The organism is Pseudomonas sp. BF-R-24, from assembly GCF_019947335.1.
In the GTDB taxonomy this organism is placed as follows: domain Bacteria; phylum Pseudomonadota; class Gammaproteobacteria; order Pseudomonadales; family Pseudomonadaceae; genus Aquipseudomonas; species Aquipseudomonas jessenii.
This window is the reverse complement of record NZ_JAGYGG010000019.1, coordinates 1-114582: the sequence shown is the minus strand read 5'-3', so window position 1 is coordinate 114582 and position 114582 is coordinate 1. Positions and strand designations below refer to the sequence as shown.

Sequence of the window (114582 nt, the reverse complement as noted above, 5' to 3'; positions counted from 1 at the left end):
AAGCCCGCTCCCACAGGGGATGTGCAGTGGTTTCTGGATAGGGGTGTTTCAGACTGGCCTGTGAGGGTCGGCAGCAAAGCTGCCAACCCTGGACACAGATCCGGTGGGCCTGATCAGATCAACCGGCCCGGAGGTTCTCAGGCGTCGGGCGCCGAGTCTTTCGGTGCATCAACATCGTCTTCTGCCGCCACTTCACCCTCAGGGTTCAGTGTCGCTTCTTCAGCTGTAGCTTTCTTGCGCTGAAGCTTTTCCTCTTTCTTCTGCTCCTTGGCCAAGTCTCTCTGACGTTTGGCGAAGGAATAATTAGGTTTGGCCATGGGCGATCCTCTGGGGTCGAAGGTGAGGTTGAGCGGCGCATATTCTGCCCTGTATCGGTGCCGAGCCGTTAGCTGGGTTTTTGCTCGGCCCATTTTGGCGCTATGGACGGTTGCCAGGCATCCAGAGCATCGAGCAGGGTTTGCGGCGATTCGCTCACTTGCAGCATGTCACGGTGCTGCTCGCGAACGAAGCCTTCGCCGACGATGTGATCAAGAAAAGACGTCAATTTGCTGTAGAAACCATTCACTTCCAGCAAACCCAGCGGTTTGCCGTGGTAGCCGAGCTGGCCCCAGGTCCAGACTTCGAACAGCTCTTCGAGGGTGCCAAGGCCACCGGGCAGTGCGATAAAGGCATCGCTGAGCTCGGCCATCCGCGCCTTGCGCGCGTGCATGCCATCGACGACTTCCAGGCGAGTCAGGCCGCTGTGGCCGATTTCCTTGTCCTTGAGGCTTTGCGGGATGATGCCGATCACTTCACCGCCGGCCGCCAGGGCCGCATCGGCGACGATGCCCATCAAGCCCACGGCGCCACCACCATATACCAGGGTCAGCTTGCGCTCGGCCAACGCCCGGCCAAGGGCCACGGCTGCTTCGCGGTAAGCCGGGTTGGTGCCGGTGCTGGCACCACAAAATACACAAACGGATGTTAAAGACATGCCTTGCTCCTTGGTCGATCAGGGCCACAGAGTAAAGGCAGGCGCACGGCACTCCAAGGGCTAGACTTGGTGTTCCGGGGTTTCGTACGTGCCGCTGGCGCCGCAGGCGTAGGCGGCCAGCAAACTGCACAACAAGCTGTTGATCGACATGACAGACATTCCATTTGAAGGGGGACGGCCTGATGATAGGCCCGGACCAGACACTTGGCCGGTAGATATTTCGCATCGGTGCCATAGCGCGAAAGTTGTATACAATTTTTGATTCAAGTCATATGAACTTGCGAAGTTTTCAGGCAGTCTTCTGTTTATTCGCGATTTCCTTAACCCTGCCTTGGAGATTCACCATGTTTGCCAAACTTGTTGCGGTATCCCTGTTGACACTGGCCAGCAGCCAATTGATGGCTGCAGAGTGCAAAGTCACCGTCGACTCCACCGACCAGATGTCTTTCGACACGAAGGCTATTGAAATCGACAAGAGCTGCAAGACGTTTACCGTGGAACTCAAGCATTCCGGCAGCTTGCCGAAGAACGTCATGGGCCATAACTGGGTGCTGAGTAAAGAAGCCGACATGCAGCCGATCGCCACCGACGGCCTGAGCGCTGGCATCGACAAGAACTACCTGAAGGAAGGCGACGCCCGCGTGATCGCCCACACCAAGATCATCGGCGCCAAGGAAACCGATTCGGTGACCTTCGATGTGTCCAAGCTCGATGCCGCTCAAAAGTACGGTTTCTTCTGCTCGTTCCCGGGCCACATCTCGATGATGAAAGGCACCGTGACTCTGAAGTAAGACTGACCACCGCGTTATCGTTCATCGCGGGCAAGCCACGCTCCCACAGGGCCACCACCGTACCTGTGGGAGCGGGCTTGCCCGCGAAGGGGCCAGAAGCATCGATGCCTGTTCTGGCCAAAGAAAAAGCCCGCTGAAGCTCAACACTCCAGCGGGCTTTTTCATTCACTCACGCCTCAAGGCGCAAACGGCATCACCCGCTTGTGATGAGTCTTGTTGTAGGTATCAACAATGATCTTGAACGCCTCTTCACGCACCGGGTTGCCGTGCAGGAACGCATCGATCTCGGCATAGGTCACGCCGTGTGACGCTTCGTCCGGTTTGCCGGGCGACAGGTCCTCCAGATCGGCGGTCGGGACTTTCTCCACCAGCGACTCCGGCGCGCCGAAGCTGCGGGCGATGGCGCGGACCTGATTTTTCACCAGTCCACTCAGTGGCGCCAGGTCGCAGGCGCCGTCACCGAACTTGGTGAAGAAACCCATCACCGCTTCCGCCGCGTGATCGGTGCCGATCACCAGGCCATGGGCCGCGCCGGCGATGGTGTACTGGGCGACCATGCGCATGCGCGCCTTGGTGTTGCCGAGCACGAAGTCCACCGACACCGCATGTTTGCCTTCGAAGGCCGCCACTTCATTGGCCAGGGATTTGACCGCCGGACCGATGTTCACGGTGTGGCGCTCGTCCGGCTTGATGAAATCCACTGAAGCCTGGGCGTCGTGTTCATCGAACTGGGTTTCGTAGGGCAGGCGCACGGCGATGAATTTGTAGGCGGCATCACCGCTGCGCTGGCGCAGTTCACGGACGGCCCGTTGGGCCAGCAGGCCGGCGGTGAGGGAGTCGACACCACCACTGATGCCCAGTACCAGGGTCTTGAGCCCGGAATTGACCAGGCAGTCCTGAATGAAGGTCACCCGCCGGGCGACTTCGGCCTCAAGGGCGGCTTCGTCGGAGAATGGCGGCTGGACCTTGAGCTGTTCAGCAATCTCACGCTGTACGGCTTGCATGAATTCACTCCTTGCTTGATGTACTTGAAAGGGCGGCAGGAACCTGGAAAACGTGTCGCAAGTAAGCGACGAAATTCGGGTCTTTGCAGTGCGTCTTGCCTGGCTCGTCGGAGATCTTCGCCACCGGCTGGCCGTTGCAGGCGGTCATTTTAAGCACGATGCTCATCGGTTCGACACCCGGAATATCACACGTCAGGTTGGTGCCGATGCCGAAGCTGACATTGATCCGACCGCGCAGCGCCCGGAATATCTCCAGAGCCTTGGGCAGGGTCAGGCTGTCGGAGAAAGTCAGCGTCTTGCTCATCGGGTCGATGCCGAGCCTGTGATAGTGGGCGATGGCTTTTTCCGCCCAAACCACCGGATCGCCTGAGTCGTGGCGCAAACCGTCGAAAAGCTTGGCGAAAAACAGATCGAAATCGCCGAGGAAGGCATCAATGGTGATGCAGTCGGTCAGGGCAATCCCCAGCAGGCCACGGTATTCACGGACCCAGCAATCGAGTGCGGCGATCTGGCTGTCGATCAGCCGCGGGCCAAGTTGCTGGTGCGCCATGATCCATTCGTGGGCCATGGTGCCCAAGGGTTTCATGTCCAGCTCCCGGGACAGGTGAACGTTGCTGGTGCCGACGAAGCGTCCGGGGAAATCGTGCTTGAGCACATTCACCACTTCTTCCTGCACGCGGTAGGAAAAGCGACGACGGGTGCCGAAATCGGCCACCTGCAATTCGGACAATTCGTCGCTGCTGGCGTTGGCGCTCAGCCAGTCGAACTTGCGGTAGAGCTGCTCGCGGGCCTGTTCCAGCACGACTTCGCGGTAGCGATAGCGGTTGCGCACTTCGCTGACCAGCGCCAGCAGCGGCACTTCGAACAGGATCACATGCAGCCAGGGGCCCCGCAGGCGGATAAACAGTTCACCGTTTTCGAGGCCGGTGTGGATGTAACGCAGGTTGAAGCGAAACAACCCAAGAAAGCGCAGGAAGTCCGGCTTCAGGAAGCTGATGCGTTCCAGAAAGCTCAACTGGTCGGCGCTCAGGCTCAGTTCGGCCAGGCGCTCGATCTGGAATCGGATTTCCGCCAGGTACGGGCGCAAGTCCTCGCTGTTACGGCAACGAAACTCCCATTCGACTTCGACGTTCGGGTAGTTGTGCAGCACCGCCTGCATCATCGTCAGCTTGTAGAAGTCGGTGTCGAGCAGGTTCTGCACGATGCGATCGGCAAACACACTCTCGCTCATAACGGGAATCTCCGGCGTTGCAGCGGTATTGATCAGTGGCGCTAGTGGCGCATATCACTGGACAGGATTGCCAGCAGTTTTTTGGATCACAACAGACCCCTGTGGGAGCGGGCTTGCTCGCGAAAGCGGTTTCACATCCGGCAGTGATGCTGCCTGATACTCAGTCTTCGCGAGCAAGCCCGCTCCCACAGGTACTGCGTGCAACCCTAAATTTGCGACATCTCCGGGCTATCGATCTGCTCCAGCATCCACTTCACAAAGTCCCGCACCTTGGGGACTTCCGCCGAATGTTCAGGGTACGCCAGGTAGTAGGCGTCGGTGCTGGGCATTGAATGCTGCCAGGGAATGACCAGCTTGCCGTCGGCCAGTTCCTCTTCCACCAGAAAACGGGGTAACAGCGCCACGCCGCAGCCGACCTGGGCGGCGCGGATGCACATGTAAAAGGTTTCGAAGCGCGGTCCGTGGTAGCTGTGCTCGGTGTGGTAGCCCTGATGGTCGAACCAGTCATGCCAGGCCTGGGGGCGGGAAGCGTTTTGCAGCAGGACCAGGTCAGTCAGTTGTGTCGGATCGGTAAACGGTGTGTCCGGCAGGCTGCCCGGGGCGCACACCGGCACCAGCTCTTCGCCGAACAGCTTCAGGCATTCGGTGCCGGGTCGTGAGCCCTGGCCGAAGTAGAACGCCAGGTCGCTGCGACCTTGCAGCAGGTCGTCGGCTTCCTGCTCGCTGCACAGGTCCAGGTGGATCGACGGATGCCGCAGGCGCCAGCCTTTCAGGCGCGGCACCAGCCAGCGTGCACCGAAAGTGGGGGGCGTCGAAACCCGCAGGACTTCTGTTTCGCCGCCGTAGGAACGAAGGTAATGGGTCGACATCTCGACCTGCGTGAGGATTTTTCGCACCTCAACCAGGTACAGATCGCCAGCCGGCGTCATCTGCAGGCGGCGGCGCACCCGGCGAAACAGCAGGTGCTGCAACAGCTCTTCGAGTTGCGCGACCTGTTTGCTCACGGCGCTTTGGGTCAGGTTCAACTCTTCGGCGGCCCGGGTGAAGCTCAAATGCCGGGTGACGGCCTCGAAGCACTGCAATGCAGCGATCGATGGCAAGTAGCGTTTATTCAGCATGGGCGGTCCTTGGTTCTTGTTTCTTATTGCCAGCAATGCACAGCATGAATAAACGGAATGATATCTCTCTTAAAGGTCGTTTGTTGAGTAACCTCCGGGCAGCTAAAACTACAGGTCTGATCAGCCGTGATTTTCCGGCTGCACGTGTTCTGTCTTTTGCTTGAGGAGTGACCCATGGTTGCCGCATTGCTTGATCGTCTAGGTGTGAATCCGGCCCTGTACCAGAATGGCAAAGTGCCAGTGCATTCGCCGATCGATGGCAGCAGGATCGCCGCCGTTAACTGGGAAGGCGCTGCTGAAGTCGAGCAACACATCAGTCGCGCAGATCATGCGTTCGAACTGTGGCGCAAGGTTCCGGCACCGCGCCGTGGCGAGCTGGTGCGGCAACTGGGTGACATCCTGCGTGAATACAAGGCCGACCTCGGCGAGCTGGTGTCCTGGGAGGCCGGCAAGATCACCCAGGAAGGCCTGGGTGAAGTTCAGGAAATGATCGACATCTGCGACTTCGCCGTCGGCCTGTCCCGTCAGTTGTACGGCCTGACCATCGCCTCCGAGCGTCCTGGCCACCACATGCGCGAAACCTGGCACCCGCTGGGCGTTGTCGGGGTGATCAGTGCGTTCAACTTCCCGGTGGCGGTCTGGGCCTGGAACGCCACGCTGGCGCTGGTCTGCGGCAACCCGGTGATCTGGAAACCGTCGGAAAAGACGCCACTGACCGCACTGGCTTGCCAGGCGCTGTTCGATCGTGTGCTGAAGAACTTCAGCGATGCACCACCGCACCTGAGCCAGGTGATTATTGGTGGTCGCGATGCCGGCGAAGCCCTGGTCGATGATCCGCGTGTCGCGCTGGTCAGCGCCACTGGCAGCACCCGCATGGGCCGTGAAGTAGCGCCGAAAATCGCCGCGCGTTTTGCCCGCAGCATCCTCGAACTGGGCGGCAACAACGCGATGATCCTCGGCCCAAGCGCCGACCTGGACATGGCCGTTCGCGCGATCCTGTTCAGTGCCGTCGGCACCGCCGGTCAGCGCTGCACCACCCTGCGTCGCCTGATCGCCCATGAGTCGGTGAAAGAAGAAATCGTCACCCGCTTGAAAGCCGCGTACTCGAAAGTGCGTATCGGCCATCCGCTGGAAGGCAACCTGATCGGCCCGCTGATCGACAAACAAAGCTTCGACAATATGCAGGATGCGCTGGAGCAGGCCTTGAGTGAGGGCGGCCGGGTGTTTGGCGGTGAGCGTCAGCTGCAAGACAAATTCCCGAATGCCTACTACGTGTCGCCGGCTATCGTCGAAATGCCGGAGCAAAGCGATGTGGTCTGCCACGAAACCTTCGCTCCCATCCTGTACGTGGTTGGCTACAGCGATTTCCAGGAAGCCCTGCGCCTGAACAACGCCGTGCCACAAGGCCTGTCCTCGTGCATCTTCACCACCGACGTGCGTGAAGCCGAGCAGTTCATGTCGGCGGTGGGCAGCGACTGCGGCATTGCCAACGTCAACATCGGCCCGAGCGGCGCGGAAATCGGCGGCGCGTTTGGTGGCGAGAAAGAAACCGGCGGCGGTCGTGAGTCCGGCTCCGATGCATGGCGCGGCTACATGCGCCGCCAGACCAACACCGTGAACTATTCGCTAGAGTTGCCGTTGGCGCAGGGTATTACGTTCGACTAAGTCTCGTGTCGAACAGTGATCCCCTGTGGGAGCGGGCTTGCTCGCGAAAGCGGTTTATCAGTCACATTGATGCTGGATGTGCCGACGCATTCGCGAGCAAGCCCGCTCCCACATTTGAAGTATGTGTTTGTTAGGTTTCTGCTTGGAGTCTGGCAATGCCGTTACGCGAAGAGTGTCTGTGGGAAAAACTGACGCCGCAAAGGCCGGACAATTCGGCCCTCAAGGGTGAGGTCACGGTGGATGTCTGCGTCATCGGCGCCGGGTTTACCGGTTTGTCGGCGGCGGTGCATCTGCTGGAGCAAGGTAAAACAGTCTGTGTGCTGGAAGCCCATCGCGCGGGTCACGGTGGCTCAGGGCGCAACGTCGGGTTGGTCAACGCCGGGATGTGGATTCCCCCGGACGAGATCGAAGCCGGGTTTGGCAAGGAGGTCGGCAGTCAGCTCAACCGCATGTTGGGCGCCGCACCATCCCTGGTGTTCAGCCTTGTGGACAAGTACAACATCGATTGCCAGTTGCGCCGCGAAGGCACGCTGCACATGGCGCATAACGCCCGTGGCGAGGCCGACTTGCGCAGTCGTGAAGAACAATGGAAGCGTCGCGGTGCGCCCGTAGAGCTGCTCACCGGTCAGGCCTGCGAGCAAGCCACCGGCACGAAAAAGATCGCCGCGGCATTGCTCGATCGCCGCGCTGGCACACTCAACCCGATGGCCTACACCACGGGGCTGGCCAAAGCGGCCATCGGCCTGGGCGGTCAATTGTTCGATCATTCCCCGGTCACCCGTCTCGAACGCCAGGGTCAGCGCTGGTCAGTACAGACTGCCCAGGGCTCGGTCATGGCCGAGAAAGTGGTGATTGCCTCCAATGCCTACACCGAGGGCGACTGGACGGAGCTGCGGCGCAATTTTTTCCCCGGTTATTACTACCAGGTGGCCTCTGTCCCGCTGACCGAAGAGGCTGCAAGGCAAATTCTTCCCGGCGGTCAGGGATCCTGGGATACCCGTCAAGTTCTGAGCAGCATCCGTCGGGACAAGGACGGAAGGTTGTTGCTGGGCAGTCTCGGTAATGGCAATCAGAAACCGGCCTGGTTCCTCAAGGCCTGGGCCGACCGCGTGCAGCAACACTATTTCCCGTACCTCAAGCCGGTGGAATGGGAGTGCACCTGGACCGGTTGCATCGCCTTCACCCCCGATCATTTGATGCGCCTGTTCGAACCGGCGCCCGGTTTGGTGGCAGTCACCGGTTACAACGGTCGGGGCGTGACCACGGGCACGGTGGTCGGCAAGGCCTTTGCCGATTACCTGTGTAACGGAAATCCTCAAGCGCTACCGATTCCCTTTGCACCCATGCAGCCACTGGCCGGGGTGGGGTTGCGCAGCTGTCTGTATGAGGCGGGATTCTCGCTGTATCACGCGGGCCAGTGCCTGCGGATCGTGATCTGAATGTTGATTTTTGCAGTGGGAGGCGGCGCTTTTTCGATCTGCAGCTAGCCTGTAGTGGTGCGGGTTGTAGCAGTCCCGCACCAGCAGTGTGCACTTCGGTGACGCACGTTGTTACAGGCTGGTTGCACGTTGTTTAAAGCCGCGGTTGCAATGATGGCGCAGTCGGGTTGCGCCTCAAATAAAAAATGGTTTTACCTTCCGCGGTTTAGACGGTTGCACGCCCAATGAAAATGGGACCGAAACAGTCGAAATAACAAGAAAGCAGCGACTTTTTTCAGAATAAAAAACCGATGGCACGGCCCTTGCTCTGAGCATTCAGTGAAGTCGCAGTGCCAATTAAAAAAACCATGGAGCACCACCTCATGTCCCAGACGTTTTACAAGAAAGGCTTTCTGGCCCTCGCAGTGGCAACTGCGCTGGGTGTTTCTGCGTTTGCTCAGGCTGACATCAAGATCGGCGTAGCGGGACCAATGACGGGCGCCAACGCGGCATTTGGCGAACAGTACATGAAGGGTGCACAGGCCGCGGCCGATGCGGTCAACGCGGCTGGCGGGGTTAACGGGGAAAAAATCGTACTGGTCAAGGGCGATGACGCCTGCGAACCGAAACAGGCTGTGACGGTCGCCAAGGATCTGACCAACCAGAAAGTCGCCGGCGTAGTCGGTCACTTCTGCTCTTCCTCGACCATTCCGGCCTCCGAGATCTACGACGAAGCGGGCATCATCGCCATCACCCCGGGTTCCACCAACCCGGCCGTTACCGAGCGCGGCCTGAGCGCCATGTTCCGTATGTGCGGGCGTGACGACCAGCAAGGCATCGTGGCCGGCGACTACATCGTCGACGTGCTCAAGGGCAAGAAAGTTGTCGTGCTGCACGACAAGGACACCTACGGCCAGGGCCTGGCGGATGCTACCAAGGCTCAACTGGTCAAGCGCGGCGTAACGCCTGTGCTGTATGAAGGCCTGACCCGTGGCGAGAAAGACTTCAGCACCATCGTGACCAAGATCCGCGGCGCCGGCGCTGACGTCGTCTACTTCGGTGGTCTGCACCCGGAAGCCGGTCCTCTGGTGCGTCAACTGCGTGAACAAGGCCTCAAGGACGTCAAGTTCATGTCCGACGACGGCATCGTGACCGACGAACTGGTGACCACCGCTGGCGGCCCGCAATTCGTTGACGGCGTGCTGATGACCTTCGGCGCCGACCCACGCCTGCTGCCAGACAGCAAGACCGTGGTAGACGCCTTCCGCAAGGCCGGTACCGAGCCTGAAGGCTACACCCTGTACGCCTACGCTTCGGTCCAGACCCTGGCAGCAGCCTTCAACGGCGCCAAGTCCAACAAGGGCGAAGAAGCGGCTGCATGGCTGAAGAAAAACCCGGTCAAGACCGTCATGGGCGAGAAGACCTGGGACAGCAAGGGCGACCTGAAAATCTCCGACTACGTGGTTTACCAGTGGGACAAGGATGGCAAATACCACCAGCTGGAAAAACAGAAGTAAGGGCTGACTCAATTGGGTGAACCCCACGGTTCCCCTGTGGGAGCGAGCTTGCTCGCGATGACGGACTGGCAGGCAACTCATTCGTTGAATGTTAAACCGCAATCGCGAGCAAGCTCGCTCCTACAGGGGGCCGTGGTGGCCTGCCTGATCGTGGCTGACATTGCTCCGACGTATATCTGTATTTTCCTTAGAGGAACCGCACAGCCACATGTGCAGGTTCTCATTGCGTGAGATTGCGTTATGGATGGTATTTTCCTGCAGCAACTGGTCAACGGCCTGACCCTCGGGTCGGTCTATGGCCTGATCGCCATCGGCTACACAATGGTCTATGGCATCATCGGCATGATCAACTTCGCCCACGGCGAGGTTTACATGATTTCCGCTTACCTCGCGGCAATCAGTCTGGCTCTGCTGGCTTACTTCGGTATCGAATCTTTCCCGCTGCTGATGCTTGGCACACTGATCTTCACCATCGTCGTCACGGCGGTGTATGGCTGGGTCATCGAGCGTGTCGCCTACAAACCCCTGCGTAACTCCACTCGACTCGCACCGCTGATCAGTGCGATCGGTATCTCTCTGATCCTGCAAAACTACGCACAGATCTCCCAGGGCGCGAAGCAACAAGGCGTTCCGACTTTGCTCTCGGGTGCCTGGCGCGTTGATATCGGTACCGGTTTCGTTCAGTTGACCTACACCAAGGTCTTCATTCTGGTCGCAGCGTTTGTCGGGATGGGCCTGCTGACCTACGTCATCAAGTACACCAAGCTCGGCCGCATGTGCCGTGCAACCCAGCAAGACCGCAAGATGGCTTCGATCCTGGGGATCAACACCGATCGGGTGATTTCCTACGTGTTCATCATCGGTGCAGCGATGGCGGCCCTGGCCGGCGTGCTGATCACCATGAACTACGGCACATTCGACTTCTATGCCGGCTTCATCATCGGGATCAAGGCGTTCACTGCCGCGGTGCTCGGCGGGATTGGCTCACTGCCCGGCGCGATGCTCGGCGGGATCATTCTCGGGATTTCCGAGTCGCTGTTTTCCGGTCTGGTGAACTCGGACTACAAAGACGTTTTCAGCTTCTCGCTGCTCGTTCTCGTTCTGGTCTTTCGGCCCCAAGGCCTGCTCGGCCGTCCTCTTGTGTCGAAGGTGTAAGCGATGTCTTCAACCACTAAAAAAACCATTGATCTCAAAAGAAGCCTGGTTGACGCGATTCTTGCCGGCCTGGTTGCCCTGATTGTGTTCGGCCCGATTGTCGGCGTAGTCCTCGATGGCTATGGCTTCAATATGGAAACGAGCCGGGTGGCCTGGATTGTCGCCATCGTCATGGCCGGTCGCTTTGCCCTTAGCCTGTTCCTGCAAACCCCCAAGGGCCTGAGAATCCTCGAGGGATTTGAATCCACCGGGTCCGGGGTCCATGTACTGCCGCCTGATTACAAATCCCGGCTGCGCTGGATCATCCCGTTGATGATTGTTATCGCGGTGGTGTTCCCGTTTTTCTCCAACTCGTACCTGTTGGGCGTGGTCATCCTCGGGCTGATCTACGTGCTGCTGGGGCTGGGGCTGAACATCGTGGTCGGCCTGGCCGGCCTGCTCGACCTTGGTTACGTGGCGTTCTACGCCATCGGTGCCTACGGCCTGGCGCTCGGTTATCAGTATCTTGGGCTGGGCTTCTGGACGGTGTTGCCGCTGGCGGCGATTACCGCCGGACTGGCCGGTTGCATCCTCGGTTTCCCGGTGCTGCGCCTGCACGGTGATTACTTGGCGATCGTGACCCTGGGCTTCGGTGAAATCATTCGGTTGATCCTCAATAACTGGCTGACCCTGACCGGCGGCCCGAATGGCATGGCAGCGCCGTTGCCCACTTTCTTCGGCATCGAGTTCGGAAAAAGGGCGAAAGAGGGCGGGGTGCCGTTCCATGAGTTCTTCGGCATCGCCTACAACCCTGACGTGAAGTACTACTTCATCTACGCCGTGTTGTTCCTGGTGGTCCTGGCCGTGCTGCACATCAAGCATCGCCTGACCCGCATGCCGGTCGGCCGCGCCTGGGAAGCCCTGCGCGAAGACGAAATCGCCTGTCGCTCCATGGGTCTGAACCACGTGCTGGTCAAGCTCTCGGCGTTCACCATCGGCGCCTCGACGGCCGGTCTGGCCGGGGTGTTCTTCGCCACCTACCAGGGCTTCGTCAACCCGACCTCGTTCACCTTCTTCGAATCGGCGCTGATCCTCGCCATCGTGGTACTCGGTGGCATGGGGTCGACCATAGGCGTCGTAATTGCAGCATTCGTGCTGACCGTCGCCCCGGAGCTGCTGCGTGGCTTTGCCGAGTACCGCGTGCTGCTGTTCGGCATCCTGATGGTGTTGATGATGATCTGGCGACCGCGCGGCCTGATTCGGATCAGCCGTACCGGTGTGACCCCGCGTAAAGGAGTAGCGCCATGAGCGAAGTCGTACTCAGTGTAGAAAAGCTGATGATGCACTTCGGCGGCATCAAGGCGTTGAGCGATGTCAGCCTGAAAGTGCACCGCAACTCGATCTTCGCCCTGATCGGTCCTAACGGCGCCGGCAAGACCACGGTGTTCAACTGCCTGACCGGGTTCTACAAAGCCTCTGGCGGCAGGATCGAACTCAACATTCGTGGGCAACAGACCAACGTCATCAAGTTGCTGGGTGAGTCGTTCAAGCCAACCGATTTCGTTTCGCCGAAATCCTTCGCCAGTCGGTTGTTCTACAAGGCGTTCGGCGGTACTCACCTGGTGAACCGCGCTGGCCTGGCGCGGACCTTCCAGAACATTCGCCTGTTCAAGGAAATGTCGGTGCTGGAAAACCTGCTGGTGGCCCAGCACATGTGGGTCAATCGCAGCATGCTCGCCGGCATCCTCAACACCAAGGGCTATCGCAAGGCCGAAAGCGATGCGCTGGACCACGCGTTCTACTGGCTGGAAGTGGTGGATCTGGTGGACTGCGCCAACCGCCTGGCCGGTGAGCTGTCCTACGGTCAGCAACGCCGCCTGGAAATCGCCCGGGCCATGTGCACCCGTCCGCAGATCATCTGCCTCGACGAACCGGCCGCCGGCCTCAACCCTCAGGAAACCGAAGCGCTGAGCGCGATGATCCGGCTGCTGCGCGACGAGCACGATCTGACCGTGGTGCTGATCGAACACGACATGGGCATGGTTATGAGTATCTCCGACCACATTGTGGTGCTGGACCACGGCATCGTCATCGCCGAGGGTGGCCCCGACGACATTCGCAACGACCCGAAAGTGATCGCCGCTTATCTGGGCGCGGAAGAAGAGGAGGTGGTATGAGTAAACCCATCCTCGAGCTCAAGGAACTGGACGTGTTTTACGGGCCGATCCAGGCCCTTAAAGGTGTCTCGCTGCACATCAACGAAGGGGAAACCGTCAGCCTGATCGGCTCCAATGGTGCCGGCAAGTCGACCCTGCTGATGTCGATCTTCGGCCAGCCAAGGGCGGCGGACGGGCAGATCCTCTATCAGGGCGTGGACATTACCCACAAGTCGTCCCACTACATCGCCTCCAACGGCATTGCGCAATCGCCGGAAGGGCGGCGGGTGTTCCCCGACATGACAGTCGAAGAAAACCTGTTGATGGGCACTATCCCCATTGGCGACAAGTACGCCAAGGAGGACATGCAGCGCATGTTCGAGCTGTTCCCCAGGCTCGAAGAGCGGCGTACCCAGCGGGCGATGACCATGTCCGGCGGCGAGCAGCAGATGCTCGCCATCGCCCGGGCCCTGATGAGCCGGCCCAAGTTGTTGCTGCTCGATGAGCCAAGCCTGGGCCTGGCGCCGATCGTGGTGAAGCAGATCTTCGCCACCCTGCGGGAACTGGCCAAGACCGGCATGACCATCTTCCTGGTGGAGCAGAACGCCAACCACGCCCTGCGGTTGTCTGACCGGGCTTATGTGATGGTCAACGGCGAAATCCGCATGACCGGCACCGGCAAGGAGTTGTTGGTCAACGAGGATGTGCGTAGCGCCTATCTCGGCGGGCACTGAGTCTGCTTTGTTATGCACAAGCCCCGGCGCGCAATCGCCGGGGCTTTTTTATTTCTTCCAACGCCGCAGTCCCCTGTGGGAGCGGGCTTGCTCGCGAAAGCGGTGGATCTGTCCTGATGATGTTGAATGTGACGCCGTCTTCGCGAGCAAGCCCGCTCCCACAGGGGGGCTGCGGCGTGCATTCAGGAAATTGTGGAAAACAATATTCCCAAGCTCGTAAAGCGCGACATAAAGCCGCTGCAAATAGTTGTTTTGCCACGGTTTTGACTTGTCCCCGTTTGCTGTGGAACCGGCTGTGAATAACGTGGGAGTAGCTGGCTGCAGGCCTTTTAAACCGTGGCTTGCAGAGGTGTGGTTGTTTTTTGATCAAGTGTTTTTGCGCAGCTTGCAGGCTGCTTTGTCAACCTTTTTGTTCGGGATGAAAATGCATGGAATCGGCGTGGACAAGCCTGTGGATAAGTCTGTGACTAAACTCTGGAAAGACTCGGCTGAAGGCCGTGGTTACTGGCTTGGCGCCATCGCCGGTTTGACCCGTCAGTCATGAAAATGGCCAAGGGCTACACAGCAGGCGGTTGAGGGTCAAGCAAAAAAGTTTCAAAACCCCGCGCAAAGCCTTGTGGATAGCGGCTTGCAGCTTTTCCACTTGCCCCCAAAGACTGTGGACCGGCCTGTGGATAACGTGCGCGCACATGGCTGTAGGCCACGCTGGTCAAGGGGTTGCCGGGGTTGAGCGTTTTTTGAACAGATTGAACGGTGGTTGCCGCTGTGGACAAGGCCGGGCATGCTGCCTGCTGATTTTCTATTCCAATGGCTGGCGATCAGCCGAAGCAAGGAGAACACGATGTCCAACACCCTGTTTATTACCGGCGCGACCTCCGGTTTTGGTGAAGCCTGTGCCCGTCGTTTTGCCGAGGCCGGCTGGAAACTGGTGCTGACTGGCCGTCGTGAAGAACGCCTCAATGCGTTGTGCGCCGAGCTGTCGAAGCAGACCGAAGTCCATGGCCTGGTGCTCGATGTGCGTGATCGCAAGGCCATGGAGGAGGCGATTGCCAATCTGCCGCCATCCTTTGCAAAGCTGCGCGGGTTGATCAACAACGCCGGGCTGGCCCTGGGGGTTGATCCTGCGCCCAAGTGCGACCTGGACGACTGGGACACCATGGTCGATACCAACGTCAAAGGCCTGATGTACAGCACCCGTCTGCTGTTGCCGCGCCTGATCGCCCACGGTCGTGGTGCCGGTATCGTCAACCTGGGGTCCATCGCCGGCAACTACCCGTACCCGGGCAGCCACGTGTATGGCGCGACCAAGGCGTTCGTCAAACAGTTCTCCGTGAACCTGCGCTGCGACCTGCAAGGCACGGGCGTACGGGTCAGCAACATCGAGCCGGGCCTGTGCGAGAGCGAGTTCTCGCTGGTGCGTTTTGCCGGTGACCAGGAGCGCTACAACGCCACTTACGCTGGCGCCGAGCCGATTCAGCCGCAGGACATCGCCGAGACAATCTTCTGGGTGCTCAATGCCCCGGCGCACATCAACATCAACAGCCTGGAGCTGATGCCGGTGAGCCAGACCTGGGCCGGGTTTGCTATTGATCGCAGTGGTGGCAAGGCTTAATACCGAGTCATCGTTCTTCGCGAGCAAGCCCGCTCCCACATTAGACCGCGATCCAATGTGGGAGCGGGCTTGCTCGCGAAGGGGCCGGAGCGGATAAATCCGGACATCAGCTAGACTCCTCCCTCAAGCAATCCGCCGCACCCGGCGGTCTAGAGGTATCCGAGGAGATCAAGTGAGTAATCGAGGCGAGCAGGCGCTGCTCAAACAATCGACCTTCCTGATGCTCGCCGTGACATTCGCCGGGATCATCACCGGTTTTGTTTCGGGCGCCCAATCCATTCTGTTCGATGGCTTCTTTTCGTTGATCGCGGCCTTCATCAAGGTCCTGATGCTGATCACCGCCCGGCTGATCGCCAAGGAAAGCAACCAACGCTTTCAGTTCGGTTCCTGGCACCTGGAGCCCATGGTGCTGGTGATCGAAGGCAGTTTCATATTCCTGGTGGCCGTTTATGCCTTTCTCAACGGTGTGTTCGGCATCATCAGTGGTGGCCGCGAAGTCGAACTCGGTCTGGTGATTTTCTACGCGGCCTTCTTCACTGTCGTTGAGCTCGTTTATTTCTTCTACGTCCGCCAACGCAATCGCACGCTCAACTCATCGCTGATCCAGTTCGACAACATCAGTTGGCTGGTGGACGCGATGCTGTCGGCGGGACTGCTGGTGAGTTTCCTCATCGCGCTGCTGCTCAAGACTCAGGGTTACGACAAGTGGGCGGTGTATGTCGACCCGATGATCCTGATTCTGCTGGCCTTGGGCATGCTCCCCCCAGCGTTCAAAATCCTCGGGCCGGCCTTGCGCGATGTGCTGGGGATCGTCCCGGATCAACTGGACGACAAGGTGCGTCAGGTGATGGAGGTGGCGAAAGTCGAGCATGGTTTCGACGATTACATTTCCTACGTGCAGAAACACGGCAGGGCCTGTTTTATCGAGATTCACATCGTATTGCCGAAGGATTACTGGCTGGACGGTGTGGGGCAACTGGACAGTTTGCGCGAGGAAATTTCCACGAAGCTTGGCGAGGCGGATGCTGCGCGATGGCTGACCATCAGCTTTACCGGGGACCGCAAGTGGATTGAGTGACAAGGCGACCTCTTCGAGGTCATTCGCGAGCAAGCCCGCTCCCACAGGGATTGTATGCAACCTGTGGGAGCGGGCTTGCTCGCGAAAGCGGCCGAACAGTCAGCCGAGATATTCCGCCAACCCGCGATAACAGGTTGCCAGGTGATAAGGCGTGGTCGACGGCATGTCGCGGCGGCTGACTTCACCGTGCTCGTCACGGCACTCGTACCAGCCGCCGGCATGCAGCGAGCGCTGCTGCAATGCCTGCAATTGACGCAGTACAGCCGCTTCGCTGTCCGGGCGCAGCGTTAATGCACGTAGGTACTCGGCCTGGGCCCAGATGCGTTGCGTGGCGTCCCGGGTACCGCCATCGGCTGCGAAATCGAGCATCGCCCGCACGGCGCCAGTCTGCTGATCAACGCCCACTTGCTCGGTAAAGGCGAAGGCCCGCTCCAGATCGGCATGCAGCGTCGAATTGCGCAACAGCGCCGAGGATTCCAACAGGAAATACCACTCGAACTGATGCCCCGGTTCAAACCAGTTATCCACAGACCCCAGCGGTTTTTCCATCAACACGCCGTGCTGTGGATCGATGAAGCGCGCGTGCATGGCTGTGCATAACCCGACGAGTGCCTGTTGCACGTCGAGGTCTTCACGCACCGACAGGGTGGCGAGGAAAGCTTCGGCCAGGTGCATCAGCGGGTTTTGCAAAGGGCCGCTGTCCAGCGATGCCCAGTCGCGGTCGAGCGTGGCTTCGTACAGACCGTCGTCCGTGGCGAAACGCTGCGCGACCACTTCCAGCGAGGCGTTGAGCACCGACTCCACCAGCGGCTCGCGAACCTTGTCCCAGTAATGGGCGCAGGCGAACAGGATGAAGGCGTGGGTGTAGAGATCCTTGCGCTGATCCAGCGGCGCACCTTGTGCATCGACACTGTAGAACCAGCCGCCGTGCTCGGCATCGTGGAAGTGCCGCTGCAAGGAGCGGAACAACGCGGCGGCACGCTCTTCGGCGCCCGGTACCTGACCGATCAGGCTGGCAAACAGATACAACTGCCGCGCACAGGCCATGGCCCGGTAGCGTTGCGGTGGCAGCGGTTGGTGTTTGGCATCCAGCGCCTCATAAGGCAACGCCATATCGGCGTTCCAGCCCGGACCTTGCCAGAGCGGCACGATGACGTTCAGGAAATGCTGTTGCACCGAGGCGAACAGGGCGGTCAATTCAGGCTGAGAGGCAGAGCGGGAAACAGGCGGCATTGGCTGGCGTCGTCACGGCAGGGGCGATTGCGCGACATGTTAGCAGAGAGGCTGGCCTGAGAGAGGCTGTGTCTGTCAGGCCGCCTTCGTCGGAACGCCGCCCGGGGCAAGCCCGCTCCCACAGGTGTAGGCATTCCAATGTGGGAGCGGGCTTGCCCGCGAAGAGGCCGGGTCAGACACCAGAGAGTCAACCTGCCAGCAACCACACTCCAGTCGCCGCCGAAGCCGCGCCCGCCAGTCGCACCAGGGGCGCTGCGGCCTGCGGCAACACCCGCACCAGCGCATAACCCGCCGCGTGCAACACCGCCGTCGCCGCAACAAAGCCTGCGGCGTAGGTCCAGGGACTCGACATTTCCGGCAGTTCCAGCCCGTGCGCGACACCATGAAACAGCGCAAACAACGCCGTCGCACCCACCGCCATCACCAACGGTGGACGCACTGCCAAGGCAACCGCCAGCCCCAAAGCCAACACGGAAGCGGCAATCCCGCTCTCCAGTGCCGGCAGGTTCAATCCTTCAAAACCCAACAGCCCGCCAATCAACATAGTGCCGACAAAGGCGCACGGCAGCGCCCAGCGTGCGGCGCCTTGCTGTTGTGCTGCCCACAGGCCGACCGCGAGCATTGCCAGCAAGTGATCGAGACCGCCAAGTGGGTGGCTGATACCGGCGATCAAGCCGTTGTCGCCGTGTCCCGGATGGGCGAAGGCGAGGGCCGGAGTCAGCAGCAGGGCCAGGGCGCCGAGAATGCGTTTGAGTGTCATGGATAAGCTTCCTTGTTGATAAGTCGTGATCAGGCCGCGGTCAGCAAACCCTGGCGTTCGATGAAGGCAATGATCTCTTCCAGGCCCAGGCCGGTTTTCTGATTGCTGAAGACAAAGGGCTTGCCGTTGCGCATGCGTTGGGTGTCGCTGTTCATCATCTCCAGCGAGGCGCCGACCAGAGGTGCCAGGTCGATCTTGTTGATCACCAGCAGGTCGGATTTGCAGATTCCCGGCCCGCCCTTGCGTGGCAGCTTGTCGCCGGCCGAGACGTCGATCACGTAGATGGTCAGGTCGGACAGTTCCGGGCTGAAGGTCGCGGAGAGGTTGTCGCCACCGGACTCCACGAGAATCAGGTCCAGCCCCGGAAAACGGCGGTTGAGCTGATCCACGGCTTCGAGGTTGATCGAGGCGTCTTCGCGGATGGCCGTGTGCGGGCAGCCACCGGTTTCCACGCCGATGATGCGCTCCGGTGCCAGGGCTTCATTGCGCACCAGAAAATCTGCGTCTTCGCGGGTGTAGATGTCGTTGGTCACGACGGCCAGGTTGTAACGCTCGCGCAGGGCCAGGCACAGGGCCAGGGTCAGGGCGGTTTTGCCGGAGCCGACCGGGCCGCCGATACCGACGCGCAGGGGTTGTGCGTTCATGTGATTCTCCAAAATAAATGGCCCTAGGAACGGAACAGACGGCTGTACTGGCGCTCGTGGGCCATACACGCCAGGGACAGGCCGAAAGCGGCGCTGCCGTAATGATCGGGATCGACTTGAGTGGCGTTCTGTTGAGCTTGTTGAAGCAGCGGCAACAGTTCGCTGGTCAGGCGTTGGGCAGCTTGCTGACCCAGGGGCAGGGTCTTCATCAGCACCGCCAACTGGTTTTCCAGCCAGCTCCAGAGCCATGCGGCCAGGGCGTCCTGCGGGCTGATCTGCCAGGCGCGCGCGGCCAACGCCCAACCCAGGGCCAGATGTGGCTCGCTGCGCTGTTCGAGGAAGGCGCGGGCGGGGGCGTCGAGCTCCGGCAAGCCATTGAGCAATTGCTGCAACGAGTAGCCCATCTGCCGGCTCTCCTGATGCAGCTCGCGGGTTTCGCGGCTGGCGCGGTGTTCCTCGCAGCGCTGCAACAATTCGTCCCAGTTTTCCTCGCTGGCGGCCACGCAATGGGCGAGCAGCAAGGGTGCTTCGAAGCGTGCCAGATTCAGCAGCAACTGATCGCTGATCCAGCGTCGCGCACTGTCGGGGTCGTGAACACGGCCGTTATCCACAGCCATTTCCAGCCCCTGGGAGTAGCTGTAGCCGCCAATCGGCAATTGCGGACTGGCCAGGCGCAACAGCGCCCAGGCGGGGTTCATGTGCGTACGCCGAACTGGTGAAGTTTCGGCGCGTAGTTGAAGTCTTCATCGCCGTGACGCGAATGATGATGGCCACCGCCGTAGGCGCCATGTTCCGGCTGGAATGGCGCCTCGATGTTCACGGCAACGGCACCGAGTTGTTCGAGCATGGCCTTGAGCACGTAGTCGTCGAGCAGGCGCAACCAGCCGTCGCCGACTTGCAGGGCGACATGGCGGTTGCCCAGGTGATAGGCCGCGCGGGTCAGTTCGAAGGCATTGGCGCAGGTGACGTGCAGCAGTTGTTCGGGACGGGCGCAGACGCGCACGATTCGCCCGTCTTCGGCTTGCAGGCACTCGCCGTCACGCAACGGCGGCTGGCCGCGCTCCAAAAACAATCCGACGTCTTCGCCTTCGGCACTGAAACAGCGCAAACGGCTTTTGCTGCGGGCTTCGAACGTCAGGTGCAGTTCGGCGGCCCAAACGGGTTGAGGGTCGATTCTGCGATGAATCACCAGCATCGGAAGGCTTCCAGCAATGGACAATGCTCAGGCTAGAGCAAGGGGCTTGCCAATCGACATGATGTGTAGGAAATGCCTGACGGAGGCGTAGGGCTGGTATCGATGGAGTGAGTTTTTTGGTTGAAGTTGGTGCGTTGTTTTTGATTCGCGCACCAAGTTAAAGCGGCGAGGTTTAATGTGGGAGCGAGCTTGCTCGCGATGGCGGTGGAACTGTCACATAGATGGTGGATGTCATGCCCTCATCGCGAGCAAGCTCGCTCCCACAGGGATTTCATCCACAGAAAGTTACTCAGTGCTGCCAAGCCCTTGCCAATGCTTGAGGCCGATAAAGATAAACCGCAACTGCTGGGTGATTTTCGCCTGGGGCGTGAGGTGCTCTGGCAAGGCTTCGGCTGGCGGATCGATGATGTCCGGCAGGGTGGCGAACACGCTCTTGACGATCAGATCCGCCATGACGCTCAGGTCGGCGATATCCAGATGCTGCAGTTTCGGCATCAGTGACAAATCCGCCGCCAGGTCCGAGCTGATGTTTTCACGCAAACGGCCGATGGCCTGGCGCACCGGCACCGAACCGCCGTACTGCTCACGGGCAAGAAACAGGAACTGCGAACGGTTGGCGCTAACCACATCGAGAAAGATCCGCACCGAGGCATCGATGATGCCGCCCATCACGAACTCGTTGTGTCGTACCAGGCGAATGGTTTCGCGGAATGTCTGGCCGACTTCGCTGACCAGTACCAGGCCCAATTCATCCATATCGGCAAAGTGGCGGTAGAAACCGGTCGGTACGATGCCGGCGGTTTTCGCGACTTCGCGCAGGCTCAGGCTGCCGAATCCTCGGCCGCCATCCATCAGGCGCCGGGCAGCGTCCATCAGGGCGTTACGGGTTTGTTGTTTCTGTTCGGCGCGGGGCAGCATCGCAAGGGCGTTTTCTGGACAGGGACGCGGCGCACTCTAGCAAATCGGCTTTGCTGGCGTCGAACGACTGTGGGGGGGATCACGCGGGGAAGTGTGGCATCTATCAAGCGGGCCTATGAAAATTCAAAAGCCCAATCCGGGGATTGGGCTTTTTTTCAAGGCGGCCATGAAGCTTAGCTCACGGCGCTGTTGCGTTCGATCACGCGGTCACCACCGCCTTCAGCAAGGGTTTGACCTTGTGGAGTACGATCCGAACCGTCGGCGGCAAGGGTCTGGCCTTGTGGAGTACGGTCGGAACCATCAGCAGCCAGGGTTTGACCTTGTGGGGTGCGATCCGAACCATCAGCGGCAAGGGTCTGGCCTTGTGGGGTACGATCGGAACCATCGGCAGCCAGGGTTTGGCCCTGTGGAGTACGGTCCGAGCCATCCTGAGTGATCAGGCCTTTTTCTTTCAGGCGATCATTACCGCCTTCGGCAAGGGTCTGGCCTTGTGGGGTGCGGTCGGAACCATCGGCGGCGACGGTCTGGCTGAACACCGAGTGGTCTTGTTTCACTTGTGGGGTGGCCTGGTCAGCCGCCGGCAGGGCAAAGGCAGTGCTGGCCAGCATCGAAAGTGTAAGGCTAAGCAGTAGTTGGCGTTTCATGATTGTTTTGCTCCGTGGGGGTGCGAATAAGTGGGCACGAGAGCAATGCTACTCTCGATAAATCGATATGAAAGTTCATAAACGCAATGGTAATAATCAACGGAATTGATTGTTTGCTGCGGAGGCCCTAGGCCGGGCGTTTCCGGCGAGTTGTCTTGCACTTTTGTGGGTGTTTTCGACCCACCTGTGTTGTGCAAAAGTGCAGGTCCGGTAACGCAGGTCGACCGGCTGGTCAGTATTGGACTGGGCGAAATCGGCGAAATCGGTCTTTCGATTAAACCTGCCGGGTTTTTATCAGTCGTAGTTTGCATGGCGAGCCCTTTGCGGCTCACCGTTTCACATGTGCGTCGCAGTCGGGGCGCCCGGTCGTATCAGGAGCCCTGTGCAATGACGCGCACTCAAAAGACGTTGGTCTGGACCCTTTCCACTTTCCTCACCTTGTTGGTGATGCTGGTGCTGATCATCGTGTTCTTCGACTGGAACCGGATCAAAGCGCCGCTCAACGCCAAAGTTTCCGAAGAGCTGCACCGGGCTTTCGCCATCAACGGCAATCTGTCGGTGGTCTGGCAACCCGAGCCCGATGAAGGCGGCTGGCGCGCCTGGGTACCGTGGCCTCATGTGGTGGCCGAAGACTTGAGCCTGGGCAATCCCGACTGGTCGAAACAGCCGCAGATGGTCACCCTCAAACGGGTGGAACTGCGTATTTCACCCCTGGCATTGCTGGCGCAGCGGGTGGTGATCCCGCGTATCGATCTCACCGAGCCCAACGCCCACCTGCAACGCCTGGCTGACGGGCGCGCCAACTGGACCTTCAAATTCGACCCAAAGGACCCGGACGCCGAGCCTTCGAGCTGGGTGGTGGATATCGGTGCGATCGGCTTTGACAAGGGGCATGTCACCCTCGACGACCAGAACCTGAAGACCCAACTCGACGTACTGATCGATCCATTGGGCAAGCCGATTCCGTTCAGCGATATCGTCGGCGACAAAGCGGCGAAAGCCGCGCAGGAGAAGGGTTCGTCACCCCAGGACTATGCATTCGCCCTCAAGGTCAACGGCCAGTACCACGGCCAGAAGCTCGCGGGCCAGGGCAAGATTGGCGGGCTGTTGGCGTTGCAGGACGCGGCACGGCCGTTTCCGCTTCAGGCACAGGTAAAAATCGCCGATTCCAGCGTCGAACTGGCCGGCACCCTGACCGATCCGCTGAACCTCGGCGCCCTGGACCTGCGCCTGAAACTGGCCGGTACCAGCCTGGGCAATCTCTACCCACTGACCGGTGTGATCCTGCCGGACACGCCACCCTATGCCACCGACGGCCATCTGATCGCCAAGTTACACGAGCCGGGTGGCGCGGTATTCCACTATGACGCATTCAACGGCAAGATCGGTGAAAGTGACATCCATGGCAACCTGACCTACGTGGCCAGCCAGCCACGGCCGAAGCTCAGCGGTTCGCTGTTGTCCAATCAATTGCTGTTCGCTGACCTGGCACCGCTGATTGGTGCCGACTCCAACGCCGAGCAGAAGGCCCGAGGCGGTGACAGCAAACAACCGGCGGACAAAGTGCTGCCGGTCGAAGAGTTCAAGACCGACCGCTGGCGCGATATGGACGCCGATGTCGAGTTCACCGGCAAGCGCATCGTGCACAGCGAAAAACTGCCGTTCAACGATCTCTATACCCATCTGGTACTCACCGATGGCGTGCTCAGCCTCGAGCCGCTGCGTTTCGGCGTGGCCGGCGGCAAGCTGGATGCGCAGATTCGCCTGAACGGCCACACCGATCCGCTGGAGGGCCATGCCAGACTCACGGCGCGAGGCTTCAAGCTCAAGCAGTTGTTCCCCGGCTTTGAACCGATGAAAACCAGTTTCGGCGAACTCAACGGCGACGGTGATATCAGCGGGCGCGGCAATTCGGTGGCTAAACTGCTGGGCAGCGCCAATGGCAATCTGAAAATGCTGATCAACGATGGCGCTATCAGTCGCGAGTTGATGGAGTTGGCCGGGCTGAACGTCGGCAACTACGTGGTCGGCAAGATCTTTGGCGACAAGGAAGTGAAGATCAACTGCGCCGCCGCCGACTTCGGCATTCAGTCCGGCCTGGCGAGTACCCGCTTGTTTGTGTTCGACACCGAGAACGCCATTGTTTACATCGATGGCACGGCGAACATGGCGACCGAACAACTGGACCTGACCATCACCCCGGAATCAAAGGGCTGGCGTTTGATTTCGTTGCGTTCGCCGCTGTACGTGCGGGGCAAGTTCATCAAGCCCGATGCCGGGGTCAAGGCCGTGCCGTTGATGTTGCGTGGAGCCGGGATGGTCGCGTTGGGCGTGATCGCCGCACCGGCGGCAGGGTTGTTGGCGCTGATAGCGCCGAGTGGCGGCGAGCCGAACCAGTGCGCGCCGTTGCTGGAGCAGATGAAGGCGGGCAAGGCGCCGAAGACTGTAAAAAACTGAATATGTTGGTGAGCAGTGTTCAAGCGCCCCCGACTCCGGGTCGCTTGAACGTCCGGCGAGGCTAGATTATTCAACTCAAGCCGGTGGGCGCATGGATTTGCAATAACTCCGTTTCCATCCTGTTACCCAGTTTCTTGAGTACGTCATCTCTTACGCGATTGTATTGGCGCCCATCCAGCAAACTACTCATTAGCCAAATGTTGGTCTTGTGTTCGTTGGTGCTATTCAAAACCGGCTGGTCGAGAATATCTATTGCAATCTTTTGGGCTGTTTCGAACGCCACTTGCAGAGTTACCACGGTTTTATCGTTGCGAACAATCGTCAGCAGAATAGCCGTTGAAACCAATATGTCCGTGGTGGTGTTGCTCATAATAGCGTTTCTTTGAAGTTTCTCGACGATTACCCTGATCGCCGGTGAGTCAGACTGGAGTTTTGCCAGTTGAGCAAATGCAATAGCGAGCGCTTGCCGTTCATCTTGTGGCAGGGCACTCCCGGCGCTTTGTTCAATAATATTAAATAGGCTGCTGTGTTTAAATTCGAGTTGCTGGGTCGCCCGGCTATTGACCGTCCAGCCAATTTTTTGAACGGTATCTGTATAGGTTGGCCAAGAAGTTTCACGGTTTCTGCTTTTTTGTGCTGCCACCAGTTCGCCTAGCAGGCTAGACGCTAGAATATCTTTTTTAAAGCTGTCAGTGTGCAGGCCGTAGAAGATCGTTATGTTGCCATTAACCAACCAGGTATCAATTGTTGTTTTTTTCATATTTTTACCTACGCGCAGGTGGGCGCAAGAAATTGTTTAAATCGGCCTGCTATGGCCGATTTAAACATGTCATTGGTTGTTAGAAATCAGGCAGTTCATCAATGAATTTTTTACCGCTTTCGCTAAATTTCCTGTACAGGTCGCCACGCAGGCCTGAAAACGTTTTAGTGTCCAGGTAAGTGCGCACAGCACCCGTTTTCATCGTGGTGGACTGGCGGGTCGATTTCCAGAACAGAATACCGCGGGTGCTCTCCCTTGCATCCAGGGAGATGCAGTTGAGGACCATGTTTGGTTGCCCACCGTTATCAAGCCAGATCGGTGCGATATCGAATTTTGCCTGGGTGCCCAGCTTAGAGTTACGATCAAAAATCTTAATGGCATCGGGACTTTTCTGCACCGCCTCAACGGCCTTTTTCGCAACATCAGCCAGGATTTTAGCCGCATTACTACCAATCAATCCTGCAGCCACTTCCAGGGCAACCTGATCCATTGTCAGGCCAACTCTCTTGACTGTGACCTCCTGGATGTTCCGGTTTTGAGTCACCCAGCCCAGTTTGCTCAGGCCGTCAACATAGTAGCGATACCATTCGAAGAGTTGCTCATCTTTGGGGAAGAGTTTGGTGGCGGCGTTTTGCATGACCAGTTTGCACAAATTGACGTCGTCGATGATTTCCTGCGAAACGCCGGGCAGGAAGGCATTGATAGTATCAGGCATGACGCTGGCGGTTGGTTTGTCGATATCATGTTCAGGTTTGTTCGAGAGCGTAGAAAATACAGGTGCCGAGCGCTGCGTGATGATAGGTAATGCTGGCAGGGAATCAATAAATTCGAGTCGTTGTTCAAGTAGCATGAAAGTAATCCTTTACTTATTGGTGTGAGCAGCCGGCTGGCTGTGGTTGTTAGAATAGGTTTATAGATTTCAAAGTCTAGTTTTGGTTTGTAACTTCAGGTTTTAGTTGCGTTTATTATTCGTTGTTTGTGGTTGTTTTAATTCGTAGTGGTGAACTTAAGCAGTCGTTAAACTTGAAACACTTGAACTGTTGTCGAGGCGCTGGTCAGCGCACCGCATGCCCGGACAACAATGCCTCTTCACGCAACCACGCAAAAAAAGCCCGAACCGGTGGATGTCGCTCACGCCCCGGCACGCACAGTGCGCTGTAGCCGGCTCCATCGACCTGGATTTCCCCCCGGTACGGCAACAACAGACCACTGGCCACGCTTTCCGACACCAGAATATTGCTTGCCAGCACCAGGCCTTGGCCGGCAATCGCCGCTTGCAGGGCGTAATGCTCTTCGTCGTATTCGCGCACGGCGGGCCGACCGCTCAGCCAGGTTTCGCCGGAGCGAGCGCACCAGGCCTCCCAGCCGTGGGCATAGAGTTTGGAGTTGTGCCAGCGCACGCTGATCAGCGTCGGGGCGCGACTCGACGCCAGGGCCACTTGTTCAGGCGAACCGTAGACACCAAAGGACTCATCGAACAGGCACTGGCCGTACAGGTTGGGGTAATCATCGAGGCTGTAGCGCAGCACCAGGTCGACACTGGCGTCCTGATGCAGATCGATGACTTCGCAGTGGGTATCGAGGCGCACGTTGATGTTCGGGTGTCGGGCGTAGAAACGTCCCAACCGTGGCACCAGCCACAGGGCGGCGAAGGCGGCGGTAGTGGAGACCGTCAGGCTGGCGCCACTGCGTTGCGGACGCAGTGTATCGACACTTTGCGCCACTTCCAGAAATGCCCCATGCAGGCTTTGGAACAGCCGTTCGCCGCATTCGGTCAGGCGTACCTGGCGCGGCAGGCGCTCGAACAATGGCACGCCGAGCCAACTTTCCAGGGAGCGGATCTGGTGGGACACCGCCGTCGGCGTCACCGAGAGTTCTTCGGCAGCAGCCTTGAAGCTCAGCAGGCGTGAGGCGGATTCAAAAGCGCGCAGGGCGGTCAGCGGCAACGAGGCGAACATTGAACACTCCATGGATGAAATGGATTCATCCAGACTGATTTCTGCTCATTTGAGCGAGGACGGTAGTGAGCTTCAAGCTGCAAACCACAAGCCGTTTGAGTTTAGCCCTGAGGAGAGACAGATGAGTAAAATTCTTGCTGTTCACGCCAGCCCCCGTGGTGATCGTTCGCACTCCCGACGTTTGGCCGAAGTGTTTCTGGCGGCCTGGCAGGCTCGTCATCCACACGCGCAACTGACCCGACGCGAAGTCGGTCGGGCGCTGATTCCGCCGGTCAACGAGGCATTCGTGGCCGCCGCGTTTTACCCCGAGCCCGCCGCTCGGCCGCTGTCGATGCAGGCCGATCTGGCGTTCAGCGACGAACTGGTCGGCGAACTGCTTGGCCATGATGTGCTGGTGATTTCCACGCCGATGCATAACTTCAGCGTCCCCAGCGGCTTGAAAGCCTGGATCGATCAGATCGTGCGGGTGGGGGTGACCTTTCATCACACCCTGGACAATGGCGTGGCCCAGTACGAGCCGTTGGTGCTGGGTAAAAAGGCCCTGATCATCACCAGCCGTGGCGGCTTCGGTTTTGGTCCGGGCGGCGAGCTGGAAGCCATGAACCATGCCGACACGCTACTGCGTACGGTCCTTGGATTCATTGGCATCACGGACGTCACCGTGGTGGCTGCCGAGGGCGAGGAGTCCGCCGAGCGCAGCTTTGAAATCTCTGCCGCCGAGGCTGAGCAGCGCTTGTTGGCGCTGGCCGGAGAGTTCTAGATGGCCTGGCTGTTTCTGCTGGTCGCCGCCGGGTTCGAAGTCACCTTCGCCATGGGCATGAAATACGCCGAGGGCTTCACCCGGCTATGGCCTTCGCTGGTCACCGTAGTGGCCGCTGTGGGCGGGATCTATTTTCTGACCCTGGCCATGCGCGAGCTGCCGGTGAGCATTGCGTACCCGATCTGGACCGCCATCGGTTCGCTGGGCACGGTGTTTCTCGGTTTCGCGCTGCTGGGTGAAAGCCTGACCGTGATCAAGCTGGTCTCGGTCGGGCTGATCGTGGCGGGCGTGGTAGGGTTGAAGTAGGGCGGATGACATAGACTTGTCATCTTCGCTGGTGATGCTTGGCGGATGTCTTGCATCCAGCCTTGCGTCACCGCCCGACCACAAGGATGTCCGCCCATGTCGCAAGGTTCTGCCCCGCGCTACCCGCTGGTGTTGGTCCCGGGAATGCTCGGGTTCATCCGGTTGGTGCTCTATCCGTATTGGTACGGGATCGTCGAGGCGTTGCGCCATGGCGGTGCGGTGGTGTTCGCGGTGCAGGTCTCGCCGCTTAACTCGAACGAAGTGCGGGGCGAGCAATTGCTGGCGCGTATCGAAGAAATCCTGCGGGAAACCGGGGCCGACAAGGTCAACCTGATCGGTCATAGCCAGGGCTCGCTGACCGCCCGTTATGCAGCGGCCAAGCGCCCGGACCTGGTGGCATCGGTGACCTCGGTGGCGGGGCCGAACCACGGTTCGGAGCTCGCCGATTACCTGCACGAACATTATCCCCACGAGAGCGTCCGTGGTCGTCTGCTGTGCTTTTTGCTACGGATCGTCGGCGCGTTGATGGGGTTGTTGGATACCGGTTACCGCGGGCCGAAGCTGCCGGTGGATATCCATGCGTCCCATCACTCTCTTACCAGCGCTGGCGTCGCGCTGTTCAACCAGCGTTATCCACAGGGGCTGCCTGACACCTGGGGCGGTCATGGGCCGGAGGAGGTCAACGGCGTGCGCTATTACTCCTGGTCTGGCACCTTGCAACCGGGCATTACCGATCGCGGGCGCAACCTGCTGGACGGCACCAACCGCAGTTGCCGGCTGTTCGCTAAAACCTTCGTCCGCGAAGCCGGGCATTGCGACGGCATGGTCGGGCGCTACAGCTCGCACCTGGGCATGGTGATTGGCGATGAGTATCCGCTGGATCACTTCGATATCGTCAACCAGTCGCTGGGGCTGGTGGGCAAGGGGGCTGAGCCGATCCGGTTGTTTGTCGAGCATGCGGCGCGGTTGAATGCGGCGGGGCTTTAGACCGAGTTATCGTTCATCGCGGGCAAGCCACGCTCCCACAGGTTTTCGGTCGTTCGCAACAGACGGGTTCGACACAACACCTGTGGGAGCGAGCTTGCTCGTGATGGCGTCAAATCAGGCAACACTGACCTTGCGCCCCAACACCGTCGTCCAACGCTCGGAAACGATCACCCCACCCAAGGTCAACACCCCGCCCACCAGGTGATACATCGCCAGTTGCTCATGCAGTACCACCGCCGCAATCAATGCGGTAATCAGCGGCAGCAAATTGAAAAACTGCGTGGTCCGGCTCGGTCCCAAACGCACCACGGCCTGCATCCACGCCAGCGGCGCGACCATCGAAGCCAGCAGGCAGGCGTACAGCACCAGTGGAATGTTCTGCAGGGTCGGGCCGACTTTCGGTGAGGCGATGAACAGCGGGAACAGCACCACCACGGCCACCAGCACCTGCAGATACAGAAGCACCAGCGGCGGCAGTTTCAGTTGCCACTTTTTCAACAGGGTGCTGTAGACCGCGTAGGCCAGGGTGGCGATCAGCATCATCGCATCGCCCAGGTTGACCCCGTGTTCGAGCAATGCGCCAAGGCTGCCGGACGACACCACCACCAGGACACCTGCAAACGACAGCACCGCACCGGCCAGGGCACCCATGGTCAGGCGCTGGCCGAGGCTGATGATCGCCATGGCCAGCGACATCAGTGGCATCAGCGACAGGATGATGCCCATGTTGGTGGCCGAGGTCAGGCTCGCGGCGAAGTACGCCAGGCTTTGATACACCGCCATGCCGAGCACACCGAGGACAAAGATCTTGCCCAGCTTCGGGCGGATCAGCGGCCAATGGGTGAGTACCGGTTTGAGCATGAAGGGCGTGAACAGCAACCCCGCCAGCAGCCAGCGGTAGAAACCGATCTCGGCGGGGAAGATCGCCCCGGCCGACATTTTGGTGATCACGGTGTTGCCGGCCCAGATAAAAATGGCCAGCAGGGGATAAGCGTATTGCATCGGGAAAAACCAGAACGTTAATGAAGGGCAATTATCCGCTTGTCTGGATGCAAGCCTATACTTCGATCCAGACAACCGGCCCCTGATGACGGACAGCATGCGCAGTAAACACATTGATCTGCTGGATTTCAGCGAATTGCCTTCGGCGGTGTACTTCCGCTACGCCGATTTCAATACCCACGAATTCGCTGCTGCGCACCGTCATCCCTGGGGCACTCTGGAGTATGCGGCCCACGGGGTGTTGCACATGGATGTCGACGGCAGCCGTTTCCTCTCGCCGCCGCAATACGCGGTGTGGGTGCCCCCCGAAATCGAGCACAGTTTCTACAGCCACCAGCCGATCAACTACCGTGCCGTTTGCCTGGCGCCGGCGGTCTGCGAGGATCTGCCACAACAGGCCTGCACGCTCGCCATCAGTGACATCCTCAAGGCGATCCTCAAGGACTTCGCCGTCCGTGACGTCAAAATTCCCGAGCAGGCCGCGGATAAACGCCTGGCTCAGGTTCTGGTGGATCAGTTGCAACAGGCGCCGGTGCATGAGTGTTACCTGCCCTATGCCAGCACACCGGGACTGCTGGGCATATGCGAGGCCCTGCAAGCCGAACCCGGTGACAACCGGCCCTTGGCACATTGGGCGGCGCAGGTTCACGTCAGTGAACGGACCCTGGCGCGGCAGTTTGTCCGCGAGTTGGGCATGAGTTTTGGTGAGTGGCGCCAGCGTCTGCGATTCCTGGCCGCGATTGAAGCACTGGACAGCCATCGCAGCATTCAGGAAATCGCCTTCGACATGGGCTACAGCACCGGTTCGGCGTTTATCGCGATGTTCCAGCGTCAGGCCGGGTGCACGCCCGACTACTATCGACGCAACAAGAAGTTTTAACGCACTCGTTAAGAATTTTCATACAGCATTATCCGAAACAAACTTCATGGGAACAGAATTGGGGCGCTGTAGGCTTCGATCCTCTCTCTAAGTTTGCGAGTAATGATTGTGAAAAATTTGTTGTTGAAGTCTGCGAGTAGCCAAAATTATTTCGATATAAACCAAGAGCACAGTACTCACTACAACTTTATCAAAAGCGCCATTCCCGACTGGATTGTCGATTCCTCTCTTCAGCGGATGGGTGATTTACGCAACACACCCAAAGTTATTCCCGCCTGGAGCAAAACGGCATCCCACACGGAACATGTGGCAGCGAAAGAGGCCACAAAGCTCAGTTGGCAGGCGCAGAGCCAGGTCGACCGGATGCTCGGGAAGCTGCAAGATGCCGAGTCCTTTGCCCGGCCACTGCTGACCAACGCCCTCAAGAAGCAATTCGGTGTAGTGGTCGATGTTCGTGAAATTTTTCTGCGTTTGTATTTTTCGGCTAAAACATCCGCTTGGGCATTCAATGTCACCGGCGGTGTCGGCAGTCGAACTGTCTCGTTACTTAACGCGTCTCTGCAAAATTTTGCCGAGGGCGAAGTATTTACCAGCGACTCTGCATTTATCACCAGACCCGACGAAATCGGGCGGTTTGAAATAAAGAAGTTGGGAATAACGATCGAACAGTTCAAGACGCTGTGCCGAACTCTGGATATCGGGTCACAATATAAAAAGTATCTGGAAAGTTATCTGGCTCCCGAAGGTGCCATGGTCCGGGCGGCGGTGCAGCACCGCATCGTCGCCAGTCAGAAAAGCGCCATGAAAGCTGCAGCACATCTGGCATTGATGAAGAAGGACATCGGGGCACCGGCCTACCTGACCGTGTTGAACATGGTCCTGGGTAAAAAGGGACTGGTGTGGGATGGCGGTCCCGTGCGTTTCTACCACTTGAGCATGCTCGACACCCGTCTGACCGGGATTGTACTGATCGCCGCCGATCTCGATACCCCCGGTGCGAATGTCCGGCGCGTCATTGCCTACGTACCGCACGATCCCGAGCATCCGCTGAAAGAGTATGCCTCGACGGCCGAGTTCGCGCTTGAACTGACTCACCAGCTACGGGGCAACGATCAGGCATCCGGCGCTTCCCGGCGCAGCTATCAGGCGTTTTTCAGTCGATTCGTGGATCATTACCAGCGTGGTCATTTCTTCGCCGCGCTCAACGCGAAACTGTGGGAAATCACTTACCACGGCACACAACCGGGCTCCAATCTGCCTGCCTGGCGCGAAACTCAAGTAGATCGCCCCGATTTGCGGATAGCCGCGGTATCGTTCGAAAACGATACCGTCAGCCGTTATAACGGCGATCCGTGGGTTTATCTCTATCAGCAGCAAGTTGACAAGATTTTTGCCGACGGGCGCGCGCTGGCCGTGACCACCGCCGATGCGGACAGCGCCGCACGTTGGGCGTGGATCGAAAACCTGGAAAAAATGCTCTCCGACATCATGCAGGTTGCCTTGCTCGTCGCGACCCCCTTTGTCCCGGTGCTCGGGGAGCTCATGCTGGGGTATATCGCCTATCAACTAGTAGACGGGGTCGTGGAAGGTGTCGTTGAACTCGCCCAGGGCGAGTACGTTGAAGCGGCGGAGCATCTGGTCGGCGTCGCTGAAAACCTGGTTCAGTTGGGCACGTTTGCCGCGGGCGGTGCTATCGCCACTCAAGTGGTGAAGCCCAGGTTGTCGTCCTTCCTCGAAGGCGCCCGTCAAGTCACGCTCAGAAACGGTGAGCAGCGGCTATGGGGGGAAAATCTGCAGCCGTACCTGCAACAAAACCTGCGTCTGGCGACGGATTCCAAACCTGACGTTTACGGTCTGCATCAGCATCAGGGCCGGCAGATTCTGTCGTTGGACGATGATCATTTCGAACTCAAGTTCGATCCGCAAACCGGCAAGCACCGGGTTCAGCATCCGACCCGTCCCGAGGCCTATCAGCCGGTGGCGGAGAGTAACGGCACCGGCGCTTTTGTAATCGAGGGTGAAACACCTCACACCTGGGATGCCGATGCGCTGATCAAGCGACTCGGTCCGTCGGTGGAGGGGTTGACCGACAAGTTCGGCGACATTCGCACAGTCAGCCGTGCCGATATCGGTGCGTTGGTACGCATGTACGCCGATAACGAACGGGCAATCCCTTTGCTGAGCGATACGGTGACCCGGTTCAGGATCGACCGGGATATCCACACCTTCATCCAAAACATCGGCAGCACCCGTGCACAGGACTATTTGCAGGCCGACCCGCTCTGGCAGTTTCAACTGCTGGACGGCTTGTGGCCCGGCAGAGCGATTGAACTCAAGGGGGCCGATGGACGAGTGCTGTACGCCATCGGGGCCGATGACGAACCTGTCTCTTTCTCTACGGACCAATTGGCGGATACCGACCTGATCGACACCTTGCTGTTGTTTCTCGATGATGCCGAGACCCGGCAACTGCTGGGTGATGAGCCAGATGCACCGGTCGCCAGCCGCACACAAAATGCCACGCGTTTGAGGGGGCAACTCGCGCAATTGGCAGATCGGCGCAAGGCCTCGTTGTTCGACAAGCGTTACCGGGATGTCGGGCAAGCCGTCAGTGCCGAGGCAAGGTTCATCCAGGGCGAGGTGCCAGGAATACCCGGTGTCGTTGCACAAGAGCTGGTCGCGCTGGCGCGCCCGGAGGAGTTGCAGGCGCTCAAGCTGCGCAGGCTTCCCGAGCGACTGCAAGGGTGCGCCGATTGGGCGCTCAGGGACGTGCGGATCAGCCGTGCGTACGAGGGCTTTTATCTGGAGTCGGTCGAAAATCCGGACTTCGACACCCTGGCGTTGCATTCCCTGGAAAACCTGCCGGGCTGGAATGCCAATGTGAGGATCGAGCTGCGTCACTACCGTTTCGATGGCCGACAACTGGACAGCATCGGCCCCGAGGATGCCGCCATCCGGCGTACGCTTGTCGTGAGCGACAACGGGGTGTTCCAGGCTTGCGACGAGCAAGGCAATGCCCTGCATTCGGGCAGCGATTTGTTTACCTCGATCTTGCAGGCATTACCCGATGCCGAACGTGATGCGTTGCAGATTCATATCGGTCAGGGACCGGTCCTCAAGGCGGCATTGCGCGACCATGCCCTGAAACCCTACAGGCTGTTAAGTGTTCTTTCCGGTTTGCCGGAGTTGAAAATTCCGACGTTTGATCCTGCGATCATGCGCCTGCGTGGGGGGGCTCCCACCTTGAAAGGGGAGTTAGCGCAGTTGCAAGTCGTCGAGCAATACTGCAAGGAGCTTGTCAGTGGCGCCTTCCATCCCAGCATCCCTGCGTTTGAACAATACAACTACCTGCGCGGCCTGAAGTTGATGGTTGACAGTTTGCCGCTCGATTGCCAGTACGCGCTCCGGAATGGACTCTTGAAGGCGAACGCCGAGGGCTACGAGGCCAATCTGCGCACGGTCCAAAGCATTGAGGTGTTGCCCGATCTGAAAAAACTGATGTCGCCTGAACAGTTCGACGCGTTGATCCAACGGCTGTTCACTAAGGACGGTTTAGTGGTGCTCACGGACTCCGAGCGCCATCTGGGCGCCAGTGCGCGCAATCTCGAGCAAACCGGGCGTCTCGACGAATATCAGACGCTGCAACGTGCAGTGAGGGAAAATAACATGCCGCCCAGTGAGCCTTGGGCTGCATTACAGCGCTATGCGGGTGATCTGGATTCGGGCGTTTCGGCGGCAGCGCAGCCGACCGTAGTGACGCCCCGGGTCATGGCCAACTTGCGCCAGGCACAGCGCGCCATCTATCGGGCCAAGGAATTGTTGCCGTTATCGGGCAACCAGTTGCCGAGCATCTGGGAAAAGGGTGGTTCGGCGATCGCGAAAATCAAGGGGCTGCGAGGGCTGGATCTGCAGGAAGGTCAATTCACTGCACGGATGTCTATCGCCGAACATGCGCGTAAAGCCATTGAAATCAAGGGAGGCAATTGTTCGGAAAACTCCAAGGTGACCTTCGCTCTGCTGGCCAGCCAACCGAGAACCTCGCGGATCCACCTGGTCAAAGCCACCGCATTCGATCATCAGTACGTGGTTATTGGCGATGACTTGACCGATCTCAAGCAACTGGTGGTTGCCGATTCGTGGCCGGAGTTCCCAACCGCCCATACGGCGGACAAGGGCTATTTCAAGTTCGAACTGCCGGCCATTGCAACACTTGAGCCCGGCCCCGCCAGCGCAGACTTTGCCTTTATCAACGACGTGCCGGCGGGACGGGCGGAGTTGCCGGAGGTTTCCCGGGACAACACCTTCAGGCAAATAAAAATGAACAAACTGTACAAGTCGGGGGCTTATGCCCAATTCACCTCATTAAAGCTATTTGGAACACAATTTGGTTTGTCGGGGGAAGTCGGAGTGTCGTTCGAGCGATTGCCCGTATCCGTGATCGAAAAACGGATTTCAGCCTGGGCGGGCTATAAGCAGGCATTCAAGGATGTGTTGGCTGAAGAGTCTGCGGCTGCGTCCCCGGCGCAATGATCGTTTATGTCTGGAGGAAGGTGTAACAAGGCTTGACTACACTCCTCGTGGAGGCCGCATCTCTCGATGCGGCGACACGGAGAAAACTCCATGAAGATAATGCGTGCCCCTTTGTTGATGATCGGTTTGCTGCTCTGTTCCCAAAGCTTCGCCGCCACAGACCAACAGAACAAGATGACCACCTGCAACGCCGAGGCGACTGCAAAAACCCTCAAGGGCGATGAGCGCAAAGCCTTCATGAGCAATTGCCTCAAGGCCACCCCGGCGGCCAACGGTGCCGGCAAAGCCTTGACCCCGCAGCAAGAGAAAATGAAAACCTGCAATGCCGATGCGGCCACCAAAGCCTTGAAGGGTGATGAGCGCAAGGCGTTCATGAGTGATTGCCTGAAGAAGAAATAAGATCGGCTCAAGGACAGTGGTGGCTGTGCTGGCCCCATCGCGAGCAGGCTCGCTCCCACATTTGTCCGGTGTACTCAGTTCCACTGTGGGAGCAAGCTTGCTCCGGGCGGCGCTCCGACGATGTGGCCGCAGAAGGCGCTGCAAAAAGTTCTGAACCACCACTAAGGTCGCCCCACACAATCCCTAGTGCTCGCACCGGATCGCTGGCAGACTGCCAATCCTTTTTACGCCGTTCGTTTTTGAGGCTGTATGCCAACGTTTTCTCAGCGTCAAGTCTTGCTGGTCATCAGCTGGGTCATCATTTTTGGCGGACTGCTGCTGGTCCTGCCGCTGCGATTGCTGCCCAGCCTGCTCGCCGGGTTGCTCGTGTTCGAACTGGTCAACATGCTCACCCCGCAACTGCAACGGCTGATTGAAGGCCGGCGTGCGCGCTGGCTGGCGGTGGCGTTGCTGGGGACTCTGATTGTCAGCGTGCTGTCGCTGATCTTTGCCGGTGCCTTCAGCTTCCTGCTGCACGAGGCGGAAAACCCCGGCGCGTCCCTCGACAAGTTCATGGGAGTGGTCGACCGCGCGCGCGGGCAATTGCCGCCGTTCATCGACGCCTATCTGCCGGCCAGTGCCGCGGAGTTCCGCGTGGCGATTGGCGAATGGGTCAGCAAACACCTCAGTGATTTGCAACTGGTGGGCAAGGACGCGGCACACATGTTCGTGACCTTGCTGATCGGCATGGTGCTGGGGGCGATCATTGCCTTGCAGCGCGTGCCGGATCTGACCAAGCGCAAACCGCTGGCCGCGGCGTTGTTCGAACGTCTGCATCTGCTGGTCCAGGCGTTTCGCAACATCGTGTTCGCTCAAATCAAGATTTCCCTGCTCAACACCGTCTTCACCGGGATTTTCCTGGCGGTGATCTTGCCGATGTTCGGTATCAAGCTGCCGCTGACCAAAACCCTGATCGTGCTGACGTTCCTGCTCGGCCTGCTGCCGGTGATCGGCAACCTGATGTCGAACACCCTGATCACCATCGTCGGTTTGTCGTTGTCGATCTGGGTCGCTGTGGCGGCGCTGGGTTACCTGATTGTTATCCACAAGCTCGAATACTTCCTCAACGCGCGCATTGTCGGCGGGCAGATCAGTGCCAAGTCGTGGGAGTTGCTGCTGGCGATGCTGGTGTTCGAGGCCGCGTTCGGCCTGCCGGGGGTGGTGGCGGGACCGATTTACTACGCGTACCTCAAGAGTGAGTTGAAGCAGGTGGGGATGGTTTGATCCGCTGGATCTTTGTTGACTGAGCTGGCCCCTTCGCGAGCAAGCCCGCTCCCACATTCAACCGAGTTCCTCCAGATGGAATACGGTCAAATGTGGGAGCGGGCTTGCTCGCGAAGGGCGCACCAAAGATTTTGGATCAGTCCATCGAACCGTAGCGTTTTGCAGCCTCGATCGCCAGACCGCTACCGATACTGCCAAAGATGTTCCCTTCCACATGTCGTGCATTCGGCAACATCGCCGAAACACTGTTGCGCAGCGCCGGAATCCCGCTCGAGCCACCGGTGAAAAACACCGTATCGACCTGATCGACCCGCACATCGGCGTCTGCCAGCAGCTGGGTGACGCTGTTGCGCACCCGCTCCAGCAGGCTCTCGATTGCTGACTCGAACAGCGCACGGCTCAGGTCCACGCTCAAGCCCGCTTCAATGCGATCCAGCGGCACGTGGCGATTGTCGGCGTGGGTCAGCTGGATCTTGGTTTCTTCCACTTCCATGGCCAGCCAGTGTCCGGCGCGCTGTTCGATCAACTTGAACAGGCGATCGATGCCGCCGGTGTCCTCGATGTCATAGCGCATGCTGCCCAGGGCCAGTTGCGATTTCTGCGAGTACACCGAGTTGATGGTGTGCCAGGTCGCCAGGTTCATGTGGTGACTGGTCGGCATGTAGGCGCCGCTCTTCATGCGGCTGCCGTAGCCGAACAGCGGCATCAGGCCTTGCAGGCTCAGCTGTTTGTCGAAGTCGGTTCCGCCGATGTGCACACCGCCGGTGGCGAGGATGTCCTCGTGGCGGTTATCCACACCCCGACGCTCTGGCGACAGGCGCACCAGCGAGAAGTCTGATGTACCACCGCCGATGTCCACAATCAGGACAAGCTCTTCTTTCTCGATGGTCGACTCGTAGTCGAACGCGGCGGCAATCGGTTCGTACTGGAACGAGACTTCCTTGAAGCCGATCTTGCGCGCCACGTCTACCAGGGTGTCTTCGGCTTCCTTGTCGGCCATCGGGTCATCGTCGACGAAGAACACGGGCCGACCCAGTACCACCTCTTCGAATTCCCGACCAGCGGCGGCTTCGGCGCGGCTCTTGAGTTGACCGATGAACAGCCCGAGCAGGTCCTTGAACGGCATCGCCGTGCCCAGGACGCTGGTGTCGTGCTTGATCAGCTTGGAACCCAGCAGGCTCTTGAGCGAGCGCATCAGGCGGCCTTCGTAGCCTTCCAGGTACTCGTGCAGCGCCAGCCGGCCGTACACCGGGCGACGTTCTTCGATATTGAAGAAGACCACCGACGGCAGGGTGATCTTGTCGTCCTCCAGCGCGATCAGCGTTTCCACGCCGGGGCGCAGCCAGCCGACAGTGGAGTTGGACGTGCCAAAGTCGATACCCAAGGCACGGGCTGGAGATGCGTTGTTCATGTCTTTCAGGTTCCGGTTAAAAAACGGCCGCGCAGTGTATGCCAGAGCGCGCCAGATTCGAAGGCCGGTTATCTGCTAATTCTTCGCAGGCAATGCCTTGAAAGATGAGGCATCCCCCCCAAACTACCCTGCATCAACCGGACAGCCGCGGGAGTGCTCGCAAGAAGCCCCGCCTGCTGCCGATAAACTTCTGCTGCGCCGCCCGGTCACAAACTTGAGATCGGTCAAACCAATGGCTGCAAACAAGCGCATGCTGTGGCCTGCGGCGCGATTCTGATAACGGATGGTGATTCCCTCGATGGACTTCAAAGACTATTACAAGATTCTCGGTGTGGAGCCGACCGCAGACGACAAGGCGATCAAGGCCGCCTATCGCAAGCTGGCGCGCAAATACCACCCCGACGTCAGCAAGGAAAAGGATGCCGAGTCCAGGTTCAAGGATGCCTCGGAAGCCTATGAAGCGCTGAAAAGCGCCGACAAACGTGCCGAATATGATGACTTGCGTCGCTATGGCCAGCACGGCCAACCGTTCCAGGGACCTCCGGGCTGGCAGAGCCGTGGTGGCTTCGGTGGCGGTGGCCAGGACACGGGCGATTTCTCGGACTTCTTCAGTTCGATCTTCGGTAACCGTGGGCCAGGTTTTGGTGGTGGTGGACAGTCGCGTCGCAGCACCGGACGTCGAGGGCAGGACGTGGAAATGGAACTTGGGGTCTTTCTCGAAGAAACGCTGTCGACCGAGTCGAAGAAGGTGACCTTCCAGGTACCTCAGTACAACGCGGCCGGCCAGCATGTGAGCAACACCAGCAAAAGCCTGAACGTGAAGATTCCGGCCGGTGTGAGCGACGGTGAGCGCATTCGCCTCAAGGGGCAGGGTGCTCCGGGCGTGGGTGGCGGGGCCAATGGCGACCTGTACCTGACGATCCGTTTTGCACCGCACCCGAAGTTCGACGTCGAAGGCGAGAACCTGATCATCACCTTGCCACTGGCACCGTGGGAGCTGGCGCTGGGCGCTGAAGTCGCCGTGCCGACCCTGACCGGCAAGATCAACCTCAAGGTCCCGGCCGGCAGCCAGAACGGCCAGCGCATGCGCGCCAAGGGCCATGGCCTGATGAACAAGGCCGGTGAGCGCGGTTACCTGTTCGTGCAGTTGAAGGCCGTGATGCCGAAGAAATCCGACGATGACATCAAGGCCCTGTGGCAGGAGCTGGCGAAAAAAGCCGCGTTCGACCCGCGAGAGCATTTCTGATCCCTTGGAACCGAGGAGTCACTGACTATGAGCAGTCCCCTGATCGTTCAACTGGACATGGCCGAATTCTGTGAGGCGACCGAGTTGTCGGACGTCTACGTGATCGAAATCGTCGAGCACGGCATCCTCGAACCTCAGGGCGCTCAGCCCAAGGACTGGGTTTTCAACGACTACGAGTTGACCCTGGCCAAGCGCGCCGCCAAGCTGCGGCGCGATCTGGACCTGGAATGGGAAGGCGTCGCCCTGGCGTTGGACCTGCTTGAAGAAGTCCAGCAATTGCGGGCCGAGAACCGCATGCTCAAGCAGCGATTGGGGCGGTTGGTGGTCGAATGATTTCCAACTAAGGACAAACACTGATTTTGTGGCGAGGGGGCTTGTCGGACCGCCGCACCGCCCCGTTGGGTTGCGAAGCAGCCCCAAAAGCCAATCACGGCCAATTGCCTGACACACTGCATTCGCCGATTCTGCGACCGCTTCGCGCTCGAACGGGGGCAAGCCCCCTCGCCACAAAAGCATCAGACCTTTCTAGGCAACACCACGGTAAACGTCGTGCCATCAAGCTCATGGGAGCTGACTTCAATCGTCCCCTCATGGGCGTCGACCACTTCCTTGACGATAAACAACCCCAACCCAAGGCTGGTAGTAGGCTCGCCGAGCTCTTCACAGGCGCTGCGCACCAGCGGGTCGAAAATGGTCGGGATCGCATCGGAGGGGATCGGGGCTCCGTCGTTGTGCACTGTCAGTCGGACACTGTCGGTCTCACCCTTGAGAGTCAACTTCACCTCGCGTTTGCTTGAACCATGCTGCAAGGCATTGCCGATCAGGTTCTGCAGCATCTGATCGAGCCGGCGCAGGTCCCAGGTGCCACGTGTGTCACCCTGTACATCCAGGGTCGGTTCGCATTCCGGTTGACCGGCACTGGCCCGGGCAATCGCTTCGCGCGCCGCTTCGGCCAGGTCCATGGGCGCCGGCTCGATCGGCAGACGCTTGCCCAGGCGGCTGCGCACCAGTTCCAGCAAGTCCCCGACCATCACCGCCAGGTGCCCGGTACTGCGCTGGATATTGACCGCGCACTTGAGCGCATCACCATCGAGCACGGCTTTGCGCAGCAGTAGTTCGGTGGACATGCTCACCGCCTGCAGGGGCGCGCGCAGGTCGTGGCCGAGGATCGCCAGAAAAATGTCCCGAGAGCGATTGACCTGCTCGGCATAAGTGGCCGTGGACTCCGCCAGGGCTTCGTCGATGGCTTCGTTGAAGCGGATCATGTCCTGGAAGTAGGCCAGGTCAGGCGATTGCAGGCTGTTGACCCACAGGCGGATGACGCAGGCGCGCAAGTGACGGAACTCACTGGTCATTTGCACCAGATCAAAACCCACGGTATGGCGCAGTTCGCCGTGGCTGGCACCAGCCTCGTCGAGGCTGGGGGTTTTCTCCGGTCCTTCGCCGCGCGACTTGGCCGTCTGTTCGGCAGGTGTCTGGGGTTTGCACATGTCCCGCGCCGAGGCCAGCAGGATCGACCGGGCATGGTCGCGCAAGGCAGCGCTGTCCATGGTTTCGGCGGCCGGGGTGATGGTCATGGCGAACTGCTCCCACTCATCGACGATGCGATCGACATGTAACACGATGAATTCGGAAAGACGCATGGCGGTTACCTGAGCATGAATCGGGGACAGCGATTCGAATAGTAGTCCCTTTGCCGGAAAAAACACGACCGCTCATGCCGCGGCATAACCGGAGGCATTTCTGGTGGTACATATCTATCGATGGCTCCTTGATTTTCGAACCTTGCGGGCCTTTTTTCAGCCTTGGCCCAACAGTAATTTGGACTTTTGTTTCAGGCGCGGGTGGATAAGTCTGTTAGCTCCAACCCAGCTATCAAGGTGAAAAAACAGTGTCTGATTTGCATGGAAGCAACTCGCTGGAAACGCCCGCCCCAAACAACGGCGTTCATTACGATCGTGTACTCGGCGCCATACCCGACGCAATAAAAAAGGCGTCGATGTCGAGAATGAAAACCCTCGGAAAACCAAGGCCTGAGATGCCCGAGTGGTACAGCGCGGCACGGGAAGTCGACCGTCAATACCTGAAGGAGTTGATTGACGAACAAGGACGCTTGCAAGGCGTGCTGGACAAGTCCCTGGGCGATTTGCAACACGACATCAATGCCTTCGCCAAACCGCTGCTCAGTGCGTCGATGCAGGCGAACTTCAATACTGTGGAGAGCATCGACGCACTCAGCGTGCAACTTGAAGTACCCGGTAAAATTGCCTTTGTCATTGATACCGGGGCCAGTCGCGTTCGACAGTCCACGTTGCTGGAAGCGGCGTTGCACAATTTCGAGGAAGCAGAAACTACCGAAGACGCCTGGCGCAGCAGCTCGGGTATCTATCGCAAGGATGAGCGCGGCAGCCTCGCGCTTGAGCCCGCGATTCCCTTGCCCAGGTTTGCATCGATGTGCCGCAGCCTCGACATTGGCGGACAGTACCAGCGGCATATCAAATCCATCCTGCTGCCGACCACAGCTGAAGCACGACGTGCCTTGCAGGACGAGTCGGTGGCCAGTGAAAAAGCCGCTTTTCAGGTGGCGTCACTGGTCGCCCGATTGAAAGGCGATATCAGCGACCATGCCTACGGCAAACTCGGGCAGATACGCGAGAGCCAGGCCGATACCATGCTGTACGACCGTCCGCTGCATGGCCACCGATTGTCGCTGATGGGCTTTCGGTTGACAGGCATCGTGCTGTTCAGTGCCGTCAGTGATCCGTCGCAGATCAAGCAGGCGATCGATGCCTTGACCCCCGACTCAGTGAAGTTCTGGAGCGAATGGTCGCAGCGCCTCTCGATATTGCCTGGTGCGGAGTACGAGCGGTTCAAATTGCTGCAGGCGTTTTTCGCCAATGGGCCGCAGGGGCTCAACGATGAGCTTTTACGCCGCGACGACATCTACCATCAGAGTCGTTTGTCCGGCCACGTGATCGCCTATGTACCGGATGATCCGCAACATCCGCTCAAGGAATATCCCTCGCTGGCCGCGTTCATGAAAACCCTGATCGGTCAGCTGCGAGACACGCAGTACCAGGCGTTTTTCAGCCGGTTCGTGGCGCAAAAGGACAAGGGGCTGTTTTTCAGCCGGGTCAACGAACGTCTGAAGACGTTTACCTGGCATCAACGCGAGCCATTGGACATGGGGCCATGGTGGCGTGAAACAGCGGTCGAGAATCCCGATGCAGAGCCCATTACCAATCAGATCACGGGCGACCTGTGGGCGACATTGTTCGTTGAACGCCGCGACAAGGCCATCGCCGATGCCCGACGCATCGCGGTGCCGACCGACGACGAGGACGCCAGCGCCCGCTTCACGCGCCTGACCAGTTACCTGAGCATTGGCTGGAACCTGTTCAATTTCGCCGCGATGCTGGTGCCCGGTCTGGGCGAAGCGATGCTGGGCATCATGATTGCGCAGATGCTCGCCGAAGTGGCCGAAGGCATCGAAGACTGGAGCAAAGGCGACAAGGAAGAGGCCTCTGCCTACTTCAATGGAGTGCTGATCAACTTTGCGCAGTTGGCGCTGATGGGCGCCGGTCACGGGTTGCCAGGCGGTCAGTTGACGCCGATCAAGGTCTCGCCCTTTGTCGAAGGGCTCAAGCCTGTGGAGGTCGTCGGCAAGCAGCGCTTGTGGAATCCGGACCTGACGCCGTATCAACAATCGGTCACCTTGCCCAAGGATGGCGTCGTCGGTGAAAAAGGCTTGTACCGGCACCAGGATCAGGACCTGCTGCGCCTCGACGACAAATGCTACGAAGTCAAACAAGACCCGAACACTGGCCAGCATCGCCTGCAACACCCCTCGCGAGCCGATGCCTATCAGCCCTTGCTGGAGCACAACGGCGCCGGCCTGTGGAAGACTGAACTTGATCAACCGCTGGAATGGGATCGGCGTCAATTGCTCAAGCGTCTGGGTGCTTCGGTGGATGGGTTCACCGATGAAACACTGGAGCAGATCCTGACCGTCAGTGGCGTTCACGAAAATGCATTGCGCCGGCTGCATGTGGAGCACGAAACCCCGCCCGCGCTGCTGACCGATACCCTCAAGCGCTTCAAGGCGCACGCCGACGCCGAAGCTTGCGCAGAACAGATCCTGGCCGACCGGGTCGGCCAGGAGTGGGCCGATCTTGCCGTGCGCTTCATGACTGAGTTGTCGGGCTGGCCCGAGGGCAAGGCCGTCGAAGTGTTCCAGGGGCCGGGCCTGTCGGGGGCGGCGATCAAGGAGGGCTATGCCGACGCGTTGCCCGCCGATACCTTGCAGATCACCTGGCAGGATCTACTCGCCGGTGCGCTGCCTGAACGTGTGGTCGGGTTTCTGGATGAACAGGCCCTTCGCGAGATGCTGGGGCAGTGGTTTTCCGGAGACAAAACGGCGCGCACCGAGGCCTTGCGCGATCGCCTGGCCGAGCAGGCGCGGAGCAGCAAAAGGCGTTTGTTCGACAAGTTATACGAGCGCCGGGAGCGTGCAGACGATCCCCGTTTGAGCTTGCTCAAGGGGCACGAGTCGTCGCTTTCGACCAGCGTGGCGCAAGCGCTTGTGGAACACGCACAACCCTCGGACCTGCAACATTGGGCCGAGAAACAGCGCGTGCCCTTGAGGCTCTCCCATCAGGCCCGGGAAGCGGCGCACCAGCTGCGAGTGGCGCGAGCGTATGAAGGCCTGTACCTCGGCGAACTGCACAACTCCGACACTGAGCGTCTGGAGCTGCTCTCTCTGGCAGTCCTGCCGGGCTGGCCCTCGGACCTGCGTCTGGAAATCCGTGAACATTCTTTTTCAGGGACGCTGCACGACAGCATCGGCCCGCAGGACGCGCCCATCCGCAAAGTGTTGATCCGCAGTGAAGATGGCCGATATGAAGCACGGGACGCGGGCGATCAACACCTGCACGGCGCGGACAATTTGTATGCCGCCGTGCTGCACGCAATGCCCGACACCCAGCGCGCCGCCCTGGGTTTTGAAATCCATGACGCGGCAGGCCTTGAGCAGGCGGTAAAGAAAAAGCCACTGGATCGAGCTGTGCTCGAGCCGATCCTGCGCGACAACCCCTTGCTCAAACCGTCCTACGACCCGAGCGTCATGCGCTTGCGCGGCGGTATGCGGGGTTATGCGCAACAGGTTCCGCGCGGCATGGGGCTGCGCCGACGGGCTCGTGCACTGTATCCGGGTTTTACCTCGGAGGAGGTCGAGACGCTGCTGGCGGACTTCGGCCAGGGCGGTGCGGCGCATGAAGGACTGGCGGTGCTTGAGGCCGAGTTCAACCAGTTGAACCACGCCATGCAACGCTGGATGAACTCGCCGACCGAGTCCTTTCGTTTTAGCCCGGCGGGCGTGGCGCAGTGGCATGCGCGAAACAACATCTACAAAGCGCTCAGGCAATGCTGGCAGCGCACCGGGCCGGAGGGCATTGAGGCTTCCGGTATCGTGCGGCCCCAAGCGTTGAAACTGGACAACATTCCCAAGTTGAGCCAGCTGCTTGAAACCCTGCCCAGGCTCGAGGCCAACTTCGATCATGTCACCAGCCTGAGCCTGCGCGGTGGGCAGTTGCGTTCCGGGCACATGTCGTTCCTCGACTCGTTCCATCAGGTGCGCTACCTCAATCTGCAAGACAATCTGCTGACGGCCATTCCGCAAGGGCTGAAGGACATGCGTCATCTCACCGACCTGTTCCTCAACGACAACCGTATTGAGATGGATGCGCTGGCGGTGGATTGCCTGAAAAATCTGACACGTCTGCGGTCGTTAGGGCTGCGTGGCAACCCACTGAAGTTCATTCCCGATGTCAGCCGGATGCCGCATTTGCAGGTGCTGATGCTGAGTGACGCCGGTCTGGACAGTTGGCCTGTCGGACTGTTTTCCCAATCGCGGCCACGCAGTATTTTCATTGATCTGAGCCACAATCCGATCAGCCGGATACCGGAAGTCGCACCCGGATCGTTTCGCGCCGAGTTGCTGGCGCGCACGGTGATCAGTCGGGAGCCGCACTGGATCTCGCCGGAGAACCTCGCCACCCTCAAGTTCTACATCGAGTCGGTCGGCATGGATCCGGAGCGTCCATATCCACCCCGCGGCGTGCTCGACAGTTCGGAATGGGCGGCGGGCATGACCGAGCGGCAATGGCAGGAAAAACAGGAAGTCTGGAACGCCGTCGAAGATGAATTCGATTCGGTGCCGTTTTTCAACGAAGTCCGCAAACTCACCCAATCCGCCGACTTCAAGGCCGGCGATACCTATCAGACGGAACTGACGGCCAAGGTCTGGCGCATGCTTGAGGCCATGGCCAGCGATACTGAACTGCGCATCAAGTTGTTCAACGAAGCCGCAACCCCCACCGAATGCGTGGATGGCGGGACGCAACTGTTCAATGCCATGGGCGTGCAGGTGATGGTTCACGAGGCCTACGCCCTCGTGCGCGCGGATCTGATCGAGACGCAAATGCTTGAGCTGGCCCTGGGTAAATCCCGGCTCGATGAACTCGGCGCCATTGCCCGTCACCGGGTCTCTGAGCGATTGGCGAAGGGAGAACAGTTCCGTCGGATCGGTGCCGATGGCGAAGTGACCGGCACTATCGATGAAGTGGAAGTGCACCTGGCCTACATGACCGATCTGGCGCAGCGCCTGGATTTGCCGTGGCAGGCACGGGGCATGCAGTTTCGCAGCATCGCCGAGGTCAGCAAAGAGATGATCGAGGCAGCGCTCCAGCGGATCAAGGCGCTGGAGGAGGGTGATCTGCTGATCGACCGGGTCTTTGAGCAACCGCTCTGGAAGTCCTGGCTGGAGTCGACTTACCGCGAGGAATTGAATGGCTTGAAACGCCGGATCGACGCCACCACCGATTTGCAGGATGCGTTGCAGCGCAGGGCCGAAGGTACGCGGCTCACCACCGGGGAAAAGGCTGCAGTGGAGGCGGAAATCAAGGGGCTGAGCAGCGAATTGGGCAAAAGTGAAGCAGACTATGCGGATGGCCGGCTGATGACTGACGAGGCGTATGTTCAAGCCTTGAATGACATCGACCGACAGGTCACGCAGCAGCTGAAAAACCTGACCCGAGAAGCGATGACGCGGGCCAGGCTGGACCGGCTGCGGATTGGGGCCGATCAATAATCACGGAAAAAACAAAGGCCTCGACACCCTGGGTGCGAGGCCTTTGTGTGGGGTGCAACAAACGGCTCAGAACAGGAAATAACGCTGCGCCATCGGCAAGGTTTGCGCTGGCTCACACCACAGCAACACGCCATCGGCCTTGACCTGATAGGTCTGCGAATCGACGTCGATGTTCGGCATGTAGTCGTTGTGGATCAGGTCGGTTTTCTGCACGTCGCGACAACCTTTGACCACCGCGATTTTCTTTTTCAAACCCAGGGCTTCGGGCAAGCCTGCATCCTGCGCCGCCTGGCTGATGAAGGTCAGGCTGGTGGCGTGCAGCGAACCTCCGTAGCTGGCGAACATCGGGCGGTAGTGCACCGGTTGTGGCGTCGGGATCGAGGCATTGGCGTCGCCCATCAGGCTGGCCGCGATGGCACCACCCTTGAGAATCAGCGTCGGCTTCACGCCAAAAAACGCCGGGCGCCAGAGCACCAGGTCGGCCCATTTACCCACTTCGACCGAACCCACTTCATGGCTGATGCCGTGGGTGATCGCCGGGTTGATGGTGTACTTGGCGATGTAGCGTTTGGCGCGGAAGTTGTCGTTGCCTGCTCCATCGCCGGGTAGCGGCCCGCGTTGTTTTTTCATCTTGTCGGCAGTCTGCCAGGTGCGGGTGATGACTTCGCCGACCCGACCCATGGCCTGGCTGTCGGAGCTGATCATCGAGAACGCACCGAGGTCGTGGAGGATGTCTTCGGCGGCAATCGTCTCGCGGCGGATTCGACTTTCGGCGAAGGCCACGTCTTCGGCAATGCTTGGGTCGAGGTGGTGGCAGACCATCAGCATGTCCAGGTGTTCATCAATGGTGTTGCGGGTGAACGGCCGGGTCGGGTTGGTGGAGCTGGGCAGCACATTGGCAAAGCCGCAGGCCTTGATGATGTCCGGCGCGTGACCGCCACCGGCACCTTCGGTGTGATAGGTGTGAATGGTGCGGCCCTTGAAGGCGGCGAGGGTGGCTTCGACGAAACCGGACTCGTTGAGGGTGTCGGTGTGGATCGCCACCTGCACGTCGAACCGGTCGGCCACGCTCAGGCAGTTGTCGATACTCGCCGGTGTGGTGCCCCAGTCCTCATGCAGCTTGAGGCCGATGGCACCGGCCTTGACCTGTTCGATTAACGGCTCGGGCAGGCTGGCGTTGCCTTTGCCGGTGAGGCCGATGTTCATCGGGAAGGCATCGGCGGCCTGGAGCATGCGCGCCAGGTGCCAGGGCCCGGAGGTGCATGTGGTCGCATTGGTACCGGTTGCCGGTCCGGTGCCGCCACCGATCATGGTGGTGACGCCGCTCATCAATGCCTCTTCGATCTGTTGCGGGCAGATGAAGTGGATGTGGGTGTCGATGCCGCCGGCGGTGAGGATCATGCCTTCGCCAGCGATGACTTCGGTGCTGGCGCCAATGGCGATGGTCACGTTCGGTTGCACGTCCGGATTGCCCGCCTTGCCGATGCCGGCGACCCGTCCGTCCTTGAGGCCGACGTCAGCTTTGACGATGCCCCAGTGATCGATGATCAGTGCGTTGGTAATCACCGTGTCGACCACTTCGGCGGCGAGCAGCTGGCTTTGGCCCTGGCCGTCACGGATGACTTTGCCGCCGCCGAATTTCACTTCTTCGCCGTAGGTGGTGAAGTCCTGTTCCACTTCGATCCACAGCTCGGTGTCTGCCAGGCGCACCTTGTCGCCGACGGTGGGACCGAACATGTCGGCGTAGGCTTGACGGGAAATCTTCATTCGTTCGCCCTGGAATTCAATTTAGTTTGAGACTGTTCGCTTCGCTCACAGATTCGCGAGCAAGCCCGTTCCCACATTCGATCGCGTTCCCCTGTGGGAGCGGGCTTGCTCGCGATGGGGGCGGTACTGACAACGCATTAATCAGAGATCGCCCATGATCCGCCCGGCAAACCCGAACACCCGACGATGCCCGGCCAGGTCCACCAACTCCACCTCGCGGCTCTGTCCCGGTTCGAAGCGCACGGCGGTGCCGGCAGGAATATTCAAGCGCATGCCACGGCTGGCGGCGCGGTCGAACGTCAGGGCGTCGTTGGTTTCGAAAAAGTGGTAATGCGAGCCCACCTGGATCGGCCGATCACCACTGTTGGCCACTTTCAGGCTGATCGTGCGCCGGCCGGCGTTGAGCTCAATCTCGCCGGGCTGGATCTGGTATTCACCGGGAATCATCAATGGGCTCCTTGGAGAATCTTGTAATAGAGGGCGGTCGGCTTGTAGCGGCCGCTCGGGTCGCAGGCGTAGTCGGGGATTTCACCGGCGCGGGTATAGCCCAGCGATTGGTAGAAGTCCTCGGCGGGCGAACCGGCTTCGGTGTCGAGGTAAAGCATGCCGCGCTTTTGCTGCAGGGCAGCCGCTTCCAGAGCGCTCATCAGTTGCTGGCCCAGACCACGACGCCGCGCATGTTCGCGCACCAGCAGCTTCTGCACTTCGGCGCGGTTCAGGCCGTTGGCTTTCTGGCACAGACTCAGTTGCACGCTGGCCTGTACCTGCTCGTCCTTGACCACCACCCACAGCAACACACTGCCTTTGTTCAGGTTGTCCTGGACTTCATCGAACCAGGCGTGGGCCTGGGCCGCATCGAGGTCAGCCATGAAGCCGACACTGGCGCCATAGCCGACGGCATCGAGCAGCAGGTCGATCAGGCCCTGGCGATAATGCGCAAAGCTTTCGACGTTGACGCGTCGCAGTTGGGCGGCGTTCATTGGGCATTACTCCTGGTTGATGCTGGGCGGCTGCGCGCCGGGGTCGAGGGTCAATTGCATGAAAGTCAGGTCCAGCCAGCGGCCGAACTTGGTGCCGACCTGCGGCATTTGCCCGGTGGTGATAAAGCCGATGCGCTCATGCAAGCGAATGGAGGCGGCGTTACCGCTTTCGATGGCGGCGACCATCACGTGCTTGCCGCAGCCTTTGGCGCGCTCGATCAGTGCTTCCATCAGTTGCGGACCGAGGCCGTTGCCGCGCTGGTCGGTGCGCACGTAGACCGAGTGCTCGACGGTGTGACGGAAACCGTCGAAAGGTCGCCAGTCGCCGAAGGAGGCGTACCCGAGCACTGTGTCGTCGGCATCGACAATCACCAGAATCGGATAAGCCTGGGATTGCCGGGCGCTGAACCAGGCCTGGCGGTTGCCGAGGTCGACCGCCTGCTCGTTCCAGATCGCCGTGGTGTTGAGTACCGCGTCGTTGTAAATGTCACGGATGGCTGGCAGGTCGGCATGCACGGCATCGCGGATGTGGTAGGTCATGGCGCGGCCTCAGGCGATGGGTTGGTGGACGGTGACCAGTTTGGTGCCGTCGGGGAACGTGGCCTCGACCTGGATTTCCGGGATCATTTCCGGGATGCCTTCCATCACTTGTTCGCGGCTCAGCAGGGTGGTGCCCAGGTGCATCAGGTCGGCCACGGTCTGGCCATCGCGGGCGCCTTCAAGCAGCGCGGCGGAAATGTAGGCCATGGCCTCCGGGTAATTGAGTTTCACGCCGCGAGCCAAACGCCGCTCGGCCACCAGGCCGGCGGTGAAGATCAGCAACTTGTCTTTTTCGCGTGGGGTCAGGTCCATCGTAGACATCCATCCGGGCAGATTAAAAAGAGTGGGATCTGCTTGTACAGAACCCTGTGGGAGCGGGCTTGCTCGCGAACGCGGACCTTCATTCAACACGTATGTCGCCTGACACACCGCTTTCGCGAGCAAGCCCGCTCCCACATTGAATCGTATTTCACGTGTTCCAAATTCGTGGTGGCACGGCCTCGCGCCCCAGTAACGCCGGTCTCAACAATCGCCATAAGTCGATAAGCCAGCCCCGCGCCAACAGCGCCTCACTGGTCAGACACCGCGCCACCAACAACCCCGGCAACTGCGTCAGATCCCCGCGCACGTCATGGCTCAGCGAGCGGCAGCGCTCCAGCAGTTCGCTATCAATTTCACCCGTCACCAGTAATGTCGCAAACACCGATTGCCCATCCAGCCCAATCGGCGAGTCCAGCAAACCGTCAGCCCCGACAATGCGCTGGCGTTCGTGCCAGAGCAACTGGCCGTCGCGGCGGATATCCAGTTGCGCCTGGAAGTGCCCAAGGTCGAAGCGTTCGCCACTGGCCGGACGGCCCAGGGCCACGACGTCCCAGTAGAACAAACGGGCATCGCCTTCAAGGTCAATCCCGGTGCTGAGTTCAGCCTGCGCCGCACTGAAAATGATCGTCTCCTGGGGCAACCATTCCAGTGTCGCACCGGCCGCCACCTTCAACTTCAGCTGCTGATAGGCGGGGCCGGCGGCGCGATACCACTTGGCCGCGCCGGGGCTGGTGATTTGTGCCCAGGCATCACGCTCGACGCTGGCCGAAATGTCCAGTCGATCACCGCCGGCAATTCCGCCTGGGGGGTGGACGATGATGTGCTGGCAGACTTCAGGCCCTTCGGCGTAAAGGTGCTTTTGCACCCGCAACGGACCTTTGTGACGGCGCTGGACCGGGCGGGTGGTGTTGTCGAACCGGGCGTAGCCCAGTTCCAGTTCGGCATGCCAACTGGGGGTAAACAAAACGCCGGATGCAGGAAGAGTCATGGTCAGTGCTTATCGAGAGGTCCTCAGGAGGGTTGCAAAGGCTGTGCCGCAGGGCATCACTGGAAGGAGAGCGCCGTTGAACGTCGCCGCGCACCAGTTGGGGGCGCTGCGTGGAAGATGGTGCGACAAAATGGTGCTTCGAGCCCGCTGTGGACAGAAGCTCAGATCGTGACCAGCCCGCGCACCCCTTCAGCTTCCATATTCTCGCCGCGACCCTGTTGCACGATTTCGCCCCGGGACATCACCAGGTATTGATCGGCCAGCTCGGCGGCGAAGTCGTAGAACTGCTCAACCAGCAGAATGGCCATGTCGCCACGGGCTGCGAGTTTCTTGATCACCGCGCCGATCTCCTTGATCACCGACGGTTGGATGCCTTCGGTGGGCTCATCGAGGATCAGCAGGCGAGGGCGGCTGGCCAGTGCACGACCGATCGCCAGTTGCTGTTGCTGGCCACCGGACAGGTCACCCCCTCGGCGTTGCTTCATTTGCAGCAGCACCGGGAACAGCTCGTAGATGAACGCCGGCACTTCTTTCGCCTCGCTGCCGGGAAACCGCGACAGGCCCATCAGCAGGTTTTCTTCCACGGTCAGGCGACCGAAGATCTCCCGGCCCTGCGGCACGTAGGCGATACCGGCATGCACCCGCTGGTGCGGCTTGAAGGCGGTGATTGGTTTGCCTTCCCAATTGACCGCGCCTTCTTTGGCCGGCAGCAGACCCATCAGGCATTTGAGCAAGGTGGTCTTGCCCACGCCGTTACGCCCGAGCAGGCAGGTGACTTCACCGACCTTCACGTCAAACGTCAGGCCGCGCAGGATGTGGCTTCCGCCGTAGTACTGGTGCAGCTTTTCGACTTGCAGCATTTCCAGATTCTCCTCAGATCCCACAGTTGGATAGGTGTTTGCAGGTTTAGCGACCGAGATACACCTCGATCACCCGCTCGTTGTCCTGCACCTGCTCCAGTGACCCTTCGGCCAGCACGCTGCCCTGATGCAACACCGTGACGTGGTCGGCAATCGAGCCGACGAAGCCCATGTCGTGTTCCACCACCATCAGCGAGTGCTTGCCGGCCAGGCTCTTGAACAACTCGGCGGTGAATTCGGTTTCGGCGTCGGTCATGCCCGCGACCGGTTCGTCGAGCAGCAGCAATTGCGGGTCCTGCATCAGCAGCATGCCGATCTCCAGGAATTGTTTCTGGCCGTGGGACAACAGGCCGGCCGGGCGATTGACCGACGAGGTCAGGCCAATGGTGTCCAGCACTTGGGCGATGCGGTCTTTCTGCTCGCCGCTCAAGCGCGCCCGCAGGCTGGCCCAAACGGATTTGTCGGTTTTCTGCGCCAGCTCAAGGTTTTCAAACACGCTCAAGGCTTCGAACACCGTCGGCTTCTGGAACTTGCGGCCGATACCGGCCTGGGCGATCTGCACTTCGCTCATTTGCGTCAGGTCCAGGGTTTCGCCGAACCAGGCCTTGCCGTGACTGGGGCGGGTCTTGCCGGTGATCACGTCCATCAGGGTGGTCTTGCCCGCGCCGTTGGGGCCGATGATGCAGCGCAGTTCGCCGACGCCGATGTACAGGTTCAGATTGTTCAACGCGCGGAAGCCGTCGAAGCTGACGCTGATGTCTTCCAGGGTCAGGATGGTGCCGTGGCGCGTGTTCAGACCTTTGCCGGCACGTTGGCCGAGGCCGATGGCATCGCGGCTGCTGCCGGCGTCGCGGTTGGGCTCCAGTGGTGGAAAGAACGCCGGTTCGAGCATGAATTCAGCGGTTGCAGTGACTCTCATTGCTCACCTCTTTTCTTCAACAGACCGATCACGCCCTTGGGCAGGTACAGGGTCACGACGATGAACAGCGCACCAAGGAAGAACAGCCAGTACTCGGGGAACGCGACGGTGAACCAGCTCTTCATGCCGTTGACCACACCGGCACCGAGCAACGGACCGATCAAGGTGCCGCGACCGCCAAGGGCCACCCACACCGCTGTTTCGATAGAATTGGTCGGCGACATCTCACTCGGGTTGATGATCCCCACTTGCGGCACGTACAGCGCACCGGCCAGGCCACACAACACCGCGCTCAATACCCAGACAAACAACTTGAACCCGCGCGGGTCGTAGCCGCAGAACATCAGGCGGTTTTCTGCATCGCGCAGCGCAGTCAGTACCCGTCCGAATTTGCTTTGCGCCAGGCGCCAGCCGATAAACAGGCTCGCCACCAGCAACAGCACCGTGGCGAAAAACAGCACCGCGCGGGTGCCCGGCTCGGTGATGCCGAAGCCGAGAATCGTGCGGAAGTTGGTGAAGCCGTTGTTGCCGCCGAAGCCGGTTTCGTTGCGGAAAAACAGCAGCATCCCGGCGAAGGTCAGGGCCTGGGTCATGATCGAGAAATACACGCCCTTGATCCGCGAGCGGAAGGCGAAGAAGCCGAACACCAAGGCCAGCAACCCCGGTGCCAAAACCACCAGGCACAGGGTCCAGAGGAAGCTGCTGGTACCGGTCCAGAACCACGGCATTTCGGTCCACGACAGGAACGTCATGAAGGCCGGCAAGCCATCGCCCGAGGCCTGGCGCATCAGGTACATGCCCATGGCATAGCCGCCGAGGGCGAAGAACAGGCCGTGCCCCAAGGACAGCAGGCCGGCGTAACCCCACACCAGATCCAGCGCCAATGCGACGATGGCGTAGCAAAGAATCTTGCCCACCAGCGTCAGCGTGTAGGCGGACACATGCAGTGTGCTGTCCACCGGTAACAACGACAGGAGCGGCAGCGCCAACAGTAGAGCGAGGATCACTGCACCGACGGCAATCGAGGCTTTAGGGCCGGCTTTTTGGGTCGCGGTAACGAGCAGGGGCTGGTTCATCAGTCGATCACCCGTCCTTTGAGTGCGAAGAGGCCTTGCGGACGTTTCTGGATGAACAGAATGATCAGCGCGAGGATGAGGATCTTGCCGAGTACGGCGCCGATCTGCGGTTCGAGAATCTTGTTGGCGATCCCCAGGCCAAACGCCGCCAGCACGCTACCGGCCAACTGACCGACACCGCCGAGCACCACCACCAGGAACGAGTCGATGATGTAGCTCTGGCCGAGGTCCGGGCCGACGTTGCCGATCTGGCTCAGGGCCACGCCGCCAAGGCCGGCGATGCCCGAACCGAGACCGAAGGCGAGCATGTCCACGCGTCCGGTGGGCACGCCGCAGCAGGCGGCCATGTTGCGGTTCTGGGTGACGGCGCGCACGTTAAGGCCCAGGCGAGTCTTGTTCAGCAGCAGCCAGGTCAGCACCACCACAAACAGCGCAAAGGCAATGATGACGATGCGGTTGTACGGCAGCACCAGGTTCGGCAGCACTTGAATACCGCCCGACAGCCACGCGGGGTTGGCCACTTCGACGTTCTGCGCGCCGAACACCAGACGAACCAGTTGAATCAGCATGAGGCTGATGCCCCAGGTGGCGAGCAGGGTTTCCAGTGGGCGGCCATAGAGGTGGCGAATCACCGTGCGCTCCAGCGCCATGCCGATGGCCGCGGTGACGAAAAACGCCACCGGTAGCGCCATCAGCGGATAGAACTCGATGGCCTGCGGGGCGAAGCGCTGGAACATCAGTTGCACCACGTAGGTCGAGTAGGCGCCGAGCATCAGCATCTCGCCGTGGGCCATGTTGATCACACCGAGCAGGCCGAAGGTGATCGCAAGTCCCAGGGCCGCGAGCAGCAGAATCGAGCCCAGGGACATGCCGCTGAATGCCTGGCCGAGCATCTCGCCGACCAGCAGTTTGCGTTTGACTTGAGCGAGGCTGGTTTCGGCCGCAGTGCGTACGGTGGCATCGGCTTCAACGCCAGGCTCGAGCAAGCCTTCGAGACGGGTGCGGGCCAGCGGGTCACCGGTTTCACCGAGCAGGCGGACGGCTGCGAGGCGCACGGCCGGGTCGCTGTCGACCAATTGCAGGTTGGCCAGGGCGAGACTCAGGGCACTGTGGACGCCTTCGTCCTTTTCGCCCGCCAGCTGCTGGTCGAGGAATTTCAACTGCGCCGGTTTGGCACTTTTCTGTAGTTGCTGCGCAGCGGCCAGACGCAGTTTGGCGTCGGCGGCGAGCAGTTGGTGGCTGGCCAGGGCGGTGTCGATCAAGCCCCGCAAGCGATTGTTCAGGCGCAAGGTTTTCGGCTGGCCGTCGACGGTCAGTTCGCCTTGTTGCAGGGCGTTGATCAATTCGATGCGGGCCGGATCGGGCTGCGCGGCCCAGGCTTCCAGCAGCCTGGCTTGCTGCACGGGATTGGCGGCGACGAAGTCTTCGACGTCGCCGGCGTGAGTGGCCATCGGCAGCAAGAGTGCAATGGCGAAAATGATGCGGTAAAGGGCAGTGGGCATAGACAGTCGCCTTGACACGGACATTGTGGGAGCGGGCTTGCTCGCGAAAGGGCCAGCACATTCAACATCTCAGTTGGCTGACACTGCGCATTCGCGAGCAAGCCCGCTCCCACAGGGATTTGTGCCAGCCTCAGGTACTGAGGCCGACACCCAGTGGCTTAGTTGCTCTTCATCGCGTAGTCCGGCTTCTTGTCGTTGCCCGGAATGAACGGGCTCCACGGCTGGGCGCGGATCGGGCCTTCGGTCTGCCACACCACATTGAACTGACCGTCGGCCTGGATCTCGCCGATCATCACCGGCTTGTGCAGGTGGTGGTTGGTCTTGTCCATGGTCAGGGTGTATCCGGACGGCGCGGCAAAGGTCTGGCCGCCCAGGGCTTCGCGAACTTTGTCGACGTCGGTGGACTTGGCTTTTTCAGCCGCTTGCGCCCACATGTGGATGCCGACGTATGTGGCTTCCATCGGATCGTTGGTCACCGCTTTGTCGGCGCCCGGCAGGTTGTGTTTCTTCGCGTAGGCTTTCCAGTCGGCGACGAATTTCTTGTTAGCCGGGTTCTCAACCGACTCGAAGTAGTTCCACGCCGCCAGGTTGCCCACCAATGGCTTGGTGTCGATGCCACGCAGTTCTTCTTCGCCGACCGAGAACGCCACGACCGGCACGTCGGTAGCCTTCAGGCCCTGGTTGGCCAGTTCTTTATAGAACGGCACGTTGGAGTCGCCATTGACGGTGGAGATGACCGCCGTCTTGCCGCCTGCCGAGAACTTCTTGATGTTGGCGACGATGGTCTGGTAGTCGCTGTGACCGAACGGGGTATAGACCTCTTCGATGTCCTTGTCGGCCACGCCTTTGGAGTGCAGGAACGAACGCAGGATCTTGTTGGTGGTGCGCGGATAGACGTAGTCGGTGCCGAGCAGGAAGTAGCGCTTGGCGCTGCCGCCTTCTTCGCTCATCAGGTATTCAACGGCAGGGATCGCCTGCTGGTTCGGCGCAGCGCCGGTGTAGAAGACGTTCGGCGACATCTCTTCGCCTTCGTATTGCACCGGGTAGAACAGCAAGCCGTTGAGTTCTTCGAACACCGGCAGTACCGATTTTCGCGATACGGAAGTCCAGCAACCAAACACCACGGCGACCTTGTCCTGGGTCAGCAATTGACGACCCTTCTCGGCGAACAGCGGCCAGTTCGAGGCAGGGTCGACCACCACCGGCTCGAGCATCTTGCCGTTCACGCCGCCCTTGGCGTTGATCTCATCGATGGTCATCAGCGCCATGTCTTTCAACGACGTTTCGGAGATCGCCATGGTTCCGGACAACGAATGCAGAATACCGACCTTGATGGTCTCGGCGGCCTGGACAGTCCAGGTCATGCCCATCGCGGCAATGGATGCCGAGAGTGTGAAAGCCTTGATCAAACTGCGACGCTTCATTGTGCGATCTCCATGAACTTATGAGTTTTCTTGGTTGGCAGATGCGGACTACTGAAGGTGTGTTTTGCAAGGGCTGTGCCCGGTCGGCAAAGGCAGGGAAATGTCGGTTTAGAGCGGTCGTGCGGTTTGATGGCGCACCATGAAGGATCGCGACAGGCGTGTTGGTGCGAAGAGGTGCGCCAGATTGGAGCGCAGATCTTGTGGGCAACCCCAATCAACTGTGGGAGCGAGCTTGCTCGCGATAGCGGTGGGTCAGACACCGTTATGTTGGATGTGCCGCCGCCATCGCGAGCAAGCTCGCTCCCACAGGGATCAGCGACGGCGCATCAGGCCGATGAAGAACAGTCCGCCAATCGCGGCGGTTGCGACGCCAATGGGAAGATCTTCAGGAGCAATCATGGTCCGGGCGGCGACGTCGACCCAAACCAGAAACACGCTGCCAAGCAACACGCACACCGGCAGCAACCGTCGGTGTTCAGCCCCGACCAGGCGCCGCGCAATATGCGGCACCATCAACCCGACAAAACCAATCGAGCCGCTGATCGACACCAGCACTCCGGTCATCAACGAGGCAATCAAAAACACCCGCAGGCGCACGGTGCGTGCATTCAGGCCCAGGGTCACCGCCGTCTGCTCACCGGCCATCAGTGCATTCAGCGGTCGCGCCATGCCCAGCAGCAATATCAGCCCGAACAACACACTGGCTGTCGGTACCGCCAGCAATTCCCAGCGTGCCAACCCGAGCCCGCCGAGCATCCAGAACATCACCGCCGAACTGGCTCGATGGTCGCCCATGAACAGCAGCAAATTGGCAATCGCCATCATCACGAACGACACCGCCACGCCGCACAGCAGCAAGCGGTCACTGTCCAGGCGCCCATGACGACTGGCAATCATCAGCACCACCAGCATGCTCAGCAATGCCCCGATGAATGCCGCGATCGGCAAGGTCAGCAGGCCAACGATTTCACCGACATGCAGCACCACGATCACCGCGCCAAGTGTGGCACCGGAAGTCACGCCGAGCAGGTGCGGGTCAGCCAACGGGTTGCGCGTGACTGCTTGCAGCACCGCGCCGATCAACGCCAGGCCCGCGCCCACCAGCGCGCCGAGCAGCATGCGCGGGACGCGGATCAGCCAGACGATATGTTCCTGTCCGGGGTTCCAGTCCGCCACACCGAAACCGAACAGTTTATGCAACAGGATGCGCCACACCACATCCAGCGGCACCCGCGCCGGGCCGAAACCCAGGGACACCACGCACGACACCAGCAACAGGGCACCGAGTGCGATCAGCATCAGGGCGTAGCGACGGTTGGTCATTCGCCGTGGAAACCCTTGGCCAGGGTTGCGACCGCCAGCACGTTATCGATCCCCGGCGTGGCCTGCACGTAAGGGATGACGATGAAACGCTGGTGCCTGATCGCGTCCACCGATTGCAGGGCCTTGTTGCTCAGCAGGAATTGAATCTTCTGATCGGCAGTGACTTCGCTGTAGTCGACGATCACGATCACCTGCGGGTTGCGCTCGACCACGGTTTCCCAATTGACCCGGGTCCAGCTTGCGTCGACATCCTCCAGAACATTGCGCCCGCCAGCGGCGTCGATCAGCGCTTGCGGCATACCCAGGCTTCCTGAGGTCATGGCGCGATCTTCGCCGCTGTCGTACAGGAAGACCCGCGGTTTTTCCGCGGGCAGGTCTTTGCCAATGTCTGCCACTTGCGCCTGCATGTGGGTGATCAGGGCATTGGCGCGGTCCTGCACGTCAAAGATTCTGCCGAGGTTGCGCAGGTCGTTGTAGGTGTCTTCGAGGCTGGCCGGCGGGCGCTTCATCACGAAGGAGCAAGACTCGCTCAGCTCATACACATTGATGCCCAGCGGTTGCAGGGTTTGCGGCGTGAGATCGCCGCCGATACGCATGCCGTAGTCCCAGCCGGCGAAGAAGAAATCGACGTTGGCATTGAGCAGGGTTTCCACTGACGGGTACTTGGCCGCCAGTTCCGGCAGGCCTTCGAGAATGCCCTGCATCTCGGGCGTCACGGCCTTCCAGCCACTGATGCCGCTGTAACCGGCCATCCGTGGTTTGAGGCCGAGGGCGAGCATCATCTGGGTCATGTTGATGTCGTGGCTGAGCGCGTGTTTTGGTGCCTGCTTGAAGGTCACTTCGCGGTTGCAGCTTTTGATTGTCAGCGGGTAACGGGTGGCTTCGGCCAATGCCTGGACGCTGCCCAGCAGCATCACGAGAGAGAGGCAGGAGCGCAACAGGGAACGCAAAGTCATGGTTGGGTTATCCAGGTGATTCGTGGGTAGCTGTGCAGCGGATGTTCATCGATCAGTGCTTGGACGCCGAACACATTGCGCAGCAGCGCAGCGGTCAGGACTTCTTTCGGCGTGCCGCTGGCGACGATACGGCCATGGTTGATCACGTACAGTCGGTCACAAAAAGCCGCCGCCAGATTGAGGTCGTGGATGCTCGCCAGGGTGCCGATATTCAAGCGCTTGACCAACTTCAAAAGCTCAAGCTGAAAATGCGGGTCGAGGTGGTTGGTCGGCTCGTCAAGGATCAGCAGTTGTGGTTGCTGGGCCAGGGCGCGGGCGAGGATGACCCGCTGTTTTTCACCACCGGAGAGAGTGGCGAACCCGTGGTCTTCGAAGCCCTTGAGGCCGACGGATTCCAGGGCCTGATTGACCAGGTCGCGGTCTTCAAGGGTGTCGCCATCGAACAAGCCTTTGTGCGGCGTGCGGCCCATGGCGACCACCTCCTCGACGGTCAGGCCGAAGGCATCAGGGAACTCCTGCAACACCACGGCGATGCGTTGCGCGCACCAGCGCGAGGAGTGCTTCCAGACGTTCTGGTGATCGAGTCTGACCTCGCCGCTTTCCGGTTGATTGAAGCGCCAGGCACACCGCAACAGGCTGGTCTTGCCACTGCCGTTGGGGCCGATCAGCCCGACGAACTCACCGGCGGCCACGTGTAGCGAGGCGTCACGCAGCTGGAATTGGTGGTGGCAATGGCCGTGACCCAGTGGGGACCAGGTAAGGTTTGTCAGATTCAGCGAGGTCATGCAGTGACTCTTGAGGTAATGCTGATGGCCCCATCGCGGGCAAGCTCGCTCCCACAGGTCTTACGCAATCCCTGTGGGAGCGAGCTTGCTCGCGATGGGGCTGAGGTGATGCGCGGGGAGTTTACAGTGCCTTTCGCCCGGCGCATCTCGCCTGTTTCAAGATGAAGATGAAGCCGACTCAGTTTGCCGGGTAAAGCGCGACAGCAGCACGCGATCGAGCACCCACACCGCCACCAGAGAAGCACCCACCAACGGGAAGGCCACTGCCAGGGCGAACATGATCACCATCGCGGTTTTCCATTTTGGCAGGTCATGGCGCAGCGGCGGCACGCCGAGTTTTCCTTGCGGACGGCGCTTCCACCAGATCACCACGCCGCTGACCGCGCTGAGCAAAATCATCAGGCAGATCAGCAACACGACGATCTGATTGAACACGCCGAACATCTTGCCCTCGTGCAGCATCACGCCGATTTCCGTGGCGCGGGCGACGGTGCCGTACTGCTCGAAGCGTACATCGGCCAGGACTTTGCCGGTGTACTGATCGATGTGCAGCGTGGCGTCATTGCGCGGGTCGTCGGCGAAAACGGCGATGGTGAACACGCCGGTCGCGGTGGTCGGCAGGGTGATGCTGTATCCCGGTTCGACCTTGCGCTCTCTGGCGATGTTTTGTACGTCCTGCAGGCGGATGGTCGGCGATGCCGGGCCGGTCGCTGCACCGTCGTGGGCCATGTGCTCGGCATGGTCGCCGGACATCGGCATCGGGGTGTTTTCCATGGCCCACGGCACGGTCTGGCGGGTGGCGGTGTTGAGGCTGCGTGCCTCGACGTCGGACTTCGGCACGTCATCCCACATGGCCGCCGGGAACACGTTCCACACTTCGGCGTATTGCTTGCCCCAGAAACCGGTCCAGGTCATGCCGCTGAGCAGCATCACCAGCAGCAGGGACGCGCCCCAGAACCCGGTGACCGCGTGCAGGTCGCGCCACAATACGCGACCTCGACTGTTCAGGCGTGGCCACAAAATGCCTGCCGCCTGACCGCGCGGCCACCACAGGAAAATGCCGGACACCACCAGCACCACGCCCCATCCGGCGGCCAGTTCGATCAGCCGATCGCCAACGGTGCCGATCATCAGCTCGCCGTGAATCGACCGGGCGATGGCTTGCAGGTTCTTCTTGGCATCTTGTTCACCGAGGATGTCACCGTGGTACGGATCAACGAAAACGTTCAGCTCCTTTTCATCGTTGAGCACGACAAACTGCGCGCTGCGCTCGGCATTGACCGGCGGCAGGTACTGGGTGACCTGACCTTGTGGGTAAGCCGTTTTCACCCGTGTCAGCAGGTCGTCGGCCGGGACGGTGTGATGACCGGCCGGGACGTTGAGCAGGCTGCTGTACATCAGCGAGTCGAGCTGCGGTTTGAACAGGTAGACGGTGCCGGTCAACGCCAGCATCACCATGAATGGCGCAACGAACAATCCGGCATAGAAATGCCAGCGCCAGGCCAGGTTGTAGAAATTCACTTTGGGCTGTTTCATCACGTGTGCTCCGCTTGGCTGGATCTTTTAGTTGTTTGTTTTTGCGGTTGCTGCGCAACCGATCGCGAGCAGGCTCGCTCCCCTGTAGGAGCGAGCTTGCTCGCGAAGCTTTTAGAAACTCATGTCCACCTTGGTCCAGAGCGTTCGCCCCGGTTCCTTGATGGCTTGCGGGTCATTGGCCGGGTAGCCGAAACCGGCGTTGCCGGCCAGGTTCAAGTGTTCGGCGTAAGCCTTGCCGAACAGGTTGTCGACGCCGCTGCTGACCTTCCAGTTGCTGTTGATCCGATAGGCTCCGTTGAGGGAGAACACGCCGAAGCCCGGCGTCTTGTCGAAGTCCTTGCCGACCACGTTGCCCTTGTTCTGGTCGATGCGGTTTTGTGCGGCGACCACTCTCCACAGTGCGCCGGCGCTCCAGTTGTTTTCGCTGTAGGTCAGGCCGAAACGGGCATCCAGCGGCGGCATCTGCGGCAATGCACTGCCATCGCTGCTGTTCTTGCCCCAGGCGTAGGCCAGGGTCGCGTCGGCTTTCCAGTTGTCGGTGAAGTTGTAAGCGGCGCCCAGTTCGCCGCCCATGATTCGCGCGTCGATGTTTTCGGCTTGCGAGGTCGTACCCATCATTGTCGGGGTGTAGTTGAACAGGATGTAATCGCGCACCTGCCCGACGTAAGCCGAGGCCCAGGCTTCGAGGTCTTCGGTCTTGTATTGCAGGCCGAAATCGAGTTGGGTGGTTTTTTCCGGTTTGATCGAGTCGAAGGCATTCACCGAACCGGCGGGGCCGGACTTGGGAGAGAAAAGCTCCCAGTAATCCGGGAATCGCTGGGAGTGACCGAGGCCGGCATACAGGGTGGTCGGGCTGTCGGCCAGGTCATGTTCATAGCGGATGAAACCACTCGGCAGGGTGTCGGCGCGGGTGTCGTCGGCGGTCGGATTCGGGCGGGTCATCATGCCCGAGCCGGTGGTCTGCCGATAATCCTTGGCCGAGGCGCGGTCCAGGCGCGCGCCGCTGATCAGGCGGTCACGGTCGGCGGCGTACCAGGTCAATTCGCCGAAGACTCCGTAGTTATGGAAGTCGGCATCCTTGGTGTACGGCAGGTCCTTGTAGGTGTCGACGCCCATGGCGCCGCGCTGGCGATGTTCGTTGGTCTGCGCGTCGATGCCGCTGATCAGTTGCACATCAGTCCAGCGCCAGGTGGCCTTGACCCGGGCGCCGAGGGTGCGGCGGTCGACGTTGGAGGCCATGGGGCCGGCCATCATCCCGGTGCCGGACGGCGTGCGCAGGGTGTAGTTGTCCATCACGTGATCGGCGTAGTTGTAGTAGACCTGCGCCTCGACCTTATCCAGTACCTCGCCGATGTTGGATTGCTCGAAGCGCAGACCAAGGCTTTCGCGCAGGAACTGCGAACCGTCCATGCCGCGCCCGGCGTAGCGGGCTTCACCATCGCCACGGCCGGCGGTCAGTTCCAGCAAGGTATCGGTATTCGGCGTCCAGCCGACGGCCACGTCGCCGTTCCATTTGTCATAGCGCGACGCCACGGTGTCGTTGTTGCCGTCCTGGTAGTCGTCGGAGTGCGCGGTGTTGCCGATGACCCGCACATAACCCGATTGTCCACCGGCGGCAGCGTCCACCAGTTTGTCGAAGCGGCCGTTGGAGCCGGCCAGCACGCTGGCGTTGACCCGTGTGCCGAGTGCGCCGAAGTGCTCCGGCTCGCGGTCGAACAGGATCGTGCCAGCCGAGGAACCCGGTCCCCATAGTACGGTTTGCGGGCCTTTGATCACGGTGAGCTTGTCGTAGGTTTCCGGCGAGATGTAGGAGGTCGGGGCGTCCATCCGGCCCGGGCAGGCACCGAGCATCATGCTGCCGTTGGTGAGGATGTTCAGCCGCGAGCCGAACATGCCGCGCAGCACCGGGTCACCATTGGTGCCGCCATTGCGCACCATGGCAAAGCCGGGGATGGTCTTCAGGTAATCGGCGCCATCGCTCGCCGGCACCGGTTGTCGCGGGTCCTTGGGGTTGGTGACGATGGTCAGGGGCGAGCTGGGCGCAACGGCGGTAATCACCGTCGGGCTCAGTTCTTCACTGTGACCGGCATGGTCATCGGCCAGCGCAGAAGGCGCCAGCAATGCACCGCACAGGATGGCGGTGGCGTGTCTGAAACGAACGCCGGATTCGTTCAGGGCATAAGAGGCTTGGGCACGGCTCAAGCACGGGACAGCGGAAAACCTGGACATGACAATTTCCATCGAACAGTCGTAAACGACACGGCCGGCAGCCTGAAGCTGTCCCTGTGGGAGCGGGCTTGCTCGCGAAAGCGGTGTGCCAGACGACATCAACGTTGACTGACACTTCCTCTTCGCGAGCAAACTCGCTCCCACAGGTTGCTTTGGCTGTCTTGCGGACCGTGTGAAATCAGAAGTGAGTGTTTACGCGACGACGGGCGGGGCGCGGGTGCGGGCGCCGGGGAAGAAGGTTGGCCGGGCATGACCCTGGCGCGCAGAGGGTGTGGCGAAGGTATTGACGGGCGGGATGACGAAGTTGGCGAAAGACGCGCCACCGGTCAGCGCCGGGCAATTGAACAGCAGGCTGCAATAGCCACACTTTTCCCACAGCACATGGTGCCCGGGGGCTGGCGGGCAATGCTCGGTGGTGGCTTGCGTGGCTTGCGTGGCTTGCGTGGCATGGTCGGCATGCTCCATCGCCGACATGTCCATGCTCATACCCGTAGGCATGTTCATCGACATGGCGCGCGAATCCATCGGCATCGACTGAGAAATCAGCGGACCGATAAAGATCATCAGCATGGCGAACAGGCTGATCCAGCTGCCACGTGTCAGGCTCAATGCCTGATTGCGGGACCTGGATGACCTGGCGCTAAGCGGGCGCATGGGCGTATTCAGCGCGGGTGGTTATTGCGCGTGCTTGTGTTCTTGCATGGCGTCCGGCGCCTGCTTCTGCACCGCGACTTCGACCGTCACGTCACCGGACTTCTCGAAGTGCAGCGTCATGGGGAAGCGCTTGCCGTCAGTGAGCAGACTGCGGTCCTTGAGGCCCAGCAACATCACGTGATAGGCCATGGGTGCGAAAGTGACCTCACCACCGGCGGGCACTTCCACGCTCGGTACGTGCTGCATTTTCATCATGTCGCCTTGCATCACGTGCTCATGCAATTGCGCTTCTCCCGCAATGGGGGTGTCGACGCTAAGCAGGCGGTCGGCGGTCTTGCCTTGATTGTTGATCACGAAATACGCCGCAACGGTGGGCGCATTGGGCGGCAACTCCTGGGACCACGGATGAGCGATTTCCAGTGTGCCGACCTTGTATTCGTGGGCATTGGCAAAGCAGGCAGGCAGCAGCAACGCAGCCAGAACGATGAGTTTGTTCAACATGGCAATTCTCCGGAACGATTTAAAACGCAGTCAATTGCGAGAAAAAATCACACCAGAGGGGACGCGCGGGGGTTGAGACTCGGCCATTGCTGGCGCGGTGACGGGCTTTCCAGAGAGGTGGCAGGCAGGCTTCGGTTGGACTCGAAGTGCGCGAAATACAGTTGTGGCGTATGCCCCGGCAACGCCACCAATGGCGCGGAACCCGAGCAGCACCAGCAATGCTGCATGTTGGAATGATCGTCGCTTTGCGGGGCTTTCTGTTCAAGGTCGCCGATGGAAATCGCCACCATCCTGGTGCCGCTGGAGCTGCAGAAGCTGCCCCACAACAACTGTTCGGCGGATGACTTCGCCGTTTGCGCCATCGCTCCGGACATCGGCATGGCGAGCATGTTGAACAGCACTGCGAAGCAGGCTATCCAGGCAATTGCGAGCCGGTGTCGGGACATGGGACAAAATCCGTTTGGGTGGGCGATCAGGCGCGGGCTATTTAGCCTGATCAGGGCCGATAAGTAAAAAGGCGGCGTGCGGTGTGGTGTCGCAGCAAAAAGACGTCAGCTCAGTGCGCACGTACCGCATGTACTTGTATTTCTACTCCAAGCGTAGCGCGAATTACGGCGAATATTGCAGCCAGGTTGTCCATGCTTGGGTTGCCTTTGGCGGACAACATTCGATGGAGGCTTTTGCTGGGCTTTGCCGTTTCCTTTGCCAGTTCTTCAAAACCAACGGTGGCGTTGATGAGATCGCGCAGGATGATCCGGGCCATTTCGGGTTCGCCGTTAAGAAACAGAGTAGCAGCCTCATCCAACAGTGCCTGGGCGAACTCGGGATCACGTTGGGCACGCTCGGCAATGGTGTGTTTGTAACTTCGGGTGAGCGCCATGACGTTATCTCCGGTGCCGTTCAGTCTTTTTTCGGGATCGAAACTCGGCTATCAGTACTTTCGCTTGTTTGATGTCAGTTTTTTGTGTGGATTTGTCACCGCCACCAAAAAGGATGATCAGGTGTTTCCCTTCTTGAACGAGATAGATTCTATAGCCCGGGCCCCAATTTATCCGGTACTCGCCGAGCCCGTCGAACCACTTGATGTTTGATGTGTTTCCTAACTCAAGGCGCAGCAGCGCGGTGGATACCTTGAGCGCTGCCTGCGCATTCAAGTTGGAAAACCAGTGACTGAAGGGGCTGGTTTCGTTGTCCTGTACGTATTCTTCGAGTGTGATCACAGGCGGCCCTGACGGTAACAAATAGGTTACTTATCATGCAAGCCAATGATCCTGACCTAATGAACGAAGACCGACAACGCGCCAACTGTTTCCTCAGGCGTCAGGAACTCCCGATCAACCCCCGGCAACACCGGCCGCTTCAAGACAATCACCGGCACCCCACGTTCACGTGCGACTTCCAGTTTCGGTTCGGTCGCCGTGCTGCCGCTGTTCTTGCTGATCAGCACGTCGATGTTTCGCCGTTCGAACAACTCACGTTCATCGTCGATCAGGAAGGGCCCACGTGCGCCAATCACTTCGCAGCGCTCGTTGTCCGGATACACATCCAGTGCGCGCAGGGTCCAGAATTGTTCCGCTGGAATTTCGTCCAGGTGTTGCAGGGGCTCGCGACCGAGGGTGAACAACGGTCGGCGGAAGGGCTTCAGGGCGTCGATCAGTCCGGCCCAATCGCTGACTTCCCGCCAGTCATCACCCGCCTGGGCTTGCCAGGCCGGACGCCGCAGCGCCCAGCAGGGAATGCCGCTCAAGCGTGCGGCAGTCGCGGCGTTCTGGCTGATTCGGGCGGCGTAGGGGTGAGTGGCATCGAGCAGCAGATCGATGCCTTCATCGCGAATGAACTGCGCCAACCCTTCGGCACCACCGTAGCCACCGACGCGAACCTGGCATTGCAGATCCGTCGGAATCCGACCGACGCCGGCCAGGCTGTAGATATGCTGCGGTCCCAGCGTGCGGGCAATGGTCATGGCTTCGGTCACGCCGCCGAGCAACAGGATGCGCTTCATTGAAAGGCTCCCGCATGGCCAACGATCCCGCCCTGGCGATCGATGGCGAAGACTTCCACCTGAACCTGCGCCGGCACCACGCTGCGGGCAAAATCCAGGGCGTGCTGACAGACTGCATCACCCAGGGCGACCCCGGCTGCGGCGGCCATGGCCAGTGCCTGCTGGCTGGTGTTGGCCTCGCGGATGCTCTGCTGCAAGGCCGCATTGGCGCCGACCTGCGCCGCCCATAACGCCAGTTGCGGCAGGTCAATGCTCGAATGACGACTGTGCAAATCCATGTGCCCGGCCGCCAGTTTGCTGATCTTGCCGAAACCACCGCACAGGCTGAGTTTATCCACAGGTACTTTGCGCAGGTGCTTGAGCACGGCGCCAACGAAGTCGCCCATTTCGATCAGGGCGATTTCCGGCAGGTTGTAGACCCGGCGCATGGTGTCTTCGCTGGCGTTGCCAGTGCAGGCGGCGATATGCAGGTAACCGTTGGTTTTCGCCACGTCGATGCCCTGGTGGATCGAGGCGATGTAGGCCGCACAGGAAAACGGCCGGACGATACCGCTGGTGCCGAGGATCGACAGGCCACCAAGAATGCCCAGGCGCGGATTCATGGTTTTCAGTGCCAGCGCCTCGCCGTTCTCGACATTGACCGTGACCTCGAAACCGCCGCTATAGTCGAGCTCGTCAGCCAGTCGGGCCAGGTGTTCGCTGATCATTTTGCGTGGCACCGGGTTGATCGCGGGCTCGCCGACTCCCAGCACCAGCCCGGGCCGGGTCACGGTGCCGACGCCGCGACCGGCCTTGAAGCGCGTCCCCGGTTCGCTGCTCAGGCGCACCTGGGAGTAGAGCAGGGCACCGTGGGTCACGTCCGGATCGTCACCGGCGTCCTTGAGGGTTCCCGATTCGGCGCCGTCCTCGGTGAGGCGGCAGAACTCCAGGCGCATCTGCACCTGTTTGCCCTTGGGCAACACGATTTCCACCGCATCGGCCGATGTGCCAGCCAGCAGCAGACGCGCGGCGGCGAGGCTGGTGGCCGTGGCGCAACTGCCGGTGGTCAGGCCGCTGCGCAGAGGGGCGGGGTGTTCGGCGGTTTCGTCACGCATCGAAGGGTTTCGTCACGTCCAGCAAGGTAATCGGCAAGGCCTGGCGCCAGGTGTCGAAGTCGCCCAGTGGTTGGGCCTGGGCGATATGAATTCGCGTCAGCTCCCCGCCATGTTGCTCGCGCCAGGCCATCAGGGTCATTTCACTTTGCATTGTGACTGCGTTGGCAATCAGCCGGCCACCGGGTTTGAGTTCGGCCCAGCAGGTATCGAGCACGCCCTCGCGGGTGACGCCGCCGCCGATGAAAATCGCATCCGGCCGCTCCAGCCCGGTCAGTACCTGCGGCGCGCTGCCGCGAACCAGTTGCAGGCCGGGAACGCCGAGGGCATCGCGGTTGTGTTCGATCAACGCTTGTCGGCCCGCATCTGCCTCGATGGCCAGTGCGCGGCAACCGGGGTGGGCGCGCATCCATTCGATGCCGATCGAGCCACTGCCGGCGCCGACATCCCACAACAGTTCGCCGGGGATCGGGGCCAGGCGCGCGAGGGTGATGGCGCGCACATCGCGCTTGGTCAGTTGGCCGTCGTGCCTGAAGGCGGAGTCCGGCAGGCCGGCCAGTCGCGACAGGCGTAGCGTGTTCGGCTCGGCGATGCACTCGATAGCGATCAGGTTCAGGTCGGCGATCACAGGATCGGTCCATTCATTGGCGATGCCGTCGACACGTCGCTCGGCTTCACCGCCCAAATGTTCGAGCACCGTTATCCGGCTCGGGCCGAAACCACGTTCACGCAGCAGTGCGGCGATGGCGGCGGGGCTGCTACCGTCGTTACTCAACACCAGCAAGCGCACGCCACTGGACAATTGCGCGTTGAGTGCGGCGACAGGGCGGGCAACCACCGACAACGTGACCACTTCCTGCAAAGGCCAGCCCATTCGCGCCGCGGCGAGCGAGCAGGAAGAGGGAGCGGGCAGAACAAGCATTTCATCGCTGGATAAATGTCGGGAGAGACTGGCTCCCACCCCGAAAAACATCGGATCACCGCTGGCCAGGACGCAAACGGGTTCTCCCTGTTTCGCCAAAACCGGGTCAAGGGCGAAAGGACTGGGCCACAATTGCCGTACACCGCAGATGCAGGCTGGCAACAAGTCCAGTTGCCGTTGACCGCCAATGATCCGCGTAGCGTTCAGCAGAGCGTGTCGGGCATTTTTGCCAAGCCCCTTGAAGCCTTCTTCTCCAATGCCTACCACTGTCAGCCAGGGGGTCATGCTGTTCCTCTTCTATCAATCGAAGCCAAATCATCACGCTGCCGGTCTGTGTCGACCTGTGCGGTGGTGCATCATAGCGCGGTGTGGATTGAGTTCGCCCGTCGCTGGTGTCTGTAAATGTGATCAGGGCTTATCCAGTTAATGGTTCTTTTTCAGGTCGAATCTCTTCATTCTGATTTCGAGCCGCTTGCGTTCGATGAGCGATCTTTTGCTTTCGAGTATGTTTTTGTCCAGTTTAAGATAAGCACGTTGCTGGATGATTTTTGCAACGTGATCTTCCATGTTCCAAAATAGAAAACCACTTTTTTTGATCGTGGTAACTAATTCAAGATTAAAGACTGCGATTTCAAGAAACCCCTTTGAGTCGTAGCGTGTGGGTATTACTTGAAAGCGCTCTCCCAGGGAACTTTGTTGGTCCAGTGAATAAAGCGCCGGCTGGTTGGGTTTCAATGCGTCGAGTGTGTCAATCATAGCGTTCCCTTGCCGGCTGTCCGGCATGGTTTGAGCGCTTTGGACCAGAAACTCGGCAATGTTTTTCGAAACGGAGTGTTGAGTGCGGGTGAAGATGGCATCCTGAAAGACAGACCAGCCGAAAAAATTCAACGTCGCAACGTATTCATTCAGCCACGTTGTCGAGTCGGCGAAGCGACTGCCAACCCTGTCTGCGGACTGGGTGGCTATTTGTGTGCAATGGGTGAAGTCGTCGTAATCTTGCAATGAAATTTCTTCGATGCATGAAATAAGGTTGTGGGCAGTCAATATTCCAGTTGTTTTTTCATATATCATTTTTGTTCCCTTGAAATAGCTGGTTTTTTTATTCGGGTTGCGGTGAAAAGTACAAGGGTTGGTGTGTGGTTTAAATATGTCTGGTTGGTTGAATTGATTCTTGCTGTTAGCGTTTTTCACTGAGTGTTAAATCAGAACTTGCGATGGCGATTCAGTCTTGAGGCGAAAAGCCTGGGCTGGGGATCACGCGCTTTTCGTCGTCAACCTGCCAGGGTTTTTCATCAGGCCGGACAAAGCAGGCATAATGCTGTCCTTCGTCTTGTACCGGTCGTCCTGTGAAGTCACGTCAGATACCCAACCGCTTGCGCCCTTCCGCCTGTCCCGGGTTGTTGCGTGTCGTCCAGGCATTGGACGGTGGTATTTGCCGGATCAAACTCGACGGTGGCGCCATCCGTGCGCACCAGGCAATCGCTGTGGCCGATGCCTCCGAGCGATATGCCAGCGGAGCGATCGAGGCGACCAACCGGGCCAACCTGCAGATCCGCGGCATTGGCAACGAGCAAGCGGCGTTGATCGACAGCCTGCTGGCCGCCGATCTGGGGCCGCGTACGGCGGCTGGCGACGATGTGCGCAACCTGATGCTCAGCCCCGGTGCCGGGATCGATCGGCGCATGCTGTTCGACACCCGCCCGCTGGCCGGGCAGATCCTCGCCACACTGCAAAACCAGGAAGCGTTCCACGACCTCAGTGCCAAGTTCGCCGTGCAGCTTGATGGCGGTGAAGACCTGACGATGCTCGAGCATCCCCATGACCTGTGGCTCTCGGCGTTTGAACAAGACGGCGAGCGACGGCTGGCGTTCGGTCTGGCGGGATGCCCGACGGACAGCCCCGCCGGTTCGGTTGCACTGGCTGACGGGCACGCGCTGGTAGTCGCGGTCCTTGAGTTGTTCCTTGAACTGGCGCGCCCCGAGCAGACGCGAATGCGCCATTTGCTGGCCGAGTACCCGATCGGGGGCATTGTGCTTCGACTGGCTGAGCGAGTGCCGCTGCAGGCCGTTATCGGTTGGCAACGGGTTTCGGGCTCCAGTGATTTGCACATGGGTGCCCATCCCCAGGCCGAGTCCGGTGTTGTCTATGTGGGAGCCGTCCCGCCGCTGGGGCGACTCGATCCGGCGATGCTGCGGGGTGTGGCACAACTGGCGCGGGAGTTCGGTGATTCCAGTCTGCGCTTCACTCCTTGGCAAAGCCTGCTGTTGCCCAATGTCCGCACGGAAAACGCCGCTGAGGTCATTCGGCAATTGCAATGTCTGGGCTTGCAGTGCGAAGCCGATCTGCCATTGTCCCGGTTGATCGCCTGCACCGGCTCAAACGGCTGCGGTAAAAGCCTGGCCGAGACCAAGGGGGATGCCTTGCAACTGGCGACATTGCTGCAACGTCACGGACAAACGCCGAGTGTCCATTTGAGCGGGTGCGCGCGCTCCTGCGCCGCCGCGCATACGGCGCCCGTCACATTACTGGCCGTCGCCCACGGTCACTACGACCTCTATTTTCGCGATGCAGCGCAGCCGGGTTTCGGCGCGCTGCACGCACGCAACCTTACTATTGAAGCGGTCGCGGCCCTGCTCGACGCCCGCTCACGGAGCCCCCTTGATGCTTGATTACATCCGCGACGGTCAGGAGATCTATCGCAACTCCTTCGCGATCATTCGCGCCGAGGCCAACCTCGACCGAATCCCGGACGATCTGGAGAAACTCGCGGTCCGTGTCATTCACGCCTGCGGCATGGTCGAGGCCATCGACGGCCTGCAGTTTTCCGAAGGTGCGGGCAAGGCCGGGCGTGATGCGCTGGCGGCCGGCGCGCCGATTTTGTGCGATGCGCGGATGGTCTCCGAAGGCGTGACCCGTGCGCGGTTGCCGGCGAACAATGCGGTGATCTGCACCTTGCGCGACGAGAGTGTTCCGGAACTGGCTCGTGATTTGGGTAACACCCGCTCAGCCGCTGCGCTGGAACTGTGGCGCCCGCATCTGGAAGGCAGCGTGGTGGTCATCGGCAACGCTCCGACGGCGCTGTTTTACTTGCTGGAAATGCTCGACGCCGGTGCGCCAAAACCGGCGCTGATCCTCGGTTTTCCGGTGGGCTTCGTCGGTGCCGCCGAATCCAAGGCCGCGCTGGCGGCTGACAGCCGTGGCGTGCCTTTTGTCATCATGCAGGGTCGCCTGGGCGGTAGCGCCATGGCCGCCGCCGCCGTCAATGCCCTCGCCACGGAGATCGAATGATGCAGCAACCTGGACGTTTGATCGGCCTCGGCGTCGGTCCCGGTGATCCGGAACTGATTACCGTCAAGGCCCTGCGCTTGCTGCGCGAATCCCCAGTGGTGGCGTACTTCGTGGCCAAGGGCAAGAAAGGCAACGCCTTCGGCATCATCGAGGCGCATCTGCAGGAAGCGCAGAATTTGTTGCCGCTGGTGTACCCGGTGACCACCGAAGCCTTGCCGGCACCGTTGTCCTACGAGCAAGTGATCAGCGACTTCTACGATGACGCAGCCGGCGAATTGGCGACGCATCTCGATGCCGGTCGCGACGTGGCGGTGATCTGCGAGGGCGATCCGTTCTTCTACGGCTCCTACATGTACCTGCACGACCGACTCGCCGAGCGTTATCAGGCCGAAGTCGTGCCCGGTGTGTGCTCGATGCTCGGCGGGGCCTCGGTGCTCGGTGCGCCGCTGGTGTATCGCAATCAGAGTCTGTCGGTGTTGTCCGGTGTGTTGCCGCACGACGAACTCAAGCGTCGCCTGGCCGATGCCGATGCGGCGGTGATCATGAAGCTTGGGCGCAACTTTCCCAAGGTTCGCCAAGTGCTGGAAGAACTCGGCCTGGCCGAGCGCGCGTTGTACGTCGAGCGCGCGACCATGGCCAATCAGAAGATCGTGCCGCTGGATCAGGTCGAGCCGATGTCCTCGCCGTACTTCTCGTTGATCATCGTTCCTGGTGAAAGGTGGCAAGGCTGATGACCCGTCCAGTTCCGGCGATTGTCATTCTTGGCAATGGCAGCCTCGCCACCGCGCGTAGTATTCAGCAGGTGTATCCCGACGCCCTGATCCATGGCTTGGCCGAACGGGTCGAAGGCGCGGATCGGGCCTATCAGGAGTTCGGTGCGACCCTGCGCGAACTCTATCAACAGGGCACGCCGATCATTGCCCTGTGCGCGGCCGGGATCGTGATCCGCACGCTGGCGCCCTTGTTGCTGGAAAAAGGCGCCGAACCACCGGTGTTGGCGGTAGCCGAAGACGGCAGCGCAGTGGTTCCACTGCTGGGTGGTCTTGGTGGGGTAAATGTGATGGCGCGGGAGATTGCCGCCGCGCTGGAAGTCGCGGCGGCGATCACCACCAGCGGCGAGTTGCGTTTCGGCACGTGCCTGCTCAACCCGCCCAGTGGCTATGCCCTTGGTGATCTGGAGTTGGGCAAGCGTTTCGTTTCCGATTTGCTCGCCGGCGAAACGGTGCGCATTGAGGGTGAGGCTCCGTGGCTGGCGCAGGCGCAGTTGCCCGAAGATGCGCAGGCCCGACTGGCGGTGCATGTCAGTCATGCCGAACGGACACCCGCGGCCAACGAGTTGTTGATCTACCCGCGCAATGTGGTGGTCGCCGTGGACGCTGGCCTGGTGAACGTCGCGGGAGCGGTGCGCGAGGCATTGCATCAGGCAAGAATCGCCGTGCAGTCGCTGGCTTGCCTGTTGGCCGCCGATACCGAAATGGCCAGCGCGGCGTTGCGTGAGGCAGCGCTTGAATTGGGCGTGCCGCTGCGCTTTGCCCACGCAGGGAAGGTGCTTGGCGAACGTCTGCGTACTGCGATGGGGCTACCCGTTTCCATGCTTGGTAACGACACTGTTGCCATTGCGGTAGCAGAGCAGCCGCTGGACCCGTTGCAGATCGGCCGTCCGCGTGGACGTCTGGCAGTGATCGGCCTTGGGCCGGGGGCTGCAGAACTGATGGTGCCGGCTGTGAAGGCTGAACTGGCCCGCGCCAACGATGTATTGGGCTACGAAACCTACGTACGCATGGCCGGGCCGTTTCGCGACGATCAGGTGCTGCATTGCACCGACAACCGCGAAGAGATGCAACGTGCCCGCCACGCTTTCGAACTGGCGGCCCAGGGGCGTTCGGTGGTGGTGGTTTCTTCAGGCGATCCCGGGGTTTTCGCCATGGCCGCGGCTGTGCTCGAGGCGCTGCACGAGTCCACCGATGTCCAGTGGCACAACGTCGATCTGGAAATCCTGCCGGGTATTTCCGCCTCCCTGGCGACGGCTGCCCAGGCTGGTGCGCCGCTGGGTCATGATTTCTGTGTTCTGTCGCTATCGGACAACCTCAAACCCTGGTCGATCATTGAAAAACGTCTGGATCTGGCAGCGCAAGCTGATCTGGCAATGGCGTTCTACAATCCGATCTCACGTTCCCGACCTTGGCAATTGGGGCGTGCGCTGGAGATCGTCGCGCAACATCGCGCACCTGGAACGCCAGTCGTGCTAGGGCGTGATGTCGGACGCCCGGGGCAGACATTGCGCGTGACGACGCTCTCTCAATTGACTCCAGACCAGGTCGACATGCGGACCATGGTGTTGATTGGTTCATCCACGACTCGTGTGTTTGATCGTTCGCAAGGAATGCCGTGGGTTTATACGCCGCGTAGTTATGGTGATAAATTAAGCGATATCAACTAGGTTGATATCAAGGTTCAGTGCAGTGTTATTCGAGCCGAACGGCTCGACAATTGCTGCATGTTTTTGAAGGTTGATGGACGCTTACATAAGTCGACATTTAATCGGGTTTGATGGCGGAGTTGGAGTGGTTTAGATTCGTTTTGTCTCTGCTGGAGACTTAAACGAACTTAAAAGGAATTGTCCGATATGGAAGTCGTGGAAGGTTTTATCACTCACAAACAATGCACCGATATTGGGAAAGCGCGTCTTGCCAGGTCAAAGGCGTTGCTGAACAGTGTTCCTCGTGTAAAAGCATCAATGTCGACCACCGCGTCGAGTTCACTTAAGGTATTGGGCGATTCAAGTCCTACCAGGGAACTGGATGCTTTGGTTCTGGGTAATACGCTCATTGGTTATGGCGACAATATTTCGCTTGAAAATATGACGATTATCGAAAATCTCATAAAATTTTCGAAGCTGGAGGCCGATCGCGAGACTAGAGATGGTCATAGCCCCGCCGCTTGGCACCGAGCCTTTCTCCAGTGTATGGAGGATATGGGGTGTTCTGTTCCCATCAACGCGAGCATCGAATACAAAAAGAGGTCTGGCAGCGGGACAATGAGGAATGTTGTCAGCACTATTATCCAGGCGGGCGTTGAAGCGGCAAAAGCTGCCATTCCTGGTGCAGCCGTGTTAAGTGCCGTCGCAGACAGCACATTGTCAGCATTGGAAAAAGAGCCTGAGACAATCAAGGTTTTCAACTATGAAGTTACTAAGGCCAAGGGTGTGAAGCTGGCCTTGCTGCCTTGCGAACAAACGAAGAACGGATTGGTTATGGTTTCGTTTTCATCCGTTAATCATGTCGGAGATCAAGTCGGTGGTGGGGTTTTGTTTTTGGATCTGAAAATTGCAAGTCTCGATATTTACCAGGGCTCAAACTTTCTCGCCTTCAATCCTTCTGCTTACGCCGAAGTGAAAGATGATGTCGAATTTATCCTGGCGCAGAATCGGAAAGAAGTGTTGGCTAAAAGATTTGTGCGTCGCAGGCAGTGAATTCAATCAAGCCGGGCGAGAGGCTGATCGTCTCTGGTCTGTTTGAAACATGTAGGGATGTAGAGGGGGAGGGGTTACCCGGTTTGCGTCCATGGGGATTGCGAGGAGTACGAAGCAGGCGCCGTACAGCGGTGAGGCACACGGCGACATCTGGATGCTTCGAGTCCCCTGGCCCCACGATTGGCCAGAATCGGAGTGCTTGATGTTCAAGGTACCAGGTAGCCCCTGACCCCGGTGAAGATGATCTGTGCCGCCAGTGCACACACGAACAACCCCATCAATCGGCTGACGATCTGTAACCCCTGGTCGCCGAGAATCCGTTCGATGCGGCTGGACAAAAACAGCACCACGCCCACGGTAAAACTGGCCAGGGCAATGCCGACAATGGCCGTGAGCTTGTCGTCCCAGTGCGGCTGGCTCACGCCCATCACCAGCAAGGCACCGATGGTGCCGGGGCCGACTGTCAGCGGGATGGTCAGTGGAACGATGGTGACATCCTGCTGCACATTGTCGGTCTGTACCGCCGATTTGCCTTGTGCCATGCCCAGCGCCGAGATGAACAGCACACTACCGGCACCGATACGAAAGGCGTCCACGGTAATGCCGAACACACTGAAAATCACTCGGCCGAACAAGTACAGCAGAACGCTGGAGACCAGGGTGGCGACCGCTACTTTCCAGGCCAGCCGACGCTGTTCCTTGCGCGAATAACCACGGGTCAGGCTGATGAAGCAGGACAACACGAAGAATGGGCTGTAGAGCACCAGCATCTTCAGATAAACGCTGAACAACACATGGAGCATGGTGCCGGGCTCACTGGCGAGGGAAGTCGAGGGGGAGTCTATCAGGGGTTGCGAAGTCTGTCGGCTCAGGACGTTGGGGTCGTCGTGCGTTTCTGCTGATCACGCTGGGCGACCCAGTGTTCGATCAGTTCGCGCAACTGCGACAGTTCCACCGGCTTGGCCATGTGTCCGTCCATGCCAGCCTGGCGCGCACGCTCTTTGTGTTCGGCAAGGATATGGGCGGTCAACGCCACCACAGGGGTGCGAACCCGCTGGTTGCCGACTTCCCAGGCACGCAATTGCTGGGTGGCCGAGAAGCCGTCGAGGATCGGCATTTCGCAGTCCATCAGCACCAGGTCGTAACGCTGGGCTTTCATCGCCTGCAGGGCTTCTTCGCCGTTGCAGGCGGTATCCGGTTGCAGGTTGAGCTTGCTCAGCATGCCGCGGATCACCTTGGTCGAGATGCTGTTGTCTTCAGCCACCAGAATGCGGAAGTCGCAGGGGACCTTGACCGGCAACGTCGGGCCGATTGGCACGGGCTGGGTCGCGACGAGCCCTTTGTTGCGCTGGGTCAGTTCGTCGGCCAGAGTGGTCTTGAGGGTGTAGCCGGCAACCGGCTTGGCCAGGATGCGCTTGATCCCGGAGTTGCGCGCGATGATCTTGCTCGGTGCGTTGCTGATGCCGGTGAGCATGATCAGCAGGATGTCATGGTTCAGGCTCGGGTCTTCCTTGATCTTGGCCGCCAGTTGCATGCCGGTCATGCCGGGCATGTTCTGGTCCAGCAAGACTATATCGAAGTAATCGCGCAAATGAGCCTTGGTGCGCAGCAGAGCCAGCGCCTCCTTGCCGGAAGATGCGGCGCTGACGTTCAGGCCCCAGGCGCTGCATTGCTGCACCAGCACCTTGCGACAGGTGTCATTGTCATCCACCACCAATACCCGCGCACCTTGCAGCGGGCCGTCGAGGTCGGAGGTCGGGTGTTCGAGGCGATCCGGGTCCAGCGGCAGGGTCAGCCACAGGGTGCTGCCCTGGTTGTTGCCGCTCTTGATCCCGAATTCCCCCTGCATCAAGCGGATCAGCTGGCGGGCTATCACCAGCCCCAGGTTGCCGCCCAACTGGGTGGCCGAAAGAAAATGCCGGCTGTGCAGTTCGGCGTGCATCAGGACGTCGCGCTCTTCAGCGTCCATAGGCTCGCCGCTGTCCTGCACGGCGATACGCAGGCGTGGTTTGGTGTTGCGCTCGTCGAGCGCCACGACGATCAGGATTTCGCCTTCATCGGTTTTTTTCAGGGCGTTTTCAAGCAGGCTCAACAGCGTCTGGCGCAAGCGTGTCGGGTCACCACTGATCACCCGCGGCACTTGCGGCTGGATGAAACTGATCAACTCGACGTTTTGCTGCTCGGCCTTGGCGCGGAAGATGCTCAGGCAGTCTTCGATCAGCGCGTTGAGGTCGAACTGCACGTCGTCCAGTTCAATCTGTCCGGACTCGAGTTTGGAAATGTCGAGAATTTCGTTGATCAGTGTCAGCAGTTCGTTGCCGGCGCTGTGGATCGTCTGTACATAGTCGCGTTGCTTGACCGATAGCGGTGTGCCCAGCAGCAGTTCGGTCATGCCGAGGACGCCGTTCATCGGGGTGCGGATTTCATGGCTGATTTTCGCCAGGAACTCGGCCTTGGCGTTGATCTCGGCGTTGCTGGCCGCCAGGTCACGACTGATGCTGAAGCGGTCTTCGGTGATGCGTCGCTGGCGCTCGCTCAGTGCAATGCTCATCAACAGGCCGCTGATGCAGATGAACGCCAGCAATGTGGTGATCAGGCCATGGGGTTCGATCAGGGTCAGCCCCAACAGAGCAGGCAGGATGACCAGTGTCCCGAGGTTGAACACCACCATGGCCGCCACGAAGAGGCGGGCCGGGCGATAGCCTTTTTGCCAGTGATAGGCGCTGATGAACAGCATGGTCAGGCCAGCCAGGGCGACCAGGCCGTAGGTGATGAAGTTCAGCGGCAAGGTATTGACGAACAGCAGCATCAGGCCGCAGGCGGTGATCAGCAGGACTTCGCCAAGCAGCAACCGGTTCAGCGGATGCGGCCCGAGCGGGGTGAAGAAACGATAGGCAAGCATCAGGCCGCAGGGTGCGGTCATTAATAATGCCAGGTAAGCCCCCGGCGTTTGCAGTGCATGCCAGTCCGGCAGCCAGGGGCCGGCGAGATTCAGCAACAACAGCAGACTGAGCATCAACAGCCCTTCGCACGTCGCCAACCAGAGGGCGCTGTGCGAGCGGGTGTAGGCGTAGCGGATGAGGTTGTGCAGGATCAGCATGGCGATGCAACCGAACAGCAGGCCATAAATCAGCGTCTGGTTCTGGTTGGCGGCCGAGATGATCGCTGACTGCAGGGTGATGTAGGGTCGTAACTGGTGGTCGGAGGCCAGTCGCAGGTATACGTCGAGGGGGGTGTCGCTTTGCGGCAGGGCCAGCATGAAGTCGCTGCTGGGCAATGGTCGCTCGGATTGGGGGTGTTCGTTGCCCGTGCTGGATTGATCGATCAGCTTGTCGCCGTCCAGTACGTACATGTTGAACTGGCGCAGGTCAGGTGCGAACACGCGCAGCAACTGTTCATGTTTGCCCGGTGCAAGCCTGAATCGCAACCATAACGCGCCATCGGGTTCGGCGGCGGTAATGCGGTCGAGTTCGATAGGGCTGAATTGATTGGTGTAACGTGCGGAACGGATGTCGCTCAGTTGCAGGTCGCCCTGTTCGTCGAGCAATACCGCCCAGCCACTGCCTTGCGCGGCCTGGGCCGGTAGCATGCAGAGCAAGGTCAGCAAAGTGACGGTCAAGCTTATGGCAATCCTGAGCCAGCGCACGGCGAAATCCCTTCGTTAGGTTGATGCCAGAATATAACGATGCGCGGCGCCGGAATAGCCAGGCAATAAACGGTGTTCATTGCCTGGCGCGGTGTTTACCTTATTCCTGATTTTCGCCACGCTCGCGGGCAATGGCGCGGTAGCCAATGTCCTTGCGATAGAAGCAGCCTTCCCAGTCAATCGAAGCCGCGAGCTTGTAGGCCTGCTGCTGTGCAGCGTCAACGCTGGCACCCATGGCCGTTGCGCAAAGCACCCGACCGCCGGCCGTTACGACTTGACCGTCCTTGAGCGCAGTACCGGCGTGGAAGACTTTGCCTTCCAGTGCGGCGGCTGCATCCAGCCCCTTGATGGCCACGCCTTTGGCGTAGTCACCAGGATAGCCGCCAGCGGCAAGCACGATGCCGACGCTCGGGCGTGGATCCCATTGCGCTTCTACTTTGTCCAGCGCCTGGGCCAGAGCAGCCTCGACCAGCAGCACCAGGCTCGACTGCAGGCGCAGCATCACCGGTTGGGTCTCAGGGTCGCCGAAGCGGCAGTTGAATTCGATGACTTTTGGGTTACCAGCCTTGTCGATCATCAGACCGGCGTACAGGAAACCAGTGTAGACGTTGCCTTCCTCGGCCATACCGCGCACGGTCGGCCAGATCACCAGATCCATGACACGCTTGTGCACTTCGGCGGTGACCACTGGCGCCGGGGAGTAAGCACCCATGCCGCCGGTGTTTGGACCGGTGTCGCCGTCGCCGACGCGTTTGTGGTCCTGGCTGGTGGCCATCGGCAGGACGTTCTTGCCGTCGACCATGACGATGAAACTGGCTTCTTCGCCGTCCAGGAACTCTTCGATGACCACGCGCGAACCCGCATCGCCAAAGGCATTGCCCGCCAGCATGTCGCGCACGGCGTCTTCGGCTTCGGCCAGGGTCATGGCGACGATCACGCCTTTACCGGCGGCCAGGCCATCGGCCTTGATCACGATCGGAGCGCCTTTTTCACGCAGGTAAGCCAGGGCCGGCTCGATCTCGGTGAAGTTCTGGTAATCGGCGGTCGGGATCTTGTGGCGAGCCAGGAAGTCCTTGGTGAAGGCTTTCGAGCCTTCCAGCTGCGCAGCGCCAGCGGTCGGACCGAAGCAATCCAGGCCACGGCTGCGGAACAGATCCACAACACCGGCAACCAGCGGCACTTCAGGGCCAACGATGGTCAGGGAAACGTTTTTCTCGGCAAAGTCTGCCAGTTGCTCAAGCGCCAGTACGTCGATGGCGACGTTCTCGCACTTGGCTTCGATGGCGGTACCGGCGTTGCCCGGCGCCACGAACACCTTCTGCACGCGCGGATCCTGAGCCACTTTCCAGGCCAGGGCGTGTTCACGGCCACCGCTGCCAATGATCAAAACATTCATTTCAAAAACCTCGGATGACGCAAATCTGGGAACTGTAGGAGCGAGCTTGCTCGCGATGGTGGTTAACGATAGCGCGGGGTGTCTGAAACACTGTGGCGTCTAGTCGTTTTTCGCGAGCAAGCTCGCTCCTACAGGGGAATGCTGTGCTGTCAGTGACGGAAGTGGCGCATGCCGGTGAACACCATGGCGATGCCGGCTTCATCAGCTGCAGCAATCACTTCATTGTCACGCATCGAGCCGCCTGGCTGGATCACGGCAGTCACGCCCGCCTTTGCCGCATTGTCCAGACCGTCGCGGAACGGGAAGAAGGCGTCGGAAGCCATCACCGAACCGGCTACCTGCAAACCGGCATGTTCGGCCTTGATAGCAGCAATACGCGCGGAGTTCACGCGGCTCATCTGGCCGGCGCCGACACCGATGGTCTGGCGATTCTTGGCGTAGACGATGGCGTTGGACTTCACGTACTTGGCAACTTTCCAGGCGAAGATCAGGTCATGGATTTCCTGCTCGCTCGGTGCGCGCTTGGTCACCACTTTCAGGTCGTCGGCGCCAATCATGCCGATGTCGCGGCTCTGTACCAGCAGGCCACCGTTGACGCGCTTGTAGTCCCAGGCAGCAGCGCGGTCAGCCGACCACTCGCCGCAGGCCAGCAGGCGTACGTTGGCTTTGGCAGCGACGATGGCGCGGGCCTCTTCGCTGACCGACGGAGCGATGATCACTTCGACGAACTGACGTTCGACGATGGCCTTGGCGGTCTCGGCGTCCAGTTCACGGTTGAAGGCGATGATGCCGCCGAAGGCGGATTCGGTGTCGGTGGCGTAGGCCAGGTCGTAGGCCTTGCGGATGCCGCCTTCGGCATCAGGGCTGACAGCCACGCCGCACGGGTTGGCGTGCTTGACGATCACGCAAGCCGGCTTGACGAAGCTCTTCACGCATTCCAGCGCGGCGTCGGTGTCGGCCACGTTGTTGTACGACAGTTCCTTGCCTTGCAGCTGGGTCGCGGTGGCGATGCCGACTTCGGCAGGCTTGGCTTCAACATAGAACGCCGCGCTCTGGTGCGGGTTCTCGCCGTAGCGCATTTCCTGGGCCTTGATGAACTGGCTGTTGAAGGTGCGCGGGAACTCGCTGCGACCTTCGGTGCTCAGGGTGTCGGCAGACTGGTTCACGGTGCCCATGTAGTTGGCGATCATGCCGTCGTAGGCGGCGGTGTGCTCGAAGGCCTTGAGCATCAGGTCGAAACGCTGGGCGTAGGTCAGACCACCGGCCTTGAGGTTTTCCAGGACGCTGGCGTAATCGCTGGCATTGACCACGATGGCCACGTCCTTGTGGTTCTTGGCGGCGGAACGGACCATGGTCGGGCCGCCGATATCGATGTTCTCGATGGCGGTCGGCAGGTCGCAGCCTGGCTTGTTGATGGTGGCTTCGAACGGGTACAGGTTGACCGCTACCAGGTCGATCGGCTTGATGCCGTGCTCGTTCATGATGGCGTCGTCGATACCGCGACGACCAAGGATCCCGCCGTGGATTTTCGGGTGCAGGGTCTTCACCCGGCCGTCCATCATTTCCGCGAAGCCTGTGTAATCCGCGACTTCCACTGCGGCAACGCCGTTGTCCTGCAGCAGCTTGAACGTCCCGCCGGTGGAGAGGATCTCGACGCCCAGGGCTTCAAGCTCCTTGGCGAATTCGAGGATCCCGGTCTTGTCGGAAACGCTGATCAAGGCGCGGCGGATCGGCAGGCGGGTAGTCTGGTCGGTCATCTCAATTTCCATCAAAAGCAAAGGAAGTCAGCAAAAAAGGCGACCGGTTTTACGCGGGCGCCTTTCTGGTTTGATTGAATGCTTACAACAAATCGTACTGCTTGAGTTTCTTGCGCAGCGTGCCCCGGTTCAGCCCGAGCATCTCGCTGGCCTTGGTCTGGTTGCCCTTGACGTAGTTCATCACGCACTCGAGCAGGGGAGCCTCGACTTCGGAGAGCACCAGGTTGTACACATCCGTGACGGCAGCGCCCTCAAGGTGGGCGAAATAATTGTGCAGCGCCTTCTCGACACTCCCGCGAAGGGTCTGACCTTCTTCGCTTGGCGTATTGAGGTGCTGTTTCAAATTCACGTTGTCGCTCACGGGTGTTGTTCCACTCACTAAAGTCTCGGTCATCATCGTCATGCGGCCACCCACTCTCCGTCCCCTGTCAGGCTCTTGTAACGCTCGGCGAAAAACGCCCGAACGTTGGCGCATTGTGCATCCGTACCATCCAAACGATTGAAGTGGGCGCGAAACTCCCTGGCGCCCGGCAGGGTTGCGAGATACCAGCCCACATGCTTTCGAGCAATGCGTACGCCCATCACATCACCATAGAAGGCGTGCAGGGCAGCCAGATGCTCTAGCAGAATGCGTTCCACCTCGATCAGTTCCAGCGCCGGGAGTTTCTCGCCGGTACGCAGGAAATGGTCGATCTCGCGAAAAATCCATGGCCGCCCCTGGGCAGCCCGGCCAATCAACAGGCCATCGGCACCGGTCGCGTCGAGCACGTACCGGGCTTTTTCTGGCGAATCGATATCGCCATTGGCGAAGACCGGAATCGACACCGCCTGCTTGATTGCGGCAATGGTGTCGTACTCGGCTTCACCGGTGTACAGGTCGGCACGGGTGCGGCCATGCACCGCCAGCGCCGTAATGCCTGCCTGTTCGGCGATCTTCGCCACCGTCAGGCCGTTCTTGTTGTCCCGGTCCCAACCGGTCCGGATCTTCAGGGTAACCGGCACATCGACCGCAGCCACGACGGCCTGCAGGATCTCGGTTACCAGGGGTTCATCCTTCAACAGTGCGGAACCGGCAGCCTTGTTGCAGACTTTTTTTGCCGGACAGCCCATGTTGATATCAATGATCTGCGCACCCATTTCAACGTTGGCACGGGCGGCGTCCGCCAGCATCTGCGCGTCCCCACCGGCGATCTGTACCGAGCGTGGCTCGGGATCACCTTCGTGGATCATGCGCATGCGCGACTTGCGGGTGTTCCACAAACTCATGTCGCTGGTGACCATTTCCGAGACGACCAGTCCCGCGCCCAAGCGCTTGCACAGCTGACGAAAGGGCTGGTCGGTGACACCCGCCATGGGGGCGAGAATCAAGCTGTTTTGTAATGTGTATGGGCCGATGCGTACCGCCGACATAGGACTTCCCTGTTGTGGGGCCGGATCATGAGAGTTCGAAAAAGGGTTGGCATGATACCCGCTCTCGATGACTGGATAAAGGCTGAATTGAACAAATTCTGAACAGTTATTCTGTTATTACCCGTGGTTTGGTTTGCCTGGAGCAGTCAGAAAGCCGGCGTTAATCCGGGAGTAATGAAGCGTTTCACTCCGGAGAGTGGAAGCTCAGACTGTAGTTCACGGCCTTGGCACCTGGGTCGAGAATGTCCAGGGCGATGTGGATCGGCGTTTGCGGAGGCATCTCCGCCATGCCTTCGAGATCGCCATTGAGGTACTCGCCAGGCTTGAAGCGACGACTGGCGATCAGATGGCCATTGAGGTCGGCGAAGCGCAGTTCCAGCAGCGGGAAGGGCTGGGAGAAGGGCGCGCGGTTATAGATGATCGCATCGACCACCAGGGCGCCATTGAACTCGGGGTGGCTGCGCACCACCAGGTTGCTGCTTTTGATTTTCGCGATGTCGACTTTGGAGGGCACGGTGCAGCCGATCTGCGGGCACAGTTGCTGGAACCACGGGCGATATTGATCCTGTCGCGCCAGTTCGTCGAAATGGTAGGCGATGTACTGGCCAGCGAGGGCGCCAGCGGCAATCAGCACCAGCAGCAACCACAACAGCCGTCGGCCCCAAGGTGAGCGGCGTTTTTGCCAGTCCAGTTGCAGCGGGTCGTCGGTCAGGTCTTGCAGCGCTTCGGCGCGCACGCCCGGTTCGCTGCGTTCGCGTCGCTTGCGCAGCGGTTCTATCGAGGGCAGGTTGTCGTCGATTTCGCTCTCGTCGGCGGCCGACAGACGTTCGTGGTTCAGCGGTGCATCAAGAGGGTCGTGCAATCGCAAATGGGGTGGTTGCGGTTCGTCGTCGAGATCAACCGGTTCCAGGGACAGCGAAGGTTCGGTGCGTGAGGTTTTGCTCGTTTCGACCGTCGGCTCTGGTGTTTCAAGGCTGTCGAGCGGTTCGTCGACTGGCGCACGATCGGCCGCCGACTCACTGAACAGGCTGTCGGACCACGGCTCCTCGTCGTCCTGCCCGGCGTTGTCGCGACGGGCGCTCAGCGAGTCGTCGCGATGGCGGCCGAGTTCGGTGGTCGGCTGGATTTCCCGCTGTTCGAGCCGGGCGAGTTCTTCGTCGAGGTCGAGGCTGTCCAGGTCCAGTTCGGTCGCGCTCCATTGCTTTTGGCTGATGGCGCGCGGTGGCGATGGCTCAAGGGGCTCCTCAGGCTGCACTGGCGGGAGCGGCGTCGCGACCGGTGCTTCCTTGTCGGCCTGCTCAAGCAACTGCCTGGCGGCATTGAACACCTGCAAGCAGGAGCCGCAACGAACCACCCCGCGAGCCACGCTCAACTGGGCATGGCTGACGCGGAAGCTGGTTTGGCAATGCGGGCACTGAGTGACGAAGCTGTCGGTCATGCGGCGATCCGGATTATGCAGGCGATCATTCTAGCGCCGACGACCAGTGATGCGCACCCAGCCATCGCGATTGGCGATCGGGTCCAGATCGAAGTCCTTGGCGTAGGCGGCAGCGACTTCGTCACCCTGTTCGGCGAGGATGCCCGACAGCGCCAGGCGCCCGCCCGACTTGACCAGGCCCGACAGCTGCGGCGCCAGGGAAACCAGCGGGCCGGCGAGAATGTTGGCCACCAGCACATCGGCCTGAACCTGTGGCAAATCTTCCGGCAGATACAGTGGGAACAATTCATCAGCGATGTTATTGCGCCCGGCGTTGTCGCGGGACGCTTCCAGCGCCTGCACGTCGATGTCGGTACCCACGGCCTCCTTGGCGCCCAGCAGCAGGGCGGCAATCGCCAGAATCCCCGAGCCGCAGCCGAAGTCCAGCACGTTGCAGCCTTTCAGGTCCTGGCCGTCGAGCCATTCCAGGCACAGTGCGGTGGTAGGGTGGGTGCCGGTGCCGAACGCCAGGCCCGGGTCCAGCAGCAAATTCACTGCATCAGGCTCCGGCGCGGCGTGCCAGCTCGGCACGATCCACAGGCGCTGGCCGAAACGCATTGGCTGGAATCCGTCCATCCAGCTGCGTTCCCAGTCCTGGTCTTCGATCACTTCGCTGTGGTGCTCGGGAAGCGGGCTGCCGGTCAGCAGCTCCAGATGGGCCAATACCGGGCCTGGCTCGGTGCCGCCTTCGAACAGGGCCAGCAGGTGCGTGTGGGACCACAGCGGCGTGGTGTTGAGTTCCGGCTCGAAGATCGGCTGATCTTCGGCGTCCATGAAGGTCACCGACACGGCGCCCACTTCAAGGAAAGCGTCTTCATAGGTTTCGGCTTGTTCTGGGCTGATGGCGAGACGGACTTGCAGCCAAGGCATGGCGGGCACCTTTGAAAAATATTGATTGCAGCCTAGCGGGCTGCGAGAAGCGCGCAAGTTTACGCGAGCGCGGAGGTTTTGTGGGAGTGGCTTGCCCTGTACATCGACACATACCCCTGTGGGAGCGAGCTTGCTCGCGATGGCGGTCTATCAGTCGACATCGATAGTGGATTTGCCGACGCTATCGCGAGCAAGCTCGCTCCCACAGGGGGGGGCAGTCGGATGAAATGTCCAGATACAACAAAGCCGCCCGAAGGCGGCTTTGTTGATCGGGTCGAAGCTTAGTGCTTCTCGCCAGCCAGCTTGTGCTCGAGGTAGTGAATGTTCACGCCCCCTTTGCAGAAGCCTTCATCGCGGGTCAGGTCGCGGTGCAGTGGGATGTTGGTCTTGATCCCGTCGACCACGATTTCGTCCAGCGCATTGCGCATGCGCGCCATGGCTTCGTCACGGGTTGCCCCGTAAGTGATCAGCTTGCCGATCAACGAATCGTAGTTCGGCGGAACCGCATAGCCACTGTACAGGTGCGAGTCGACGCGAACGCCGTTGCCGCCTGGAGCGTGGAAATGCTTGACCGTGCCCGGGCTTGGCATGAAGGTTTTCGGGTCTTCGGCGTTGATCCGGCATTCCAGCGCGTGACCGCGGATGACCACGTCATCCTGGGTGAACGACAGCTTGTTGCCGGCGGCGATGCTGAGCATCTCCTTGACGATGTCGATGCCGGTGACCATTTCCGAAACCGGGTGCTCTACCTGGACACGAGTGTTCATCTCGATGAAGTAGAAGCGGCCGTTTTCGTACAGGAACTCGAAAGTGCCTGCGCCACGGTAGCCGATATCGATGCAAGCCCTGACGCAGCGTGCGAGTACTTCCTCACGTGCGTTTTCATCGATACCCGGTGCCGGCGCTTCTTCCAGAACCTTCTGGTGACGACGTTGCAGCGAGCAGTCGCGGTCGCCCAGATGGATAGCCTGGCCCTGGCCATCGGAAAGGACCTGGACTTCCACGTGACGTGGGTTGGTCAGGAACTTTTCCAGATAGACCATCGGGTTGCCAAACGCCGCGCCTGCTTCGGAGCGGGTCAGTTTCGCCGAGGAAATCAGGTCTTCTTCCTTGTGCACGACGCGCATGCCGCGACCACCGCCGCCGCCAGCGGCCTTGATGATCACCGGGTAACCGACTTCGCGACCAATGCGCAGAGCGGTTTCTTCGTCTTCCGGCAGCGGGCCGTCAGAACCCGGAACAGTCGGTACGCCGGCAGCGATCATGGCGTGCTTGGCCGATACCTTGTCGCCCATCAGGCGAATGGTTTCGGCTTTCGGGCCAATGAACGCAAAGCCGGATTTCTCGACCTGCTCGGCGAAGTCGGCGTTTTCCGCAAGGAAACCGTAGCCCGGGTGAATGGCGGTGGCGCCAGTCACTTCGGCTGCGGCAATGATTGCCGGAATGTGCAGGTAGGAGTGGGCGGCCGATGCCGGACCGATGCAGACGGATTCGTCTGCCAGGCCCAGGTGCATCAGTTCCTTGTCAGCCTTGGAGTAAACGGCGACGGTCTTGATGCCCATCTCTTTGCAGGCGCGCAGGATCCGCAGGGCGATCTCACCGCGGTTGGCGATCAGAACTTTTTCCAACTTCGCAGTCATCAAAGGCTCTCCGCGGTTCAAACGATGGTGAACAGCGGTTGGTCGTACTCAACCGGCTGGCCGTCTTCGACGAGGATGGATTCGATCACACCGCTGGTTTCAGCTTCGATGTGGTTCATCATCTTCATGGCTTCAACGATGCACAGGGTGTCGCCTTTCTTCACGGTCTGGCCGACTTCCACGAAGGACGGCGAGGTTGGCGAAGACTTGCGATAGAACGTACCGACCATCGGCGAACGGGCAACGGTGCCGTTCAGTGCTGGCGCGGCGGCGGCAGCAGGTGCGGCAGCGGCAACCGGAGCGGCGGCAGCGACAGGCGCGGCAGCCGGGGCATGCATTGGAGCTGGCGCGTAGTACTGCTGAGCCGGGGTCTTGCTATGACGGCTGATGCGTACGGACTCTTCGCCTTCCTTGATCTCGAGCTCGTCGATGCCGGACTCTTCCAGCAATTCGATCAGTTTCTTAACTTTACGGATATCCATGAATCATCAACTCCCAAGGGTCGGTCAGGGGCGGTTAACTTGTTGTTCAAGCTGTTCCAGGGCGGCCTCCAGGGCCAGTCGATAACCGCTGGCGCCAAGGCCGCAGATCACTCCCACCGCTACGTCGGAGAAGTAAGAGTGATGGCGGAAAGGTTCGCGTTTGTGCACGTTAGACAAATGCACTTCGATGAATGGGATGCTCACCGCCAGCAGCGCGTCACGTAATGCGACACTTGTATGTGTAAAAGCTGCTGGGTTGATCAGAATGAAGTCCACGCCTTCACTGCGTGCAGCGTGGATGCGGTCGATCAATTCGTACTCGGCGTTGCTTTGCAGGTGCAGCAAATGGTGACCGGCTTCGCGGGCACGGCGTTCCAGGTCCTGGTTGATCTGCGCCAGCGTCGTGGCGCCGTAGGTGCCCGGTTCGCGAGTGCCGAGCAGGTTCAGGTTGGGTCCGTGCAGAACGAGTAACGTCGCCATCGGCGGTTCCTATGTTATCTGTGAGCAATTGTCAGAACCCGGCGACTATGCCGCAAAGCCTTTGTGACTGTCCAGTTCTCTGCAATAGCCAGCACGATGACCGATGTTTGCGCGAAATATATGACTGCTTGATTAAAATTGGTCATTCGCCCTGGTTACACGTTCGGCGAAGTCCCTGGCGTTGATCTCGCCGATCACCCGCACATCGGCGCGTTCGACGCCGTCCTTGCCAAAAAACATCAGGGCCGGGGGGCCGAACAACTGGTAGCGATCGAGCAGGGCGCGTTGCTCGGCGTTGCTGGCGGTGATGTCGAAGCGGATCAGCCGGTAACCCTTGAGGCGTTCGATGACGACAGGGTCATCCAGTACCTCGCGTTCGATGACCTTGCAGCTGATGCACCAGTCGGCGTACCAGTCGAGCAGCAGCGGTGTGCCGGATGATCGTGCATCGGCGAGTGCGCGATCCAGTTCGGCCGGTGTGATGATGGTTTGCCAGGTACTGGTGTTTTGCACTTGTCCGTTGTTGTCAACGATACGGGGCTGGCCAATCGGGTTGAACGGGTCGGTCTGGCCGCTGAAGGCGCCATACCAGCAGGCCAGTGCGTAAAACAGCAGGAACATGCCGAACAATTGCCCCAGGCGTTTGCGCGGTGGTTTATAGACGAACTCCAGCGCCCCCATGAACAGGCCGACACCGCCGGCCAGCAAACCGATCAGCAGCAAGGTGACCTGCCCCGGCAGGACACGGCTGAGCAGGCCGACGGACAACCCGAGCAACAACACACCAATGGCGTTTTTCACGTAGACCAGCCACGGACCGCTCTTCGGCAGCCAGGCTGCGCCACCGGTGGCCACCAGCAACAGCGGCGCGCCCATGCCGAGGCCGAGCATGAACAGTTTCAAGCCGCCGCCCAGCGCATCGCCACTGGCGCTGATGTACAGCAGCGCCCCGGCCAATGGTGCCGAAACGCAGGGTGAAACCAGCAAGCTGGAGACCACGCCCAACACCGCGGCGCCCCACAGTGATCCGCCTTCGGTGCGGCCGGCGATGCGGTCCAGGCGACTGCTGATGGCATGCGGCAGCTTGAGTTCGAAGACGCCGAACATCGCCAAGGCAAACACGGCAAAAAACATCGCGAACGGCACCAGCACCCAGGCCGATTGCAGTCGCGCCTGTAGGTTGAGCTGGGCACCGAACAGGCCCATCAGGGCGCCGAGCAGGGCAAAACAGGCGGCCATCGGCAGCACATAGGCCAGCGAAAGATTGAAACCGCGCCAGCCACCGACCTGACCGCGCAGCACCACGCCGGACAGGATCGGCAGCATGGGCAGCACGCATGGCGTGAACGTCAGGCCCAGGCCGGCGAGGAAAAACAACGCCAGTTCGCGCCAGCTCCATTGATAAGCCGTCGCCGGAGCGCCGCTGCCGTCGATGCTCAGGCGCTCGGTTTCCGGCGGATAGCACAGGCCTTTGTCGGCGCATCCCTGATAGGTCACGACCAGGGTGAAGGCACGTTGGTCGGTGCGCGGCAACTCAACGTCGAGAATGCCGTGGTACACCTCGACATCGCCGAAGTATTCATCGTGCTTTTTCTGACCGTCGGGCAGTTTCGCCGCGCCGAGGAGGACATCGGCCGGGTCGGCGCGAAATTGAAAACGGTGGCGGTAGAGGTAGTAACCTTCGGTGGCGACGAAACGCAACTTGATCGACTGCGGTGTGCTGCCTACCAGGCTCAGCTGGAAAGCTTCGCGCACCGGCAGGAAGTCGGCGCTGTTGTTGATCGAGCCCAGGCTTGAGCTGGGTCGGTTCTCCAGCAAGCCAGTGGCGCTGGCCGGCAGGACGAACACTAAAAACAACAGGCAGAGCAAGCGGCGCATGACGATCTCGCGTATCGGAATTGGGGGGATGATAGCGGACAGTTGCGGGGTGTGCAGCGCGGGAGTTTTGTGGTGAATGTTCTGACGCCTTCGCGAGCAAGCCCGCTCCCACATTGGTTCTGTTGTGTGCACATCATTTGTGAACACCAGAGATCAAATGTGGGAGCGGGCTTGCTCGCGAAAGCAATCTATCAGACGCGGAAAGCCTGGACGGCTGTATGCAGTCGTCCACCGAGCACCAAAAGGTTTTCCCCTTGCTCACGGCCTTCGCCGATACGCAGCAGGTTATCCCCGCCCAGCTGGTGAATCCGCTCACTGTGGTCACGGATTTCGCTGACAGCACCGCTTTGCTGAGCGGTGACATCGGCGATGCGTACCGCCGTGTCGGAAATGGTCTGGATCGCCCCGACGATTTTATCCAGCGCGCCATCAGCGGCCTGTGCCTGGCTGGCCGTGGCTTCGGCGTGTTCGACCTGGGCGCGCATGCCCTCCACCGATTGTCGCGCGGCGGTTTGCAGCCCTGCGATCAGCGTCTGGATTTCTGCGGTGGCCCCGGCGGTACGTTGCGCCAGTGAGCGCACCTCTTCGGCCACCACCGCAAAGCCTCGGCCCATTTCCCCGGCCCGGGCCGCCTCGATGGCGGCGTTCAAGGCCAGCAGGTTGGTCTGGTCGGCAATCGAGCGGATCACCGTCAACACGCCGCCGATGGTGGCCGACTCTTCGGCCAGGTGTTCGATCATTTGCGCATTGCCTTGCACTTCATCCACCAGCGCATGCAGGCCGGTGAGGCTCAGGCCGATGACTTTCTGTCCATGCTCCACGGCCAGGCCGGCGTGGCGGCTGGCTTCGGCGGCCTGGCTGGCGTCGCCGGCGACTTGCTGAATGGTCGCTTCCAGTTCGCTGAGGGAGTCGCGAATCAGTGCCGTGTCGCCAGCCTGATGCTCGGCACCGTCATGCAGGTCGTTGCTCAGGTCGGCCAGGGTGCGGCTGCTGCCGGCCACTTGTTCGGCGTTGCGGCGAATGGTCCCCACCAGGTCCACCAGATAGGCGCGCAAGCGGTTGAGGGAGGCTTCAATGTCACGCAATTCGCGGTTGGTGTTGCCCAGTTGAATGTCGCGGCTGAAGTCGCCTTCGGCCCAGGTCGAGAGGGCCGGGGCGAGGTTGGTCAGGGTCCGGGCGAGTTTGCGTTGCAGGGTGTCGATCAGCAATGCGATCAACAGAATCAAGCCGATCATCACGCCTTGCATCAGCCGCACTTCACCCTGGATCTGCCCGTGCTGGGCGCGCACCACCGGTTCCATCCCGGCAATGGCCTGTTGCACGTCGGCGATTTTCAGGTGGGTCGCCGCGCTGAGGTCGGCGCGCTTGCGGATTTGATCGCGAGTGCGCGAGAGCTCGGCCGGATAGCGGATGAGCAGGCTGTTGAGCTCGCGCTTGAGGCCGACGCCGGCATCTTCGGCGACGGTTTTTTCCTTGTTCTCCAGGCCCATCATCGAGGCGAAATCATCAGTGTTCGACTCGCTGCTGGTGGTCACGCCCAGCAATGGCAGGGCGTCGAGTTTCTCTGCCTGGATGCGGATGTTGGCCACTTCGCGTTCGACATCGGCGGCCAGTTCGCTGCGGCCGCTGCTGACCAGTTTGTCCCGGGTCAGGGACAATTTTCCCAAGTGTTGCGATGCGGTGAGCAGCGGCGTGAGGTAGGCCGCATTGCCACTGGCGTACTGGCTGAGCTGATCGAGACTGGCGCCCAGTTCCCGCTCGGCCTGCAGCAGCAAGGCCTGCGGATCACCTGCCAGTTTGCCGGCGGCCAGCAGGTCGGTCTTGCTGAATTCTTCAAGGGTCGACAGGCTGGGGCGCAACGCCTCGGCCAAGGCCGGTGGCAATTCGCCGAGTTCTTTTTGCAGGCTGTCGATGCCTTGGGCGGCACTGCTCAGGCGCAGCGCATCGCCGCTGCCCAGGTAATCCTCAATGCTGCGGGCGACGTCATTCTGAAATTGCTGCGACAGGCCCAGGTAGCGCTCCATTAATAGATATGGACGCTCCAGGGCTTTCTGCGACCACCACAGCGTAGCGCCGAGGGCCACGCACACGGCCACCAGAAGGAGGGTATTGAGATTGGTCAGCAGCTTCAGGCGCATTACGGACTACCAACGGCAGAAATGGTAAGTGCCTGAAGTTATTGCGTTTCTGTTACAGGGTTATGACCGTATCGGTCGATTCCGATAAAAAAGTGGCACTTTGCTTTGATGTGCGCGCGCCCTGTACGCGATTGCGTCCGCCGTGTTTGGCGCGATACAGCGCTTCGTCCGCCTGGTTGGCCATCATCAGGCTGTCGGAGCTTTCGCAAAGCTCAACCACTCCGGCACTGAAGGTGCACCACAGATCCTCGGGTTGCGCGGGATAGTGAATCTCGGCAAAGCGCTGACGGATTTCATCGAGCACGTTGTAGGCCGCTTCGATATCGGTATCCGGCATGACGATGGCGAACTCTTCGCCACCGTAGCGGCCGATGAAGTCGGTTTTGCGCAGGCGTTGCTTGAGAAACAGCGCCAGGCTCTTGATCACCCGGTCACCCATGGGGTGGCCGTGGCTGTCATTGACCCGTTTGAAGTGGTCAATGTCGAGCATGGCAAAGCTCAGCGGCTTGCTTTCGCGGCGGGCGCGGAACGAACAGTCTTCGAGCAATTGCAGGATATGCGTGTGGTTGTACAACCCGGTGAGACTGTCGCGGACCATCCGTGCCTTGAGGTTGCGTGCCCGGGCCGCGCGGTTGCGCACGGTGGTGATCAGGTGCCGGGGCTTGATCGGTTTGGTCAGGAAGTCGTCGCCGCCCTCGCTCATGGCGTCGAGCTGCTTGTCCAGGTCGTCTTCGGCCGACAGGTAAATGATCGGCACGCTGACGTAACGGTCGTTATGGCGGATCACCTTGGCCAGTTCCGTACCGGTGCAGGCCGGCATGTACATGTCGAGGATGATCAGGTCCGGCTGGAAGTCCGCCAGTTCGGCCATGGCCTGGATCGGCTCGATGAGCGTGCGGGTGACGATCCCGGCGCTGTTGAGCAGGCGCTCGGTGTGCAAGGCCTGGGCGCGGGAGTCGTCGATGATCAGCACTTTATAAGGCTCGTACTGGGCAACGCAGGTCAGGACTTCGATCTTCTCCAGCAGGCTCGACGCTTCGAGGGTGCCGGTAAGGAATTCCTGGCCGCCGGCACGCACGGCGGCCAGGCGGGTCGGGGTGTCGGTTTCGTGCAGGCTGAAGAACAGCAGCGGCAGCTGATGATCGAGGCCTTCCTGGGCTTCGGCGGCCAGTTTCAGGCCGACACCGGTGCCACTAAAGTCCACGTCCATGACAATCGCCGCCGGCATGCGCTCGACCATCGATGAGCGAAACGCGTCTACGCTGTCCAGGGACTGGGCGCTGAGGCCGAAGAATTCCAGTTGTTTGGCCAGGCGCTCGGCGCGGTCGTGATCCTGCAACATCACGTAGATGGGCTTGCGCAGCGGCGGCAGAAAGGTTTGATCGAGTTGGTCGCCATGGCGCAGGCCGGTGCGTGACAGGCGCTGCATCAAGCGGTTGAGATCGGTGATCAGGCCACTGCTCAGGCGTCCGCGATTGGCGTCGACCGCTTCCAGTGACTGACCGATGTGGCGTGCCAGTTGCGAGTGTTCCGGTTGTTCGAAACGCTCGGCGAAACGCAGCAGGCGCAGATTGGCCTCGCTCAGTTCCGAAAGGTCGGCGGTGGACCACTCACTGCGTTGCAGGCGCTGCCATATCTCAAGAATCTGACGAGCCTGATGAATTACCCGCTGGGCAAAGTGGTGCTTGAGGCGCTCGCGGCTGGGGTCTTCTGGCTCGGTCATATCCTGACTACTAGTTAGGGTGCACACTGAGGTCGAGTGGTGGCTCTATGCTAGCACCACTTTTCCATTACATGAGTGCTGTACGTCAATAATCTGCAATGTGTCTTTATTCAGTTTGTGACTGGCCGGTCTTGTTCTAGCCTTTCAAGTCGCGGTTTTAAGGGGCGAAGTACCTGAATCAGGGCACTTGGCAGGCGTGGTGTGGAAATGGACGAGTGACGGAACGCCGGCCATTCATGATTTTTTTGCCAGTGCTGATCGGCCCGTTTTTTTGGGCTTTAGAGGGTCGGGGATTCCCTTAGGGTGGCAATCCAAACCATTAGGGGGGATTTTGAGGGTCGCAGCGTCGCCGGGTGCACAGACGTTCTTTTGATCCGCCGGCCCGGTAATTTTCCGCATCGGTGCGATGGCGGGTGCCGGGCCAAGGCACGTTGTTGTATGGTTGTGGTCGAACCGTTGAACTCAAGAGCTTGAAAGGATATCGCCATGCTGGACTGGAAGAACCGCACAGACAGTGCGCCTGAACGTGCCGCTGAACCGAAGTCGGAGACCCGCAGTTATCTGGGTGGTCTGTTGTTCAGCCGGGCGCTGGCCACTCTGCTGGGCATCTACCTGTTGGTGGCGAGTGTCCTGGGCTGGTACTGGAGCCAGGAGCCGGCGCTGTTCCCGGTCCAGCAAACCGCTCAACTGGCGGCCGAGAAAGAAGGCAAGCAGATGGTCGTCGGCTACACCACGGTGGAAACCCTCAAGACCGTTGCCGGCACCTTGCTGACCAAGCAGGGCGGCTATATTTCCAACGACCGATTCCCGCCAGGCCTGTGGATGGACAACATGCCGAGCTGGGAATATGGCGTGCTGGTGCAGGTCCGCGACCTGAGCCGGGCACTGCGTAAAGACTTCGCCCGTTCGCAGTCGCAGTCCGCCGAAGACGCCGACCTGGCCAAGGCCGAGCCGCGTTTCAACTTCGACAACAAGAGCTGGGTGCTGCCATCCAGTGAGTCCGAGTACCAGGAAGGCATCAATTCCCTGAGCCGCTATCAGGCGCGACTGTCCGATCCTAACCAGAAGAGCGCGCTGTTCTATGCCCGTGCCGACAACCTGAACAACTGGCTGGGTGATGTCGGCACCCGTCTGGGTTCGCTGTCGCAACGACTGTCGGCCAGTGTGGGCCGGGTCAAGCTCAACACTGCGCTGAAGACCGAGGTGGTGACGCCGGGTGTGGCGCCGCAAGTCGATGAGGAAATCGTCGAAACCCCATGGCTGCAGATCGACAACGTGTTCTACGAAGCTCGCGGCCAGGCCTGGGCTCTCTCGCATTTGCTGCGCGCCATTGAAGTCGACTTCGCCGATGTGCTGGCCAAGAAGAACGCCACGGTCAGCGTGCGCCAGATCATTCGTGAACTGGAAGCGTCGCAGGAGCCGGTGTGGAGTCCGATGATCCTCAACGGCAGTGGCTTCGGCGTACTGGCCAACCACTCGCTGGTCATGGCCAACTACATTTCCCGGGCCAACGCGGCGGTGATCGATTTGCGTCAACTGCTCAATCAGGGCTGAGTCATGGTCGATAATGCCAGGGAAGCCGCGCACCGTGCGGCTTCCGATGCCGAACAGATCGCCTGGGTTGACGAGCAGGACAACCTGCTCGGCGCCCTGGTCCGTTCCGATTTGCGCGAGCGCGGGCTGATCGGGCGCGGCACCTACATTATGTTGTTCAACTCCGCTGGCGAGCTGTGCGTGCATCGCCGCACCCTGAGCAAGGCAATCTATCCCGGTTTCTGGGACGTGGCGGCGGGGGGCATGGTGCTCGCCAGTGAAACTTATGCCGAGTCGGCGGCAAGGGAGCTGGAGGAAGAACTGGGCGTGAGTGGCGTGGAACTGACCGCCCATGACCACTTTTACTTTGAGGACACCGGCAATCGCCTGTGGTGTTCGGCGTTCTCGGCGGTGTGGGACGGCCCGTTGATCCTGCAACCGGAAGAGGTGCTCGAAGCGCGCTTTATCCCCATCGATCAGGTCATGCTGGAAATCGAGCAAAAGCCTTATTGCCCGGACTCTCTGGCCGCGTTGAAGCGCTATTTGCGCTCACGCCGGATCGACGTCGCAAAACAGCTATAAATTGGCGCCGATTGGCTCTTAGCAATCGGCGTTTTTGCCGTTACACTGCGCGACCTTTTTAAACTGAACCGGTATTGCTGGTTGTTGCTGTAGGAGCGAGCTCGCTCGCGATGGACGTCAACGATAACGCGGGCATCCAGAATGAACGCGTCGCTTTTGAGTTCATCGCGAGCGAGCTCGCTCCTGCAGTGAAATGAATGTCGTACCGTTTCAGTAGCGCTGCCCCTGCCTGAGTGGGGCTTCGCGGTCGATAGCCTTCCCAAGTGCTGCGACCAGTCTTTGTCCTCCGAAGAGGATTGCCGGTGGCCAAAAAAGCCGCATCCTTCGCCGCCTTGGGCGGCCTGGTATTTTCCACCGACGCAGGTCGTCATTGCCCGGAATGCAGTAAACCGGTGGACGCCTGCATCTGCAGACAGACCGTTATCCCGGCCGGCGACGGCATCGCTCGCGTGCGTCGCGAAAGCAAGGGCCGTGGCGGCAAGACGGTGACCACCATCACCGGCGTGCCGTTGGCTGAAGACGCGCTCAAGGACCTGGCCACGACGTTGAAGAAACGTTGTGGTACCGGTGGGGCGCTGAAAGACGGTGTCATCGAAATCCAGGGCGATCATGTCGAGCTACTCTTGGCAGAACTGATCAAGCTCGGTTTCAAAGCGAAGAAGTCCGGCGGCTAGCAGCCTCTGTGAAAACCACCCTCGGCTTGATCCGGTCCTGATGACATTCAGGTCCGGCATCGTCTACATGGTTTTCACAGAGCCTGTTCATGACCGGTATCTAAACTCACTGCGGTCGGCGGGGTCTATTGCCTCGTTGACGAACCGTCATTTTCATTCTTTAGACTGCGCCGGCCTGAACCCAGGCGACGCACTATGACTTCTTTATAGGGGACTTCGATGTCCGTACGACGCACACGCAAAGACGATGGCAGCCAATGGACAGTTGCGGACAGCCGCAGTGTTTACGGGATTCGCCATTGGGGGGCCGGGTATTTCGCGATCAATGACGCCGGTCGCGTCGAAGTTCGTCCGAACGGTCCGAGCAGCTCGCCTATCGACCTGTACGAGCAAGTCGACCAGCTGCGCAAAAGCGGCCTGTCCTTGCCATTGCTGGTCCGTTTCCCGGACATCCTGCAAGACCGCGTGCGTCAGCTGACCGGCGCATTCGACGCCAACATCGAGCGTCTGGAATACCAGAGCAAGTACACCGCGCTGTACCCGATCAAGGTGAACCAGCAGGAAGCGGTGATCGAAAACATCATCGCCACCCAGAACGTTTCCATCGGCCTGGAAGCCGGCTCCAAGCCTGAACTGCTGGCGGTGCTGGCACTGGCGCCGAAGGGCGGCACCATCGTCTGCAACGGCTACAAGGACCGCGAGTTCATTCGCCTGGCGCTGATGGGCCAGAAGCTCGGCCACAACGTGTTCATCGTGATCGAGAAAGAATCCGAAGTCGGCCTGGTGATCGAGGAAGCGGCTTCGCTCAAGGTCAAGCCTCAGGTCGGCCTGCGCGTGCGCCTGTCGTCCCTGGCCTCGAGCAAGTGGGCGGACACCGGCGGTGAAAAATCCAAGTTCGGCCTGTCGGCGGCGCAACTGCTGTCGGTGGTCGAGCGTTTCCGCGCGGCGGGCCTGGACCAGGGCATTCGCCTGCTGCACTTCCACATGGGCTCGCAGATCGCCAACCTCGCTGACTACCAGCACGGTTTCAAGGAAGCGATCCGTTACTACGGCGAATTGCGCAACCTCGGCCTTCCGGTGGATCACATCGACGTCGGCGGTGGCCTGGGCGTGGACTACGACGGCACGCACTCGCGTAATGCCAGTTCGATCAACTACGACATGGACGACTACGCTGGTGTCGTGGTCGGGATGCTCAAGGAATTCTGCGATGCGCAGAGCCTGCCGCACCCGAACATCTTCTCCGAAAGCGGCCGTTCCCTGACCGCGCACCACGCGATGCTGGTGATCCAGGTGACCGACGTCGAGAAACACAACGACGACGTGCCGCAGATCGAGAACAAGGAAGCGCTGCCGGAAACCGTGCAGTGGCTGGTGGACCTGCTGGGTCCGACCGACATCGAAATGGTCACCGAAACCTACTGGCGCGCCACGCACTACATGAGTGATGTTGCCTCCCAGTACGCCGACGGCAAGCTGACCCTGGCCGAGAAAGCCTTGGCCGAGCAGTGCTACTTCGCCGTGTGCCGTCGCCTGCACAACTCGTTGAAGGCACGCCAGCGTTCCCACCGTCAGGTGCTGGACGAACTCAACGACAAGCTGGCCGACAAGTACATCTGCAACTTCTCGGTGTTCCAGAGCCTGCCGGACACCTGGGCCATCGACCAGGTCCTGCCGATCATCCCGCTGCACCGTCTCGATGAAGAGCCGCTGCGTCGTGCGGTACTGCAAGACCTGACCTGTGACTCCGACGGCAAGATCAACCAGTACGTCGACGAGCAGAGCATCGAGACCAGCTTGCCGGTGCACGCGTTGAAAGAAGGTGAGGACTACTTGCTGGGTGTGTTCCTGGTCGGTGCCTACCAGGAAATTCTTGGCGACATGCACAACCTGTTCGGCGATACCGATTCGGTGAACATCTACCAGAACGCCGATGGCAGCGTGTACCACGCCGGTATCGAAACCCACGACACCATCGAAGACATGCTGCGTTACGTGCACTTGTCGCCGGAAGAACTGATGACCCACTACCGCGACAAGTGCGCCAGTGCCCGCATCAGCGCAACCGAGCGCACGCAGTTCCTCGATGCCTTGCGTCTGGGGCTGACCCGTTCGTCTTACCTGTCTTCCTGAGGTAAGCGTCACGCTCATCAGGTCGTCTGAAAATTTACCGTTCGCTGCGGAAATTTCAGATGACCTGGTGCGGCAATTCTCCTGTTCCAGGCGAAATTTCCAGCATCTTCGACGACCCAACGCATTTGGTCTTCTTTTCGCGTAGGTTATTTCCTAATTTGTATTTCGGCACTCTACTCGGCCATGTCTCTCAGCGAGAATCCCCGGCCGCCCCTCCTGTAGAGAAACGCCGATGTTCATTCCAGTCAGCGAACCGTCATTTCGTCTGGATGTAGCAGGTCTGCCCGATTCCTTAGAGGTCCTGGTCTTTACCGGCAGAGAAGCCATCAGCGAGCCGTTCGTGTTCGACCTGGAACTGCTGATCGAAGACCCGGTGCTTGACCTTGCCAGTTTGCTGTATCGCCCTGCCTCGTTGCATTTCGGACCAGCCGGAAGCTACGTGCATGGACAATTGCATGAGCTCGTCCAGCGTGACCACGCCAGCGGACCCCGACTCTGCCAGGTGCGCCTGGGGCCAAAACTGGCTTGCCTGGCCCAGCGCTTCAGCCAGCGAATCTTCAGTGCCCGATCAGTGCCGCAAATCCTTGACCAGGTCCTCAAGGAGCACGGCATTACCGGCAAGGATCGACGTCTGGAGCTGAGTGGCCAATACCCGCCCCGGGATTTTTGCACACAATATCGAGAGTCAGACCTGCAATTTCTCCAGCGACTGTGCGCCCAGGAGGGGCTTCACTACCACTTCGAACACCGGGCCCGCGGGCACTGTGTGGTGTTTGGTGATGACCGGCAGCATTTTCCAACCGGTGAACCTGTGGTATTGCGCAGCGAGGGCGATCGACCGGCGGTGCGGCAATTCGAACGTCGGCGTAGCGGTGGGACGGCCGTGCAGTGCGCCGAATGCCGGACGGACCTGGCAACCTTGCGCAGCGGTCGACTGATGCCGCTGTCCGGTCATCCGGTTGCCGATTGCAATCGGCTCTGGCTGCTGACCAGCGTTGAGCATTGGGGCAGCCAGGATACGACGACGCCTTACCACAACCAGGCCCGTGCCCTGCACTGGCCGGCACCCATCAAACCGCCCTGTGTGACGATCGAACCAAGGATGCATGGCCCGCAACGGGCGTGGGTCGTCGAGGTCGATGAGCCAAGCCCTGACCCGCAAAGGCCGGTACCGGTGCAATTCGACTGGCTTTATCAGGGCGAAGGGGCGACGCCCAGTCATTGCTGGCTGCCCCTGGCCAGGCAGTTGCAGGCCTCGACGTTCACGCCGATACGGGAAGGGACCGAGGTGGTCGTGGGTTTTGTCGAGGGCGATCCCGATCAACCGCAGATAACCGGGGTACTGCATGCGCCGGCAACGGTCGAGGTGACGGACGCCGACACCCCCCAGCCCGGCTGCACCCATGATGAGGGCCTGGAGCAATGGTTGCGCTCGGGGGAGCCATTGCTGATGTTGTGCCTGCTACCCGGTGGCGGCAGCTTCAACCATTGCGCACAGGCTTTGTGCACCTGTCGTCTGGCGACGCAGCTTGGCCAGAGCTCTGGAGCATGATTGCCACACGTACGCCCGAGGCACCCCCGCAGTGGCTGTTGCTGGATGTGCCGGGCACGCCGCAGGCGGGTGTCACACTTCGGCAAATGTTTGTCCAGGCCCGATGGTTCGGGTTGTTCGAAGGCACGGAGTGGCATGCGCTGCATGAACAGGGGCCGGTCCTGGTCGATCTGCGCACCTGCCCGGCACTGGCCGATTTATGCATCGTCGACGGAAAACGCTGGCCCGGATTGCTGGTGGTCAGCGAGGCGGGCGCTTCGTCGTTGCTGGCGCATTTGCGGCGCATGCTCACGGTCACGCTTGGCCTGCATCGGGCCCTTCTGAGTTACTACAACCCAACCACGGCCAGTTACTTTTTCGATGCCTGCGATGCGGTTGAACTGAGTCGCTGGCTAGGACCTATCCACCAGTTACGCTGGTTCGGCGGTAGTTGGGCCGACCGCGCGATGGGGTGTGAGGGCTGGCAGCGCTTGTCCAGCCCGGGGTTGTCGGTCAGCCCGTTGGCAGTCGAGGAAAGCCTCAGCGTTGGACAGCAGGGAAAATTGCAAGCCTGCCTGCTCGAGCAGCATGCCTGGCGCTGGAACCGATCCACCGGTGTCGATTTCCCCCGTCTGTGGGCTCATGTGCAGGAGGGGATCGCGCTGGGGTTCAGCGAGCGCCCGGTGCTTGATGGCTGGATATGGCTACGCCTGCAGTATCCCGACGCGGTGCCCGTGCAGCCGTTGCCGGGCGGAACTCAACAGGAACGCCTCGATCACCTGCGAAACCGGTGGCAGAACGATCCACCCTGGCCATGAGGTCGAAATTGATTGTCGGGGCCACGCCCGATCAGTGAATACCGCCGGCGAACCAGCCATCGTTACGGCGCAGGCGCCAGGCGATCATGCCAAGGGTCAGGCTGCGCAGCAGCATGAACAACAGAAAGGTTATCCATAGGCCATGGTTGCCCCCGCCTTGCAGTGCCCAGCTGAAAGGCAGCACCAGCGCCACGGTCAGCAGCATGCCGTTGCGCATCTCCCGGGCGCGGGTGGCGCCGATGAACAGGCCGTCGAGCAGGTAACTCCAGACGGCAATCAGCGGCAGTACGGCGAGGTAGGGCAGGTAGATGAACGCGGTGTCGCGCACACTTTGAATGTCGGTCTGCATCTCGATGAACAGATGCCCGGCGAACAGAAACAGCGCGGCAAAGCCCAGGCTTGCGAGCAACGACCAGCCACCGGCCACTACCAATGAACGGCGCAGGGCATCGCGGTTACGGGCGCCAAGAGCATGTCCGCACAGGGCTTCGACAGCGTGGGCCAGGCCATCGAGGGCGTGGGCGGTCAGCAGCAGGCCATTGAGCAAAAGAGCGTTGGCCGCGACCGTGGCGTCGCCAAGCCGTGCGCCTTGCACCGTGATCAGGAAGAACACCGATTGCAGTGCCAGGCTGCGGATGAAGATATCGCGGTTGACCGCCAGCAATGGCCGCCAACTCTGCCACAGCGCCAATGCCGCCCAGACGATATGCCCGGGGTAGGCGCGCAGGGCTTTGCGAGTCATCAGCAAGCCGATCAGTGCGCCGGTCCATTCGGCAATCACCGAGGCCCGGGCAGCACCGACCACGCCCCATTCCAGGCCGAGGACGAACCACAGGTTCAGGGCAATGTTGACCAGGTTGGTGCTCAGCAAAATCGCCAGGGGTGCCCGGGCATTCTGGGTGCCGAGGAACCAGCCGACCAGGGCATAACTGGCGAGCGCCGCCGGCAGGCCGAACAGGCGGGTATGGAAGAACTCGCGGGTCAGCTGATCGAGCTCAGCCGACGGTTGCATGAAATGCAACGCGACCCCGCTCAAAGGCACGCCCACCGCACCCAGGACCACGGCCAGGCCGATGGCGAGCAGCAGGCCTTGCAACAGAATCTGCCGCAAGGCGGCACCATCCCCACGCCCCGCTGCCTGGGCGGCGAACCCGGTGGAGCCCATGCGCAGAAAGCCCATGGCCCAGGCAAGGAAGGTGTACAGACTGGCCCCGACCGCGACGGCGCCGAGTTGATGGGCGTGGGGCAGGTGACCGATGACGGTGCTGTCGACCAATGCCACCAGCGGTACGGAAATGTTCGAGAGAATCATCGGCGCGGCGAGTGCCCAGACCCGGCGATGGGTAGGGCGGTCGCGCCAGTCGGCGGTCAGGTTGGACATGCAGGCTCCTTGGAGGAGCGGGCATTGTAGCGGCACATCGAGGGCGAGCCGCGATCAATTGTGGGAGCGGGCTTGCTCGCGAAAGCGGTCGTCCAGTCAATAATGACTCGACTGACCTGCCGTCTTCGCGAGCAAGCCCGCTCCCACAGTGATTTGTGTGGTGTCAGTGGATGATCCAGCTGAGCAACCACAGCCCCAGCACCAACCAGATGAAACCCATGATGAACGACGCATTGAGAAAGGCGCGGATCGCTGACCACAGCAGGATCAGGCCGAGGATCAAGGTCACGATGCTGATGACCGATGTATCCATGCCCAGCGCCTGGGACAGGCCTTCGATGAAATTGCTGCTGGCGTTGCTCAACAGATTGAACAGACCACTGAGGCCATCAACGATGAAGCGGATGATCGAGCCGAGTACCTGGCCGAGCCATTCGGAAAAACCTTCTACCTGCATGAAGTGAACGTCCTGTTTAAAGAGAATTGAGTCTTGGGCTGTCGATCTTGCTGCCGAGTTCCCACAAGCATAGAGGGTTGCACAATACCTGTGGGAGCGGGCTTGCTCGCGAAGGCGTCATGACATTCAACATCAATGTTGACTATCAGTCAGCTTTCGCGAGCAAGCCCGCTCCCACAAAAAAACAATGCCAACCGCTCCAACTTTGTCACTTGCCTTCACCTGTGATCCCCCCGAAGCTATACGCCTTCAGGAGAGCCCGATGAACCTTGTTGAACTGACCGAACGCCTGCACGCCATCCGTGACCGCAATGACTGGCGGCAATTTCACAGCCCGAAAAACCTGGCCATGGCCGCGAGCGTGGAAATGTCCGAGCTGGTGGAAATTTTCCAGTGGCTGACCGAAGACCAGTCACGCCAGTTGCCGGCGGACAAACTCGCCCACGCCGGGCAGGAAGTCGGTGACATCGTGCTTTATCTATTGCTGCTGTGCGGTGAACTGGGCCTGGACATGGACGCCGTGGTGCGCAGCAAACTGGCGGACAGCGAACGGAGGTTCAGCTGATGAGCGACCGTCATTTCGATCAACTGGCGACCCGTTTCGCCGAAAAAATCTACGGCGGTGCCAAAGGCGCGATCCGTCTGGCGGTGTTGCAGGCCGATCTGGCCGAAATCTTGCCCGACCGGCCGCTGCGCGTGCTCGATATCGGCGCCGGGCTTGGCCACATGTCGTTGTGGCTGGCACAGCGCGGCCATCAGGTGACCCTCGCCGAGCCTGCCGAGCCGATGCTCGAAGGCGCCCGCCAGCGTTTTGCCGAAGCAGGGCAGAGCGCCACGTTCATTCAGGCACCCTGGCAGGAGCTGCTCGGGCAACTCACCGAACCCTACGACCTGGTGTTGTGCCACGCCGTGCTGGAATGGCTGGCCGAACCTCACGCCATCCTGCCGGTGCTGCATCAGCTGACCAAGGCTGACGGCTGGCTGTCCCTGGCGTTCTACAACCGTGACGCGCTGATATATCGCAACTTGCTCAAGGGGCATTTCCGCAAGATGCGCAAGAACGACATGGCCGGCGAAAAGCAGAGCCTGACCCCGCAACAGCCCCTTGATCCGCGTGAGCTGGCGGCGCAACTTGAAGGTCTGTGGCAGGTCGAAACCATGAGTGGCGTGCGGGTTTTCCACGATTACATGCCGGTGGAATTCCAGGCCCGCGCCGAGCTGGCGGATCTGCTGGAAATGGAACTGGCCCACCGTCGTCATCCGAGCTTTGCCGGGCTTGGACGTTACTTGCACTGGATCTGTCGGCCTGTCTGATCGGAGCACGCAATGAAAAGTCATTCAGGTGTACTGGTGTTCTGCCTGGGGCTGGCGGCCTGTCAGGGCAGCAACCCCTATGTCGCCACGTCCAACCCATTGCCACCGGCGCCGCCCCAGGCCGCCAACACCTTTGACCGCAGCGCTTACCCGGCAGCCCCCCGTGACTATGGGCGCTACCGCAGTTGGGCCTGGCTCGACGGGCATCTGCCACCGGGCACCGCCTGGGCCGACTCGGCACAGATCGCCGAAGCGGTCAGCAATGCGCTGGATCAACGCGGCTTGCGCCCGTTGCACGACAATCGCCCGGCCGACCTGTTTGTCAGCGCCGACCTGCGCCTGGAAACCCGTTTGCGCCAGGTACAGGACGACTATTACGGCGGCGGTTATGGTGGCTACAACGGCTACGGCCCTGGATATGGCGGGTACGCCACCGTACCTGTCGTTCGTACCTATCAGGAGCAAGTCGTGGTGGTTCAGGTGGATATGTTTGACGCCAGGAGCGGCCAGCCGGTGTGGAGCTCCAGCGCTGAAACCGGCAACCGGGGCAGCGAAAGCGAGCGGGCCGATGCCATACGGGAGGCTGTGAAAAAGGCAATGTCGGCGTATCCTCCTAGTTAGCTTCTTGTAGATAAGAAGCATTCCGCAGGATCATGCCTTCAACCGGAGACTCATCATGTTCCGCCGTTTTGTTTTACTGGCAGTGGCCGCGCTGCTCAGTGCCTGCGCCGCCAACCAGGTCAATCATGACTTCGACGCCAGCCGCGACTTTGCTGCCTATCGCAGCTGGACCTGGAAAGAACCCGCCCTGCAATACCGTCCCGACGATCCACGGATCAAGAGCGACCTGACCGAACAGCGCATCCGTCAGGCGGTTGCCGATCAACTGGATCAGCGCGGTCTGCGCCCGGCCGCCGCAGGCGTCAAGGGCGATTTGAATGTGCAGACCTACCTGATTGTCGAAGAGCGGCAACAACAGGTGACCACCAATTACGGTGGCGGCTGGGGTAACCCGTGGTATGGCTACTACGGCGCCCCTATGTATAACGAAACCCGCAACGTCAGCTACAAAGTGGCGACCATCCAGATCGACCTGCTCGATGGCAAGGACGGCAAACTGGTGTGGCGTGGCAGTGACGAACAGATACTCAGCCGCACGCCGAACCCGACGGATCGTCGCGATGCCATCTGGGAAACAGTCACGCGGATATTGGCCAACTACCCACCGCACGCATCCTAGAGTCAGCCAGTCTCTCAACCCCTGTGCCCTACAGGGGTTTTTATGCTTGGCACTGGCGAGCCTGGGGATCGACCTGAACAAAGTCGAGGTGGGTGCCAACCTCCGTTGTCACTCGGGACGCCCATCCCTGGTGATCTGATCCGGCAGCACAATCGGCAGTTCTATGCAGAAACGCGCACCCTCGGTGGAGTTCCTGACGCTCAGCTTGCCGCCCATGTTCTCGACAATGTCATAGCTCACCGAGAGCCCCAGACCGGTGCCGAAGCCCACCGGTTTGGTGGTGAAGAACGGCTCGAAAATCCGCTCCAGCAAACGCGGGTCGATACCGCCGCCGTTGTCCTCGACCCACAGGCGTACCGAGTGTGTATCCCGTTCGGTGTACAGCGAAATCCACGGCTTGAACCCGGGCAGGGTTTCGCGCTTGCCGAGCAACGCGTCCCGAGCGTTGACCATCAGGTTGATCAGTACCTGTTCAAGCTGATCGACATGGCCGCGCACCTGCACCTCAAAACCGGTCTCGCTGATGCGCAGGTCGACGCCTTTGTCGCGTAGGTCCTCGGACAACAGTGACAGCGTGCCTTCGATGGCCTGGACCGGGTTGAACGGTTGCTGCTCGGTTTCCGAGCGGCGGCCGAACACCCGCATGTGGTCCACCACCCGCGCGGCGCGCTGCACTTGCGTGTCGATGCGCGTGAGCTTGTCGATCAGGTAATCGACCTGTACGTCGCCGTTGTTCAGGCGCTTGAGTACGTTGACGATAGCCATGCGCATCACGTTCAGCGGCTGGTTGATCTCATGGGCCAGGCCGGTGGCCATTTCTCCGAGGGTGGCCATTTTCGCGCTTTGTGTGAGCTGCTGCTGCGCGCGCCTCACCTCGGTGTTGTCGCGCCCCACGGCCTGGACCTCGAGCAACCGGCCCTGTTCATCGAACACCCCACGATCGGACCAGATCCACCAGGCGTGTTCGCGGCCGGGCAGTTGCAGGTTGATCTCGGCGGTGCTGACCGGAAACTCGGGGCTCAGTCGGTTCAGCCGCTGGATGAATGCAGTGCGCTGTTCCCCGGACATCCAGTCGCCCAGATTCACCCCCGGCAATTGTTCGGGCGCCAACTCCAGACAGGTGGCCAGCGGGCGGTTGCCGAAGGTCAGGGTCAAGTCCGGCTGGTAGCGGCAGATCATCGCCGGCGAGTCTTCCACCAACATCCGGTAGCGTTCTTCACTCTGCCTGACCTGTTCGGTGGCCAGGGTCGCTTCGGTGATGTCCAGCCACAGGCCCACGGCTTCCACCGGCAGGCCGAGGTCGTTGCGCAACAACTTCGCTTCATCCAGCAGCCAGTGATAGTCGCCGTGACTGTCACGCAACCGATAGCGGGCACGCACCGAGCCTTCACGCAGCAACAGCCGCGTGCGCTCGAAATACTGCAGTCGGTCGTCGGGATGTACCCGCTCCACCAGCGCCCCGGGTGCGCAGTCGGCGAGGGTCCAGCCGAGCAGTGGCAACAGGCTGTCGCTGAAAAACACCGGGTGCAACGCACCGTCGACATAGCGCTGTACGTAAATCACCGCCGGAGAGCTGGCGATCAGATTGTCCAGGCGTGCATGGGCGGCGATGGCGCTCTGTTCCTGGTTCTTGATGTCGCTGATGTCGAGCATGAACCCCACCAGACGACGGTTTTTTCCCGCGCCCAGCGCCTGGCCTTGCAGGCGATACCAGGCGGGTGCGGGCGCACCGTAGGGGCGATACAGGCGCACGCACAGCAGCAGGGGAGTGCCAGTCTCCTGCAAGTCTTGCAGGCAGATGCGCAGCTCTTCGCGGTCGGCGGGATACACCTGATCGAGCCAGTCCTGCATGGATAAACGCGACATTCCAAGGTTCAGGGTAGTGGCCAGCGAAGGTGCCAACTGAACCTCGTCGCTGTCGCTGAAAACTTCCCACCAGCCTGTTCCCAGCAAGGCTTGCAGCGATTCCAGGCGTTCCAGTTGCAGGTGATGCCGGTGCTCGCGCAGGCGCCCGAGCAAGGGACTGGCGAGCGCGGCGGTGATTTGTAGCCAGTCGCGTTCCGTGACATCGGGGGCGCGTTTTTGCGCCGTGTAGAAACCGCACAGCATCCAGGCGACCACCCCTTGCGCATCATGATAGGGCACGACGAAGCCATCGGTATTGCCGAACGTACCTTGCAGGCGCGGGTGTTCGCGCGGGGTCAGGTGCTGCGGTGCCGAGCCGCTCAAACTGTCCAGCCCCGTACCCAGGCGTTGACCGTTTTGCCACAGTTGCGGTGCATCCAGGGCGGCGTAGTGCTGGTGAATCTGCCAACCATGTTCCTGCTCATCGAGCAAGGCGAGAGCAATGCAGGGGATCTGAAAACGCTGGGCCAGGCTTTGCAGTTGCTCGGTCAGCACCTCGGGCAGGCGCGTCAGGCTGCACAGGCGCAACTGTTCGGCGATTTGCTGCGCCAGCACCTGGCATTGTTCGCGGTTGCGCGATTGCAGGCGCTCAAGCAGCAAGTCGCCGATGTCCAGCATCTGCAACAACCAGGTATCGGCCAAGGGCTGCACCCAGCCGCGCAAATGCAGCGGGGGGCCGTTGAGGCTGTAGAAGTCCAGGTCCAGGGTTTGCCCCTGCCAGTCCGCCGGCGAGCCTTCGATGACGAGGCTGCTGTGGGGCAACAGGAAGTCGAACAGATGCGGTGCCTGCTCGCTGGGGGGGTGCTGGGCCAGCAAGTGCCGCAGCGGACCGCTCAGTTGAACGACACGCCCCTCGGCATTGAGCTGCATCTGCAATCCGAAACTGTGCACCCGCGGTGCCTCTTGCGGCTCCGGCGGGGGCGGCGGATGGCGATGGAGCAGGCGCCCGAAGAGTTTGTCCCCGGCACTCAAAATTGCAGGCTCGCACTGGTCGTGAGGGTCGCCGGCAGATTCGGTACTTGTCCGATGCCCGGCAGGTTCAGATGAATGGCGGCGGTCAGCAATCCCAGGGCGAACTCATTCGCGGCGGCACTTCTTTGTTTGTGGGGGAGGCTGGCTTTCATGAGTGCGTCTACCTTGACCATCACTGAGTAATGTCAGCATAGAATCATTCCGCCAAAACGGAGGTTTGGGTTGTGTACATATCCATTGCTGCGGTAACGGCGGCTGGCGGTTTCGCCCTTACGGCGAGTCCCTTTTGGCAAACGCCCCAAAAGGAACCAAAAGGTCTCGCCCCTTACGTACGGCCCCTCGCTTAGGCTCGGGGTTCCTTCGCTGCGGTATTCATCCGGGGGCATTGCCCTCCGGTCGGCTTCGCTTCGACCTGCATGCAATGAGTTCGACTGCGTCGAACGGCGCTGCGCGCCTGTCCCCGGATGAACACCTTCGCTCAGCCTGCCGAGGGGGCGGGTGGATCAAGATCAAGAGCTGCAGGCGAGCTAACGCTCGGCCTGATGAGTGGTGAGAAGCGTCTGTGTACGCCGATCTGTTTTTGCTCTTCTGTGGGAGCGAGCTTGCTCGCGATGGCGGTCTGACAGCCGCCCCATTTCTTTCAGATGTACCCGAGCCAATTGTGGGAGCGAGCCTGCTCGCGATGACGTCCTTTCAGCCAACACATTCCTGTGTAGTTTTCCTCAGATCCCGAGGAAATCTCCGACATGTTTCTCAGGTTGTCCGTCGGAAGCGCGATCTCTAGCCTTTGTCGGTCGCTGCAAAATCAGTGATCGGGTTTGGTCGCCCGGGTTTAGAATGGCGCACAGTGCCGCGTGAGCGGCATTTTTGTGCTTGCTTAATGGCGAGCTGTGCGTGGGAGGGCTTAAGCCCTGCCGGGTTTCCATTCCCTGGTCGACCAACCTGCGTACGGTTCGCCACCCTTCTGCATGGTCGCAGTGATGGCGAACTCCAAATCCAAGAATGGAGCTTCACCATGTTCAAACCCACCCCAAATCCCCCCGAAACCGACGACGTTTCTCCCTACCAATCCCCTCACTCAAATAAATTCCACGAAGCCGCCGACCGCGCCCTCGATCACTACCTCAATCCGCCCAAGCCACCTGCCGTTCACAAACCCAGCACTATGTTCGTCATCGCCCCGGACATCGATACCGAGACCCTGCTGGCCCACGCCTGTGAGTCGCTGGCGTCGGCGAGTGTGATGGCGAGTGATTTCGCAGGTTTCCTGGAGGGCTCGCAGCGCAACACCCTGCTGGGGATTGCGCAGGTGATCATGCTGGGTGAGCTGGCGGTGAACCGGGCGTTGGATAATCTCGATCCGCAAAACTAACCGCGGAGCTTTTGTGGCGAGGAGCCAGCGCCCTCGCCACGTCGAGGTATCAGCTTTATCAGGCAACCGGCCGCCAATGCCCGACCATATGCTCCAGCTCCCCGACACCCACCAACTGAAAATCCCCGCTCGGCCCTGGCGCACTGGCCAGTAACGTCACCTCACTGGGCAACCGTACCGGTTTCTTGAACTGCACCGCGATCTCGACATTCGCTACAGGCAGATGCCCGGCCAGCGCAGCCAACGTGCGCGCCTTGTTCCACAGGCCATGGGCGATGGCGGTCGGGAAGCCGAAGAGTCGGGCGCTGGCCGCGCTCAGGTGGATCGGGTTGTAGTCGCCGGACACCTTGGCGTATTGCCGGCCGATGTCCGAAGGCGCTTTCCAGTGCTCGACTTCGCTCAGGGCCAGGCTAGATACCAGGCTCTCTTCGAGCGGTTCACCTTCGAGTTTGACGCCGCGACAGAGCATCCGGCTTTCCGCTTCCCACAACGGCCCCAACTGATCGTCGAGGGTGGTCAGCAGATCGAACGTCGCGCCTTTGGCGTGGGGTTGCAGGTTCTGCACTTGCACGCTGACGCACACCCGATTCACTCCACCCATGGGACGCAGTACACGAACGCGATTGCTCAGGTGAATCAGGCCCAGTAGCGGGAACGGGAAGTCCCTGGTCGTGAGCAGTTGCATCTGCAAGGCAAACCCGAGGATGTGCGGGTAGGTCGGTGGCAGCAGGCCGTTGTCGGCGAAACCACAGACCTTGCGATAAGCCGCCAGGCGCTTGGGATCGGCTTCGACCCAGCAACGCAAACCCGAATCGGGTAGGGTGGTGCCCGTGATTTTTCGCCGTGTCGCCGCTCGTGCGTACAATCCCGGCAGGCCGGGTTCGCGGTTGAGTGTGTGCCAGTCGGTGATCATCCTTAAGCCCCCAGAACGCTTTGCCCGCATACGCGCAACGCTTGCCCGGTAAACGCGCCGGTGCCCGGTTGCGCGAGCCAGGCCACGGCCTCGGCGACGTCCTGGGGCAGGCCGCCCTGGCCAAGCGAACTCATGCGGCGTCCGGCTTCGCGCAGGCCGAAGGGAATGTGCGCGGTCATCTGCGTTTCGATGAAGCCCGGTGCCACGGCGTTGATGCTGATGCTGCGCTCGTGGAGTAGCGGCGCCCAGGCTTGCGCCAATCCGATCAACCCGGCCTTGCTCGCCGCGTAATTGGTTTGCCCGCGATTGCCGGCGATGCCGCTGATGGACGCCAGCAGGATCACCCGGCCGTTGTCGTGCAGGGCGCCGCTGTCGAGCAGGGCTTTGGTCAGCACTTGCGGCGCATTGAGGTTGACCGCCAGCACCGCGTCCCAGTATTCCGGGGTCATGTTGGCCAGGGTTTTATCCCGGGTGATGCCGGCGTTGTGCACCACGATGTCGAGCCCGTCGGGCAGTTGTTCAATCAACTGCGCGGCGGCGTCTTCGGCGCAGATATCGAGGGTGATGGTGCGCCCGCCGAGGCGCGCGGCGAGGGCTTCGAGATCGGTTTTGGCCGGCGGCACGTCGAGCAGGATGACGTCGGCACCATCGCGGGCCAGGGTTTCTGCAATGGCGGCACCGATACCGCGCGCCGCACCGGTGACCAGTGCCTTGCGCCCGGCGAGCGGGCGTGTCCAGTCGGTGACGGGCGTCAAACACGGATTCAAGCGAATGACCTGCCCGGACACGAAGGCGCTTTTCGGTGAGAGGAAAAACCGCAGCGGGCCTTCCAGTTGCCCCTCGGCACCTTCACCGACGTAGATTAATTGCAGGGTGCCACCGCTGCGTAACTCCTTGGCCAGTGAGCGGCTGAAACCTTCCAGGGCACGCTGGGCACTGGCGGCGAACGGGTCGCGCAAGGTTTGCGGATCGCGCCCGAGAATCACCAGGTGCGCACAGTGGTCGAGGTTTTTCATCAGCGGCTGGAAAAACTCGCGAAGTTGCTTGAGCTGATCGGTGTGCAGCAGGTCACTGGCGTCGAACACCACGGCCTTGAGTTTCGGTCCATGGCCGGGAATCCAGGCCGTGGCCATCGAAGGCTCGGTGCCGTAGCTGTAGATTGCGTCGGTCAGACGGTTGGCGAAAGCGCTGACGTGTTCGGCCAACGGCCCGCCTCCAATCAGCAGAGCGCCTTCTACAGGTCGCAACCGGCCCGCTTGCCAGCGCTCCAGTCTGGTCGGTGTCGGCAACCCCAGGGCGCCGACCAGGCGATGGCCGATGGACGAATTGGCGAAGTCGATATAGCGGTCAGACATGGAACACGCTCCGAAAGCTGGGGATCAAAGTGTGGACCATGAATGGCGATCAGTCGTTCGATCCACGAGATAAGGCCTACGCTTGGTTACATTGTAGGAGCGAGCTTGCTCGCGATGGCGGTGTATCAGCCAACATCGATGTTGCATGTGCTGACCTCTTCGCGAGCAGGCTCGCTCCCACAGGGGTTAGTGTTTACATCAGGTCTTTTGTCAGGAGCTTTTCATGACCCAACTGCACCGCGTCGCGATCATCGGCGGTAACCGGATTCCCTTCGCCCGCTCCAACGGCCCCTATGCCACGGCCAGTAACCAGGTGATGCTCACCGCCGCCCTCGAAGGCCTGATCGAACGTTACAACCTGCACGGCCAGCGCATTGGTGAAGTGGTCGCCGGGGCGGTGCTCAAGTTGTCGCGAGACATGAACCTCACGCGCGAGTGCGTACTGGGTTCGCGACTGTCGCCCGCCACTGCGGCCTATGACATCCAGCAGGCGTGCGGCACCGGGCTGGAAGCGGCACTGCTGGTGGCGAACAAGATTGCCCTGGGCCAGATCGATTGCGGCATCGCCGGTGGCGTGGACACCACCTCGGATGCGCCGATCAGTGTCAGCGAGGGCCTGCGCAAAATCCTCCTGCAAGCCAACCGCGCGAAAACCACCGGCGACAAACTGAAAACCTTCCTGCAATTGCGTCCCAAACATCTGATCCCCGAATTCCCGCGCAACGGTGAGCCGCGTACCGGGTTGTCCATGGGCCAGCATTGCGAGCTGATGGCCCAGACCTGGAACATCCCTCGCCAGGCACAGGATCAATTGGCGCTTGAAAGCCATCAGAAACTGGCGGCGTCCTACGCCGAGGGCTGGCACAACGACCTGATGACACCGTTCCTGGGCCTGACCCGCGACAACAACCTGCGCCCGGACTCCACGCTGGAAAAGCTCGCCGCGCTCAAGCCGGCCTATGAGAAAAGCGCCAAGGGCACCCTGACCGCCGGCAACTCCACGCCACTGACCGATGGTGCGTCACTGGTGCTGCTGGGCAGCGAGGAATGGGCCAAGGCACGCGGGTTACCGATTCTGGCCTACTGGCGTGACGGTGAGGCGGCGGCGGTGGATTTCGTCAACGGTGCCGAAGGGTTGTTGATGGCGCCGGTCTACGCCGTACCGCGTTTGCTCGCGCGCAATGGCCTGACCTTGCAGGACTTCGACTACTACGAAATCCACGAAGCCTTCGCCGCGCAAGTGCTGTGCACCTTGAAGGCCTGGGAAGATCCGGAGTACTGCAAAACCCGTCTCGGGCTCGATACGGCGCTGGGCTCGATCGACCGCAGCAAGCTCAACGTCAAGGGCAGCTCCCTGGCGGCGGGGCATCCGTTTGCCGCCACGGGCGGGCGCATCGTCGCCAACCTGGCGAAGTTGCTGGATGCGGCGGGCAAGGGG

102 protein-coding genes are annotated in these 114582 nt (G+C 60.4%); 39 read left to right on the top strand and 63 right to left on the bottom strand.

What is annotated here, in order from left to right; translation table 11 throughout:
• Positions 1-137: 137 nt before the first annotated feature.
• Complete coding sequence (locus KGA98_RS16790) at positions 138-317, bottom strand: hypothetical protein (RefSeq protein ID WP_057712230.1); 180 nt, start codon at positions 315-317, stop codon at positions 138-140.
• Between the two features lie 68 nt (positions 318-385).
• Positions 386-973, bottom strand: coding sequence for a TIGR00730 family Rossman fold protein (locus KGA98_RS16785; protein WP_057712229.1), 588 nt, complete (start codon positions 971-973; stop codon positions 386-388).
• Between the two features lie 344 nt (positions 974-1317).
• Between KGA98_RS16785 and azu the strand changes: the two genes are divergently transcribed.
• Positions 1318-1764, top strand: coding sequence for an azurin (azu, locus tag KGA98_RS16780; protein WP_223502848.1), 447 nt, complete (start codon positions 1318-1320; stop codon positions 1762-1764).
• Positions 1765-1940: 176 nt separating this feature from the next.
• On the opposite strand, the gene nadE is transcribed toward azu, so the two are convergent.
• From nadE to KGA98_RS16765, 3 genes are all read right to left on the bottom strand, one after another.
• Positions 1941-2768, bottom strand: coding sequence for an ammonia-dependent NAD(+) synthetase (gene nadE, locus KGA98_RS16775; protein WP_223502847.1), 828 nt, complete (start codon positions 2766-2768; stop codon positions 1941-1943).
• Positions 2769-2772: 4 nt separating this feature from the next.
• Complete coding sequence (gene pncB / locus KGA98_RS16770) at positions 2773-3999, bottom strand: nicotinate phosphoribosyltransferase (RefSeq protein WP_057712226.1); 1227 nt, start codon at positions 3997-3999, stop codon at positions 2773-2775.
• Between the two features lie 206 nt (positions 4000-4205).
• Positions 4206-5117 carry a LysR family transcriptional regulator gene (locus KGA98_RS16765; protein WP_223502846.1) on the bottom strand — a complete coding sequence of 304 codons (912 nt, stop codon included), beginning with the start codon at positions 5115-5117 and terminating at the stop codon, positions 4206-4208.
• Positions 5118-5291: 174 nt separating this feature from the next.
• Here KGA98_RS16765 and KGA98_RS16760 point away from each other — a divergent pair, with 174 nt between their 5' ends.
• The 10 genes from KGA98_RS16760 to KGA98_RS16715 all read left to right on the top strand — a co-directional run bounded on the left by KGA98_RS16760 (position 5292) and on the right by KGA98_RS16715 (position 16431).
• Entirely contained in the window at positions 5292-6782 is a 1491-nt protein-coding gene (locus KGA98_RS16760; protein ID WP_102669255.1) for an aldehyde dehydrogenase family protein, read from the top strand.
• Between the two features lie 155 nt (positions 6783-6937).
• Positions 6938-8221, top strand: coding sequence for an NAD(P)/FAD-dependent oxidoreductase (locus KGA98_RS16755; RefSeq protein ID WP_223502845.1), 1284 nt, complete (start codon positions 6938-6940; stop codon positions 8219-8221).
• A 362-nt stretch (positions 8222-8583) separates the two neighbouring features.
• Positions 8584-9717, top strand: a complete 1134-nt coding sequence (locus tag KGA98_RS16750) for an ABC transporter substrate-binding protein (RefSeq protein ID WP_008048115.1) — start codon at positions 8584-8586, stop codon at positions 9715-9717.
• Between the two features lie 240 nt (positions 9718-9957).
• On the top strand, positions 9958-10872 hold the full coding sequence (locus KGA98_RS16745; protein ID WP_007979705.1) for an ABC transporter permease subunit: 915 nt from the start codon (positions 9958-9960) through the stop codon (positions 10870-10872).
• 3 nt (positions 10873-10875) lie between these two features.
• A complete protein-coding gene (gene livM, locus KGA98_RS16740; RefSeq protein ID WP_223502844.1) occupies positions 10876-12159 on the top strand; it encodes a high-affinity branched-chain amino acid ABC transporter permease LivM in 1284 nt (427 codons plus the stop codon).
• Positions 12156-13028 carry an ABC transporter ATP-binding protein gene (locus KGA98_RS16735; RefSeq protein ID WP_150813605.1) on the top strand — a complete coding sequence of 291 codons (873 nt, stop codon included), beginning with the start codon at positions 12156-12158 and terminating at the stop codon, positions 13026-13028. The genes livM and KGA98_RS16735 overlap by 4 nt, the downstream gene beginning before the upstream one ends.
• A complete protein-coding gene (locus KGA98_RS16730; protein WP_057712220.1) occupies positions 13025-13741 on the top strand; it encodes an ABC transporter ATP-binding protein in 717 nt (238 codons plus the stop codon). Before KGA98_RS16735 ends, KGA98_RS16730 begins: the two co-directional genes overlap by 4 nt.
• Before the next feature lie 295 nt (positions 13742-14036).
• Positions 14037-14285 (top strand): hypothetical protein, encoded by a 249-nt coding sequence (locus tag KGA98_RS16725; protein ID WP_223502843.1) that lies wholly within the window; start codon positions 14037-14039, stop codon positions 14283-14285.
• A 297-nt stretch (positions 14286-14582) separates the two neighbouring features.
• A complete protein-coding gene (locus tag KGA98_RS16720; RefSeq protein ID WP_150813602.1) occupies positions 14583-15353 on the top strand; it encodes an SDR family oxidoreductase in 771 nt (256 codons plus the stop codon).
• A gap of 172 nt (positions 15354-15525) precedes the next feature.
• Positions 15526-16431: a cation diffusion facilitator family transporter gene (locus tag KGA98_RS16715; RefSeq protein WP_223502842.1), complete on the top strand. Its 906-nt coding sequence runs from the start codon at positions 15526-15528 to the stop codon at positions 16429-16431.
• A 99-nt stretch (positions 16432-16530) separates the two neighbouring features.
• Here KGA98_RS16715 and KGA98_RS16710 read toward each other — a convergent pair whose 3' ends face one another.
• The 7 genes from KGA98_RS16710 to KGA98_RS16680 form a co-directional block, all read right to left on the bottom strand.
• On the bottom strand, positions 16531-17664 hold the full coding sequence (locus tag KGA98_RS16710) for an AGE family epimerase/isomerase (RefSeq protein WP_223502841.1): 1134 nt from the start codon (positions 17662-17664) through the stop codon (positions 16531-16533).
• A gap of 187 nt (positions 17665-17851) precedes the next feature.
• Positions 17852-18424, bottom strand: coding sequence for a HupE/UreJ family protein (locus tag KGA98_RS16705; protein ID WP_218495178.1), 573 nt, complete (start codon positions 18422-18424; stop codon positions 17852-17854).
• 29 nt (positions 18425-18453) lie between these two features.
• The gene (gene ureG, locus KGA98_RS16700; protein WP_090452850.1) at positions 18454-19068 is read right to left on the bottom strand and encodes an urease accessory protein UreG; all 615 of its coding nucleotides are present in this window, start codon (positions 19066-19068) and stop codon (positions 18454-18456) included.
• Positions 19069-19091: 23 nt separating this feature from the next.
• A complete protein-coding gene (locus KGA98_RS16695; RefSeq protein WP_223502840.1) occupies positions 19092-19766 on the bottom strand; it encodes an urease accessory protein UreF in 675 nt (224 codons plus the stop codon).
• The gene (gene ureE, locus KGA98_RS16690; RefSeq protein WP_057712213.1) at positions 19763-20263 is read right to left on the bottom strand and encodes an urease accessory protein UreE; all 501 of its coding nucleotides are present in this window, start codon (positions 20261-20263) and stop codon (positions 19763-19765) included. The genes KGA98_RS16695 and ureE overlap by 4 nt, the downstream gene beginning before the upstream one ends.
• A 285-nt stretch (positions 20264-20548) precedes the next feature.
• A complete protein-coding gene (locus KGA98_RS16685) occupies positions 20549-21181 on the bottom strand; it encodes a TetR family transcriptional regulator (RefSeq protein ID WP_057712212.1) in 633 nt (210 codons plus the stop codon).
• Between the two features lie 173 nt (positions 21182-21354).
• Positions 21355-21825, bottom strand: coding sequence for a hypothetical protein (locus KGA98_RS16680; RefSeq protein ID WP_057712211.1), 471 nt, complete (start codon positions 21823-21825; stop codon positions 21355-21357).
• 387 nt (positions 21826-22212) lie between these two features.
• On the opposite strand from KGA98_RS16680, the gene KGA98_RS16675 reads away from it, so the two are divergent.
• Positions 22213-24282, top strand: a complete 2070-nt coding sequence (locus KGA98_RS16675) for an AsmA family protein (RefSeq protein WP_223502839.1) — start codon at positions 22213-22215, stop codon at positions 24280-24282.
• Between the two features lie 70 nt (positions 24283-24352).
• Here the strand turns inward: KGA98_RS16675 and KGA98_RS16670 are convergent, their stop codons facing one another.
• The 3 genes from KGA98_RS16670 to KGA98_RS16660 all read right to left on the bottom strand — a co-directional run bounded on the left by KGA98_RS16670 (position 24353) and on the right by KGA98_RS16660 (position 27012).
• Positions 24353-25042, bottom strand: a complete 690-nt coding sequence (locus tag KGA98_RS16670; protein ID WP_223502838.1) for a hypothetical protein — start codon at positions 25040-25042, stop codon at positions 24353-24355.
• A 79-nt stretch (positions 25043-25121) separates the two neighbouring features.
• Positions 25122-25892, bottom strand: coding sequence for a hypothetical protein (locus tag KGA98_RS16665; protein WP_223502837.1), 771 nt, complete (start codon positions 25890-25892; stop codon positions 25122-25124).
• 205 nt (positions 25893-26097) lie between these two features.
• Entirely contained in the window at positions 26098-27012 is a 915-nt protein-coding gene (locus tag KGA98_RS16660; RefSeq protein ID WP_198530223.1) for a LysR substrate-binding domain-containing protein, read from the bottom strand.
• A gap of 109 nt (positions 27013-27121) precedes the next feature.
• Here KGA98_RS16660 and KGA98_RS16655 point away from each other — a divergent pair, with 109 nt between their 5' ends.
• From KGA98_RS16655 to KGA98_RS16645, 3 genes are all read left to right on the top strand, one after another.
• Positions 27122-27760 (top strand): FMN-dependent NADH-azoreductase, encoded by a 639-nt coding sequence (locus KGA98_RS16655; RefSeq protein WP_223502836.1) that lies wholly within the window; start codon positions 27122-27124, stop codon positions 27758-27760.
• Entirely contained in the window at positions 27761-28066 is a 306-nt protein-coding gene (locus KGA98_RS16650; RefSeq protein WP_046039891.1) for a DMT family transporter, read from the top strand. It abuts the gene before it with no gap.
• Positions 28067-28162: 96 nt separating this feature from the next.
• A complete protein-coding gene (locus tag KGA98_RS16645; RefSeq protein WP_223502835.1) occupies positions 28163-29053 on the top strand; it encodes an esterase/lipase family protein in 891 nt (296 codons plus the stop codon).
• Positions 29054-29167: 114 nt separating this feature from the next.
• Here KGA98_RS16645 and KGA98_RS16640 read toward each other — a convergent pair whose 3' ends face one another.
• The gene (locus KGA98_RS16640) at positions 29168-30055 is read right to left on the bottom strand and encodes a DMT family transporter (protein ID WP_223502834.1); all 888 of its coding nucleotides are present in this window, start codon (positions 30053-30055) and stop codon (positions 29168-29170) included.
• A gap of 97 nt (positions 30056-30152) precedes the next feature.
• Between KGA98_RS16640 and KGA98_RS16635 the strand changes: the two genes are divergently transcribed.
• From KGA98_RS16635 to KGA98_RS16620, 4 genes are all read left to right on the top strand, one after another.
• Positions 30153-30935: an AraC family transcriptional regulator gene (locus tag KGA98_RS16635; RefSeq protein WP_057712203.1), complete on the top strand. Its 783-nt coding sequence runs from the start codon at positions 30153-30155 to the stop codon at positions 30933-30935.
• A 102-nt stretch (positions 30936-31037) separates the two neighbouring features.
• Positions 31038-35465, top strand: a complete 4428-nt coding sequence (locus KGA98_RS16630; RefSeq protein ID WP_223502833.1) for a dermonecrotic toxin domain-containing protein — start codon at positions 31038-31040, stop codon at positions 35463-35465.
• Between the two features lie 90 nt (positions 35466-35555).
• Positions 35556-35864, top strand: a complete 309-nt coding sequence (locus KGA98_RS16625) for a PsiF family protein (protein WP_057712202.1) — start codon at positions 35556-35558, stop codon at positions 35862-35864.
• Positions 35865-36113: 249 nt separating this feature from the next.
• Positions 36114-37127, top strand: a complete 1014-nt coding sequence (locus KGA98_RS16620; protein WP_056725372.1) for an AI-2E family transporter — start codon at positions 36114-36116, stop codon at positions 37125-37127.
• A 136-nt stretch (positions 37128-37263) separates the two neighbouring features.
• Here KGA98_RS16620 and KGA98_RS16615 read toward each other — a convergent pair whose 3' ends face one another.
• Entirely contained in the window at positions 37264-38538 is a 1275-nt protein-coding gene (locus KGA98_RS16615) for an Hsp70 family protein (protein WP_057712201.1), read from the bottom strand.
• Between the two features lie 298 nt (positions 38539-38836).
• On the opposite strand from KGA98_RS16615, the gene KGA98_RS16610 reads away from it, so the two are divergent.
• Both KGA98_RS16610 and KGA98_RS16605 read left to right on the top strand, forming a co-directional pair.
• Complete coding sequence (locus tag KGA98_RS16610; protein WP_057712200.1) at positions 38837-39784, top strand: DnaJ C-terminal domain-containing protein; 948 nt, start codon at positions 38837-38839, stop codon at positions 39782-39784.
• A 27-nt stretch (positions 39785-39811) separates the two neighbouring features.
• A complete protein-coding gene (locus KGA98_RS16605; protein ID WP_057712199.1) occupies positions 39812-40117 on the top strand; it encodes a chaperone modulator CbpM in 306 nt (101 codons plus the stop codon).
• Between the two features lie 182 nt (positions 40118-40299).
• Here the strand turns inward: KGA98_RS16605 and KGA98_RS16600 are convergent, their stop codons facing one another.
• Positions 40300-41427: a sensor histidine kinase gene (locus tag KGA98_RS16600; RefSeq protein WP_223502832.1), complete on the bottom strand. Its 1128-nt coding sequence runs from the start codon at positions 41425-41427 to the stop codon at positions 40300-40302.
• A 248-nt stretch (positions 41428-41675) separates the two neighbouring features.
• Here KGA98_RS16600 and KGA98_RS16595 point away from each other — a divergent pair, with 248 nt between their 5' ends.
• On the top strand, positions 41676-46931 hold the full coding sequence (locus KGA98_RS16595) for an NEL-type E3 ubiquitin ligase domain-containing protein (protein WP_223502831.1): 5256 nt from the start codon (positions 41676-41678) through the stop codon (positions 46929-46931).
• A 66-nt stretch (positions 46932-46997) separates the two neighbouring features.
• Here the strand turns inward: KGA98_RS16595 and ureC are convergent, their stop codons facing one another.
• The 25 genes from ureC to KGA98_RS16470 all read right to left on the bottom strand — a co-directional run bounded on the left by ureC (position 46998) and on the right by KGA98_RS16470 (position 70498).
• Positions 46998-48698, bottom strand: a complete 1701-nt coding sequence (gene ureC / locus KGA98_RS16590) for an urease subunit alpha (protein ID WP_223502830.1) — start codon at positions 48696-48698, stop codon at positions 46998-47000.
• 141 nt (positions 48699-48839) lie between these two features.
• Positions 48840-49145, bottom strand: coding sequence for an urease subunit beta (locus tag KGA98_RS16585; RefSeq protein WP_223447672.1), 306 nt, complete (start codon positions 49143-49145; stop codon positions 48840-48842).
• Positions 49145-49678, bottom strand: coding sequence for a GNAT family N-acetyltransferase (locus tag KGA98_RS16580; RefSeq protein ID WP_150813581.1), 534 nt, complete (start codon positions 49676-49678; stop codon positions 49145-49147). The genes KGA98_RS16585 and KGA98_RS16580 overlap by 1 nt, the downstream gene beginning before the upstream one ends.
• Positions 49679-49684: 6 nt before the next feature.
• Positions 49685-50218: a GNAT family N-acetyltransferase gene (locus KGA98_RS16575; protein WP_223502829.1), complete on the bottom strand. Its 534-nt coding sequence runs from the start codon at positions 50216-50218 to the stop codon at positions 49685-49687.
• 9 nt (positions 50219-50227) lie between these two features.
• Positions 50228-50530, bottom strand: a complete 303-nt coding sequence (locus KGA98_RS16570) for an urease subunit gamma (RefSeq protein WP_057712192.1) — start codon at positions 50528-50530, stop codon at positions 50228-50230.
• Positions 50531-50687: 157 nt separating this feature from the next.
• Positions 50688-51527, bottom strand: a complete 840-nt coding sequence (locus KGA98_RS16565; RefSeq protein ID WP_223502828.1) for an urease accessory protein UreD — start codon at positions 51525-51527, stop codon at positions 50688-50690.
• 161 nt (positions 51528-51688) lie between these two features.
• Positions 51689-52387 (bottom strand): urea ABC transporter ATP-binding subunit UrtE, encoded by a 699-nt coding sequence (gene urtE, locus KGA98_RS16560; RefSeq protein ID WP_057712190.1) that lies wholly within the window; start codon positions 52385-52387, stop codon positions 51689-51691.
• A 46-nt stretch (positions 52388-52433) separates the two neighbouring features.
• A complete protein-coding gene (gene urtD, locus KGA98_RS16555; protein ID WP_223502827.1) occupies positions 52434-53306 on the bottom strand; it encodes an urea ABC transporter ATP-binding protein UrtD in 873 nt (290 codons plus the stop codon).
• The gene (urtC, locus tag KGA98_RS16550; protein WP_223502826.1) at positions 53303-54382 is read right to left on the bottom strand and encodes an urea ABC transporter permease subunit UrtC; all 1080 of its coding nucleotides are present in this window, start codon (positions 54380-54382) and stop codon (positions 53303-53305) included. The genes urtD and urtC overlap by 4 nt, the downstream gene beginning before the upstream one ends.
• Positions 54382-55884, bottom strand: coding sequence for an urea ABC transporter permease subunit UrtB (gene urtB, locus KGA98_RS16545; RefSeq protein ID WP_223502825.1), 1503 nt, complete (start codon positions 55882-55884; stop codon positions 54382-54384). The genes urtC and urtB overlap by 1 nt, the downstream gene beginning before the upstream one ends.
• Positions 55885-56042: 158 nt before the next feature.
• The gene (gene urtA / locus KGA98_RS16540) at positions 56043-57308 is read right to left on the bottom strand and encodes an urea ABC transporter substrate-binding protein (protein WP_057712186.1); all 1266 of its coding nucleotides are present in this window, start codon (positions 57306-57308) and stop codon (positions 56043-56045) included.
• A gap of 312 nt (positions 57309-57620) precedes the next feature.
• On the bottom strand, positions 57621-58631 hold the full coding sequence (locus KGA98_RS16535; RefSeq protein WP_223502824.1) for a FecCD family ABC transporter permease: 1011 nt from the start codon (positions 58629-58631) through the stop codon (positions 57621-57623).
• Positions 58628-59587, bottom strand: a complete 960-nt coding sequence (locus tag KGA98_RS16530) for an ABC transporter substrate-binding protein (RefSeq protein WP_223502823.1) — start codon at positions 59585-59587, stop codon at positions 58628-58630. Before KGA98_RS16530 ends, KGA98_RS16535 begins: the two co-directional genes overlap by 4 nt.
• The gene (locus KGA98_RS16525) at positions 59584-60372 is read right to left on the bottom strand and encodes an ABC transporter ATP-binding protein (RefSeq protein ID WP_223502822.1); all 789 of its coding nucleotides are present in this window, start codon (positions 60370-60372) and stop codon (positions 59584-59586) included. The genes KGA98_RS16530 and KGA98_RS16525 overlap by 4 nt, the downstream gene beginning before the upstream one ends.
• A gap of 156 nt (positions 60373-60528) precedes the next feature.
• A complete protein-coding gene (locus KGA98_RS16520; protein WP_223502821.1) occupies positions 60529-61908 on the bottom strand; it encodes a PepSY-associated TM helix domain-containing protein in 1380 nt (459 codons plus the stop codon).
• Between the two features lie 111 nt (positions 61909-62019).
• Positions 62020-64137: a TonB-dependent copper receptor gene (locus KGA98_RS16515; RefSeq protein WP_223502820.1), complete on the bottom strand. Its 2118-nt coding sequence runs from the start codon at positions 64135-64137 to the stop codon at positions 62020-62022.
• Positions 64138-64329: 192 nt separating this feature from the next.
• Entirely contained in the window at positions 64330-64791 is a 462-nt protein-coding gene (locus tag KGA98_RS16510; protein ID WP_223502819.1) for a DUF2946 domain-containing protein, read from the bottom strand.
• A 21-nt stretch (positions 64792-64812) separates the two neighbouring features.
• Positions 64813-65292, bottom strand: coding sequence for a copper chaperone PCu(A)C (locus KGA98_RS16505; RefSeq protein ID WP_057712179.1), 480 nt, complete (start codon positions 65290-65292; stop codon positions 64813-64815).
• A gap of 47 nt (positions 65293-65339) precedes the next feature.
• Positions 65340-65738, bottom strand: a complete 399-nt coding sequence (locus tag KGA98_RS16500) for a DUF2946 domain-containing protein (protein WP_154910377.1) — start codon at positions 65736-65738, stop codon at positions 65340-65342.
• A gap of 110 nt (positions 65739-65848) precedes the next feature.
• Complete coding sequence (locus tag KGA98_RS16495; RefSeq protein ID WP_008016808.1) at positions 65849-66172, bottom strand: DNA-binding protein; 324 nt, start codon at positions 66170-66172, stop codon at positions 65849-65851.
• 4 nt (positions 66173-66176) lie between these two features.
• A complete protein-coding gene (locus KGA98_RS16490) occupies positions 66177-66512 on the bottom strand; it encodes a type II toxin-antitoxin system RelE/ParE family toxin (RefSeq protein ID WP_057712177.1) in 336 nt (111 codons plus the stop codon).
• Between the two features lie 56 nt (positions 66513-66568).
• Positions 66569-67294, bottom strand: coding sequence for a cobalt-precorrin-6A reductase (locus KGA98_RS16485; protein WP_223502818.1), 726 nt, complete (start codon positions 67292-67294; stop codon positions 66569-66571).
• Positions 67291-68388 carry a cobalt-precorrin-5B (C(1))-methyltransferase gene (locus KGA98_RS16480; RefSeq protein WP_223502817.1) on the bottom strand — a complete coding sequence of 366 codons (1098 nt, stop codon included), beginning with the start codon at positions 68386-68388 and terminating at the stop codon, positions 67291-67293. Before KGA98_RS16480 ends, KGA98_RS16485 begins: the two co-directional genes overlap by 4 nt.
• Positions 68381-69592 (bottom strand): precorrin-6y C5,15-methyltransferase (decarboxylating) subunit CbiE, encoded by a 1212-nt coding sequence (gene cbiE, locus KGA98_RS16475; protein ID WP_223502816.1) that lies wholly within the window; start codon positions 69590-69592, stop codon positions 68381-68383. The genes KGA98_RS16480 and cbiE overlap by 8 nt, the downstream gene beginning before the upstream one ends.
• Before the next feature lie 138 nt (positions 69593-69730).
• Positions 69731-70498, bottom strand: coding sequence for a hypothetical protein (locus tag KGA98_RS16470; RefSeq protein WP_317848907.1), 768 nt, complete (start codon positions 70496-70498; stop codon positions 69731-69733).
• Positions 70499-70668: 170 nt separating this feature from the next.
• On the opposite strand from KGA98_RS16470, the gene cobG reads away from it, so the two are divergent.
• From cobG to KGA98_RS16445, 5 genes are all read left to right on the top strand, one after another.
• Positions 70669-71976, top strand: coding sequence for a precorrin-3B synthase (cobG, locus tag KGA98_RS16465; RefSeq protein ID WP_317848911.1), 1308 nt, complete (start codon positions 70669-70671; stop codon positions 71974-71976).
• Positions 71969-72595, top strand: coding sequence for a precorrin-8X methylmutase (locus tag KGA98_RS16460; protein WP_223502814.1), 627 nt, complete (start codon positions 71969-71971; stop codon positions 72593-72595). Before cobG ends, KGA98_RS16460 begins: the two co-directional genes overlap by 8 nt.
• A complete protein-coding gene (locus tag KGA98_RS16455; RefSeq protein ID WP_102669312.1) occupies positions 72595-73326 on the top strand; it encodes a precorrin-2 C(20)-methyltransferase in 732 nt (243 codons plus the stop codon). The genes KGA98_RS16460 and KGA98_RS16455 overlap by 1 nt, the downstream gene beginning before the upstream one ends.
• Positions 73326-75035, top strand: coding sequence for a precorrin-3B C(17)-methyltransferase (cobJ, locus tag KGA98_RS16450; RefSeq protein WP_223502813.1), 1710 nt, complete (start codon positions 73326-73328; stop codon positions 75033-75035). The genes KGA98_RS16455 and cobJ overlap by 1 nt, the downstream gene beginning before the upstream one ends.
• 186 nt (positions 75036-75221) lie before the next feature.
• A complete protein-coding gene (locus KGA98_RS16445) occupies positions 75222-76067 on the top strand; it encodes a hypothetical protein (protein WP_223502812.1) in 846 nt (281 codons plus the stop codon).
• 206 nt (positions 76068-76273) lie between these two features.
• Here the strand turns inward: KGA98_RS16445 and KGA98_RS16440 are convergent, their stop codons facing one another.
• The 14 genes from KGA98_RS16440 to gcbA all read right to left on the bottom strand — a co-directional run bounded on the left by KGA98_RS16440 (position 76274) and on the right by gcbA (position 94964).
• On the bottom strand, positions 76274-76870 hold the full coding sequence (locus tag KGA98_RS16440; RefSeq protein ID WP_150813560.1) for a MarC family protein: 597 nt from the start codon (positions 76868-76870) through the stop codon (positions 76274-76276).
• 65 nt (positions 76871-76935) lie between these two features.
• Positions 76936-79713 (bottom strand): hybrid sensor histidine kinase/response regulator, encoded by a 2778-nt coding sequence (locus KGA98_RS16435; protein WP_223502811.1) that lies wholly within the window; start codon positions 79711-79713, stop codon positions 76936-76938.
• A 100-nt stretch (positions 79714-79813) separates the two neighbouring features.
• A complete protein-coding gene (purD, locus tag KGA98_RS16430; protein ID WP_090452915.1) occupies positions 79814-81109 on the bottom strand; it encodes a phosphoribosylamine--glycine ligase in 1296 nt (431 codons plus the stop codon).
• A 149-nt stretch (positions 81110-81258) separates the two neighbouring features.
• On the bottom strand, positions 81259-82866 hold the full coding sequence (gene purH, locus KGA98_RS16425; protein ID WP_223502810.1) for a bifunctional phosphoribosylaminoimidazolecarboxamide formyltransferase/IMP cyclohydrolase: 1608 nt from the start codon (positions 82864-82866) through the stop codon (positions 81259-81261).
• An 82-nt stretch (positions 82867-82948) separates the two neighbouring features.
• Positions 82949-83269 (bottom strand): DNA-binding transcriptional regulator Fis, encoded by a 321-nt coding sequence (gene fis, locus KGA98_RS16420; protein ID WP_015093301.1) that lies wholly within the window; start codon positions 83267-83269, stop codon positions 82949-82951.
• Positions 83266-84276 (bottom strand): tRNA dihydrouridine synthase DusB, encoded by a 1011-nt coding sequence (dusB, locus tag KGA98_RS16415; RefSeq protein ID WP_223502809.1) that lies wholly within the window; start codon positions 84274-84276, stop codon positions 83266-83268. The genes fis and dusB overlap by 4 nt, the downstream gene beginning before the upstream one ends.
• Positions 84277-84460: 184 nt before the next feature.
• On the bottom strand, positions 84461-85714 hold the full coding sequence (locus KGA98_RS16410; RefSeq protein WP_223502808.1) for a DUF3426 domain-containing protein: 1254 nt from the start codon (positions 85712-85714) through the stop codon (positions 84461-84463).
• A 30-nt stretch (positions 85715-85744) separates the two neighbouring features.
• Positions 85745-86623, bottom strand: a complete 879-nt coding sequence (prmA, locus tag KGA98_RS16405; RefSeq protein ID WP_218495148.1) for a 50S ribosomal protein L11 methyltransferase — start codon at positions 86621-86623, stop codon at positions 85745-85747.
• A gap of 281 nt (positions 86624-86904) precedes the next feature.
• Positions 86905-88263, bottom strand: a complete 1359-nt coding sequence (gene accC, locus KGA98_RS16400) for an acetyl-CoA carboxylase biotin carboxylase subunit (protein WP_154861083.1) — start codon at positions 88261-88263, stop codon at positions 86905-86907.
• 17 nt (positions 88264-88280) lie between these two features.
• Positions 88281-88745 carry an acetyl-CoA carboxylase biotin carboxyl carrier protein gene (accB, locus tag KGA98_RS16395; RefSeq protein WP_008053948.1) on the bottom strand — a complete coding sequence of 155 codons (465 nt, stop codon included), beginning with the start codon at positions 88743-88745 and terminating at the stop codon, positions 88281-88283.
• A gap of 24 nt (positions 88746-88769) precedes the next feature.
• Entirely contained in the window at positions 88770-89225 is a 456-nt protein-coding gene (aroQ, locus tag KGA98_RS16390) for a type II 3-dehydroquinate dehydratase (protein WP_007971361.1), read from the bottom strand.
• Between the two features lie 132 nt (positions 89226-89357).
• Positions 89358-91103 (bottom strand): protein-disulfide reductase DsbD, encoded by a 1746-nt coding sequence (locus KGA98_RS16385; protein WP_223502807.1) that lies wholly within the window; start codon positions 91101-91103, stop codon positions 89358-89360.
• A gap of 191 nt (positions 91104-91294) precedes the next feature.
• Positions 91295-92338: a methyl-accepting chemotaxis protein gene (locus KGA98_RS28695; RefSeq protein ID WP_411736668.1), complete on the bottom strand. Its 1044-nt coding sequence runs from the start codon at positions 92336-92338 to the stop codon at positions 91295-91297.
• Positions 92339-93293: 955 nt separating this feature from the next.
• A complete protein-coding gene (gene gcbA, locus KGA98_RS16375; RefSeq protein WP_057712158.1) occupies positions 93294-94964 on the bottom strand; it encodes a diguanylate cyclase GcbA in 1671 nt (556 codons plus the stop codon).
• Positions 94965-95450: 486 nt separating this feature from the next.
• Between gcbA and KGA98_RS16370 the strand changes: the two genes are divergently transcribed.
• The 6 genes from KGA98_RS16370 to KGA98_RS16345 all read left to right on the top strand — a co-directional run bounded on the left by KGA98_RS16370 (position 95451) and on the right by KGA98_RS16345 (position 102235).
• Complete coding sequence (locus tag KGA98_RS16370) at positions 95451-96518, top strand: DUF2333 family protein (RefSeq protein ID WP_057712157.1); 1068 nt, start codon at positions 95451-95453, stop codon at positions 96516-96518.
• A 3-nt stretch (positions 96519-96521) separates the two neighbouring features.
• On the top strand, positions 96522-97079 hold the full coding sequence (locus tag KGA98_RS16365) for an NUDIX hydrolase (RefSeq protein WP_057712156.1): 558 nt from the start codon (positions 96522-96524) through the stop codon (positions 97077-97079).
• A gap of 302 nt (positions 97080-97381) precedes the next feature.
• Positions 97382-97753, top strand: a complete 372-nt coding sequence (locus KGA98_RS16360) for a translation initiation factor Sui1 (protein WP_057712155.1) — start codon at positions 97382-97384, stop codon at positions 97751-97753.
• 219 nt (positions 97754-97972) lie between these two features.
• The gene (speA, locus tag KGA98_RS16355) at positions 97973-99886 is read left to right on the top strand and encodes an arginine decarboxylase (protein ID WP_057712154.1); all 1914 of its coding nucleotides are present in this window, start codon (positions 97973-97975) and stop codon (positions 99884-99886) included.
• 232 nt (positions 99887-100118) lie between these two features.
• Positions 100119-101438 carry a type VI secretion system Vgr family protein gene (locus tag KGA98_RS16350; RefSeq protein ID WP_223502805.1) on the top strand — a complete coding sequence of 440 codons (1320 nt, stop codon included), beginning with the start codon at positions 100119-100121 and terminating at the stop codon, positions 101436-101438.
• Complete coding sequence (locus KGA98_RS16345; protein WP_223502804.1) at positions 101435-102235, top strand: DUF4123 domain-containing protein; 801 nt, start codon at positions 101435-101437, stop codon at positions 102233-102235. The genes KGA98_RS16350 and KGA98_RS16345 overlap by 4 nt, the downstream gene beginning before the upstream one ends.
• A gap of 31 nt (positions 102236-102266) precedes the next feature.
• Here KGA98_RS16345 and KGA98_RS16340 read toward each other — a convergent pair whose 3' ends face one another.
• Both KGA98_RS16340 and KGA98_RS16335 read right to left on the bottom strand, forming a co-directional pair.
• On the bottom strand, positions 102267-103616 hold the full coding sequence (locus tag KGA98_RS16340; RefSeq protein WP_223502803.1) for an MATE family efflux transporter: 1350 nt from the start codon (positions 103614-103616) through the stop codon (positions 102267-102269).
• A gap of 163 nt (positions 103617-103779) precedes the next feature.
• Positions 103780-104073 carry a hypothetical protein gene (locus KGA98_RS16335; protein ID WP_057712150.1) on the bottom strand — a complete coding sequence of 98 codons (294 nt, stop codon included), beginning with the start codon at positions 104071-104073 and terminating at the stop codon, positions 103780-103782.
• 262 nt (positions 104074-104335) lie between these two features.
• Here KGA98_RS16335 and KGA98_RS16330 point away from each other — a divergent pair, with 262 nt between their 5' ends.
• Genes KGA98_RS16330 through KGA98_RS16315 form a run of 4 tightly spaced genes read left to right on the top strand, consistent with a single transcriptional unit; the run spans position 104336 to position 106627 of the window.
• Complete coding sequence (locus KGA98_RS16330; RefSeq protein ID WP_090452931.1) at positions 104336-104638, top strand: MazG-like family protein; 303 nt, start codon at positions 104336-104338, stop codon at positions 104636-104638.
• On the top strand, positions 104638-105387 hold the full coding sequence (locus KGA98_RS16325; protein WP_008053922.1) for a methyltransferase domain-containing protein: 750 nt from the start codon (positions 104638-104640) through the stop codon (positions 105385-105387). Before KGA98_RS16330 ends, KGA98_RS16325 begins: the two co-directional genes overlap by 1 nt.
• 12 nt (positions 105388-105399) lie before the next feature.
• Positions 105400-106008: a DUF4136 domain-containing protein gene (locus tag KGA98_RS16320; RefSeq protein ID WP_057712147.1), complete on the top strand. Its 609-nt coding sequence runs from the start codon at positions 105400-105402 to the stop codon at positions 106006-106008.
• Positions 106009-106063: 55 nt separating this feature from the next.
• Entirely contained in the window at positions 106064-106627 is a 564-nt protein-coding gene (locus KGA98_RS16315) for a DUF4136 domain-containing protein (protein ID WP_223502802.1), read from the top strand.
• A gap of 108 nt (positions 106628-106735) precedes the next feature.
• Here the strand turns inward: KGA98_RS16315 and KGA98_RS16310 are convergent, their stop codons facing one another.
• Together KGA98_RS16310 and KGA98_RS16305 are read right to left on the bottom strand one after the other, a co-directional pair.
• The gene (locus KGA98_RS16310; RefSeq protein ID WP_223502801.1) at positions 106736-109504 is read right to left on the bottom strand and encodes an ATP-binding protein; all 2769 of its coding nucleotides are present in this window, start codon (positions 109502-109504) and stop codon (positions 106736-106738) included.
• Complete coding sequence (locus tag KGA98_RS16305; RefSeq protein WP_223502800.1) at positions 109501-109656, bottom strand: hypothetical protein; 156 nt, start codon at positions 109654-109656, stop codon at positions 109501-109503. The genes KGA98_RS16310 and KGA98_RS16305 overlap by 4 nt, the downstream gene beginning before the upstream one ends.
• 863 nt (positions 109657-110519) lie before the next feature.
• Here KGA98_RS16305 and KGA98_RS16300 point away from each other — a divergent pair.
• Positions 110520-110876, top strand: a complete 357-nt coding sequence (locus KGA98_RS16300; RefSeq protein ID WP_150813544.1) for a DUF6124 family protein — start codon at positions 110520-110522, stop codon at positions 110874-110876.
• 58 nt (positions 110877-110934) lie between these two features.
• On the opposite strand, the gene KGA98_RS16295 is transcribed toward KGA98_RS16300, so the two are convergent.
• Complete coding sequence (locus tag KGA98_RS16295; protein WP_223502799.1) at positions 110935-111789, bottom strand: MaoC family dehydratase; 855 nt, start codon at positions 111787-111789, stop codon at positions 110935-110937.
• A 2-nt stretch (positions 111790-111791) separates the two neighbouring features.
• Positions 111792-113144 carry a 3-oxoacyl-ACP reductase gene (locus KGA98_RS16290; RefSeq protein ID WP_223502798.1) on the bottom strand — a complete coding sequence of 451 codons (1353 nt, stop codon included), beginning with the start codon at positions 113142-113144 and terminating at the stop codon, positions 111792-111794.
• A gap of 223 nt (positions 113145-113367) precedes the next feature.
• Here KGA98_RS16290 and KGA98_RS16285 point away from each other — a divergent pair.
• Positions 113368-114582 (top strand): acetyl-CoA C-acetyltransferase (locus KGA98_RS16285; RefSeq protein ID WP_223502797.1); only part of this gene is annotated, 1215 nt, incomplete at its 3' end.

What these genes read in the sequence shown, in the direction of transcription:
- KGA98_RS16335 (WP_057712150.1), bottom strand. Translation starts at nt 104,073, where the DNA reads ATGCAGGTAGAAGGTTTTTCCGAATGGCTCGGCCAGGTACTCGGCTCG.
- KGA98_RS16330 (WP_090452931.1), top strand. Translation starts at nt 104,336, where the DNA reads ATGAACCTTGTTGAACTGACCGAACGCCTGCACGCCATCCGTGACCGC.
- KGA98_RS16510 (WP_223502819.1), bottom strand. Translation starts at nt 64,791, where the DNA reads ATGCGCCCGCTTAGCGCCAGGTCATCCAGGTCCCGCAATCAGGCATTG.
- KGA98_RS16605 (WP_057712199.1), top strand. Translation starts at nt 39,812, where the DNA reads ATGAGCAGTCCCCTGATCGTTCAACTGGACATGGCCGAATTCTGTGAG.
- KGA98_RS16570 (WP_057712192.1), bottom strand. Translation starts at nt 50,530, where the DNA reads ATGGACCTGACCCCACGCGAAAAAGACAAGTTGCTGATCTTCACCGCC.
- ureC (WP_223502830.1), bottom strand. Translation starts at nt 48,698, where the DNA reads ATGAAGATTTCCCGTCAAGCCTACGCCGACATGTTCGGTCCCACCGTC.
- purD (WP_090452915.1), bottom strand. Translation starts at nt 81,109, where the DNA reads ATGAATGTTTTGATCATTGGCAGCGGTGGCCGTGAACACGCCCTGGCC.
- KGA98_RS16305 (WP_223502800.1), bottom strand. Translation starts at nt 109,656, where the DNA reads ATGAAAGCCAGCCTCCCCCACAAACAAAGAAGTGCCGCCGCGAATGAG.
- KGA98_RS16460 (WP_223502814.1), top strand. Translation starts at nt 71,969, where the DNA reads ATGCTTGATTACATCCGCGACGGTCAGGAGATCTATCGCAACTCCTTC.
- KGA98_RS16345 (WP_223502804.1), top strand. Translation starts at nt 101,435, where the DNA reads ATGATTGCCACACGTACGCCCGAGGCACCCCCGCAGTGGCTGTTGCTG.
- KGA98_RS16385 (WP_223502807.1), bottom strand. Translation starts at nt 91,103, where the DNA reads ATGCGCCGCTTGCTCTGCCTGTTGTTTTTAGTGTTCGTCCTGCCGGCC.
- purH (WP_223502810.1), bottom strand. Translation starts at nt 82,866, where the DNA reads ATGACCGACCAGACTACCCGCCTGCCGATCCGCCGCGCCTTGATCAGC.
- KGA98_RS16685 (WP_057712212.1), bottom strand. Translation starts at nt 21,181, where the DNA reads ATGCTGCCCCGCGCCGAACAGAAACAACAAACCCGTAACGCCCTGATG.
- KGA98_RS16410 (WP_223502808.1), bottom strand. Translation starts at nt 85,714, where the DNA reads ATGACCGACAGCTTCGTCACTCAGTGCCCGCATTGCCAAACCAGCTTC.
- urtE (WP_057712190.1), bottom strand. Translation starts at nt 52,387, where the DNA reads ATGCTGCAAGTCGAAAAGCTGCACCAGTACTACGGCGGAAGCCACATC.
- KGA98_RS28695 (WP_411736668.1), bottom strand. Translation starts at nt 92,338, where the DNA reads ATGATCGGCTTGATTCTGTTGATCGCATTGCTGATCGACACCCTGCAA.
- KGA98_RS16645 (WP_223502835.1), top strand. Translation starts at nt 28,163, where the DNA reads ATGTCGCAAGGTTCTGCCCCGCGCTACCCGCTGGTGTTGGTCCCGGGA.
- KGA98_RS16365 (WP_057712156.1), top strand. Translation starts at nt 96,522, where the DNA reads ATGGTCGATAATGCCAGGGAAGCCGCGCACCGTGCGGCTTCCGATGCC.
- KGA98_RS16670 (WP_223502838.1), bottom strand. Translation starts at nt 25,042, where the DNA reads ATGAAAAAAACAACAATTGATACCTGGTTGGTTAATGGCAACATAACG.
- KGA98_RS16610 (WP_057712200.1), top strand. Translation starts at nt 38,837, where the DNA reads ATGGACTTCAAAGACTATTACAAGATTCTCGGTGTGGAGCCGACCGCA.
- livM (WP_223502844.1), top strand. Translation starts at nt 10,876, where the DNA reads ATGTCTTCAACCACTAAAAAAACCATTGATCTCAAAAGAAGCCTGGTT.
- KGA98_RS16760 (WP_102669255.1), top strand. Translation starts at nt 5,292, where the DNA reads ATGGTTGCCGCATTGCTTGATCGTCTAGGTGTGAATCCGGCCCTGTAC.
- KGA98_RS16515 (WP_223502820.1), bottom strand. Translation starts at nt 64,137, where the DNA reads ATGTCCAGGTTTTCCGCTGTCCCGTGCTTGAGCCGTGCCCAAGCCTCT.
- KGA98_RS16665 (WP_223502837.1), bottom strand. Translation starts at nt 25,892, where the DNA reads ATGCTACTTGAACAACGACTCGAATTTATTGATTCCCTGCCAGCATTA.
- KGA98_RS16525 (WP_223502822.1), bottom strand. Translation starts at nt 60,372, where the DNA reads ATGACCTCGCTGAATCTGACAAACCTTACCTGGTCCCCACTGGGTCAC.
- gcbA (WP_057712158.1), bottom strand. Translation starts at nt 94,964, where the DNA reads ATGACCGAGCCAGAAGACCCCAGCCGCGAGCGCCTCAAGCACCACTTT.
- KGA98_RS16445 (WP_223502812.1), top strand. Translation starts at nt 75,222, where the DNA reads ATGGAAGTCGTGGAAGGTTTTATCACTCACAAACAATGCACCGATATT.
- KGA98_RS16635 (WP_057712203.1), top strand. Translation starts at nt 30,153, where the DNA reads ATGCGCAGTAAACACATTGATCTGCTGGATTTCAGCGAATTGCCTTCG.
- KGA98_RS16765 (WP_223502846.1), bottom strand. Translation starts at nt 5,117, where the DNA reads ATGCTGAATAAACGCTACTTGCCATCGATCGCTGCATTGCAGTGCTTC.
- KGA98_RS16370 (WP_057712157.1), top strand. Translation starts at nt 95,451, where the DNA reads ATGCTGGACTGGAAGAACCGCACAGACAGTGCGCCTGAACGTGCCGCT.
- prmA (WP_218495148.1), bottom strand. Translation starts at nt 86,623, where the DNA reads ATGCCTTGGCTGCAAGTCCGTCTCGCCATCAGCCCAGAACAAGCCGAA.
- KGA98_RS16720 (WP_150813602.1), top strand. Translation starts at nt 14,583, where the DNA reads ATGTCCAACACCCTGTTTATTACCGGCGCGACCTCCGGTTTTGGTGAA.
- KGA98_RS16660 (WP_198530223.1), bottom strand. Translation starts at nt 27,012, where the DNA reads ATGGAGTGTTCAATGTTCGCCTCGTTGCCGCTGACCGCCCTGCGCGCT.
- KGA98_RS16600 (WP_223502832.1), bottom strand. Translation starts at nt 41,427, where the DNA reads ATGCGTCTTTCCGAATTCATCGTGTTACATGTCGATCGCATCGTCGAT.
- KGA98_RS16520 (WP_223502821.1), bottom strand. Translation starts at nt 61,908, where the DNA reads ATGAAACAGCCCAAAGTGAATTTCTACAACCTGGCCTGGCGCTGGCAT.
- KGA98_RS16705 (WP_218495178.1), bottom strand. Translation starts at nt 18,424, where the DNA reads ATGACACTCAAACGCATTCTCGGCGCCCTGGCCCTGCTGCTGACTCCG.
- KGA98_RS16535 (WP_223502824.1), bottom strand. Translation starts at nt 58,631, where the DNA reads ATGACCAACCGTCGCTACGCCCTGATGCTGATCGCACTCGGTGCCCTG.
- KGA98_RS16680 (WP_057712211.1), bottom strand. Translation starts at nt 21,825, where the DNA reads ATGAAACGCCAACTACTGCTTAGCCTTACACTTTCGATGCTGGCCAGC.
- KGA98_RS16650 (WP_046039891.1), top strand. Translation starts at nt 27,761, where the DNA reads ATGGCCTGGCTGTTTCTGCTGGTCGCCGCCGGGTTCGAAGTCACCTTC.
- ureE (WP_057712213.1), bottom strand. Translation starts at nt 20,263, where the DNA reads ATGCTGGTGATTCATCGCAGAATCGACCCTCAACCCGTTTGGGCCGCC.
- KGA98_RS16620 (WP_056725372.1), top strand. Translation starts at nt 36,114, where the DNA reads ATGCCAACGTTTTCTCAGCGTCAAGTCTTGCTGGTCATCAGCTGGGTC.
- KGA98_RS16730 (WP_057712220.1), top strand. Translation starts at nt 13,025, where the DNA reads ATGAGTAAACCCATCCTCGAGCTCAAGGAACTGGACGTGTTTTACGGG.
- KGA98_RS16530 (WP_223502823.1), bottom strand. Translation starts at nt 59,587, where the DNA reads ATGACTTTGCGTTCCCTGTTGCGCTCCTGCCTCTCTCTCGTGATGCTG.
- KGA98_RS16505 (WP_057712179.1), bottom strand. Translation starts at nt 65,292, where the DNA reads ATGTTGAACAAACTCATCGTTCTGGCTGCGTTGCTGCTGCCTGCCTGC.
- KGA98_RS16580 (WP_150813581.1), bottom strand. Translation starts at nt 49,678, where the DNA reads ATGAACGCCGCCCAACTGCGACGCGTCAACGTCGAAAGCTTTGCGCAT.
- urtC (WP_223502826.1), bottom strand. Translation starts at nt 54,382, where the DNA reads ATGAACCAGCCCCTGCTCGTTACCGCGACCCAAAAAGCCGGCCCTAAA.
- KGA98_RS16495 (WP_008016808.1), bottom strand. Translation starts at nt 66,172, where the DNA reads ATGGCGCTCACCCGAAGTTACAAACACACCATTGCCGAGCGTGCCCAA.
- cobJ (WP_223502813.1), top strand. Translation starts at nt 73,326, where the DNA reads ATGACCCGTCCAGTTCCGGCGATTGTCATTCTTGGCAATGGCAGCCTC.
- KGA98_RS16485 (WP_223502818.1), bottom strand. Translation starts at nt 67,294, where the DNA reads ATGAAGCGCATCCTGTTGCTCGGCGGCGTGACCGAAGCCATGACCATT.
- KGA98_RS16500 (WP_154910377.1), bottom strand. Translation starts at nt 65,738, where the DNA reads ATGTCCCGACACCGGCTCGCAATTGCCTGGATAGCCTGCTTCGCAGTG.
- KGA98_RS16585 (WP_223447672.1), bottom strand. Translation starts at nt 49,145, where the DNA reads ATGATTCCCGGTGAATACCAGATCCAGCCCGGCGAGATTGAGCTCAAC.
- KGA98_RS16440 (WP_150813560.1), bottom strand. Translation starts at nt 76,870, where the DNA reads ATGCTCCATGTGTTGTTCAGCGTTTATCTGAAGATGCTGGTGCTCTAC.
- KGA98_RS16315 (WP_223502802.1), top strand. Translation starts at nt 106,064, where the DNA reads ATGTTCCGCCGTTTTGTTTTACTGGCAGTGGCCGCGCTGCTCAGTGCC.
- KGA98_RS16675 (WP_223502839.1), top strand. Translation starts at nt 22,213, where the DNA reads ATGACGCGCACTCAAAAGACGTTGGTCTGGACCCTTTCCACTTTCCTC.
- nadE (WP_223502847.1), bottom strand. Translation starts at nt 2,768, where the DNA reads ATGCAAGCCGTACAGCGTGAGATTGCTGAACAGCTCAAGGTCCAGCCG.
- dusB (WP_223502809.1), bottom strand. Translation starts at nt 84,276, where the DNA reads ATGTCGGCGGTACGCATCGGCCCATACACATTACAAAACAGCTTGATT.
- cbiE (WP_223502816.1), bottom strand. Translation starts at nt 69,592, where the DNA reads ATGACCCCCTGGCTGACAGTGGTAGGCATTGGAGAAGAAGGCTTCAAG.
- KGA98_RS16625 (WP_057712202.1), top strand. Translation starts at nt 35,556, where the DNA reads ATGAAGATAATGCGTGCCCCTTTGTTGATGATCGGTTTGCTGCTCTGT.
- urtD (WP_223502827.1), bottom strand. Translation starts at nt 53,306, where the DNA reads ATGAGAGTCACTGCAACCGCTGAATTCATGCTCGAACCGGCGTTCTTT.
- urtA (WP_057712186.1), bottom strand. Translation starts at nt 57,308, where the DNA reads ATGAAGCGTCGCAGTTTGATCAAGGCTTTCACACTCTCGGCATCCATT.
- KGA98_RS16745 (WP_007979705.1), top strand. Translation starts at nt 9,958, where the DNA reads ATGGATGGTATTTTCCTGCAGCAACTGGTCAACGGCCTGACCCTCGGG.
- KGA98_RS16640 (WP_223502834.1), bottom strand. Translation starts at nt 30,055, where the DNA reads ATGCAATACGCTTATCCCCTGCTGGCCATTTTTATCTGGGCCGGCAAC.
- KGA98_RS16290 (WP_223502798.1), bottom strand. Translation starts at nt 113,144, where the DNA reads ATGTCTGACCGCTATATCGACTTCGCCAATTCGTCCATCGGCCATCGC.
- KGA98_RS16480 (WP_223502817.1), bottom strand. Translation starts at nt 68,388, where the DNA reads ATGCGTGACGAAACCGCCGAACACCCCGCCCCTCTGCGCAGCGGCCTG.
- KGA98_RS16710 (WP_223502841.1), bottom strand. Translation starts at nt 17,664, where the DNA reads ATGCCGCCTGTTTCCCGCTCTGCCTCTCAGCCTGAATTGACCGCCCTG.
- KGA98_RS16325 (WP_008053922.1), top strand. Translation starts at nt 104,638, where the DNA reads ATGAGCGACCGTCATTTCGATCAACTGGCGACCCGTTTCGCCGAAAAA.
- KGA98_RS16340 (WP_223502803.1), bottom strand. Translation starts at nt 103,616, where the DNA reads ATGTCCAACCTGACCGCCGACTGGCGCGACCGCCCTACCCATCGCCGG.
- KGA98_RS16750 (WP_008048115.1), top strand. Translation starts at nt 8,584, where the DNA reads ATGTCCCAGACGTTTTACAAGAAAGGCTTTCTGGCCCTCGCAGTGGCA.
- KGA98_RS16630 (WP_223502833.1), top strand. Translation starts at nt 31,038, where the DNA reads ATGATTGTGAAAAATTTGTTGTTGAAGTCTGCGAGTAGCCAAAATTAT.
- accC (WP_154861083.1), bottom strand. Translation starts at nt 88,263, where the DNA reads ATGACTGCGAAGTTGGAAAAAGTTCTGATCGCCAACCGCGGTGAGATC.
- KGA98_RS16790 (WP_057712230.1), bottom strand. Translation starts at nt 317, where the DNA reads ATGGCCAAACCTAATTATTCCTTCGCCAAACGTCAGAGAGACTTGGCC.
- KGA98_RS16735 (WP_150813605.1), top strand. Translation starts at nt 12,156, where the DNA reads ATGAGCGAAGTCGTACTCAGTGTAGAAAAGCTGATGATGCACTTCGGC.
- KGA98_RS16785 (WP_057712229.1), bottom strand. Translation starts at nt 973, where the DNA reads ATGTCTTTAACATCCGTTTGTGTATTTTGTGGTGCCAGCACCGGCACC.
- KGA98_RS16565 (WP_223502828.1), bottom strand. Translation starts at nt 51,527, where the DNA reads ATGACTCTTCCTGCATCCGGCGTTTTGTTTACCCCCAGTTGGCATGCC.
- KGA98_RS16320 (WP_057712147.1), top strand. Translation starts at nt 105,400, where the DNA reads ATGAAAAGTCATTCAGGTGTACTGGTGTTCTGCCTGGGGCTGGCGGCC.
- KGA98_RS16575 (WP_223502829.1), bottom strand. Translation starts at nt 50,218, where the DNA reads ATGACCTACCACATCCGCGATGCCGTGCATGCCGACCTGCCAGCCATC.
- KGA98_RS16615 (WP_057712201.1), bottom strand. Translation starts at nt 38,538, where the DNA reads ATGAACAACGCATCTCCAGCCCGTGCCTTGGGTATCGACTTTGGCACG.
- KGA98_RS16300 (WP_150813544.1), top strand. Translation starts at nt 110,520, where the DNA reads ATGTTCAAACCCACCCCAAATCCCCCCGAAACCGACGACGTTTCTCCC.
- speA (WP_057712154.1), top strand. Translation starts at nt 97,973, where the DNA reads ATGTCCGTACGACGCACACGCAAAGACGATGGCAGCCAATGGACAGTT.
- fis (WP_015093301.1), bottom strand. Translation starts at nt 83,269, where the DNA reads ATGACGATGATGACCGAGACTTTAGTGAGTGGAACAACACCCGTGAGC.
- urtB (WP_223502825.1), bottom strand. Translation starts at nt 55,884, where the DNA reads ATGCCCACTGCCCTTTACCGCATCATTTTCGCCATTGCACTCTTGCTG.
- KGA98_RS16755 (WP_223502845.1), top strand. Translation starts at nt 6,938, where the DNA reads ATGCCGTTACGCGAAGAGTGTCTGTGGGAAAAACTGACGCCGCAAAGG.
- KGA98_RS16695 (WP_223502840.1), bottom strand. Translation starts at nt 19,766, where the DNA reads ATGAACCCCGCCTGGGCGCTGTTGCGCCTGGCCAGTCCGCAATTGCCG.
- ureG (WP_090452850.1), bottom strand. Translation starts at nt 19,068, where the DNA reads ATGAACGCACAACCCCTGCGCGTCGGTATCGGCGGCCCGGTCGGCTCC.
- KGA98_RS16655 (WP_223502836.1), top strand. Translation starts at nt 27,122, where the DNA reads ATGAGTAAAATTCTTGCTGTTCACGCCAGCCCCCGTGGTGATCGTTCG.
- KGA98_RS16295 (WP_223502799.1), bottom strand. Translation starts at nt 111,789, where the DNA reads ATGATCACCGACTGGCACACACTCAACCGCGAACCCGGCCTGCCGGGA.
- aroQ (WP_007971361.1), bottom strand. Translation starts at nt 89,225, where the DNA reads ATGGCGACGTTACTCGTTCTGCACGGACCCAACCTGAACCTGCTCGGC.
- azu (WP_223502848.1), top strand. Translation starts at nt 1,318, where the DNA reads ATGTTTGCCAAACTTGTTGCGGTATCCCTGTTGACACTGGCCAGCAGC.
- KGA98_RS16455 (WP_102669312.1), top strand. Translation starts at nt 72,595, where the DNA reads ATGCAGCAACCTGGACGTTTGATCGGCCTCGGCGTCGGTCCCGGTGAT.
- pncB (WP_057712226.1), bottom strand. Translation starts at nt 3,999, where the DNA reads ATGAGCGAGAGTGTGTTTGCCGATCGCATCGTGCAGAACCTGCTCGAC.
- KGA98_RS16350 (WP_223502805.1), top strand. Translation starts at nt 100,119, where the DNA reads ATGTTCATTCCAGTCAGCGAACCGTCATTTCGTCTGGATGTAGCAGGT.
- accB (WP_008053948.1), bottom strand. Translation starts at nt 88,745, where the DNA reads ATGGATATCCGTAAAGTTAAGAAACTGATCGAATTGCTGGAAGAGTCC.